This is a genomic window from Pseudomonas sp. Larv2_ips, assembly GCF_963879675.1.
Classification (GTDB): Bacteria; Pseudomonadota; Gammaproteobacteria; order Pseudomonadales; family Pseudomonadaceae; genus Aquipseudomonas.
Map to the genome: position 1 here is coordinate 56,829 of NZ_CAWOAW010000027.1, position 114,331 is coordinate 171,159.

Here is a 114,331-nt window from a genome sequence, read left to right on the forward strand (position 1 = left end):
CCAGCCGCTTGGGGGAGTCGTCCGGTCGGGTGTATGGCACCTTGCCGCGTGGGGTGGATGTGGGAGCTATCGTCACCCGCTCAACCCCAACCCTCTGACTACACGCGGTCAAAATGTGGGAGCGCGAATACGGTCTGTCAGTGACTGATTAGGTGACTGATACACCGCATTCGCGAGCAAGCCCGCTCCCACATTATTAACCGCATTCCAATCCCACTGTTTCAGTGAGGCTGGGATACAGGCAAGATAAAGGCCTGCAAGTCAGAACACAGGATGCTTACCGTGACCGAAGCTTTTGTTGTCGTTCAAACCGCCGAAGAAGCCGTGGATCGGCTGGCGGCTCTTCACGAGCGTGCTACCGGTGCGCTCAATCAAGCCCTCAAGCAATACCTCAAGGACCGCGTCGAGCCCGACGCCGCGCAACGCGCGTTGTTTCGCTATCCAGAACTGCGCCTGACCTACCACTGCCACGGCGAAGTCCCACAGACGACTCGGGCGTACGCCAAGGTTCAGCTGCCGGGAACCTACAGCGTCACCGTCACCCATCCGGCCGCGTTCCGTAAGTACCTGCTGGAGCAACTGGTGCCGCTGATGCACGACTTCACCGTGACGGTAGAAGTCGGCGTGAGCCAACAGAATATTCCTTACCCGTATGTGGTGGAGCAGGGCGACGAACTGGCCGGCTCCGGCGTGACTGCCGCAACCCTGGCGCGGGTGTTCCCCAGCACCGACCTGTCCGCGGCCACCGACGGTATCGCCGATGGCCTTTACGACTGGGAAAACACCGACCCGCTGCCGCTGGCGCTGTTCGATGCCGCCCGCGTGGACTTTTCCCTGCGCCGCCTGGTGCACTACACCGGCAGCGACTGGCGCCATGTGCAGCCGTGGATCCTGCTGACCAACTACCATCGCTATGTTGACCAGTTCATCCTGCATGGCCTGGAGCAATTGCGCAGTGACCCGCGGTTTATCCGCATGGTGCTGCCGGGCAACGTGATCATCGACAAGAGCATGGACCACGGCGAAGCCTCGGCCATTGCGGCGGGCGTGGTCTGGCACCGTTATCAGATGCCGGCCTATCACCTGCAGGCCACTGATGGCCACGGCGTGACCCTGGTGAACATTGGCGTTGGCCCATCGAATGCGAAGAACATCACCGATCATTTGGCCGTGCTGCGCCCGCATTGCTGGCTGATGATTGGCCACTGCGGCGGCCTGCGCCAATCCCAGACCATTGGCGATTACGTACTGGCCCACGCCTACATGCGCCGCGACGGGATTCTGGACCGCGTGGTGCCGCCGAATATTCCGATCCCGGCCCTGGCCGAAGTGCAGATGGCCCTGCAGCAAGCGGCGGCCAACGTCACTGGCGAGAAAGGCGAAGAGCTGAAAAAGCGCCTGCGCACCGGCACCGTGTTGACCTACGACGACCGCAACTGGGAGCTGCGTTGGGCCCAGGAACGGCCGCTGATCAACCTGTCCCGCGCCGTGGCCGTGGACATGGAAAGCGGCACCATCGCCGCCCAGGGCTATCGTCTGCGGGTGCCGTATGGCACGTTGCTGTGCGTCTCGGACAAGCCGCTGCACAGCGAGATCAAGCTGCCGGGTTCGGCCAACGCGTTCTATGAGCGTGCGGTCAGCCAGCACTTGAAGATCGGCATCGAGGCGGTGGACCTGTTGCGCACCGAACTCAACTCGCTGCACTCGCGCAAACTGCGCAGCTTCGACGAGCCGCCGTTCCGCTAAGCGGTTGGGATGGTCATTTAGCGGTCAGGCCACTAGCATTGTCGGTCCTGACCGTTAGATGTTCCTTTGCCATGTCCCGTCCCACCCGTCCCGATTCGCGCCGCCCTGGCGTGAAACCTGCGTATTGCGCTCCCCGTCGTGTCGCCAAGGCACCACCGGCCGAGCCGAAGTTGATCCTGTTCAATAAACCCTTCGACGTGCTGACCCAGTTCAGCGACGAAGGCGGGCGCGCGACCCTCAAGGATTTTATCGACATCCCCGGTATCTACCCGGCTGGCCGCCTGGACCGTGACAGCGAGGGCCTGCTGCTGCTGACCAACGATGGTCAACTGCAGGCCCGGATTGCCGACCCCAAGCACAAGCTGGCGAAAACCTACTGGGTGCAAGTCGAGGGCGAACCGACCGAAGAGCAATTGCAGCGCCTGCGTGACGGCGTGGAGCTTAACGACGGCATGACCTTGCCCGCGCAAGCCCGGCAGTTGGACGAACCTGAATTGTGGCCGCGCAATCCGCCGGTGCGTTTTCGCAAGAGCGTGCCCACGTATTGGCTGGAGCTGGTGATTCGTGAAGGGCGTAACCGCCAGGTACGGCGCATGACCGCAGCGGTGGGCCTGCCGACTTTGCGCTTGGTGCGCGTACGTATCGGGGACTGGTCGATTGATGGCCTGGATCAGGGCCAATGGAAGGAAGCGCCGGCGCGTTTATAAGGCGCCGGACTCGATCAGGCCGATCACCACGCTCTTGATGATGAACGCGGCCACGCCCAGGCCCAGTACGAAGAACAGAATGAACGAGCCAAAGCGCCCGGCCTTGGATTTCTTCGCCAGGTCCCAAACGATAAAGCCCATGAAAATGATCAGAATGGTGACCAGGCCGGTCATCATCCATTCTTCAAACACGGCGGGGTCGATGTTGTTCATGTGAGCATTTTCCGGCAGGGCAGGCGGGAAGTATAAAGCAGGGCTTCAGGCGCAACATTGACCTGAGTCGAAGTGCAATCCAAATGTGGGAGCGGGCTTGCTCGCGAATGCGGTCTGTCAGTTAACGAATAGGTAACTGATCCACCGCATTCGCGAGCAAGCCCGCTCCCACATTGGATCTTCATTGATTTCGCGATCAGGTACGCAGGTGGGTCAGCGGCAATTCTGTGCTGTTGAGTACCTGGTTGAGTACAAAACTCGACCGCACGCTGGTCACCCCTTCAATGCGGGTCAGGTGGCCCAGTAGCAGTTTCTGGTAGTGATCCATGTCCGGCACCACCACTTTCAACTGATAGTCCGCATCCATGCCAGTGACCAAACTGCATTCCAGTACTTGCGGCAGTGTGCGGATGGCCGCTTCGAAATTTTCGAAACGCTCGGGTGTGTGGCGGTCCATGCCGATCAGCACATAGGCCGTGAGGCTCAGGCCGAGCATCTTGCGATCGAGCAAGGCGACCTGGCGCGCGATGTAACCATCGTCCTCAAGCTGCTTGACCCGGCGCGAGCAGGGCGAAGGCGACAAGCCGATGCGCTCGGCCAACTCCTGGTTGGAGATCCTCGCGTCGCGCTGCAATTCCGCCAAAATACTCAGGTCGTATCGGTCAAGCTTGCTCATTGGGTTGGCCTTTGTCGTAACTATTGCGGCGAATTATCTATGAAGGGTTAAAAATTGCGCAAGCACTGTTTATTGACGCAATCTTCGCAATCATCTGTCGGCGCGGCGGGCCTATGATTACCAACAGAATCACCGCCTGGACAACAGTCCACTGCAGCCCGCCCAATCAGGCCCGCTGCGGCCGCCGCCCCAGCAGGGTTGAGCCGGCCTCCAGGCTGCACACTGTCCACAAGACGGCGTGAGGTGAGCCAACGTCAAAAGCGTTGAGCACGGACGAAATTCTCAAGGGGTGGCCGACGGGTCACCCCTTTTTCTTTGCGCGCGTTTTTACCCGAAAAAATACTTCTCGTGACTGATAACCTGTCTCAGAACCGGGCGAGGCTTTTCCAGTCTCATCTATGAGGCCGGACGTTCTAGGCCCTTATCCGCAGTGAGGAATAGCATGAAGCGCATCTGGCGTATGGCAGGTGTAGGTTTGCTGATGATGACCGTTGGCTCGCACGTGATGGCCGACGACCCGCGCTCTGAAGGGGGCGGTCAGCATGAAAGAGGTCCCGAAGGCGGACGGCAAGGCAACGAACAGCCGCGACCGCAAAATAACCAACCACGTCCGCAAAACAATCAACCGCGCCCGGAAATCAACCAGCCGCGCCCGCAGAACCCGCATGTCGAGAACAACCAGCCTCGGCCGCAAAACCAGCATTTTGATCGCGCCGAGCAACAGCAGCACGGCGGTGGGCAATGGCAAGGTCGCCCGCAAGGTGCCGAACAGCCTCGGCCGGCGCCGCAGCCCGCGAATAACCTGCCGATTCAGGGGCGCCCGGACACGGTTCGGCAAACCCAGGAGCCGCGCCAGGGCCACTATCAAGACATCCCGCGCCGTAACGATGGCAACCAGCATTGGCAGGCCGGCAATGGCCCCGGGCGCCCGGGTGGCGGCTTCAACAATGGTCACCCCAACGACAACCGCTGGCCGGGTCGCCCCAGTGGGCACGGCAATGGTTGGGGCCCTGGCCCGCAATATCGCCCCGGCTATACAGTGGATCGGTTTCCCGACCGCAACTACCGCGTGCCTTACCGTGGCCAGGATTACTTCTTCTCCGGCGGTTACTGGTATCGCCCGCAAGGCCCGCGTTATGTCGTGGTGACGCCCCCGTACGGCATCCGCGTGCAATACCTGCCGGACTATGCGCGCGAAGTGTGGGTGGGAAGCGCGCTGTTCTTCCTTGCAGCGGGTTCGTACTACACCTACGAAAACGCCACCCAGCAGTACGTGGTGGTGCAGCCGCCGACAGAGGTGCCGGCACCGCAACCTGCGCCGCAAGGCAATGGCTATGACGTGGTGGCCTACCCGGCCAACGGCCAGTCACCGGCGCAGGTGCAGCAGGACGGCTACGACTGTTATCGCTGGGCAGTGCAACAAAGCGGTTTTGACCCACGGACCGTCACCTACGCCCCGGACCCTGCGGTGGTGCAAACCTACCGCCAGGCCCAGGGCAACTGCCTCACCAGTCGCGGGTATCAGGTGCAGTACTAAGCCTTATTGCCCGTGACCACTTCCCGCGGGTCGGCGTGCACCAGCACTTCGGCGCGCGGGTAGGCGTTGTGAATGGCATCGGCGGCCTGGTCGCTGATGCCGTGGGCAACCGACAACGATAATTCCCCCGGCAACTCCAGATGCAGTTGCACGAACCAGTGGCTGCCGGAAATCCGTGTGCGCAAATCATGCGCACCCAACACGCCCGGCACACCGCGCGCGAGTTCCAGCATGTGCTGGCTCACTTCGGCTGGCAGTTCCTCGTCCATCAACACCGCAAAGCTTTCGCGGGCGATCTGGATGGCGCTCCACAAAATGTACGCGGCGATACCCAGGCCGAACCACGCATCAACCTGACTGAAGCCAAACCCCGCCAACACCAACGCCACCAGAATGCTGCCATTGAGCATCAAGTCCGAACGGTAGTGCAGCGAGTCCGCGCGCACGGCGTTGGAGCCGGTTTCGCGGATCACCCGGTGTTGCAGCATCAGCAGCGCCACCGTCATCACCAGCGAAAACACGATGACCCCGATGCTCAGCCAAGGCGCGCCGACCGGTTCCGGATGGTGCAGACGCTGGTACGCCTGGAACGCGATCAGCACCGCACTGCCGGCGATAAACAACGCCTGGGCCATGCCCGACAGCGACTCCGCCTTGCCATGCCCGTATCGGTGATCATCGTCGGCCGGGCGCAGCGCGTAATGCACTGCCAGTAGGTTCAGCAAAGAGGTCACGCCATCGAGCAGCGAGTCGGTCAACCCGGCGAGCATGCTCACCGAGCCACTGAACCACCAGGCGATGGCCTTGGTAATAATCAGCGCACAGGCCACGCCCACCGACGCGCGAGTGGCCAGGCGCAAGAGCCTTGCGTGTTCGGGACTGCTGGTCATAAGCGGGTCGAATCCTTAAGCGGCGGGCTGCAGGCCCAGGGAGGCGAGTTGCTGCACGCTGCCCTTGAACTGGATCATGCGCGGGTCATCCAGCGGCAGGGTGCGGCCGGTTTCCTTCTGGATGATGGTTTGCAGCTTGGCGTTATCGACCTTGCCGTCGGCGCCGATGGCTTCGTGCAGTTTCTCGGGTGCGACTTGAGCCGTTTTGCCGGGCTCGAAGTAAATCGCGCCGGTGGCGAAGTCCACGCCGAATGCGATCAGGCCGGGGATCACGTAGAACAGCAGGCCCACGGCGTCGAGCACGGCAATCGCCGGGTCGATCTTGCCGTCGATCTGGCCACGGCGGTCCGGGTAGAAAATCGAACCGCAGGCGGTCAGTTGGCTCAGCAGGGTGACGGCGAGGACACCGCCGATGACACGGGAAGCGATACGCATGAAAACTCTCCTGAACACGGTTGATACGAAACTATAAGCCAGATCTACCGGACGACGACTATCCAATGTGGGAGCGGGCTTGCCCGCGAAGACGGCGTGTCAGTCAATACATGTGTCGACTGATACACCGCCTTCGCGAGCAAGCCCGCTCCCACACTTAACCGCGTTACCCGTGGGATTGGGCGGTCTCGTTGAGACCAGCACCGGCATCCGGCAGTTCGCCGTTATACTCGCCACTCTGCTTTGGAGCCAGTATGAATTCGTTGCCGATCGATGATGTTTTACCCGCCCTGCGTGACGCCTTGGCGATTCGCCATGAAGCCGTGCTGGAAGCGCCGCCCGGCGCCGGTAAAACCACCCGCGTGCCCTTGGCCTTGTTGAACGAGCCATGGCTGGCCGGGCAGACCATCCTGATGCTCGAACCCCGACGCCTGGCCGCGCGTGCGGCCGCCGAACGGTTGGCCAGCGAGCTGGGCGAAAAGGTCGGCGAAACCGTCGGCTATCGCATCCGCCTCGACAGCAAGGTCGGGCCCACTACGCGTATCGAAGTGGTCACCGAAGGCATCCTCACCCGCCGCTTGCAGGACGACCCGGCGCTGGAAGGCGTGGGCCTGCTGATCTTTGACGAATTCCACGAGCGCAGCCTCGACGCCGACCTCGCGCTGGCGCTGAGCCTGAATGGCCGCGATCTGTTTCGCGACGAACAACCGCTGAAAATCCTGCTGATGTCCGCCACCCTCGAAGGCGAACGCCTGTCCGGCCTGCTGGATGACGCGCCGATCCTGCGCAGCGAAGGGCGCATGTTCCCGGTGCAGATGCGCTGGGGCCGCCCGTACCAGGCCGGTGAATTTATCGAGCCGCGCGTGGTGCAGACCGTCCTTGAGGCCGTGCATGACGAGACCGGCAGCATTCTCGTGTTTCTGCCGGGGCAGGCCGAGATTCGCCGGGTTAATCAACAACTGGCCGACGCTTTGGGCGATCGCCCGGATGTGCTGCTGTGCCCGCTGCATGGCGAGCTTGACCTCAACGCCCAACGCGCCGCCATTGACCCGGCGCCCGTCGGCAAACGTAAAGTGGTACTGGCCACCAACATCGCCGAGACCAGCCTGACCATCAACGGCGTGCGCGTGGTGATCGACGCCGGGCTGGCGCGGGTCCCGCGTTTCGACCCTGGCAGCGGCATGACCCGCCTCGACACCCAGCGCATCTCCCGCGCCAGCGCCACTCAGCGTGCCGGCCGGGCAGGGCGTCTGGAGCCGGGCGTGTGTTATCGGCTGTGGTCCGAAGACCAGCATGAAGGCCTGGCGGCGTATGGCAGCGCGGAAATCCTCGCCGCCGACCTTGCCGGGCTGGCCTTGCAATTGGCGCGTTGGGGCGTCACGCCCACGCAACTGGTGTGGCTGGATGTGCCGCCGACTGCCGCGTATGCCCAGGCTCAGGATTTGCTCGTGCGTCTGGGTGCCTTGAACGACGACAAACTCACCGCCCATGGCCAGAAGATGGCCGAGTTGCCCGCGCATCCGCGTATCGCCCACCTGTTGCTGCGCGGTCAGGACCTGGGGCTCGCGGCCACGGCGTGTGATGTCGCCGCGCTGTTGGGCGAGCGTGACATCTTGCGCGGCGCCGGTGCCGATTTGCACAGCCGGCTGGCGCTGATGTCCGGTGAAGAGCGTGCGCGAGGTACCCAAGGCGGCGTGCAGCGCGCCAAGCAACTCGCCCGGCAATACCGCAGCTATTTAAGAGGCCAGGCGACTCAGGCGGTGTCCGATCCCGATCACCCGCGCTGGCTCGGCGCCTTGCTGGCGCTGGCCTACCCGGACCGTGTCGCCCAGCAACGTCGCCCCGGCGGTGCCGAATACCGCCTGGCCAATGGCCGTGCCGCGCTGTTCGCCGAGGCCGACAGCCTGATGAAACAAGCGTGGCTGGTGATCGCCGACCTCGGCAGCCGTCAGGGCCAGCGCGAAGAGCGCATCTACCTCGCGGCCGACTTCGATCCGGCGCTGTTCGACACAGTGCTTGCCGAGCAAGTGCGCAACGTCGACCAGCTCGATTGGGACGAGCGCGAAGGCGTGCTGCGCGCGGAGCGTCAGCGCAAAGTCGGCGAACTGGTGCTCAGCCGCGAACCGCTGACCGGCCTCGACGAGTCCGCGCGCAGCCAGGCGTTGGTCAACCTCGTGCGCCGCAAAGGCCTGGAATTGTTACCGTGGACGCCTGAACTGCGCCAATGGCAGGCCCGCGTCATGCTGCTGCGTCAGCTGGACGCCGGCAAAGCCAGTGAATGGCCGGATATCAGCGACAAGGCTTTGCTCGCCAGCCTGGAGCATTGGTTGATGCCCTACCTCGGCAAAGTCTCGCGCCTGAGCCACTTCGCCAACCTGGATATTTCCAGTTTCCTGCACAACCTGTTGCCCTGGCCGCTGCCTCAGCGCCTGGACGAGCTGGCGCCGCAGCACGTGAAGGTGCCCTCGGGCTCCTCGGTGCGTTTGGACTACAGCGAGCAGCCGCCGATTCTGGCGGTGCGCTTGCAGGAATTGTTCGGGCTGGCGGACACGCCGCGCATTGCCGGTGGGCGCCAGGCAGTCAAGCTGCACCTGTTGTCTCCGGCGCGCCGGCCGGTGCAGGTGACGCAGGACTTGGCGAACTTCTGGCGCAGTACCTACGCCGAAGTGAAGAAGGATTTGAAAGGAAGATACCCCAAGCATTACTGGCCGGACGACCCCTTGGTGGCCGAACCCACCGCCCGGATCAAACCCCGCAAGTAGGTCGTGTGCAGATCAAATGTGGGAGCTGGCTTGCCTGCGATACAGACGACTCGGTCTATCGGGTTCACCGCGGTGATGCTATCGCAGGCAAGCCAGCTCCCACACAAGCCAGCTTTCCACAGAGTGTTAAGTGTGGGTTATTGCGCGGCGGGGAGCAGGAACCGGGCGATCACGGGTAGGTGGTTGGAGATACGCAGTGTGTCTTCTTGCCGTACTTTGGCCTCTACCCGCTTGATCCTTGGGCTGTAGAACAAATAATCCAAGGTCCGATCCGGCCCATCCACACTCGGGTCATTGGGGAAGTGCGTTAGCCACTTCGCCCGGTCAATCCCGCTGGATTCACTGTTACTGGGGATCATCGGGTATTTATCCCACAGCAGGTGCAGCTCGCTGTCCGGCGAATACTGCCCGCGCTTGCCCGCGTCCAGGCGCAGGAATTGCCCCAGCGGCAGCAAGTTGAAATCCCCACCAATCAACCACGGCGTGCCACGGCCTTCGAACTTGTCCAGCAGCTTGACCGTGGCTTTTACCTGCTCCTGCACCGCTGAACGCCCAGGCTTATCGCCGTCCAGCCGGGTGTTGAGCACGGCCAATTGGCCACCATCGCTCAACGGCAAGTAGGTCAACAATAAGGCGGGTTTGGGTTGGAACTGGCGACTGATGAAGTTGGCCGGAGACACCGGCAGTTGCAGGCGTTCGGCGTGTTCGATCTGGTAGCGGCTGAGCGTCACCAGCTTGCGGCCGACGCTGCCGAAGATATGCAGGCTGGGCACAAAGTCGGCTTTCCAATCGAAGGCCTGGGCGCTGCACGGGTAGAGATCGACCAAGCGTTCCTGCAGCAGGGCGATCTGGTCCTGGTAATGGGAGGGCTTGGCGTTTTCGTCGAGTTCCTGCAGCAGCAGGATGTCGGGTTGTTCGTCGCGGATCACCCGCGCCACTTCGTCGAGGCTGGAGGCCATGTCTTCCACGGTAGGGCGATCATCCGGGCCGTTGCCGTCGGCGGTGTCGTACCAGAACACATAGTTCTTGCCCGCCAGGTATTGCACATTCCAGGTCATGACCTTCAGCGCCTGCCCGGGCAGCAGCGTTGGCGCACGCGGCGCGACGCAGCTTACTGGCAGGGTTTGTTTGTCGACGGGGCGCCAGGTCAGGCTGTAGATCAGGGCGGCGAGCAGGCCCGCGATAATCAGCAGGCTCAACAGGGTGATGCGCAATAAACGGGTCATCGGCTCGGCTTATGGCGTTTCAGGAGTGGCAGGAGCATATCACCGCGCGTCGGCATCGCCACCGATCAGCATGAATAAACGGAACAGCACCACGCTGGTAAACAGCTGCAGGAAGCTGTGGGCGCTGTCGATCAGTACGCCCAGCAGCGGCGCAGGGTCAGGGTAGGCCGCCACGCTGGCGCCTTTGAGCAGCCACAGCGGCGTCATCACGCACAGCAGGCACACCAGGATTCGCCAGAAATGCCCACGGGTCAGGCGAAAACTTTCCTTCATCGCCTCCAGCGCCGACATACCGCGTAACACCAACAGGTACTCGGCAAACGCCAGCACCACCATCAGCCACAGGCCCGGCAGGAAATACAGCGACAAGCCCAGCAGGATCAGCAAGGTGCTGATGGCCGTGAGCAGCGCGAAACGCGGCCACAGGGTCAGTGCCATGGCCCACACGTCTTTGGTCCGCGGCGACTCCCCACGGGTGCGCGCATCCAGAAACAGGATCAACGCGCCGGTGTACAGCGGGTACACCAACAGCCCCACCACCACGCTGTAGCCGGGGAAGGCGTCCGGGCCCAGCGTGTGATCGAGCACTTGTTGCAGCAGGGCTTCGAGAATCACCAACGGCAGGCACAGCTGGACGATAGCGCCCAGATTGCGTTGGGTGAAACGGAAGGAGTCGCGCAAAACGTCTAACGGATTCATCAGGTTCATCACAGGCCGAAAAGCAAGGCCCATACTTTAACCGATCATGACGAAAGGTAAGCAAACGTAAACCTTGCGTAAAGACCATTGAAACGTCTGGTAACAACCCCATAACTAGTGTGTAGCTCGCCTGATCACAGGCGGGCCCATGATTTTTACCGGCAATCTAACGAGGTCGCCATGAACAGCGAAGAGCAAACCCTGATCGATGGACTGTTTTCACGGCTGCAGCAAGCCGAAAAGGACTCAGCCCCCCGCGACGCCCTGGCTGAAGCGCGGATCAAGGAGCACATGACTCGCCAACCGGCCGCCGGGTACTACATGACCCAGTCGATCCTGGTGCAAGAACACGCGATCAAGAGCCTCGACGCGCAGAACAAGCAACAGGCGCAGCAGATCCAGCAGTTGCAGGATGAGTTGCAGCAGGCCAAGGCTCAGGCAGCACAGCCGGCGCCGAGCAGTGGCGGTTTTCTGTCGAGCATCTTTGGCGGCGGCTCCCGTGATCCGCAACCCGCGCAAACTGCGCCGGCGGCTTCCGGTGGCGGCTGGCGTGAGCCTGGGCGGCCTTCGTTCGGCCAGCCTGCGCCGCAGCAAAACTACGGCGCGCCGCAGCAAAACTATCAACAGCCCCAACAAGCGCCCGCAGCACCGATTGGCAGTGGCTTTCTCGGCGGGGCGTTGAAAACCGCTGCCGGCGTGGCCGGTGGTGTGATGCTGGCCGAAGGCATCAGCAGCTTGTTCAACCACAACTCGCAACAGCCGCAAGTGGTGGAAGAAATCATCCGCGAAGAACCGGCGCCCGCCAGTGATAACGGCAATTGGGGCAACGACGACCAGAAGTTTGCCGGCAATGACAGCTGGGGCAGCGACAATGCCTCGGACAGCTTCGCCGACAGCGACTATGGCGACGATTCCTCCTCGTTTGGCGACGACGATTCCTTCGTCTGACCCGCCTTCAACCGGGGCGCTTCGTCGCCCCGGGCTGATTTTTCGCTGAAACTTTCCCATGGCTGGCATACTGGCGCCTTTGCGGGCTCTCACGTCCGAGGTCCAAGTGGCAACCATGGGGAAGTGCGGTGAAGAAAATTGCGGTGTTCGCCGATGTACAAAACCTCTACTACACCGTGCGCCAGGCCTACGGTTGCCACTTCAATTACGCCGCCCTGTGGGCTGACATCAGCGCGCGGGGGCAGATCGTCGAAGCCTATGCGTACGCCATCGACCGTGGCGACAGCAAGCAGCAGCAATTCCAGCAGATCCTGCGCAACCTGGGCTTCACGGTAAAACTCAAACCCTACATCCAACGCAGCGACGGCTCGGCCAAGGGCGACTGGGACGTGGGCATCACCCTCGACATCATGGACGCCGCCGACCACGTCGACGAAGTGGTGCTGGCCTCCGGCGACGGTGATTTCGACATGCTGCTCGAGCGCATCATCCAAAAGCATGGCGTCGAAGCCGTGGCCTATGGCGTTCCGGGGCTGACGGCCAACTCGCTGATCCGCGCCGCCAGCCGCTACGTGCCGATCGAAGGCGCGCTGCTGCTTAAATAAGTCAATTGTCAGACGGAGTTGGAACAGGTTTGGAACGTATAGCGGTCATCGACTTTGAAACCACCGGCATCACCCCGAGCAGCCACTGCCGGGCCACGGAAATCGCGGTGGTCATCCTTGAACGCGGCCAGATCGTGGACCGCTACCAGAGCCTGATGAATGCCGGTGTGCGTGTGCCGGGCTTTATCGAACAGCTCACCGGCATCAGCAACGCCATGCTGCGCAGCGCGCCACCGGCCGAGCGCGTGATGAACGAAGTGAATGAATTCGTCGGCACCACGCCACTGCTGGCGCACAACGCCGCGTTCGACCAAAAGTTCTGGGATTTTGAGCTGGGCCTGATCCGCCGCACTCGCCTGCAAAAATTCGCCTGCTCGCTGCTGCTGGCCCGCCGCTTGATGCCGTCGGCGCCGAACCACAAACTCGGCACGTTGAATTCATTCGCCCAACTGCCCCACACCGGCAAGGCTCACCGGGCGATGGCAGATGCCGAAATGGCAGCTAACTTGACGGCGCACCTGGCCGAGCAACTGCGCGGTACGCATGGGTTGCGCGAACTGTCCCACGACCTGCTGTGCACCTTGCAGAAAGTGCCGGCAGCGAAGATCAATGAGCATCTGAAGAAGCACCGCGGGTTCTAAACCGACCACACCCCATAAGAATACTGAAGATCAAATGTGGGAGCGGGCTTGCCCGCGACTGCAGTGTGTCAGCCGCCGGATCAATTGACTGATACACCGCCTTCGCGAGCAAGCCCGCTCCCACAGGGGTTATGCCGTGTTCATCGAGGCTGCACGCATTCCAACGCCCGACCCACCAGTTCTTTCGCCATCCCCACCAAATGCATCACCGCCCGCTGTTGTGCATTCATCGCCCCAGCCGACACGTGCGCCGTCTCCACCGCGCAATGCAGCAAGTCGGCTGCATGCGCGAGCGCGTTTTCGAAGCTCAGGTTGTCGTTCAGAACAAAGTTGGGCGCATCCGGGGCGGAGGCTTTGAGGTAGTAGTCGATGGCTCGCCGGTTGAGCAGGGCGTCTTCGCTGAGGAAGTTGGGTGGATCGGGGGTAACTTTGACGATGGTGAAACGGGATCCACGTCGGCTCCAGCAAAACGACGAACCTGGCGAGCCTTATTGGAATGCGCTTTTTCCCTCGTAAGCTGATCAGGCAGCCAACAGCGGCCAGGTTGGCAAAAGCAACGTTTGGCACCGTCCGCGTATTTGGCATTATTGGACGGGGCATTCCCTTCGTTGCTGTGGGGCTGGCTATTTTTGACCTGATCAGTATTGGCAAGTGTGCCTATGAGGCGAGAAATGGAAGGTAGCCCGACCCGAGCCGAGATCTGCGAAAAGGTGATTCAGCTGTTCGTCGATATCATTGGTTTTATCGACCGAAGCCAAGTGACGGATCACACGGATTTCATCCATGACTTCACGATCATTGATGACGATTTGACCTGCTTCGGTATGCAGATTAAGTGGCAATTCAACCTGCAGGCGACTCAGGAAGACTGGGATCACATCACGACCATCAAGCAGGTTGTCGAGTTGATTGCTCAGCGCTCAAGTCTTCGTTGAAGCAACTGACGCCATCGCAGGCAAGCCAGCTCCCACGGTTGACCGAGTCGCCAGGGCTGGATGCCATCTACTGTGGGAGCTGGCTTGTCGGGGCGCCGCATCGCAGCGATGACGGTGTATCAGCCGCCATTTTTCCCATTGCGTTCCAACTGCCCCAACGGCACCCGCCGCGCTATCGCGCTCGACAAAATGATCGAGGTCTTGCTGAACCCGAACTTAGCCACCCGGTTGATCAGGTTCTCCAGCTCCGGCATCGAGCCCACGGCCGCCTGCATAATCACGCACGGGTCGCCTGTTACCCGGTGGCATTCGGTCAGCTCGGGGATTTCCGCGAGGGCGTCGTAAACCTTTTGGCTGCCATTGTTGGTCAGGCGCAGCTCTATCGTGCATTGGATCGGCAAACCGATTTTCGACAGGTCGACCTTGGCCTGATACCCGGTGATCACCCCGCTGGCTTCCAGCTTGGCCACGCGCTCGGCCACGGCGGGGGCGGAGAGGTTTACGGTGCGTGCCAACTGCGCATAGGACGCGCGGCCATCCTCGAGCAGGGCGCTGAGGAGCATGCGGTCGTATTTGTCCATGATAAGGCTCCGGTGATGCGTGGCTTTCGAATACACGGGTTATAGCCTTCAGAACCATGTTTTGAAAAGTGTATGGGCGCTTTAAACAGGTTTTGTAACTTATGTTCAGCGTGCTGCCTTTTTAGAATAAGCCTCCAATATTCTGCCGCAGAGCTACCCAATGCCTGGCCCACGTCGCTTTCCCTTACCGTTGATTGCCGCTTTTTTTGCGCTGTATGTGATCTGGGGTTCTACCTACCTGGTCATTCGAATCGGCGTGGAGTATTGGCCACCGCTGATGCTGGGCGGGATTCGATTCCTGGTAGCGGGGTTGGTGATGTATGGCTATTTGCGCTGGCGCGGGGCGCCTGCGCCGACGTGGGTGCAGTGGAAGGCCGCGGCCAAGATCGGCGTGTTGCTGCTGACCTTTGGTAATGGCGCGGTGACGGTTGCCGAGCACACCGGCGTTGCTTCCGGCGTGGCCGCGTTGGCGGTGGCGACGGTGCCGTTGTTCACGTTGCTGTGTGGGTATTTCTGGGGCGCACGCAATACGCGCCTGGAGTGGGCCGGCGTGGTGCTGGGGATTATCGGCATCGCCATGCTCAACATGGGCTCCAACCTGCAGTCGAGCCCGACCGGGGCGATGTTGCTGCTGTTTGCCGCCGCCTCCTGGGCCTTCGGCTCGGTGTGGAGCCGGCACTTGCCGCTGCCGGCCGGCGCCATGGCCAGTGCGGCCGAGATGATCATCGCCGGTGCCTTGCTGCTGGTGGGCAGTGCGCTGACCGGTGAGCGCCTGCATTCAATCCCGCCGATTGAAGGCTGGCTGGCCTTGGCTTATCTGGCCGTGTTCGGCTCGATCATCGCCTTCAATGCCTATATGTACCTGCTCAAGCATGTACGCCCGGCAGCGGCGACCAGCTATGCCTACGTGAACCCGGCCGTCGCGGTGTTGTTGGGTATTGTGTTCGTCGGCGAGACCATCGGCATGGAGGAAGCCTTGGCGATGCTGGTGATCATCAGCGCGGTGTTGCTGATCAGCCTGCCCCAGTGGCGAAAGCCCAAGCCGGAAATAAGGTAAACTGCCGCGCATTACGCCCTTGCGCTGAATTTTTCCTACGGTAAACACATGACTTTCGCCACACTTGGCCTGATCGAACCCTTGCTGCGCGCCCTTGAGACGCTTGGCTACCAGACCCCGACGCCGGTGCAGGCGCAAGCCATTCCGGCGGTGCTGGCCGGTCGCGACCTGATGGCCGCGGCCCAGACCGGCACCGGCAAGACCGCAGGTTTCGCCTTGCCGCTCCTGCAACTGTTGACCATGGAAGGGCCGAAAGTCGCCGCCAACTCGGCGCGTGCGCTGATTCTGTGCCCGACCCGCGAGCTGGCCGAGCAGGTTCACGCCAGCGTCGCCGAGTACGCCCAACACCTGCCGCTGACCACGTACGCGGTGTACGGCGGCGTGAGCATCAACCCGCAGATGATGAAGCTGCGCAAGGGCGTCGACATTCTGGTCGCCACGCCTGGCCGCCTGATCGACCTGTTCCGCCAGAACGCGCTGAAGCTCAACCAGTTGCAAACCCTGGTGCTGGATGAAGCCGACCGCATGCTCGACCTGGGCTTCTCGGAAGAACTGGCGAACATTTACCGCATGCTGCCGAAAAAGCGCCAGACCTTGCTGTTCTCCGCGACCTTCTCCGATGAAATCCGCTCGCTCGCCGGGCAGATGCTCAACGACCCGCTGAGCATTGAAGTCAGCCCGCGCAACGTCGCCGCCAACACCGTGAAACAGTGGGTGGTGCCGGTGGACAAGAAGCGCAAGGCGGAGCTGTTTGTGCACCTGATGCGCAAAGGTCGCTGGAAGCAGGTGCTGGTGTTTGCCAAGACCCGTAACGGTGTGGATGCGCTGGTAGACAAGTTGCAGGGCCTGGGCATCAATGCCGATGGCATCCATGGCGACAAACCGCAAGCAACCCGCCAGCGTGCGCTGGACCGCTTCAAATCCAGCGAAGTGCAGATTCTGGTAGCCACCGACGTGGCAGCCCGTGGCCTGGACATCGAAGACTTGCCGATGGTGGTCAACTTTGACCTGCCAATCGTGGCCGAGGACTACATTCACCGTATCGGTCGCACCGGCCGTGCGGGCAACACCGGCGAGGCGATTTCGCTGGTGTGTGCCGATGAGGTGAACATGCTGTCGGCTATTGAGATGCTCACGCGTCAGACCCTGACCCGCAAAATGGAGCCGGATTTTGAGCCGGAGCACCGTGTGCCGGACACCGATGCCAGTGGGCAGGTGGTGAAAAAACCGAAAAAGCCGAAGAAGCCAAAGACGTCGGGCGGTGGCGGCGGTAAGCGCAATTTGGGTAAGTGGGTGGACAGTGGGGACGTAGCGCCGGCTGAGCCGTCGATCAAGCCGGTGCGCAAGGTGCCGGTTTTCAACACTGGGCCGCGCAAGAAGAAGTGATTTTGCGGCGCTGCTGATGGCCTCATCGCAGGCAAGCCAGCTCCCACATTTTGAATGTATTCACAGCTCAAAATGCGGGAGCTGGCTTGCCTGCGAAGGCGGCTTTGAAGTGGCCACAGACCTCAGCGCTTAAGCCATTCCAACATTCCCCGCCCAGCCGCTCTGCCGCTGGCAAAACACCCGGTCAGCAAATAGCCGCCCGTCGGCGCTTCCCAATCCAGCATCTCCCCGGCGCAAAACACGCCTGGCAATTGCTTGAGCATCAACCGCTCATCCAGTGCCTCAAAGGGCACACCCCCCGCCGTGCTGATGGCTTCATCCATCGGCCGGGTTTTCACCAGTGTCAGCGGCAATGCCTTGATATCCACCGCCAGTTGCGCCGGATCGTGGAAGTGTTCCGCAGGCGCCAGCTCACGCAACAGGGCCGCCTTGACCCCGTCCAGGCCCAATTGGCTGTGCAAGTGCTTGCTCATCGAGCGCGAACCACGCGGCTTGGCCAGTGCAGCCTGGACCTTGTCCAGCGGCTTGCTCGGCAGCAGGTCGATATGCACCGTGGCTGAGCCATCGCGATTGATCGCTTCACGAATCGGCGCCGACAGCGCGTAGATCAAGCTGCCCTCGATGCCCATGGCGGTGACCACGCATTCCCCCAACCGAGGCTTGTCATCTGCCACGCCGATGGCGACGTTTTTCAACGGCGCGCCGGCGAATTTGCTCACCATCAATTCGCTCCAGGCTGACACCTCAAAGCCGCAATTGCTCGGTTGTAACGGCGCGAAGGGCACGCCTTTGTCTTCCAGCAACTTGAGCCAGGCGCCATCGGAGCCCAGGCGCGACCAGCTGCCGCCGCCCAGGGCCAGCAACACCGCATCGCTGTGGACCGTTTTTTCGCCGTCCGAGCTGTGGATAAGTAAACCGCCGTCGGCCGTCCAGCCCAGCCAGCGATGCCGGGTGTGGATAACCACGCCTTGATCGCGCAGGCGTTTGAGCCAGGCGCGCAGCAGCGGGGCGGCTTTCATGTCGGTAGGAAACACGCGGCCGGAAGTGCCGACGAAGGTTTGTATGCCCAGCCCATGAATCCACTCGCACAACGCCTCGGCACCAAAGGCTCGTAGCAGCGGCGCCATGTTCGGCGCGCGTTCGGCGTAGCGCGACAGGAACGCCGGGTACGCCTCGGAGTGGGTGATGTTCATGCCGCCCACACCCGCGAGCAGAAACTTGCGGCCCACTGACGGCATGCCGTCATACAGGTCTACCCGCACGCCCGCCTGGCTCAGGACTTCAGCGGCCATCAGCCCGGCTGGGCCGCCGCCGATAAGAGTGACGTGTCGAGAAGGGTGCTGAGGCATGGGCAAGGCTACGGTCGTTGAATAGGCCGAGCATTCTACCCGACGGCAGCGTGGCTGCCTGATCAAAAAACGTACACTTTCCTACAGGCCATACGGCTGTGCGCTTTCAGGCGCTTACGCTCAAGTTATCCACAGGCCGTTCCACAGGCATTGTGGGTAACGCGCACAGTTCAATGACACCCTGATGACGTCCACACCCGCTGAGCGCTGTGGTGCAGGATGCCGTGGCGGCGGGCCAGGGCCGGGCGGTCTTTGCTGTAGCCGCCACCGATCACGCCCATCACCGGGATGTCGCGGCCCAGGCAGTGGCGCATCACGCTCTCGTCGCGGGCGGCAACGCCTGCGTCTGTCAGCTTGAGGTAACCGAGGGCGTCGTCCTTATGCACATCGACACCGGCGTCGTACAACACCAGGTCAGGCTGGTAGAGCGGCAGCAGGTAGTTGAGCGCGTCGTCCACCACCTTGAGGTAATCGGCATCGCCCATGCCCATGGGCAGCGGGATGTCCCAGTCGCTCTGAGCCTTGCGTGCGGGGAAGTTCTTTTCACAGTGCAGCGACACGGTGATGGCATCCGGCGTGTCGTGGAGGATGCGTGCAGTGCCGTCGCCCTGGTGCACGTCGCAGTCGAAGATCAGCACGCGGTTGACCCGGCCGCTGGCCAGCAGGTAATGGCTGATCACCGCCAGGTCATTGAAGATGCAAAAGCCGGCGGGGTAATCGTAATGGGCGTGGTGGGTGCCGCCCGCCAGGTGGCAGGCCAGGCCGTGTTGCAGCGCCTGTTCGGCCGCGAGGATCGAGCCGCCGACCGCGCGCACGGTGCGACGCGCCAGGGCTTCGTTCCACGGCAGGCCGAGGCGCCGTTGGTCTTCGCGCGACAGCTCACCGCTCATGTAGCGCTCGATGTACCCCGGTTCATGCGCGAGGGCCAGAATCTGCGCCGGGCATACCTCTGGTCGCAGCAATTGGCTGTCCTCGGTCAGCCCGCTGTCCACCAGGTGGTCGCGCAACAGGCGAAACTTGTCCATGGGAAACCGGTGGTCTGCCGGGAACTCAGGGCTGTAGTCATCGTGGTAGATCAATGGCAATGGCATGGGATTTTCTGACGGGAACCTGCGAAGGATCTTACCAGCGCTGTACACTCACGCACATGGCAAGGGAGGGGACCCATGGAGCCGATACTGGAATTGGAAAGCGCGCGCTTGCTGCTGCGCCAATGGCGCGACAGCGACCTACCGGAATTTGCGCGCATGTGCGCCGACCCGCAGGTGATGCGTTATTTCCCGGCCAAGTTGAGCCACTTGGAAAGCGCGGCGTTGATCGGCCGGATTCGCGGGCATTTCGCTGAATACGGCTTTGGCCTGTGGGCCTTGCAGCGCAAGGACACCGGCGAATTTATCGGCCTGACCGGGCTGCTGAATGTCAGCTTTGAAGCGGACTTTACCCCGGCGGTGGAAATCGGCTGGCGCCTGGCCCGCGAACATTGGGGGTTGGGGTACGCCAGTGAGGCGGCGTGGACCGCGCTGCGGTGTGGTTTTGACCGACTGCAGCTGGATGAAATTCTCGCCTTCACCACCGAAACCAATCTGCCATCACAAAAAGTCATGCAGGCCATCGGTATGCATTACGATCCCCAGGCAGATTTTGAACACCCCAAGGTCGCAGCCGATGATCCGCTGCGCCATCATGTTTTGTATCGCATCACCCGCGCCCAATGGTTGGACACGCTGCACGGATAAGCAGCCCGGAATGCCCTCTCGATTGTTGTAGGAGTTGCTCTATGAGCCAAGTATTGGAAGATCTGGTGGACTTGCTGACCCTGGAGCCGATCGAGGAAAACCTCTTTCGCGGCCGCAGCCAGGACCTGGGTTTTCGCCAACTGTTCGGTGGCCAGGTGCTGGGCCAGTCGTTGTCGGCTGCCAGCCAGACCGTAGAAGAAGCGCGACATGTGCATTCCCTGCATGGTTACTTCCTGCGCCCAGGCGATGCGTCATTGCCGGTGGTGTACTCGGTTGACCGTGTGCGCGATGGCGGCAGTTTCAGCACGCGCCGCGTCACGGCGATCCAGAAGGGCAACCCGATTTTCACCTGCACCACTTCGTTCCAATATGACGAGAAGGGCTTTGAGCACCAGAGCACCATGCCTGTGGTGGTCGGCCCGGAGAACTTGCCGTCCGAACTGGAACTGACCCAGCAGCGTGCGCACCTGATCCCCGAGCACATGCGCGACAAGTTGCTGTGCCCCAAGCCGATCGAAGTGCGCCCGGTGACCGAAAAAGACCCGTACAACCCGCAGCCGTCCGACCCGGTCAAGTACGTGTGGTTCCGAGCCGACGGCGCGCTGGCCGACGCGCCCGCGCTGCATAAATACCTGCTGGCCTACGCCTCGGATTTTGGCTTGCTGACCACCTCGTTGCTGCCCCATGGCAAGACCGTGTGGCAAAAGGATATGCAGGTCGCCAGCCTCGACCACGCGCTGTGGTTTCATGCCGACCTGCGCGCCGATGACTGGTTGCTGTACGCCATGGACAGCCCGTGGGCCGGTAACTCGCGCGGTTTCTCGCGCGGCAGCGTGTACAACCGCGCCGGGCAACTGGTGGCCTCGGTGACCCAGGAAGGCTTGATTCGCCATCGCAAGGACTGGGCATGAGCCTGTCGGACGTCAAGCATTGGGTGTTTGACATGGACGGCACCCTCACGGTCGCCGTGCATGATTTTGCGGCGATTCGCGTGGCCCTGGAGATTCCGCCCGAGGACGACATCCTCACGCACCTGGCAGCTTTGCCGGCGGACGTGGCGGCAGCCAAGCACGCGTGGTTGCTTGCGCATGAGCGCGAGCTGGCTGTGGGGGCAGTGGCGGCGCAAGGTGCGGTGGAGCTGGTGCGCGAGCTGGCCGGGCGCGGTTATCGCCTGGGCATCCTGACGCGCAATGCGCGCGAGTTGGCGCACATCACGCTGCAGGCGATTGGCCTGGCGGACTGCTTTGCCGTCGACGATGTGCTCGGGCGTGAAGATGCGCCGCCCAAGCCGGACCCGGGTGGTTTGCTGAAACTGGCGCAGGTTTGGAAGGTGGCGCCGAGCGAGATGGTGATGGTCGGGGACTACCGCTTTGACCTGGATTGCGGGCGGGCGGCGGGGACCAGGACGGTGTTGGTGAATGTGCCCGAGAACCCTTGGCCGGAGTTGGCGGATTGGCACGCTGAGGATTGCGCGGCCCTGCGCCGGATGATTTAGCCCCAGCACTGAAGGGCCAATGTGGGAGCGGGCTTGCTCGCGAAAGCGGTGGATCAGTCACTGATGAGTCGACTGAATCCGCCTTCGCGAGCAAGCCCGCTCCCACCTTTTTATCCGGTTTCGTCAGCTGTTTTTACTTAGGGAACAACACCTTCTCGCCCTGAGGCGAAGTAAACATCTTGTCCCCGTCGTGCCCAACCCCTGGCACTTCCACCAGCCTCTGAGTCAGCTGCGGATGACGCTGCTTGAGGTAGTCAAAGTAGTTGTGCCCACGAATCAGGCGATACGCTCCCTGGGTTTCGGCCTCGCAGCTTTTATCCAGCGCCGGGTGGTTGGGGTCGGTGTCCTGTTGGCCGAGCAGGTAGGTGATGTCGCGTGACACGTAAGCCTGCTCAAGCTGCTGCGCACTCTGGCCCTTGGCGTAGTCCGGCAGGTTTTGCATGCCGTACTTCCAATCGTTGAAGCCAGGGCAACTGGCCGTGTCGAATATCACCGGGCGTTGTGGGCTGAAGTAGGCGTAGGACGACGGGTTGGCCACCACGTAACGCAGGCTGATGCCTTCGGTTTGCAGCAGCGGGTGGTCGTGGCCGGTGAGGGCGAAGCGCTGCACCACCTGGCCGCCGCCGGAATGGCCGGCCACTACGATTTCCTTCAACGCCGGGAACAGCTTGCGGTTGCCCAGGTGCTTGATGATCTGGTCGAGCGCGCCGTAGGAACTGAGCTGGCCAGGGCCCGTCGAGGCGTCGCCGGCCATCCAGTCATTGCCGTTCCAGCGCAATACCTGGGTGCCCAAGTGGTTGCGCTTTATGTCGGACTCGTTGAGAAATTGCGGCGCGATCACCAGGGTGGTGGCAGCAACCCCGGCGTGTTCGGCTGCGTCTTCGCCGCTTTGCAGGTAGGTCTGTGCGTTGCGCAGGCGGCCATGCACGATGATCAGCGCGCGGGTCACGTTGGGCAGCGGCTGGCTCCAGTCCTGGCTCAAGCCCAGGCTGAGGTCACCGGCGTCCAGGTGGAAACGATCGGGGCTGACCACTTTGACGCCGTGTTCTTTCTCGGCGGCCCAGGTGGAGGAGGAACAGGCAATCATCACGCCGAACAGCAATCCCAATCGTTTATTCATCTAAAGACTCTTCGCTGTAAAAGTGTCGCATTGAGTGATCTGGCCCGCTGCGAAGCCGGTCTTGAACCAGCGAACGCGCTGCGCAGAGGTGCCGTGGGTAAACGAGTCCGGCACCACGCGGCCCTGACCCTGCTGTTGCAAACGGTCATCGCCGATGGCGTTGGCCGCGTTCAGTGCTTCTTCAATATCGCCGGGCTCCAGCCAGTTCAGGCGTTTTTGCGCACGGTTGGCCCACACCCCGGCAAAGCAATCGGCTTGCAGTTCCTGGCGTACCAGCAGGCCGCCGTCGCCTTGCATCTGGCGGCCTTGTTGGCGCGCGGCTTGAATCTTGGCCGAGATGCCCAGCAGCGTTTGCACGTGGTGCCCGACTTCGTGGGCGATCACGTAGGCCTGGGCGAAATCGCCGGCGGCCTGGAAGCGCTGCGACATTTCCCGGAAGAAATCCAGGTCCAAATACACCTGCTGGTCAGCCGGGCAATAAAACGGGCCGCTGGCCGAGGTGGCGCCACCGCAGGCGGAATTGACCCGACCACGGAACAGAATCAGTTTCGGGTTCTTGTAGACCAACCCGTTTTCCTTGAACACCTGGCCCCAGGTGTCTTCCGTATCACCCAGAATCGCGCGGACGAAATCGGCCTGCTGGTCATTGGCCGGCGGTGCCTGGCGCGACTGCGTGCTCACCGACGGCGCTTGCTCCGCCTGGCCGGTCAATTGGCCGAGGATCTGCAGCGGGTCCTGGCCGGTCAGCCAGCCAATACCGACGATCAACACAATTGCCGTCAGGCTCAGCCCCTTGCCGCCGCCAAACCGCATGCCGCCACCGCCGCCGCCACTGTCATCGCGGGCATCTACCACGTTGTCGCTGCGTCGGCCTTTTTTCCATAGCATGGGGCAATCCTCTCGTTAAACCTGTCGAACACTTTTCTAAGAGCAGTGTTGTTGGTGCGTATGAATGGCGCCAGCCCGGCTGTCCGACAAGCAACGAGAGTTGCCTAGTATCGTTGCTGTCAGGCCGTGCGGGCAGGGGCGCCAGATGAAAGTTGTGTCACGTTGATTGGGTCAGTCGCGGCAATAGCCTTCGCCGGTATCGACGATCAGGCAGTCCTTTTTATCCGCCAGCCATTTCAGGCCAGTGGCCTCACCGTCACCGGCGCTCAATTGTTGCGGGCCGTCCGGGCGGGTAAAGGCGATACCGTCTTCGTTGGCTTCACCTTTGAAGGTGCCTTCGTCGTCGGCGTCAAGGCCGTACTTCATGGTCAGAACGTAGTGGCCGCGGCCGATGCTGTCGTCCTTGGCGATGGTCAGGTTCAGGCCTTCGACGCCGATCCACTTGCCGACCCATTTGTCGGTGGGCGGCGTGGCCGGTACCAGGGTGGCTTGCACCGAGGCCGGGGCCGGCTTGGGCGCTTCTTTGGACTCTTGGTTACAAGCAGTGAGCAGGACGAGAGCAGAAAGAACAAAGAGTGTCTTTTTCATAGCGGCAAGGCCTTGGTTAAAAAGTGCAACGCGCGGGCAAAGGTGCAGCGTTGGACTCGAATCCGGTGATTTAGTGCGCTGTTCGCACGGTGTTTGGTTATGCTCTTGGGGCGCACGCAGGCCCGCCTGCTAGATTACCGGGTTGAGTGCCTGCGTGTTCAGTGCTCAGCGTTCAGCCCGCCATGCAAGAGAATTCAATGACTGTCAGTACACCCCTTTCCGGCGTCAACCATCCCTTCAAAGGCATCCTGCTGATTGTGGTGGCGACGTTTCTGTTTTCCAGCCACGACGCCTTGTCCAAATACCTGGCCGGGTTCTACCCGATTGTGATGGTGGTGTGGGCGCGGTACCTGGTGCACACCTTGCTGATGGCCGGCATTTTCCTGCCGCAGTCGGGTTTGCGCGTGCTGCGCAGCAAACGCCCGGGCATGCAGGTGGTGCGTGCGTTGTGCCTGCTGGGCACCAGCCTGTTTTTTACCGCGGCGCTGCATTACATCCCCTTGGCGGAAGCCACAGCGGTGAACTTCCTGGCGCCGATCCTGGTGACAGCATTGTCGGTGCCCTTGCTCGGTGAACACGTGACACGTGGCCAATGGCTGGCGGTGATCTGCGGGTTTGTCGGCGTGCTGATCATCATCCACCCCGGTGGTGAGCTGTTCACGCCTGCGGTGCTGCTGCCGCTGTGTTCGGCGTTGTTCTTCTGCTTCTACCAGCTGCTCACGCGCATCCTCAGCCAATGCGACACGCCGACCACCAGTAACTTTTTCGCCGGTCTGTGCAATACCCTGGTGATGAGTGCGCTGGTGCCGTTCTTCTGGCAGTTGCCCACGGTGTGGCATGGCGTGCTGATGCTGGCGTTGGGCACGTGCGGCATGACCGCGCACTTGATGTTGACCCAGGCCTTCCGCTTTGCGGCGCCGGCCTTGCTCGCACCGTTCGGCTACTGCCAGATCGTGTTTGCGGGTTTGTTGGGCTGGCTGGTGTTCAACCATACCCCCGACATGACCACGGTGGTCGGCATCGGGGTGATCTGCATGAGCGGGTTGGCCGCTGCCTGGCAGCAGCGGCGGCGTTGAATCAAACCTCGACTGTCGGAATCTTGCGCGGTGCCATGAAGTACATCCAGGTCAGCGCGATGAAGTACATCGCCGGGATCAGGGTGAACAGCACGGTGTAGTTGTTGTTCGTGACGGTGAGGATGTGGCCGACGATCTGGGTCATGAACATGCCGCCAATGGCTGCGCACATGCCGCCGAAACCGAACACCGTGCTCATCATGTGCTTGGGCGTGTAGTCCATCACCAGGCTCCAGATGTTGGCGGTCCAGGCCTGGTGCGCGCCGATGGCCAGGGAGATGGCGAACACGGCGACCCACAACTGGCTGGAGCCGGCGGCCATGATCACGCCGACGATGCAGCAGGCAAACAGCAGCATCGACAACAGCCGCGCCTTGATCGGATTCATCCCACGGCCGATCAGGAATGACGACAGAATCCCCCCACCCACGCTGCCGAAGTCGGCTGTCAGGTAAATGATGATCAGCGGGATGCCCATTTGGGTCACGTTGATGCCCAGGTTGTATTGCTGGTTCAGAAACGGCGGCAGCCAGTACAGGTAGAACCAGAACACCGGCGCGGTCATTGCGTAGGCAAGAGCGAACGCCCAGGTGCCGCGCATGCGCAGGATGCGGCTGAAGGGCACGCTGGGTTGCGGCGGTTCGACTTCCTGCTGCACGTAGTCCAATTCGGATTGTTTGACCGTCGGGTGGTCTTCCGGGTTGTAGTACTTCAGGCCCCAGCACACCAGCCAGATCCCGCCCAGTGCCGACATGCACAGAAACGCCGCCTGCCAGCCCCAGACGTGAAGGATCAATGGCAGCAGCATCGGCGTCATCATCGCGCCCACATTGGTGCCGGCGTTGAAAATACCGGTGGCCACTGCGCGCTCGCCGGCCGGGAACCACAACCGCGTGGTCTTGACGCAGGCCGGGTAGTTGGCGGCCTCGGTCAGCCCGAGAATGAAGCGGCACACCATAAAGCCGACGGCCGACGTGGCCAGGCCATGGGCGCCCGTGGCCAGGCTCCACAGCAGCACGGCGCAGAAAAACACACGCTTCACGCCAATTCGATCAATCAGCCGGCCTTGCAGCACAAAGCCGATGGCGTAGCCAACCTGGAACCAGAAGTTGATGTTGGCGTAATCCATCGCCGTCCAGCTCATCTCCTTGGCCAGAATCGGTTGCATCACGCCCAGCGCGGCGCGGTCGATGTAATTCAAGGTGGTGGCGAAGAACACCAGGGCCAGCATGCCCCAGCGTGTTTTGCCCACGGCCATGGCGCCGCGGATTTTGTCGCCGATGCCGCTGTGCGGATTGCTGTGGCGCACGGCCACGGCGGGAGTTTGCGAAGGCATGAGGTCGTACCCGTTTTTTGAAATTTTTATGGTGTGTTCTGGGTCTTGATACGTGTTCGATGGTGCGCAGTGGCTAAAAACTCGTCAATTCGCGGATTGCCATTTTGTTCGATAATCGCCCAAAAAACTAACCGGTTCGTACATTTCAATTGCTGTGCACAGTTTAGCGGCCAATAATTTGCCGTAAATAAGACGAGCCTCATTTGCCGGGAGTCGCCCCATGCAACGCTCCATTGCCACTGTTTCCTTGAGTGGAACTCTGCCGGAAAAACTCGAAGCCATTGCCGCTGCCGGGTTTGATGGTGTGGAAATCTTCGAAAACGATCTGCTGTATTACGACGGCAGCCCACGGGAAGTTAGGCAGATGTGCGCCGACCTGGGTATCGCCATTACTTTGTTCCAGCCGTTTCGCGACTTTGAAGGCTGCCGCCGCGACCGCCTGGCGCGCAACCTGGAGCGCGCCGAGCGCAAGTTCGACTTGATGCAGGAGCTGGGCACCGACCTGGTGCTGGTGTGCAGCAATGCCTCGGCCGATTGCGTCGGCGATGAGCAGATTTTGCTCGACGACCTCAGCCTGCTCGCTGAGCACGCCGGTCGCCGTGGCCTGCGCATCGGCTATGAAGCGCTGGCCTGGGGCAAGCACGTGAATACCTGGCAGCAGGTGTGGAACCTGGTGCGCCAGATCGACCACCCGAGCCTTGGCGTGTTGCTCGACAGCTTCCACACCCTGTCGCTCAAGGGCGACCCGAGTGCAATCGCCCAGATCCCGGGGGACAAAATCTTCTTTGTGCAAATGGCCGACGCGCCGATCCTGGCCATGGATGTGCTGGAGTGGAGCCGGCATTTTCGCTGCTTCCCGGGGCAGGGTGAGTTCGATCTGGCGGGGTTTCTCGCGCCGATTATCCAGAGTGGCTACAGCGGGCCGTTGTCCCTGGAAATTTTCAACGATGGTTTTCGCGCAGCCCCGACGCGGGCGAATGCGGCGGATGGCTTGCGCTCGCTGTTGTACCTCGAAGAGAAAACCCGCGAGCGCCTCAAGCAGCAAGCGCCTGCTCAACCGGTCGACCTCCTGTTTGATACGCCGGCCGCCAGCGAGTACGACGGCATCGAATTTCTTGAGTTTGCCGTGGATGAAAACCTCGCAGCCAAGCTCACCCAATGGCTGGAACGCCTGGGTTTCGTCAAGGCCGGGCAGCACCGCTCCAAGAGCGTGAGCCTGTTGCGCCAGGGCGATATCAACCTGATCCTCAATTGCGAACCCTATTCTTTTGCCCACAACTTTTTTGAAGCCCACGGGCCGTCGCTGTGCGCCACTGCGATTCGGGTCAAGGACAGCGCCAAGGCGTTGCAGCGGGCGGTGGCTTACAAGGGCCAGCCATATCGGGGGCTTGTAGGGCCAAATGAACTGGAGCTGGCTGCCGTGCGTGCGCCGGACGGTAGCCTGATTTACCTGGTGGATCAGAACGAAGGCGGGCTGTACGGCACCGACTTCAATCTGCAACCGACTACCGCTTCAAGCGGCGGCCTGCTGCGCATTGACCATATGGCCATGGCCTTGCCCGCCGACAGCCTCGACAGTTGGGTGTTGTTCTACAAGAGCCTGCTGGATTTCGAAGCCGATGATGAAGTGGTGCTGCCTGACCCCTACGGCCTGGTGAAAAGCCGCGCGCTGCGCAGCCGTTGCAGCTCGATTCGCCTGCCGTTGAACATTTCCGAGAACCGCAACACGGCGATTTCCCACGCGCTGTCGAGCTACCGCGGCTCGGGGGTGCACCACATCGCCTTCGACTGCGCGGATATTTTCGCCGAGGTGAGTCGGGCCAAGGAGGCAGGTGTGCCGTTGCTGGACATCCCGCTCAACTACTATGACGACCTGGCGGCGCGCTTTGATTTTGACGACGAGTTCCTCAGCGAGCTGGCGTACTACAACGTGCTGTACGACCGTGACGCCCAGGGCGGTGAGCTGTTTCATGTGTACACCGAGCCGTTCGAAGGGCGGTTTTTCTTCGAGATCATTCAGCGCAAAAACGGCTATGCCGGGTATGGCGCAGCCAACGTGGCCGTGCGCCTGGCGGCGATGGCCAAATCGCGTAGCGGGGCGCCGCGACAAGCACGGTTATGACGGCGCGGCCAGGTGCTTCCTTCGGGAAGCGCCTCGGCCCATAATCGCGGCCTGCACAACAAAAATGGCCGTGAGCGCACCATGACCCTGACCCCCGATCTCTCCGCTGTGTCAGACGCACCGCGCAAGAGTCGTAAGAACAATCCGGAAAAGACCCGCGAAAACATCCTGCAGGAAGCGATCGTCGAGTTTGTCCAGCAGGGCCTGTCCGGCGCTCGCGTGGATGCCATCGCCGAACGCATCCACACCTCCAAACGCATGATTTATTACTATTTCGGCAGCAAGGAGCAGTTATACGTCGAGGTGCTGGAGAAGCTCTACGGCGACATTCGCAATACTGAAACCCGCATGAACCTCACCGCCCTGGAGCCGCGCGAAGCAATTCGCCGGCTGGTGGAATTCACCTTTGATCACCATGACCAGAACGTGGATTTCGTGCGCATCGTCAGCATCGAAAACATCAACAACGCCGAATACGTGAAGCGCTCGGATTCGATCAAGGCGATGAACAGCAATATTCTCGAAGGGCTTGGCGCCACGTTGCAGCGCGGTGCCGAGATGGGCGTGTTCCGCCAAGGGCTGGACCCGTTGGACGTGCACCTGTTGATCAACTCGTTCAGCTTTTACCGGGTGTCCAACCGCCATACTTTCAGTGAGATCTTTCAGATCGAGTTGTCGGACGAAGCGGTTAAGCAGCGGCATCGGGAGATGATCTGTGAGTCGGTGATGCGTTACCTGCAAGCCTAAATCCATCGAATAACCCGGGTGGGAACGGGCTTGCCCGCGAATGCGGAGTGTCAGTCAATACAGCCGGCGACTGACACAGCGCTTTTGCGAGCAAGCCCGCTCCCACATGGGGTTTGGTTTAGGCAGTCAGGTATTCATGCTCTGGAAGTGCGCCAACATCCTCTGCGCATCCGGCCTCTGGCCACTGAACAGTTCAAACGCCTTCACTGCCTGAAACACCGCCATGTTGCCGCCATCCAGCGTGCGGCAACCCAGGGCGCGGGCATCGCGCAGCAGCTCGGTTTCCAGCGGGAAATACACGATTTCTGCAACCCATAATGCCGCCCGCAACAGCTGGGCCGGTACCGGCGTGCCGGGCAGCTTGGCCATGCCCATCGGCGTGGTGTTGACCAGCCCATCGGCCTCGGCCATGGCGCTTTCCAGGTGGTTGCCGACCTGCGCGCGCCCGGCGCCAAAACGCTGGGCAAGGTTATCGACCAGGTCCCGAGCGCGGGCGACGTCCACGTCGAAAATGCTCAGGTGGTGCACGCCTTCGGCCAGCAGCGCGTGGGCCACCGCCGCGCCCGCACCGCCGGCGCCCATCTGCACCACATGCTGGCGCGCGACGTCATTCAAATTGCGCCGGAACCCTTCGGCGAAGCCCAGGCAGTCGGTGTTGTGGCCGATGCGTTTGCCGTTCTTGAACACCACGGTGTTGACCGCGCCAATACCCATGGCTTCGTCGGACAATTCGTCGAGCAATGGCAGAATCGCCTGTTTGCACGGGTAGGTAATGTTCAAGCCGGTGAACTGCATCATCTCGGCGGCGTCCAGCAGGTCGGGCAGGGCATTGAGGTTCAGCTGCAGCGGTTCCAGGTCGATCAGGCGATACAGGTAGCGCAAGCCCTGGGCATCACCTTCGTGTTCATGCAGGGCCGGCGTGCGGGAGGCCTGGATACCTGCGCCGATCAGGCCGGCGAGGATGCGCGGTTTCATCGGGCTCACCCTTTCAACGTGTGGCTGAAGTGTTCCAGGGCCAGGTGGTAACCATGGCTGCCGAACCCGGCCAGCACCGCCTTGGCAATGGGCGACACAAACGAGTGATGCCGAAACGCCTCACGCGCGTGCACATTGGATAAATGCACTTCGATCACCGGCACTTCGCTGGCCACCAGTGCGTCGCGAATCGCTACCGAGGTGTGGGTCCAGGCTGCCGGGTTGATCACGATGCCAGCGCAACGGGCGCGGGCGCTGTGGATCCAGTCGAGCAGTTCGCCTTCGTGGTTGGTCTGGCGGAATTCGATTTTCAACCCGAGTATTTCCGCGCTGCGCCCACACAGGGCGGCGATGTCGGCCAGGGTTTCATGGCCGTAGGTGGCGGGCTCGCGGGTGCCGAGCAGGTTGAGATTGGGGCCGTTGAGCACCAGCACGATGGGCGGCATTGGGTATCTCCACAGTTATTATTGGTTGTGGAGATAAAATGTACTGGATGGTTAATTTGGTCAATTGACGGCAGCGGATCTGTTCGATTATCGAACCGTAAATCAGCGCGAGGGAGGGTGTTCGGTGGTCGGCGACCGCCCTTGCCAATAGCCAGGGGGCGGTCGCACGCGCAAGAGACGGGTTACCGGCGGGTCAACAACACGCCGGATTCCATATGGTGCGTCCATGGGAACTGGTCAAACATCGCACACTGGGTAATCCGGTGCGTGTCATGCAGTTGCGCAATGTTCGCCGCCAACGTCTGCGGGTTGCAGGAGATGTACAGGATGTTGTCAAAGCGCCGCGTCAGCTCGCAGGTGTCCGGGTCCATGCCGGCGCGCGGCGGGTCGACGAACACGCTGCCGAATTCGTAGCTTTTCAGGTCGATGCCGTGCAGGCGGCGGAATGGGCGCACTTCGTTGAGCGCCTCGGTGAGTTCTTCGGCTGACAAGCGCACCAGGGTGACGTTATCCACCGCGTTTTCATCGAGGTTGCTCAACGCCGCATTCACTGAGGTCTTGCTGATCTCGGTCGCCAGCACTTTGCGTACACGGGTCGCCAACGGCAGGGTGAAGTTGCCGTTGCCGCAGTACAGCTCCAGCAAATCATCCGGGCGATCGCCCAAGGCTTCATACGCCCAGTTGAGCATCTTCTGGTTAACCGTGCCGTTGGGCTGAGTGAACGCGCCTTCGGGTTGGCGATAGCTGAACGTGCGCCCGCCGACGGCGAGTTTTTCCACCACGTAGTCGTGGCCGATCACATCACGCTTGCCCTTGGAGCGGCCGATGATGCTGACATTCAAGTCGGCAGCGAGTTGGTTGGCGGCCGCGTGCCAGTGCTCGTCCAGCGGGCGGTGGTAGCACAGGGTGATCATCGCGTCGCCGGCCAGGGTAGTGAGGAACTCCACTTGGAACAGCTTGTGACTCAGGGCCGCGCTGGCTTGCCAGGCGGCTTTGAGTTGCGGCATCAACTGGTTGATGCGCTGGCTGGCAATCGGGAATTCTTCGATCAGAATCGGCGTGCGCTTGTCGTCCTGGGAAAACATCGCGTAGTGGCGCTCACCGCCTTCGCGCCACAGGCGAAACTCCGCGCGCAGGCGGAAGTTCTGCAGCGGCGAATCGAAAACCTGCGGCTCGGGTGCGTCGAACGGTGCCAGCAGGTCACGCAAGCGCGTGACCTTGTCTTGCAGTTGAGCGGTGTAGCTTGCGGCATCAAAAGTCATGCGTTGAACCAGCCCAGCTTGATCACAAACAGAATCGACAGGATCACCAGTGCCGGGTTCAGCTCACGGTAGCGGCCCGAAAGCAGCTTGATGGCGGTCCAGGCGATGAAACCGAAGGCGATGCCGTTGGCGATGGAGTAAGTGAAGGGCATCGCCAGGGCGGTGATCACCACCGGCGCTGCAACCGTAATGTCATCCCAGTCGATTTCGGCCAGGCCCGAGGTCATCAGCACGGCCACGAACAACAACGCAGGCGCGGTGGCAAAGGCCGGAACGCTGGCCGCCAGTGGCGAGAAGAACAGCGCCAGCAGGAACAGGATCGCGACCACGACGGCGGTCAAACCGGTACGGCCACCGGCACTCACGCCCGCAGCGGACTCGATGTAGCTGGTGGTGGTCGAGGTGCCCAGCAGCGAGCCGGCCATGGCCGCGGTGCTGTCGGCGATCAGCGCACGGCCCATTTTTGGCATGTGGCCGTCCTTGCCCATCAGGCCGGCGCGCTTGGCGACGCCGATCAGGGTGCCGGAGTTGTCGAACAGGTCAACGAACAGGAACGCGAAGATCACGCTGACCAGGCCGATATCCAGCGCGCCTTTGATATCCAGCTGCAGGAAGGTCGGGGCCAGGGACGGAGGCATCGAGATCACGCCGCCGAACGGGGTGACATTCAACAGGATCGAGACAATGGTCACGGCCAGAATGCCGATCAGCACTGCACCGCGTACGGCCAGGGCTTCCAGCGCAACGATGAGGATAAAACCAAAGGTGGCCAGGATAGGCGCCGGTTTTTTCAGGTCGCCCAGGCCCACCAGGGTGTTCGGGTTGCCGACCACGATGCCGGCGTTGTGCAGGGCGATCAGCGCCAGGAACAGGCCGATACCGGCGGCAATCGCCGAGCGCAGGGGCAAGGGGATGCTGTTGATGATCCACTCACGGATGCGGAAGATCGACAGCAGGAAGAACAGCACCGCCGAAATGAACACCGCGCCCAGCGCCACTTGCCAGGTGTGGCCCATGTGCAGCACCACGGTGTAGGTGAAGAAGGCGTTGAGGCCCATGCCCGGCGCCAGTGCGATCGGGTAGTTGGCGATCAGGCCCATCACGGTCGAACCGATGGCGGCGGCCAGGCAGGTCGCGACAAACACTGCGCCCTTGTCCATGCCGGTCTCGCCAAGGATGCTCGGGTTCACGAACAGAATGTAGGCCATGGCCAGAAAGGTCGTGATCCCCGCAAGAATCTCGGTGCGCACGTTGGTGTTGTGTGCGTTGAGTTGAAACAGCTTTTCCAGCATGCCGGCTCCCTGTGACGCTATTTTGCGTCGTTATTTGTTGACCTCTAAGTCAAAGCACAAACTGCGCCAAGCGGCTGTGGTTTCAGAGAGGATCGGAAAAAGCGGCGCATCATACCAGCAGCCGAAGGCCAATGGCGCATAGGCTTGGTTTTGTGGGTGGATGGCCTTGAGGCATACTGCGTCGACGTTTAATCCAGAGTCGTCAACAGCATGAAAAAAGCCAACGCCAGCAGTCTAGCTCTGTTCGCCATAATCGGCCTGGGGCTGGCGGCACCGGCTTGGGGCGCGACTGCACCGGCGTTGAGCGAAGTGCGCGTGTTCAAAGTGGAGTCTGCCGCTTGCGCTGAAACCATCCCGGAGCGCGCGACCAGCACGCAGATGTGCGCCCATCGCGGCCCAACCAAGGTGTCGGTGATGGAAGTCGGCCTGGGCAAAAGCCCGATGGGCCGTTTCGATGGCGCCGAGTTGAACGGGCAACGCTCGCCGGTATGCCAGGTCGGCAACATCAGCCAGGCCTGTAATGGCGTGGGCACTGTGATGGGCTACATCTATGTGTTTGACCTGAACGTCCAGGCGCCGGGCTGGTTCGAGTACAGCAATTCCTCGATCAACGGCTCGCAAACCCCGCTGACGACGATGCTCAACATCCGCTGATCAATCCTCTTGAACGCTCAATACCCCGGGAAGTCGTACCCCTGAGACGGCGACTTTCCTGAACGCCGCGGATATACCCCAACCCGTGAGGTGTTTATGAGCGCAACCCCCAATGGCGCGGCGGCCAGACCGTTCGTCAGCCACCCGATTCGTCTGACCCTGAACGGCCAGGACCGCCAACTTGACGTGTTGCCCTGGACCACCTTGCTGGACCTGCTGCGCGAACAGTTGGATCTGGTCGGCAGTAAAAAAGGCTGCGACCACGGCCAATGCGGCGCCTGCACAGTGTTGCGCGACGGCAAACGCGTCAACGCCTGCCTGACCCTGGCGGTGATGTGCGATGGTGCCGAATTGACCACCATCGAAGGCCTGGCCGACGGCGACGCGTTGCACCCGATGCAGCAAGCCTTTATCAAGCATGACGCCTTTCAGTGCGGCTATTGCACCCCAGGGCAGATCTGCTCCGCCGTCGGCCTGGCCAATGAAGGCCGCGCCCACGACACCGCGCAGATTAAGGAGCTGATGAGCGGCAACCTGTGCCGCTGCGGCGCCTACAGCAACATCCGCGATGCCATCGAAGACGCCTTGCCGGCCTGCCGCGCCCAGGGAGGTGAGCAATGAATCCCTTCCAGTACAGCAAGCCAGCCGATGTGCACGAGGCCGTGCACATGAGCAGCGCGGCTTCACGTTTTATCGCCGGTGGCACCAACCTGCTGGACCTGATGAAAGAAAACATCAGCCGCCCCGAGCACTTGATCGATATCACCGGCCTGCCGCTGCAGGGCGTTGAAGAGACCGCCAGTGGCGGCGTGATGATCGGCGCGCTAGTGAGCAACGCCGACCTGGCCTGGCACCCCGTGATCGAGGCGCGTTACCCACTGCTGTCCCAGGCCATCCTGGCCGGAGCCTCGCCGCAGTTGCGCAACATGGCCAGCACCGGCGGCAACTTATTGCAGCGCACTCGCTGCTACTACTTTTATGACGCCAGCGTGCCCTGCAACAAGCGCGAACCCGGCAGCGGCTGCCCGGCGCGCACCGGCTTGAACCGTATCCACGCGATCCTCGGCGCCAGCGAACACTGCGTCGCCACGCACCCGTCTGACATGTGCGTGGCCTTGGCGGCGCTGGAGGCGCGGGTGCATGTCGAAGGCCGCGCAGGTGCGCGTGTCATCGAATTTGCTGACTTCCATCGACTGCCCGGCGATACGCCGCAGCGCGACAACCTGCTGGCCGACGATGAGTTGATCACCGCCATCGAACTGCCCGCCAGCCAGTTGGCCCGTCACAGCCATTACCTGAAAATCCGCGACCGCGCCTCTTACGCTTTTGCCCTGGTCTCCGTGGCCGCCGCCCTCGAACTGGACGGCGACCAAATCATCGACGCCCGGGTTGCGCTGGGCGGCGTGGCCCACAAGCCTTGGCGTGACCGCGCGGTGGAAGCCTCGCTGATCGGCCAGACGGTCAGCCGCGAAACCTTCAGCAACGCCGCCGACGCCTTGCTGCAAGACGCCGTACCGCTGGAACACAACGGCTTCAAAATCAAGCTGGCGCGCCGTGGCATTATTCGCGCCCTGAGCGACGCGGCTGTCGCAGGAGAACTTCCATGACCGCTATCGGCAAACCTCTGGACCGCGTCGACGGTCTGCTCAAGGTCACCGGCCAGGCGCGATATGCCGGCGAGTTTCCAGACAAAGACTTGCTGCACGGCAGTGTGGTCTCCAGCACCATCGCCAAGGGCCGGGTGATCAAGATCGATGCCTCAAAGGCCCTGGCGCTGCCGGGCGTAGTCATGGTGCTGGATCACCACAATCGCCCCAGGCTTGCCAGCTACGATGACGCGTTCGCCGACGACGATGCGGCGGATGGCTCGCCGTTTCGCCCGCTCTACAACGACCGCGTCCTTTATAGCGGCCAGCCCTTGGCGCTGGTGATTGCCGACAATTTGGAGCTGGCGCGACATGCCGGCTCTCTGGTCGAGATCGAGTACGCAAGCGAAGCCTTTGAAACCGACTTGCTGGCCATGCAGGAGCAGGCGCACCCCTCGCCGCAAACGCCGCCCGCGCCCCGCGGTAACTTCCAGGCCGAGTGGAGCGCTGCCGCCGTCAGCCTCGACGTGCACTACAGCACGCCCATCGAACACCACAACCCGATGGAACCCCACGCCAGTACGGTGCTGTATCAGCCGGATGGCACCTTGCATATCCACGACAAAACCCAGGGCCCGCAGAACTGCCAGGCCTATGTGCAAAAAATCTTCGGCCTGGATGAGAGCCAGGTGAGGATTTTTGCCGCGTTCGTCGGCGGCGCTTTCGGTTCCGGCCTGCGCCCGCAGTACCAGTTGCCCCTGGCGGTGATGGCGTCATTGGCGCTCAAGCGTTCGGTGCGCGTCACCCTGACGCGTCAACAGATGTTCACCTTTGGCTACCGACCCCGCACCTTGCAGCGGTTGCAGATGGGCGCGGCCGCCAACGGTCGGCTGCTGGCGTTGGGGCACACCGCAATTGGCCAGACCTCACGCTTCGAAGACTTCAGCGAGCACGTGGTGGAGTGGAGCGGCATGCTCTATCACTGCGATAACGTGCAGCTGACCTACAACCTGGTGCCGCTGGATGTCTACACCCCGCTGGACATGCGCGCGCCAGGCGCCGCGCTGGGCGTGATCGGCCTGGAGTGCGCCATGGACGAACTGGCCTGTGCCTTGGGCATGGACCCAGTGCAGTTGCGCCTGATCAACTACGCCGAGCGCAACCAGAACGAAGACAAACCCTGGTCGAGCAAAGCCCTGCGCGAATGCTACAGCGAAGGCGCCGAACGCTTCGGTTGGGGCCAGCGCAACCCGGAGCCACGCAGCATGCGTGACGGCAACCAGTTGATCGGCTGGGGCATGGCCGGCGGCGTGTGGGAAGCCATGCAGATGAAGGCCAGCGCCAAGGCGAGCATCGACGCCGAAGGCAAATTGACAGTCAGCAGCGCCACCACCGATATCGGCACCGGCACTTACACGGTCATGACCCAGATTGCCGCGCAGGCCAGCGGTGTGGCGATGGGCGATATCCAATTTTTGCTGGGGGACTCGTCCTTGCCCACCGCGCCTTTGCAGGGCGGCTCGTTTACCGTGTCGTCCGTCGGCACTGCCGTGCAACAGGCGTGCGAAGCGCTGAACGCCAAACTGCTGAAGATTGCCCGGCAGACGTACCCGGTGTTCAAGGACGCCGAGTCCGTGCGCTTTGAAGACGGCCAATTGCACACAGGCGACGTGAGTGTGTCGTTGGCCCAACTGGTTAAAGACAGCGGTGAGGACGCGCTGCAAGTGCAGGTCGACAGCGAGCCCGACAAAAAACGCGAGGGCTACGCCACGGCCACTCACTCGGCGGTATTTGTGGAAGTGCGGGTCGATGAAGACCTGGGCACCATCAAGGTCAGCCGCGTGGTCAGCGCGATTGCCGCCGGTCGCGTGGTCAATCCGAAGATGGCCCGCAGCCAGATCCTCGGCGGCGTGGTGTGGGGCATTGGCATGGCGCTGCATGAAGAGACGCAGATCGACCACCACCTGGGGCGCTACATGAACCACAGCCTGGCCGAGTACCACATCCCGGTGAACGCCGACATTGGCGAGATTGACGTGATCTTTGTCGAAGAACATGACGAAGTCGTTAATGCCCTGGGCTCCAAAGGCGTGGGCGAAATCGGCATTGTCGGGGTGGCGGCGGCGGTGGCGAACGCGATTTATCACGCCACCGGCAAACGGGTACGCGACTTCCCTGTCACCCTGGACAAGGTGCTCTAGCACACACCTCAAAACCACTGTGGGAGCGGGTTAGCCCGCGAAAGCGCGGCGTCAGTCAATGACTGTATCGACTGATGCACCGCCTTCGCGAGCAAGCCCGCTCCCACAGTGTTCTGTAGTGCTGCCTCCGGTCAGGCGGCGGTGCTCAGACCTTCGCCGCTTCAGCCTTCGGCTCTTCTACCGCCACATGCATCCGGTCGCGATTGGCCAGGGTTGGGAACAGTTTTATCCACACCCCGGTCACCAGCAGCGTGCCGATCCCGCCCATGACCACGGCGGGCACGGTGCCGAACCAGTGGGCGGTGATTCCCGATTCGAACTCGCCCAGTTGATTGGACGCGCCGATAAACAGGCCGTTGACCGCACTGACGCGGCCGCGCATTTCATCCGGCGTTTCCAGTTGCACGAACGACGCGCGGATTACCATGCTGATCATGTCTGCTGCGCCCAGCACCACCAGCACCGCCAGCGAAAACCAGAACGAGGTCGACAGGCCGAACGCGATGGTCGCCACGCCAAACACGCCAACGGCAGTAAACATCACGCGCCCGACATGCCGGTCCACCGAAAACCGTGCCAGCCACAACGACATCAACAACGCGCCCACCGCCGGTGCCGAGCGCAGCAGCCCCAGGCCCCAGGCGCCGGTCAGCAGGATGTCCTTGGCAAACACCGGCAGCAACGCGGTGGCACCGCCCAACAGCACGGCGAACAGGTCCAGCGAGATGGCGCCGAGGATGTCCGGGCGGCTGCGGATAAAGCGAATCCCGGCCAGCAGCGAGTCCATGGTGGCCTTGGCTTTGTTCAGCGGGGTCTGGCGTGCGGGCAGGTTGAGGGTCAGCACGCAGGCGATCAGGTACAACGCCACTGTCGGGCCATACACCCACACGCTGCCGAATGCATAGAGCAAACCGCCCAAGGCTGGCGCGACGATGGTCGCCAGTTGCTGCGCCGATTGCGACGAGGCCACGGCCCGCGGGAACAGTGCGCTGGGCACGATGCTTGGCAACAGCGCCTGGGTGGTCGGCATTTCAAACGAACGCGCGGCGCCGAGCAGGAAGGCGAGGATAAAGATCATCTCGCGCGTCACGTTGCCGGTCAGGCCGCCGATGGCCAGGGACAAGGCAATCAGCGCCTGCACGGTCTGGCAGATGGCGGCGACCTTGCGTCGTTCATAGCGATCGGCCACATGCCCGGTGTGCAGCATGAACAGTACGCGCGGGATGAATTCCACCAGGCCGACCAAGCCCAGGTCCAGCACGTTGCCGGTCAGTTGGTAGAGGTTCCAGCCGATGGCCACGGTGAGCATCTGGAAGCCGCTGGCGGTGAAGATCCGTGCCAGCCAGAACGCGATGAAAGGGCGATGGTGACGCAACAGCAACGCGGGTTCACTAGTAGGCATCGGGAATTCAGGTCGGGAGCAGAGGGAACGGCGAGATTAGCATCATGCTGTAACAAATAGTTGCAAGGGTTTGCTGTGCACCGGCATGAGGCAAGCTGTCACGCGGCAAAAGACCACGCCGTCCTACAGCGAAAATGGGACTACTCTTTCAGCAATGCTTGATCCAGATCAAAACCAGCCCCGGGATTGTTCTGGAGGCCGAAAGGCCCGATTCCCTACGTGGTGGGTTAAAAAAAGAAACGAATTGAAATTCGCCACACTCCATATCCGTGGGGGCAGTGGGTGCAGGCTCCCAGCCAGCAGCCGGTATTACCTGACAGAGGAAGACTTATGTTCGGTTTGGAGGCGCTAGATCTCGCCCGAATTCAATTCGCATTCACCATCTCGTTCCACATCCTGTTCCCGGCGATCACTATCGGCCTGGCCAGTTACCTTGCGGTGCTGGAAGGTTTGTGGCTCAAGACCCATAACGACACCTACCGTGACCTCTACCATTTCTGGTCGAAGATCTTTGCCGTCAACTTCGGCATGGGCGTGGTCTCGGGCCTGGTCATGGCCTACCAGTTTGGCACCAACTGGAGCCGCTTCTCGGACTTCGCCGGCGCTGTAACCGGGCCGTTGCTGACGTACGAGGTGCTCACGGCCTTTTTCCTGGAGGCGGGTTTCCTCGGCGTGATGCTGTTCGGCTGGAACAAGGTGGGGCGCAAGCTGCACTTCTTTGCCACGGTGATGGTGGCCGTCGGCACGCTGATCTCGACCTTCTGGATTCTTGCGTCCAACAGCTGGATGCAGACCCCGCAAGGCTTTGAAATCGTCGACGGGCGCGTGATTCCTACCGACTGGCTGGCGGTGATCTTCAACCCGTCGTTCCCGTACCGGCTGATGCACATGGCCACGGCGGCCTTTGTGGCCACGGCGTTCTTCGTCGGTTCGTCGGCGGCCTGGCACCTGCTGCGCGGCAAGGACAACCCGGCGATCCGCACCATGCTCTCGATGGCAATGTGGATGGCGCTGATCGTGGCGCCTATCCAGGCGGTGATCGGTGACTTTCACGGCCTGAATACCCTCAAGCACCAGCCGGCGAAAATCGCCGCGATTGAAGGCCACTGGGAAAATATCGGCAACGAGCCGACGCCGCTGATCCTGTTCGGCCTGCCCGACATGAAGGCCGAAAAAACCAAATACGCGGTCGAAATTCCTTACCTGGGCAGCTTGATCCTGACGCACTCCCTGGACAAACAGGTGCCGGCGCTCAAGGAGTTCCCGCCTGAAGACCGTCCCAACTCGACCATTGTGTTCTGGTCGTTCCGGGTCATGGTTGGCCTGGGTTTCCTGATGATCTTCACCGGCCTGTTCAGCCTCTGGCTGCGTCGGGGCGACAAGATGTACACCTCCAGGCCATTCCTGTACCTGGCGCTGTGGATGGGCCCGTCCGGCCTGATCGCGATTCTCGCCGGTTGGTTTACCACCGAAATCGGCCGCCAGCCGTGGGTGGTCTACGGTTTGATGCGCACGGCGGACGCTTCCTCCGGGCATAGCCTGGCGCAGATGACGATCACCCTGGTGCTGTTCGTGGTGGTGTACTTCGCGCTGTTCGGCGCAGGGCTGGGCTACATGATGCGCCTGGTGCGCAAAGGGCCGCAGACCCACGAAGGCAGCGAGCCAACCCACGGTGGCCCTGGCCAGAAACGCACGCCGGCCCGTCCGTTGTCCGCCGCCGATGATGGCAGCGACGACGACCACGCCCACATTCAGCACAAGGGGAATTGAGATGGGTATTGATCTTCCGCTGATCTGGGCCGTGATCATCATCTTCGGCATCATGATGTACGTGGTCATGGACGGCTTCGACCTGGGCATCGGCATCCTCTTTCCGTTCATTCCCGGCAAAGTCGACCGTGACGTGATGATGAACACGGTCGCACCGGTATGGGACGGCAATGAAACCTGGCTGGTACTGGGCGGCGCGGCGTTGTTCGGCGCGTTCCCGCTGGCCTACTCGGTGGTGCTGTCGGCGCTTTACCTGCCACTGATCCTGATGTTGATCGGTCTGATCTTCCGTGGCGTGGCCTTCGAGTTCCGTTTCAAGGCCAAGGACGACAAGCGCCACTTGTGGGACAAGGCGTTTATCGGCGGTTCCATTGCGGCGACCTTCTTCCAGGGCGTGGCACTGGGGGCGTTCATCGATGGCATTCCGGTGGTCGACCGTCAGTTTGCCGGTGGCTCGCTGGATTGGCTCACGCCGTTCACGATGTTCTGCGGCGTTGCGCTGGTCATCGCGTATGCCTTGCTCGGCTGCACCTGGCTGATCATGAAGACCGAAGGCAAGTTGCAGGAGCAGATGCACAACCTGGCGCGGCCGTTGGCGTTCGTGGTGTTGGCGGTGATCGGCATTGTCAGCTTGTGGACGCCTCTGGCGCACCCGGAAATCGCCTCGCGATGGTTCACCCTGCCGAACCTGTTCTGGTTCCTGCCCGTGCCGATTCTGGTGCTGGTGACCATGTACGGGTTGATCCGCGCGGTGGCGCGAAATGCGCACTACACGCCGTTCCTGCTGACGCTGGTGCTGATCTTCCTCGGCTACAGCGGCTTGGGTATCAGCCTGTGGCCGAACATCATTCCGCCGTCGGTCTCCATCTGGGACGCCGCTGCACCGCCGCAAAGCCAGGGCTTCATGCTGGTAGGCACGTTGTTCATCATTCCGTTCATCCTGGGCTACACCTTCTGGAGCTACTACGTGTTCCGCGGCAAGGTCACCCACGAAGACGGCTATCACTAGGAGGGTCGTTTCATGTCCGGCAAACCTTCGTTGCACGAGATCGAACAGGCCGAGAAACAGCCGTTGTGGCGGCGCCTGGGATGGCTGGCGATGATCTGGACCGGCAGCGTGCTGGCCCTGTTTGTCGTGGCCAGCCTGATGCGCATGTTCATGAGCGCGGCGGGCTTGACCACCCACTGACATCCCAATCCGGGCCTCGCGGCCCGGCTTTTCAGCCCTGCCACTCGTAAGAGCGGCAGGGTTTTTTTATTTGCGCGCTTTGAGAATCACAAACTTTGGCGTGGCCGCGACTTGCTCGACGCCACGGAACAGCTTCGCCAATTTGCTGTGATAGCCCAAATGGCGGTTGCCCACGATATACAGCGCGCCACCAACGACCAGGGCATCACGCGCCTGCTGGAACATGCGCCAGGCAAGGAAGTCACCGACCACCTGCTGCTGGTGGAAGGGCGGGTTGCACAGCACCACGTCCAGCGACTGCGGCGCCTGACCGGCCAGGCCGTCGTCGGCGCGCAGGGTGACCGCGCGAGCGCCCAGGGCGGCTTGCCAGTTCTCGGCCGCCGATTGCACGGCCATGTAGGACTCATCCACCAGCGTGTACTGCGCGTCCGGGTTTTGCAGTGCGCTGGCGATCGCCAACACGCCATTACCGCAGCCAAGGTCTGCCACGCGGGCGCTGCCGAGGTTGTTCGGCAGGTGCGGGAGGAAGGCGCGGGTGCCGATGTCCAGGCCTTCGCGGCAGAACACGTTGGCGTGGTTGAGCAGCTCGATGGCCGGTGCGTCCAGGGTGTAGCGGGTAGGGTAGGGCGACACGGCGGTTGGGCGAGCATCTACGGTGGCGATCAGCAGCCGGGCTTTTTTGACCGCAAGCGAGGCGTGCATGGGCCCGATGTAGCGCTCCAGCAGTTCACCGGCGGCCCGTGGCAGGTGTTTGATCATCGCCCCGGCGATCACTTCGGCGCCTGGCGCCAGCTGGCCTTGCAGGCGAATCAATTGTTCTTCGAGCAAGGCCAGGGTTTTCGGCACGCGGATCAGCACGCGGTCGAAAGGCCCGGTGGCTACGTGCGAGGCTGGCACAAACGCCACGGCATCAAACGCCTTGGCGTTGCGTACCAGGTTTTTCTCAAGGCCAAGGGCTGCCAGAAACGAATCGCCACTGGACGTCACCTGCACCTGGCCTTCGAGGCTGGCCGCCAGGGCGCCGAAGCTGTCATTGAGCACCAGCACGCGGGTTGCCGAATTCAGCGACTGCTCGGCCAGGTAGTTGAGCAAGTACTCATCGGCGGCATCAAAGGCCTGCAGCGGGTCATTGTGTTGCTCTGGCTGGCGGATCAGATCGAGCTGGGCGAAGGGGCTGTCAAGCAGGGGCATGGCGGGGGAGACTCTGGTCATCGATGGGCGTTCGACGGGCGTGGTACCCGGCGTAACCGTCTGAGTGTACGGCGAGGCGGCACCCAAGGCGCAGCGTCAACACTCAGAATTGGCCGTAAATGTTACGTTTTTTTCAAGGGGATTACATGCGGTGTTTCCAGGTTGGCTAAAACCACCCCGCTTTTGAGGCGCGCAGTACAGCCGCGATCTTGTTGGTAACACCCAGTTTCTTGAGGCAACTGCTGATATGAAAGCCCACGGTCCGCTCTGACAGGCACAGGATCGTGGCGATTTCCGAGGCGGTCTTGCCGATGGCTGACCATCTGAGAATTTCTATTTCCCGTGGGGTCAGTTTGCAGGGCGGCGTGATACTGGGTGTGTCGGCATATGTTTGCGCTACGACGGCGTGCATGGCGTGACATAGCCACAGTACCTGGCCTGCTTTTTCGTACAGCTCTTCAGGGCTGACGTTGCCTGTACTTCGGCCCAGGGTCAGCATGCTGAATACACCCTGGAAGTCATGCACGGCTTGAGTCCATCCCAGGTGCACACCAAACGATTGGGCCAGCGTCCATAGATTCGGCGCGGTGCTGAACGCTTTTTCATCCCAGACCAGCGGCATTACGCTGCGTTTGCAGTGAGCAACTATGGGATCCACATCAAAAAAATGCGCTTGGTTGTACAGTGCATTCCATTCATTTGGATAGTTGTTTAATCGAATAGGTTGTGTTTGGTTGGCAGGTTGTTGAGAACTCATCGTAAATGAGCAATATTCAAAACCGAGCTGGAAAGTTTGATTGACGATCATCTCGTAAACAGTGGTGATCTTGTTCTCGCCTTCCAGTTTTGGGAGTCTCGTGTTGCGCCAGTTAACCATAGGGTGAATCTCCATGGGGTAGGTGTGAGTTGGGTACGTCCTGGCTCCCAATGCGCCACGAGCAGGAGTGTAGGATAAAGCCCGCATACTGAGATGAAAAAGTTGTCAGAAAGATCGGGTATTTATATTTGTTGAGCTTGTACAACAACTGAGTTTTTGTGGAGGTTAGTTGTTGGGTGAAGAAAACTTATTGAATTTAACAGGTTGTGGAAATGGCCTATTCAGGGCTGTTTTTATGAACGCCATCATCTAATGGCCTATTGGATAGGGGGCGATAGCTAAATAATTGGTGTGAGCACGAAAACCCCGGCAAAGGTGCAATTGCGTCGAAAGCATCAGCGTTTCATTGGCGTTATATTCGCGAATGCCCGAGCAATGAAAATGCCAGTACAAACCACCGGTGTTTCCCAGCGCCGCTTTGAGGGACACTAGGGCACCTGTTCAACGGAGCCCCCCATGACGGCCAGTGCTGAGAAATTTACCCGCCAGACCTTGCTCGATGTGCAATCGCTGACCCCCAGCCTGTTTACTTTGCGTACCACTCGCGACCCGGGTTTTCGGTTCACCGCCGGCCAGTTCGTGCGCCTGGGGGTGAACAAGGCGGATGGCAGCACCGTCTGGCGCGCTTATTCGATCGTGTCCTCACCGTTTGACGAGCACCTCGACTTCTTCTCCATTGTCGTTCCGGGCGGCGAGTTCACCAGTCAATTGAGCCGCCTGCAAGTGGGCGACACCTTGATGGTCGAGCGCCAGGCCACAGGCTTTCTGACGCTGAACCGATTTGTGGACGGGCGAGATTTGTGGCTGCTGGGCACTGGCACAGGCGTGGCGCCGTTCCTGTCGATCCTGCAGGACTTCGAGGTCTGGGAGAAATTCGAGCGCATTGTCCTGGTGTACAGCGCCCGCGAGGCCAAGGAGCTTGCGTATCAGGAACTGATCCACGCGTTGGGCGAGCGTGAGTACCTGGCCGAGTATGCGCACAAGCTGGTCTACATCCCCACCGTCACCCGTGAGCAACACCCTGGCGCCCTGAATGGTCGCATCACCACCTTGATCGAGAATGGCGAACTGGAGCGCGCGGCCGGCGTCGAGTTGACCCCGGAACACTCCCGCGTGCTGATCTGCGGCAATCCGCAGATGGTCGACGACACGCGCCAATTGCTCAAGCAACGCGACATGCAACTGAGCCTGAGCCGTCGCCCAGGCCAGGTGGCAGTAGAGAATTACTGGTAGTACGGCGCATAAAAAAGGCGCCTGCAACAGGCGCCTTTTTGGCCAAAACAGTGCCGGTTAAAGCGGCTTGTCGTTCTGTGCCTTGAGCAGATCGCGGATCTCGCCCAGCAACACCTCTTCCTTGGTCGGGGTCGGCGGCAAGCTTGGGGCCACAGCCTCTTCACGTTTCAGGCGGTTGATCGCCTTCACGCCCATGAAGATTGCAAACGCGACGATCAGGAAGTCGACCACGCTCTGGATAAACTTGCCGTAGGCCAACACCACCGCAGGGACGTTGCCCTGAGCGGCCTTGAGTGTTATTGCCAAATCGCCGAAGTCCACACCACCGATCAGCAGACCGAGAGGCGGCATTACGACGTCGCCTACAAACGAGGAAACAATTTTGCCGAATGCGGCGCCGATGATGATACCGACGGCCATATCGACCACATTGCCTTTGACCGCGAAGGCCTTGAACTCACTGATCACGCCCATAGGTTATTCCTTGTTACAGATGAGAAGGGTGGAGGTCAGTGTAAGTCAGTCGTAGAGGGCTTGCGCGACACAACCGTTAACACTGTCAGCTTTTATCGACACATTAAAACGCAAATAGTTTGCAAAGTGCCACCAATCGCGCGCGAAATACTCGCTATTTCAGTGGCTTACCACCGTATTTTCTTAATCGTCCCGGTGGGGTTTTTCTATTTATCTTCTGCGTCGCGGGTCACTAGCCTCTGGCAAGCACAACTGAATGTGCACTAGAAAAACCAGAGGAAACCTCGATGAAGAATCCAATCAAGCGCCGGCCGGTTATCGCGCGACACGCGCTGATACTGGCGAGCGCCAGCCTGCTTTCACTCTCCGTACACGCTGCTAACCTGACCCGCGATAACGGCGCGGCGGTGGGCGACAACCAGAACTCGCAAACGGCCGGCGCCAATGGCCCGGTGCTGTTGCAAGACGTGCAACTGATTCAAAAACTGCAACGCTTTGACCGTGAGCGCATTCCGGAGCGCGTGGTGCATGCCCGTGGCACCGGCGCCCACGGCACCTTCACCGTCACTGACGACCTCAGCGACCTGACCAAGGCCAAAGTGTTCGCCGCAGGCGAGGCCACGCCCGTGTTCGTGCGCTTCTCGGCCGTGGTGCACGGCAACCACTCTCCGGAAACCCTGCGCGACCCACGCGGCTTTGCCACCAAGTTCTATACCGCCGAAGGTAACTGGGACCTGGTCGGCAATAACTTCCCGACTTTCTTTATTCGCGACGCCATCAAGTTCCCGGACATGGTTCATGCGTTCAAACCCGACCCGCGCACTAACCTGGACGACGACTCCCGCCGTTTCGACTTCTTCTCCCATGTTCCAGAGTCCACTCGTACACTCACCGAGTTGTACTCCGACGCCGGCACCCCGGCCAGTTATCGGGAAATGGACGGCAACGGCGTACATGCCTACAAGTTGATTAACGCCAAGGGCGAAGTGCACTACGTCAAGTTCCACTGGAAGAGCCTGCAGGGCATCAACAACCTTGACCCCAAGCAAGTCACCGAAGTGCAAGGGCGTGACTACAGCCACATGACCCACGACTTGGTTACCCACATCAACAAGGGTGACTTCCCCAAGTGGGACCTGTACGTGCAAGTCCTCAAGCCTGAGGACCTGGCCAAGTTCGACTTCGACCCGCTGGACGCCACCAAAATCTGGCCGAACGTACCGGAGCGCAAAGTCGGGCAGATGGTGCTGAACCGTAACCCGGCGAATGTCTTCCAGGAGACCGAACAAGTGGCCATGGCGCCGGCCAACCTGGTGCCAGGTATCGAGCCCTCTGAAGACCGCCTGCTGCAAGGCCGGGTGTTCTCCTATGCCGACACGCAAATGTACCGCCTGGGGCCGAACGCCCTGCAACTGCCGATCAACGCCCCACGGGTAACCGTTAACAACGGTAACCAGGACGGCGCGATGAATGCAGGCAAAACCACTACCGGCGTGAACTACCAGCCAAGCCGCCTGCTGCCGCGCGAAGAGCCGCAAACCGCGCGCTACAGCCAGTCGGCGCTGTCGGGCAGCACCCAGCAGGCGAAGATCCAGCGTGAGCAGAACTTCAAGCAGGCCGGTGATTTGTACCGCTCGTACAACAAGAAAGAGCGTCAGGACTTGATCGACAACTTTGGCGGCTCGCTGGCCACCACGGATGACGAGAGCAAGCACATCATCCTGTCGTTCCTCTACAAGGCCGACCCGGAGTACGGCACCGGCGTGACCAAGGTCGCCAAGGGTGATTTGGCTCGCGTGAAAGCGCTGGCAGAAAAACTCACTGACTGACGTTGGTTCCGGTCGGCGCCCTTGCACGGGCGTCGACCCCTGGCAGGAGAACACCCCCATGCGTATTTCGATTGGTTTACTGATGGCGATGCTGGCCTTTGTCGCCCATGCCGAGTCGCCTGACCCGGTCGCGCTCAAGGCACAGCTGCAGGACTACTATTTCGATGCCGCCCGCCGTGGCGATATCGACATGCTCAACACCTTCATCGAGTCCGGCTACGGCCTCAACACCCAGGACGACAAGGGCTACACCGCGCTGATCCTCGCCGCCTATCACGGCCAGGGCCCTTTCGTGGAGCGCCTGCTCAGCGCCGGCGCCGACGCCTGCGTGCAAGACAAACGCGGCAACACCGCCCTGATGGGCGCAATTTTCAAAGGCGAGCTGAAAATTGCCCAGCGTCTGCTGGCCACTGACTGCAACCCCGACCAACGCAACGGCGCCGGGCAGACCGCGGCCATGTACGCCGGGCTGTTCAAGCGCGTCGAGTTGTTGGATGAGTTGAAAGCCAAAGGCGCCGACCTCAACGCTGAAGACCCGATCGGCAACAGCGCTTCACGATTGGCCAGTGGTGAAATCCGGACCCCGGCGCCGCGCTGAGCTATCATCGCGGTTTTTCGGTTGGAGGTTCTCAAATGGCAAAGGCCAAGCGCATGTACGGCTGCACAGAGTGCGGCGCGACCTTTCCCAAGTGGGCCGGCCAATGCACCGAGTGCGGCGCGTGGAACACCCTGACGGAAACCATGATCGAAAGCGGCGGCGCCGCAGCGCCCACCGGCCGTGCCGGCTGGACCGGGCAACAGGCGCAGATCAAGACCCTGGCGGAAGTCAGCGTCGAAGAAATCCCGCGTTTCTCCACCGCGTCCGGTGAGCTCGACCGCGTGCTCGGCGGCGGCCTGGTGGACGGCTCGGTGGTGCTGATCGGCGGCGACCCGGGCATCGGCAAATCGACCATCCTGCTGCAAACCCTGTGCAGCATCGCCAGCCGCATGCCGGCGCTGTACGTCACCGGCGAAGAATCCCAGCAGCAGGTGGCGATGCGCGCCCGCCGCCTGGGCTTGCCCCAGGACCAACTGCGGGTAATGACCGAAACCTGCATCGAAAGCATCATCGCCACGGCGCGCATCGAAAAGCCCAAGGTCATGGTGATCGACTCAATCCAGACGATTTTTACCGAACAGCTGCAATCGGCGCCGGGCGGCGTCTCCCAAGTGCGCGAGAGCGCGGCGCTGCTGGTGCGTTATGCCAAGCAGAGCGGCACGGCGATCTTCCTGGTCGGCCATGTAACCAAAGAAGGTGCGCTGGCCGGCCCGCGGGTACTGGAGCACATGGTCGACACCGTGTTGTATTTCGAGGGTGAATCCGATGGCCGTTTGCGGTTGCTGCGGGCGGTGAAGAACCGCTTCGGCGCGGTGAACGAACTGGGCGTGTTTGCCATGACCGACCGTGGGCTTAAAGAAGTCTCCAACCCCTCGGCGATTTTTCTCACACGCGCTCAGGAAGAAGTCCCAGGCAGCGTGGTGATGGCGACGTGGGAAGGCACTCGCCCGATGCTGGTGGAAGTGCAGGCACTGGTGGATGACAGCCATTTGGCCAACCCGCGCCGCGTGACCCTTGGCCTGGATCAGAATCGCCTGGCAATGCTGCTGGCGGTGTTGCACCGTCACGGCGGCATTCCCACCCACGACCAGGATGTGTTTCTCAACGTGGTCGGTGGGGTGAAGGTGCTGGAAACCGCCTCCGACCTGGCGTTGATGGCGGCGGTGATGTCCAGCCTGCGCAATAAACCGTTGCCCCACGATCTGCTGGTGTTTGGTGAGGTTGGCCTGTCGGGTGAAGTACGCCCGGTGCCGAGCGGCCAGGAGCGTCTGAAGGAGGCGGCCAAGCACGGCTTCAAGCGCGCGATTGTGCCCAAAGGCAACGCGCCCAAGGAAATGCCGGCAGGGTTGAAGGTGATCGGTGTAACCCGCCTGGAGCAGGCGCTGGATGCACTGTTCGAATAATTCATGGATCAGTCAGGGATGAGTGCAATGTACAACTCGAATCGCTGGGCAGCCGTTGCCCTGTTCATGGCCTTGGTTGGGTTGCCGATGGGTGCTTTGGCCGAGCCGGCCAAGCTGCCGGTCGGTTACCGATCGGCGCAGACGCTGGCAACGCAAGACGCCAGCGTGTTGCAGGTACTGGAAGACCAGCGCATCAGCGCCCAGTTGCACAAAGACAGCTGGGGCAATGGCCTGGATGAGGACTCGTTTGACGAGCCCGGTGATCTGGTTGAGCACCCGCTGCTTAACGCCCGACTGCGCTTGCTGTCGGCGTCCGGAGAAGTGCTGGCAAGCGAAGAACTCGGCTACCCCTTGGCCCAGGTGGAGAAGGCCCCCATCAAAGGGCTGCCGGAACCTGTGTATTTTTTGACCATCGATCAAACCGCGCCGATGGGCAGCTACAGCGGCCCCGCGACACAACTGCTGCTGCCGAGCCGGCAGCAACTCACGCCGCTGAATTACAAGGGCGCCGACGCTAAGGTCGAGCCATTGACCCTGGCCCAGACCGGCAAAGCCGCGTGGCAGATCGCAACGCCCGCCGAAGGTGGCGCGGATGAGTTGTTGCAAGTCTCGTCATTTATGGACGGTGACGGCGATGATGATTTTGCCACCCGGTTTGAAACCTACCGTTTTGTCGACGGGCAATGGCAGGCCACGTCGAGTCAGAAGGCGGGCTACTGGGACGCAGAAAACGAATTCCCTGCGCGTAAGGCGTTTCCCTGACGCGTCACACCTGCAGCAGTGCGCCGAGTTCGCGCTCAAGTTCTTCCTGATCGCCGAGGTTCAGTTCGATCAGCCGGCGTAAATGGCTGATCGAGTCCAGATCGATGTGCTCGCACACAAACCCCAATTGCCCGTGATCGTCATGGGCCAGCTTCACCTGCATCTTTATATGCGCCTGCGGATCAAGGCGGATATCCACGTCGAACGACTCCGTGCGATTGCCCTGCCAGTCATCCGGGCGTTGCACCAGCAAACCTTTGAGCGACAAGTCCACCAGTTGCACCGGCCAATTCCAGCCGTTCTGCGCAATGGTCGTTCGTGCATCGAAGGCGATACGCCGAAAACGGCGTCGATCAGACGACTGTTCGTTCATGTCAAATCCTCTGTGGATAGAAGGATTGTAGCCCCGCGCCATCATCGAGCTTTTATTTGTGCTTTTTTTGCCCGGGCAAGGCTCTAGACCAATGTAGGGGGGTGGCCTTTAAAGCCAACAGCGCTAAACTCGGACTGGCTGTCCTTTCTGTCCACCCTGGCTGGAATATAAAAATGAAAAATAATAATAGCCTGCTACGCCACCTACCCTGGCTGGTGCTGGCAATCGTAGGAGCGTGCGCCCTGGGCGTAGTGGCCTTGCGCCGCGGCGAGGCGATCAACGCCTTGTGGATTGTGGTCGCTGCTGTGGCCATCTACCTGGTTGCGTACCGTTACTACAGTCTGTTCATCGCAAACAACGTGATGCAACTCGATCCACGGCGGGCCACCCCCGCAGTGCTCAATAATGACGGTCTGGACTATGTGCCGACCAACAAACACATCCTTTTTGGCCACCACTTTGCGGCGATTGCCGGTGCAGGCCCGCTGGTCGGCCCGGTGCTGGCGGCGCAAATGGGCTACCTGCCCGGCACCCTGTGGCTGATTGCAGGCGTGGTGCTGGCCGGTGCAGTGCAAGACTTCATGGTCCTGTTCCTGTCCACCCGTCGCAATGGCCGCTCCCTTGGCGACATGGTTCGCGAAGAGATGGGCCGCATCCCGGGGACCATCGCGTTGTTCGGTTGCTTCCTGATCATGATCATCATCCTCGCGGTGCTGGCGCTGATCGTGGTCAAGGCCCTGGCCGAAAGCCCATGGGGCATCTTCACCGTAATGGCGACCATCCCGATTGCGATGTTCATGGGCGTGTACATGCGCTACATCCGCCCGGGCCGCATTGGTGAAATCTCGGTGATCGGCGTGCTGTTGCTGCTCGGTTCGATCTGGCTGGGCGGGCAGATTGCCGCCGACCCGGTATGGGCCAAGGCCTTCTCCTTCACCGGGATCCAAATCACCTGGATGCTGATCGGCTACGGCTTCGTTGCCGCAGTACTGCCGGTTTGGCTGATCCTGGCGCCGCGTGACTACCTTTCCACCTTCCTCAAAATCGGCACCATCATTGCCCTGGCGATCGGCATTCTGGTCACCATGCCAGAGCTGAAAATGCCAGCGCTGACCCAGTTCATCGACGGCACCGGCCCGGTGTGGAAGGGCGGCCTGTTCCCGTTCCTGTTCATCACCATCGCCTGTGGCGCGGTCTCGGGTTTCCACGCGCTGATTTCCTCGGGCACCACGCCCAAGTTGCTGGATAACGAAGTCAACGCCCGTTACATCGGCTACGGCGCGATGCTGATGGAATCGTTCGTGGCCATCATGGCAATGGTTGCCGCCTCGGTGATCGAACCTGGCGTGTACTTCGCCATGAACAGCCCGGCCGCCGTGGTCGGTGGTGATGTGATGGCCGTGGCACAAACCGTCAGCAGCTGGGGTTTTGCGATTACGCCGGAAGCGCTGCAAGCAGTGGCCCATGACATCGGCGAAACCACCATCCTGGCACGTGCCGGCGGTGCACCGACCCTCGCGGTGGGTATCGCGCAGATCCTGCACAGTGTGTTGCCGGGTGAAAACACCATGGCGTTCTGGTACCACTTTGCGATCCTGTTCGAAGCGCTGTTCATCCTGACGGCGGTTGACGCCGGTACCCGTGCCGGTCGCTTCATGCTCCAGGACTTGCTCGGCTCCTTCGTGCCGTCGCTCAAGCGTACCGAATCCTGGACTGCCAACCTGATCGCAACCGCAGGTTGCGTGGCAATGTGGGGTTACCTGCTGTACCAAGGCGTGATCGACCCACTGGGCGGCATCAACACCTTGTGGCCGCTGTTCGGTATTTCCAACCAGATGCTGGCCGGGATCGCACTGATGCTCGCCACGGTCGTGCTGATCAAAATGAAACGCCAGCGCTACATCTGGGTGACCATGCTGCCGGCGGTCTGGCTGCTGATCTGCACCACCACGGCGGGCTTCATCAAGCTGTTCGACGCGAACCCTGCGATCGGCTTCCTGTCGCTGGCCAAGAAGTACAGCGATGCCCTGGCAGGCGGCCAGATCCTGGCGCCGGCCAAGAACATCGACCAGATGCAACACGTGATCTGGAACGCCTACACCAACGCAACGCTCACGGCGCTGTTCCTGTTCGTGGTATTCAGCATCCTGTTCTATGCGCTCAAGGTTGGCGTCGCCGCCTGGGGCAACAAAGAACGTACGGATAAAGAAGCCCCGTTCCAGGCGGTTCCGGACGCGTAATCGAGGATTGCAACCATGTTCAATGACATCAGTCGCCTCGGTAAATACCTCGGTCAGGCCGCGCGCCTGATGGTCGGCATGCCCGACTACGACACCTACGTCGAGCATATGCAAACCAAACACCCGGACAAACCGGTGATGGACTACAAGGCGTTCTTCCGGGAACGCCAGGAAGCCCGTTACGGTGGCAAGGGTGGGCCCAAGTGCTGCTAGCCCGCCTGTCGGGTTAGCGAGTCCCCTTGTGGGAGCAGGGCTTTATGTGGGAGCTGGCTTGCCTGCGATGGCACACCTCGGTCTGACTGAAAGACCGAGTTGTCTGCATCGCAGGCAAGCCAGCTCCCACATTTGTTTTGTGTTCCTTCAGTTATTTCATTAAACAGGAGAAAATTTTTGTCCTCTCCCATCCCCGTCACCATCCTCAGCGGCTTTCTCGGCGCGGGCAAAACCACCTTGCTGCGCCACCTGCTCAAGGCCGAGCACGGCCTGAAAATCGCCGTGATCGAAAACGAATTCAGTGACGCCGGTATCGACACCCAGCTGCTGGGCGCAGAACCGGTGCAAGTCATGACCCTGTCCAACGGTTGCGTGTGCTGCACCATCCACACTGACCTGACCAAAGCCCTGTACCTGCTGCTCGAGCGCCTGGACAGCGGCGAGATTGCCTTCGACCGCCTGGTGATTGAGTGCACCGGCCTGGCCGACCCGGCGCCGGTGGCCCAGACCTTTTTCATCGACGAAGAACTGCGCGAGCGCTACCTTCTCGACGGCATCATCACCCTGGTGGACGCGGCCCATGCCGAACACCACCTGACCCAGACCATCGCCCAGGCCCAGATCGGTTTTGCCGACCGCTTGCTGGTGAGCAAGCGCGACCTGGTGGACGAGGCCACCTTCGACGCCCTCAGCCAGCGCCTGACCCGCATCAACCGCCGCGCGCCGATCCGCGTGGTGGATCATGGCGCCATCGACCTGGCCGAATTGCTTGATGTGCGCGGCTTCAACCTCAACGCCGGCATGAGCTTGCGCCCGGTCAGCGCGGCGCCGGCCATCGACCGCATTTCCAGCCTGGTGCTGCGCACCGACCAGCCGCTGGATATCGACCGCCTCAGCGAGTTCATGAACGAGCTGCTGGAAGACCACGGCAAGCAACTGCTGCGCTACAAGGGCGTGCTGAACATTGCCGGCGAAGACCGGCGCATGGTGTTTCAAGGCGTGCTCAAGCTTTACGGGTTCGATTGGGACACCGAATGGGCCGAGGGCGAGGCGCGCGAAAGTGTGATTGTGTTTATTGCCGATGAGTTGCCGGAAGACAAAATCCGCGAAGGATTTGCGAAGGTCTACCAATAATCCTGACTTGAAATGCAGCCCTGTGTGGGAGCTGGCTTGCCTGCGATGGCGGTGTATCAGTCACAGCGGTATCAGCTGACAAACCGCTATCGCAGGCAAGCCAGTTCCCACAGTGAACCGTATTTCACTTTGAGATCGCCCATAAAAAAGCCCGGCTCAAGAGCCGGGCTTTTTATTCAAGCAACTGCAATCAAGCGCCGTACACCGGCAGCTTTTTGCAGATGGCCTTGACCTTCTCACGCACCGCGTCGATCACGGCTTCGTTGTTCAGGTCTGCCAGGATGTCGCAGATCCAGCCAGCCAGTTCCTTGCACTCTGCTTCTTTAAAGCCACGAGTGGTCACAGCCGGGGTGCCGAAGCGCAGGCCGGAGGTGACGAACGGCGAACGTGGGTCGTTCGGCACGGAGTTTTTGTTCACGGTGATGAAGGCTTTGCCCAGGGCAGCGTCAGCATCTTTACCGGAAATGTCCTGCTTGATCAGCGACAGCAGGAACAGGTGGTTTTCAGTACCGCCGGAGACCACGTCGTAGCCGCGTTCGATGAACACACCGGCCATGGCCTTGGCGTTCTTGACCACTTGTTGCTGGTAAGTCTTGAACTCAGGCTGCAGGGCTTCTTTGAAGCAGATCGCTTTGGCGGCGATTACGTGCTCCAGCGGGCCACCTTGGGCGCCTGGGAATACGGCGGAGTTCAGCTTCTTCTCGATCTCGGCGTTGGCGCGCGCCAGGATCAGGCCGCCACGTGGGCCGCGCAGGGTTTTGTGCGTAGTGGTGGTGACCACGTCAGCGTAAGGCACCGGGTTCGGGTAGACGCCAGCGGCGACCAGACCGGCTACGTGAGCCATGTCAACGAACAGGTAAGCGCCGACCTTGTCAGCGATTTCGCGGAAACGTGGGAAGTCCAGGATCTGCGAGTAGGCAGAGAAACCGGCCACGATCATTTTAGGCTTGTGCTCGACCGCCAGACGCTCGACTTCGTCGTAGTCGATCAGGCCGTTGGCATCGATACCGTACTGAACGGCGTTGTACAGCTTGCCGGAGGAAGAAACGCTGGCGCCGTGGGTCAGGTGACCGCCGTGGGCCAGGCTCATGCCCAGGATGGTGTCGCCGCCTTGCAGCAAGGCCAGGTACACGGCGCTGTTGGCTTGGGAGCCGGCGTGTGGCTGGACGTTGGCGTAATCGGCGCCGAACAGTTCCTTGGCACGGTCAATGGCCAGCTGCTCAACCACGTCGACGTACTCGCAACCACCGTAGTAGCGCTTGCCAGGGTAGCCTTCAGCGTACTTGTTGGTCAGAACCGAACCTTGAGCCTCCATGACCGCAGGGCTGGTGTAGTTTTCCGAAGCGATCAGCTCAATGTGCTCTTCCTGGCGCACGGCTTCTTGCTCCATGGCGGCAAAGAGATCGGCGTCGTACTTGGCAATAGTCAAATCACGGCTGAACATGGCGGTCCTCAAGGATCGGGGGCAGAAAAGGAGGGCATTCTAACCCAATGGGTTTTAGATGGCATATGAAAGGACATCATGTCGCGGACAAGTGGGGCTCATCTGGGGATAAGCGGTGACTGTGCTGGCCCTATCGGGGGCAAGCCCCCTCCCACACTTGAATGGGTTCACAGATCAAATGTGGGAGCGGGCTTGCCCGCGATGTGGCCATCAGCCGCACTGCAAGGTTTCAGTCGAACATGAACAGCGCATCATTACTGAACTGCGCTTCAAACCGATTCGCCGGCATCGGCCGCCCAAACAGATACCCCTGTACTTCATCGCAGCCATGCTCGCGCAGGAAGTCCAGCTGCTCATGGGTTTCCACACCCTCGGCGATCACCGCCAGGTTCAGGCTGTGGGCCATGGCGATAATGGCGCGGGCGATTTGCGCGTCTTGCTCGCCGGAGGGCAGGCCGTCGACAAAGGTGCGGTCGATCTTCAGCACGTCGATGGGGAATTGCTTGAGGTAGTTGAGCGACGAATAACCCGTGCCAAAGTCGTCCACCGCGATGCTCAGCCCGAGGTTTTTAAGGCTGGCGAGGATCTGCATGGCTTCGTTGACTTCGCGCATCAGGATGCTTTCGGTCAGCTCCAGCTCCAGGCATGCCGGCGGCAGGCCGGTGTCCCTGAGAATGGTGGCGATGCGCTCGCCCAGTTGGCCATCGGAGAACTGCCGCGCCGAGATGTTCACCGAGACCTTCGGCACCCGCACCTTGTTCTGGTGCCAGGTCTTGAGCTGGCGACAGGCCTCGCTGAGCACCCAGTCGCCCACGTCCACCACCAGTCCCAACTCCTCCAGCACCGGAATGAAATCACCCGGCGGCACCAGCCCGCGGCGTGGGTGGCGCCAGCGCAGCAGGGCTTCGGCGCCGGTCAGGCGTTTGCCATCGCCACTGAACTGCGGTTGGTAATACAGCACGAATTCGTTCTGATCCAGCGCGTGGCGCAGGTCGCTTTCCAGCTCCAGGCGCTCCAGGGCGCTGGCGTTCATGTCCGCCTGGTAGAACTGGAAGTTGTTTTTGCCGCGTTCCTTGGCGTGGTACATCGCGGTGTCGGCGTTCTTCATCAACTGGCTCAGCTCGTTGCCGTCCTGCGGGCTCAAGGCGATACCGATACTGGCGGTCACAAAGAACTCGCGGCCTTCAAGCACAAACGGCCTTACCAGGCTGGCCAGGATCTGCTCGGCCACGTGAATCGCGCGGTTCAGCGCCATGTCACGGCTCACCCGTGGTTGCAGGAGCAAGGTGAACTCGTCGCCGCCCATGCGCGCCACGGTGTCGTCTTCAGCCACGCAGCCCAGCAGGCGCGTGGCCATTTCCTTGAGCATACGGTCGCCGGCGGCGTGGCCCAGGGAGTCGTTGATCGGTTTGAAACGGTCGAGGTCGAGGAACATCAGCACCACCCACGACTTCTGCCGTTCCGCTGCCTGCAGGGCAGTGTGCAGGCGGTCCTGGAACAGCGTGCGGTTGGGCAGGTGGGTCAGGGCGTCGTAATACGCCAGGCGGTGGATGCGCTGCTCGCTGGCCTTGCGCTCACTGATGTCACTGAAGAAGCACACGTAGCTGGCCAGGTCGCCTTCATCATCGAACACGGCGGTAATGCCGACCCACGCCGGGTAATGCTCGCCGTTGCGGCGCTTGAGCCACACTTCGCCTTCCCAGGTGCTGTGCTGGTGCAGTTGCTTGAGCACATAACGCAGGTGGGCTTCCTGTTGTTCGTCAACGGTGAGCATGTTCGGCAACTGGTCGAGCACATCCGCGACGGCATAGCCGCTGACCCGGCTGAAGGCCTCGTTGGCCTGCACGATATAACCAGCCGGGTCGGTGATCAGAATCGCTGAGGTGGAGTGTTCGAATACCGTGGCCGCCATGCGCAGGTCTTTTTCGGCGCGCCGTTGCTGGCTGATATCGCGGCCCACGCCGAGGATGCCCTCAAACGCGCCGTGCTCGTCCCACACCAGCACCAGGCGCAGCTCGATCGGCACCTTGCGGCCATCGGCGCGCAGGCAGTCGAACAGGAACAGCTGGGTTTGCACGTCATCGCGCAGCTTGTTCAGCGCCGCAGTGTCGCCCAGCGAGCGGCTGACCTGCTCCACCAGGCTGTAAATGCCGGACAGTTGTTGCGGGTTGGCGATGATCGACTGCCAGCCATTCTTGAACACCCAATCCACGTCATAACCCAGCACGGCATTGACCGACGGGCTGACGTAATTGAGCGCAAGCTGGCTGTCGGTGGAGCAGATCACGTCGCTGATGCTTTCGGCCAGCATGCGGTAGCGCTGCTCGCTGTCGCGCAGGGACTCGCTGGCTTCTATCTGATCGGTAATGTCTTTGGCCACGCCGATAATCCGCGTGACCACCGCCGTCTTGTCGCGGGCCAGGGCTTGCTCGCGGATATCGAAGCGGCGCCATTGGTTGTTGCGGTGCCGAAAGCGCAGTTGGCAATGCAGCTGCGTGGTGTAGCCGACTTCACGTTGTTGCTGGCGCAGGTCGTGGTAATACTCCGCATCGTCGGGGTGCAGCAGGATTTCCCAGAAGTACTCGCCCATTTGCTGCAGTTCGGCCCTGTTATAGCCGAGGGTGTGGCCCAAGTGGTGGTTGCTGAAAATCATCCGCTGGCTGATCACGTCCTGCACATACAGGTGATCCGGCACGGTGCGCACCACGTCTGACCAGAAACTCTCACGCTCCACCAGCGACAGCTCGATCAGCTTGCGGCTGGTGATGTCACTGATACTGAGGATGACCGCCTTGAAGTCGTCCTGCTGCTCCGGCAGGCGCATCACCAGCCACAGGTACTGGTCGTTGCCGGCAACGTCGTTGAGCTGAATTTCCAGCTCCAGCTGTTTCTGCTGGGTCAGTACGGCTTCCAGAACCTGATAACCGATGGCCGTGGCGTTGCGCGGGCAGTCATCGATCAGACGCTCCCAGGCTTGCTCGCAAGAACTGACGTTCAACAGGCGCACAGCCACCTGGTTGACCTCGGTGACGCGTAACTCATTGAGCAGTTGTTGGCGTTCTTCGACGTGCGTGTGCAGCCAGGCCTGTAATTGCTCACGGGTGTGCATGCTGGTTTTGTCGAAAAAAGTCTTCAACCCCGACAGGTCGAGCACGCAAAGCGCCACGCCGGTGCCTTCGAAAATATCCTGATAGCGGCGCCGGCCTTCATGCACCTGGCGCTGGCGACGGCGCATGTTCAGCAGCACGATCACCGGGATCAGCGAAAAGGCCAGGCCCAGCAGGCATTTGCCGATGAAGGCCGGCAGCAGTTGCTCCAGCACGGCGCTGCGGTCGAACAGCCCGCGCAACTGCCAGTCACTTTTGCTCAGGGGCGTGACCAGTACGCTTTTGTTCAATTCGTCCGGCGTCAGCGCGGAGGCCCACTGCGCCGGCATGCCGCTGTCACGGCTGACCACGCGGTGGTTGAGGCGGTTCTCGATGGCCCACATCGGGCGCTGGCCCTGGCCGTCCTGGCGGGTCAGGTTGCTCAGGTAGTTGGGCGCCAGGCGCAGCGCCCAATACATCCGCGAGCCGCCGCTGGGCTGGTGCAGCAGCAGATAAATGATCGTGCCGTCCGGGTTGTTGCTCAGGTAATAAGGTTGCGAGTGACTGCGCTGTACCAGCTCTTCAAGCCAGGCGCTGTCCTGGCTGTCTTTGGCGCTGTCGCTGATCATCGCGCCGCTGGGGGCGAGCAGGGCGACACTGCGCAGTTCCGGCAGCGAACGTTGCAAGGTGCGCATCAGCGCCTGTTGCTGTTCGTCATTGCGCGGCGGCTCGACCATCGGCAGCAAATTCAGGGCGATTTTGGCGCTCAGGGCCATGTTCAAGCTGATCTGTTCAGCCAGGTCGGCGCTGTAGTCGATGGTGTATTGCTGTTGGTTCTTCTGGTTTTGCTGCAGTTGGTCCAGCAGTTGCCAGAACAATAACGCGAGCAGCAGCAGGACAAGCGTCGCCAATGCGCCTTTGAGGGTGCCGTGCAGGGGCGCTCCCGGCGCTATATGAGCGGCGCGCAGGGGAGTTGGCGGCGTGACTTTGGACAAGCTGTGATCCTGCGGTTTGGCTGGACTGGCGCGCGACGTGCACTATAAGCCGGACGCCCGGAGGGCGGCTAGCATGCCTTGACTTGTGGCAAAGTGCCAGCCCTGCCTGGCTGGACTGACCAAGCGCATTCAGGTAGCTTTGCCGGTTACGCGGGGGCGTTCCAGCCCCAGACATTCAGGCTTTTTGCGCACGAAGGCATTGACCACCGTCAACGGCCCGCGCGGCGCATGACCTGCACGGGCTTCGCCCGCTCAATTCATCAGTCACTGACGCTAGGTTCACCATGGCTCAATACGTCTTCACCATGCATCGGCTGGGAAAAGTTGTTCCGCCGAAGCGGGAAATCCTGAAAAACATTTCGCTGTCCTTCTTCCCTGGCGCCAAGATCGGCGTGCTCGGCCTCAACGGTTCGGGTAAGTCCACGCTGCTGAAAATCATGGCCGGCGTCGACACCGAGTTCGAAGGCGAAGCCCGCCCGATGCCCGAGCTGAACATCGGCTACCTGCCGCAAGAGCCGATCCTGGACCCGACCAAGACCGTGCGTGAAGTGGTCGAAGAGGCCGTGGCCGTGATCAAGAACGCCCAGGCGCGCCTGGACGAGGTCTACGCCGCCTACGCCGAAGAAGACGCCGACTTCGACAAACTGGCCGCCGAACAGGCCAAGCTCGAAGCCATCCTGCAGGCCGGCGACGGTCACAACCTGGAGCGCCAGCTGGAAGTCGCCGCCGATGCGCTGCGCCTGCCGGCGTGGGACGCCAAGGTTGAATTCCTCTCTGGTGGTGAAAAGCGTCGCGTGGCCCTGTGCCGCCTGCTGCTGTCGGCCCCCGACATGCTGCTGCTCGACGAACCGACCAACCACTTGGACGCCGATTCCGTCGCCTGGCTGGAACACTTCCTTCACGATTTCCCGGGCACCGTGGTTGCGATCACGCACGACCGGTACTTCCTGGACAACGTCGCCGGCTGGATTCTGGAACTCGACCGTGGCGCCGGTATCCCTTACGAGGGCAACTACTCCGGTTGGCTGGAAGCCAAATCCGACCGTCTGGCCGCTGAATCCAAGCAGCAATCGGCCCACGAAAAAGCCATGAAGGAAGAGCTGGAGTGGGTGCGCAAAGGCGCCAAGGCCCGCCAGTCCAAATCCAAGGCTCGTCTGCAACGCTTTGAAGAAATGCAGTCGCAGGAATTCCAGAAGCGCAGCGAAACCAACGAGATCTACATCCCGGCCGGCCCGCGCCTGGGTGACAAGGTCATCGAGTTCAAGAACGTCACCAAAGGCTATGGCGACCGCGTGCTGATCGACAACCTGTCGTTCTCCATGCCAAAAGGCGCGATCGTCGGCGTAATCGGCGGTAACGGTGCGGGTAAATCCACCCTGTTCCGCATGCTGATGGGTAAGGAAACGCCGGATTCGGGCACCATCGAAGTCGGTGAAACCGTGCAACTGGCCTGCGTCGACCAGAGCCGCGAAGACCTGGATGGCAGCAAGACTGTGTTTCAGCAAATCTCCGACGGTTCCGACCAGATCCGCATCGGCAACTATGAAATCCCGTCGCGCACCTACGTCGGCCGTTTCAACTTCAAGGGCGGCGACCAGCAGAAGTTCGTCAAGGACCTGTCCGGTGGTGAGCGCGGCCGCTTGCACCTGGCCCTGACCTTGAAAGAAGGCGGCAACGTGTTGCTGCTCGACGAACCGTCCAACGACCTCGACGTTGAAACCCTGCGTTCCCTGGAAGAAGCCCTGCTGGACTTCCCGGGCGCCGCCATTGTGATCTCTCACGATCGCTGGTTCCTGGACCGCGTCGCGACTCACATCCTGGCGTACGAAGACGACTCCCAAGCGGTGTTCTTCGAAGGTAACTACACCGAGTACGAAGCGGACCGTAAAAAGCGCTTGGGCGATGCGGCTGCCCAGCCGCACCGTGTGCGTCACAAAAAACTGGCCTGATTTGGGCTGGTTGGAACAAACGGAGCCTTCGGGCTCCGTTTTTTTTTGCGCGTTTTTTCAAAGAGACCGAGGTGGATTCATTCGCGAGCAAGCCCGCTCCCACATTCGAGCGCATTCCATAGTTGGAAATCGATCAAATGTGGGAGCGGGCTTGCTCGCGAAGGCGGTTTAACGGCTGGTGCATGCCCTAAGCTGAAATCCCTCTCATGGTGCAAAAAAGCTCATTTATTTATATCCAATGCACCATTTAAATTCACAAAGGCGACATTTTGCGCTTTTCAGGTGCAACTTGAGTTGCTAAGGTCCGGCTCAATCTCCTTTAAAAACAATCAATTTGCCGAGACTTCTTCATGATCGAATCCGTTGAATCCTTCCTCGCCCGCCTCAAGAAACGCGACCCTGACCAGCCGGAATTTCACCAGGCCGTGGAAGAAGTCCTGCGCAGCTTGTGGCCGTTTCTCGAAGCCAACCCCCATTACCTGACCTCGGGCATTCTGGAGCGCATCTGCGAGCCGGAACGCGCGATCACCTTCCGGGTGTCGTGGGTGGATGATCACGGCAAGGTCCAGGTCAATCGCGGGTTTCGCATCCAGATGAACAGCGCCATCGGCCCCTACAAAGGTGGCTTGCGCTTTCACCCTTCGGTGAACCTGGGCGTACTGAAATTCCTCGCCTTCGAGCAGACGTTCAAGAACTCCCTGACCTCGCTGCCCATGGGCGGCGGCAAAGGCGGTGCGGACTTCGACCCCAAGGGCAAGAGCGACGCCGAAGTGATGCGCTTTTGCCAGGCGTTCATGAGCGAGTTGTACCGCCACATCGGCGCCGACGTGGACGTGCCGGCCGGCGATATCGGCGTGGGCGCGCGCGAAATCGGCTTCCTGTTCGGTCAATACAAACGCCTCAGCAACCAGTTCACTTCGGTGCTGACCGGCAAGGGCATGACGTACGGCGGCAGCCTGATCCGCCCCGAAGCCACCGGTTTCGGCTGCGTGTATTTCGCCGAAGCAATGCTCAAGCGCGACGGCCAGCGGGTTGAGGGCAAGCGCGTGGCGATCTCCGGTTCCGGCAACGTCGCGCAGTACGCGGCGCGCAAGGTCATGGACCTGGGCGGCAAAGTGATTTCCTTGTCCGACTCCGAAGGCACCCTGTACGCCGAAAGCGGGTTGACCGAGGAGCAGTGGTCGGCCCTGCTGGAGCTGAAAAACGTGCAGCGCGGGCGCATCAGCGAATTGGCTTCCCGTTACGGCCTGGAATTTCGCGCCGGTAAAACGCCCTGGGAACTGGCCTGCGATATTGCCCTGCCATGCGCGACCCAAAACGAACTCGACGCCGATGCCGCGCGCACCCTATTGCGCAACGGCTGCCTGTGCGTCGCAGAAGGTGCCAACATGCCGACCACGCTTGCGGCTGTGGATATCTTTATCGAAGCCGGCATTCTGTTTGCCCCGGGCAAAGCCTCCAACGCCGGCGGTGTGGCCGTCAGCGGCCTGGAAATGTCGCAGAACGCCATGCGCCTGCTGTGGACCGCAGGCGAAGTCGACAGCAAGTTGCACAACATCATGCAGTCGATCCACCACGCCTGCGTGCACTACGGCGAAGAAAACGGCCGGGTCAACTACGTGAAAGGCGCAAATATCGCAGGCTTCGTAAAAGTCGCCGACGCGATGCTGGCCCAGGGCATCGTCTAAGCCTCGGGCTCCACGCGCAACACTTCGATCACCTGATCACCGACGGGGCGCTTCCACAGCACCTCGTCGCCCACCTCGGCGCCCAATAAGGCGCGGCCAAGAGGCGAACCCCAGTTGATCAGGTTGGCAGCAGCGTCCGCCTGGTCTTCACCTACCAACTGAATGCGCTGCTGCTCGTCTTGCTCGTTGGCGAAGGTGACCCAGCTGCCGATCTGCACCTTTTCGGTGGAGGTGGCTGGCGCCACCACTTGGGCGCTTTGCACCCGCTGATTGAAGTAGCGCAGGTCCCGCTCAAGATCCGCCTGACGCTGCTTATCGTCCTTGGCAGATTCGAGGCTGTATTCGTGCTGCAACTGCGCGACCTTGGCCTGCAATTGCGCCAACCCTTGCGCGGTGAGGTGGTTGGGTTGCTCACTGACCTGGCGCTCTACCGGTTGGTCGGCCTGGGCGGCGGCGTTGTCTTCATTAACAAAAGCTCGGCTCATGACATTCTCCCTCTATGGAGTTTGGGCCATGGTCGCCGCGCTTTAGTTTCGATGGATGTCTGAAAGCGACCTACTGCGGGCGATAAGCCTTGGCGGCGTCGCGGTCTTTTTCCTGCTGCCAGTCCCGTTCACGGTCATCCCAGTGGTTGTCCTTGTAGTCGCGCAACTCTTCGTTCTCGCGCATGGCCTTGCACTGTCGAAAGCCGTCTTCCCAGCCTTCGGCGTACTGGCGGTCTTTGAGATACCGCGGCACGTTCTTGCGAAACTCCCCGCTGATCACACCGGCGGCCTGGCGACCGCTGCTGCAACCGTCATCAAAGCCATCGGCAAAGGCCGGTGGATAACCTTTGGCCAGCAAATCCTGGTGGGTTGATTGGCAACCTGACAACCACACTACTGCGCACAGCATTACCGCAGACCGCCACATGGCGTACTCCCTGACCGTTTCACGGCTGATAGGGTGAGTCTAGTCAGGGATTTGTCGGGCAGGTGTGAAAGAGAGGTGAGAAAGGTGTTGGGTTAAAGGGCCATCAACGACGCGGCGAACAATATGCCTGGGCCGCGCATTAGCTGTGCGAGAGGGGCAAAGCCGTCGTGGACGACCTGACCAAGCGATAACACCCGCCGCCTAACACCTGACACCGCCACAGGTGCTGAACATGGCACATGTGGCGAGCAGGCTTGCCCTGCGTCGGGCTGCGCAGCCGCCCTAATAAACAGGAACGCGGAGTATCTGATACTCCCCGACAGACTGCTTGGGGCTGCTGCGCAGCCCAACGCGGGGCAAGCCCGCTCGCCACAGCGGGGTTATGTCGTCTGGTTGGACGTCAGCGCGGCATGCTCGGCCAATTCCTGCTGGATAAACGCCGCAATCATCGCGCGATACACCTGCTCAGTGACCTCGGGGTTGGCGCCCACCGCCTCGGACAAACCCCGCACCTTGGCAATCACCTGTTCAACCCGTTGCGGCGCCTTGACGCCGTCGGCGTCTTTTTTGAAGCGTGCCGCCTGGGAGACGTAATGACCGCGCTCGGCCAGCAGGGTGACGATGTGTTGGTCGAGGCGGTCGATGTTTGCGCGGACTTCTTCGAGGGTGGTGCAGTTAACGGCCATGTTGATGAAACTCCTGAGGTGGGCAATGCGATGCGCCTGAATGTACACGAGCCAAATGTGGGAGCGGGCTTGCTCGCGAATGCGGTGGTTCATTCAATACATCATCGCCTGACCGAGCGCCATCGCGGGCAAGCCCGCTCCCACCTTTGAACTGCGGCGTGCGTAGAATTCAGGCCAGGCACAAATCCGTGTGGGAGCTGGCTTGCCTGCGATGGCGGTGGGGCAGTCAGTCTGGTTGTTACTGATACACCGCTTTCGCGAGCAAGCCCGCTCCCACCTTTGAACTGCGGCGGGCAAGGGATTCAGGCCAGGCACAAACCAGTGTGGGAGCTGGCTTGCCTGGGATGGCGGTGGGGCAGTCAGTCTGGTTGTTACTGATACACCGCTTTCGCGAGCAAGCCCGCTCCCACATTTGAACTGCGGCGGGCAAGGGATTCAGGCCAGGCACAAACCAGTGTGGGAGCTGGCTTGCCTGCGATGGCGGTGGGGCGGTCAGCCTGGTTGTTACTGATACACCGCTATCGCGGGCAAGCCCGCTCCCACCTTTGAACTGCGGCGGGCAAGGGATTCAGGCCGGGTACAAACCAGTGTGGGAGCTGGCTTGCCTGCGATGGCGGTGGGGCGGTCAGTCTGGTTGTTACTGATACACCGCTTTCGCGGGCAAGCCCGCTCCCACAGTGGTCTTCGCCCGGTCTCAGAGGTCAGTAGTGATACCACTTCACTTCAAGCATCACTTCATTCACGGGGGTGGACAGGTGGCTGTACTCGCGCTGGGCGGTCAGGCGCAGGCCTAGGTTGCGCGACAATTCCCACTGCTGGTTCAAGCTGACACTGCGCCGCACTTCGCCATTGGTGAAGAAATCCCCTTTGGCTTCCAGGCTCAAATTCCCCAGCGGGTTTTTCCACAGCACGCCGGTGTTGAACCCGGCAGCCGGGGAGATGGCTTCGCTGAAGTCGTTGTTGTGTTCCACGCGCACGGTGCCGAGGGCGAAGCCGAGCATGTCGTCGGTGAGTTGCCAGGTGCCGCCGGCGCCGCCGTTGACGTGGGCCACGAGGGTTTCATCGTCGTGTTTGCCTGGCACGCGCTCCAGGCCGCCAGTCACTTGCCATGACCACGGTTGCAACAGGGCGTTGCGCGGGGTCAGGGAGCGGATGGTCGCCAGGTCCAGTTGCTGCAGTTGCCAGTGGTTGCCTTCGTACTGGCGCAGTTTCATCTGCAGGATTTCAATCTGCGCGCCCAGCGGGAAGCCTTCGGCGTTGTCGTTGAGGTCGTGGTAGGCCATGCGCAGCCCGTATTCGCCGAAGGTCTTGCTGCCACGGGTGCCGATGCCAGCCTGCCAGGTGCGGGACTCATGGCCGTCTTCCGGCAGGCCGGGACGTTCGACTTTCAGGTCTGGCGCCGGGTTCTGGTTGATCGCGCGCAGCAGTTCGAAGCTGCGTTGCGAGCGTTCGGTGTCGCGCTCAAGACCATTGGCGCGGTAGCGGCCCAGGCGATAGGCGGCGTCGATAATCAGCGCCTGGCGGTCGCGGGGCAGCGCCTTGAAGGCGGGCTCCTGCAGCTGCTTCTGGTCGTCGCTGATGTTCAATACCCATTGCTGCTCATCACTATCAAGCGGCTTGGCACGTTCGAGCAGTTCGCGTTCACGGGACGGGCGATAGTCGATTTTCTCTACCAGGCCAGCCTCTTTCACCGCCTTGACGGTGTCGGTGGGGATCGCCGTCAGCGGGAATTGCTCGGTCAGGCGCAGGCTTGGGCGCGCCACTTGCAGCAGCTCGAGCAGGCGATACGAGCAGTTTTCGTCGAAAAAGAAATAGTCGAACTGGATCTGCTTGAGCTCCCATACGTGCCGGACCATGCGTTCGGTCTCGACTTGGGTAAGGTTCAGGCGGTATTCCCACAGATCACGGTTCTCGAGGCTACGGTACTCCGAGAGCTTTTCCTGGTAGGGCACCAACGCAAACAGGCCCGGATAGCCGCCCATCAGGCCTTTCCAGGCGTAGAGAATGCTGTTGTCGGAGCCTTCGATGTAGGCGCCGAAGTTGATCGCGTAGCTGAGCAGCGCGGTCTTGTCTCTTTGCACGTCAGCCTGGTCGATGCGCAGCAACGTGTGGCCGAACATCGACGACGGGCTGTTGAGGTAGGCCGCCGGGAAGATCATCACCGCGCTGTGGGGCGCGACGTCCTTGAACCACTGGGTGAATTCTTTGCACTCCAGGGTAGGCAAGTCGGTCAGTTGCAACTGTTCCTTGAGCCAGCGGGTACGTGCGGGGTAAACGCATTGGGCGTGTTTTTCGCCGAGGCTGGCCGGGGCGTACAGCGCCTCTACGGTTGCCTTGAGTTCCTGGTCCGGATGGTGGGCGCCATCAGGGGCGAGGAAGAATTTCTTGTCGCTGACATAACTGCGCCAGCCCTTGAGCTTGCCGGCTTCGTAATGGCCCAGAGATAGCCAGAACGGATCGTTGGCCAATTGCTGCAAACGTTGATCATCAATATACGGGGCCGCATACAGCGGGGCGCAGGCGAAGAGTGCCAACCAGGCAAAGCGTTTGAGCATAGGGGCAACTTAAGTCGGAAATAGTGAGACCCAAAGGGGAGGCGGGTCCAAAATAAAACCCGCGCCTCGAAAGGCGCGGGCGGGTCGAGCTTAAGCCTGGGTAGCGTATTTTGCCAGGCGGGCATCGCTTTTCAGTACAGCCAGGGTGTTGTTGTGCACGTCATCGGCGGTCACGTCAGCTTTGCTGAAGATCTGCTGGAAGTGCTCGTGGGTCACGGCCGCGAAGTGATCGCGATCTTCCGGTGCAACGCCCAGTACCACCGCGTAGGTGGTCAGCGCTTCGCCGTTGCCTTTGGCCATGTCTTCGGACAGCTCGTTCATCATGCCATTCATGGCAATCCAGGACTTGCCGCCGTAGGTCAGGGCGCTGTTGGTGCTGCAACCGTTGGTGCCCGAGGTCATGCCGAAGGTGGCGTTACCCGAGGTGCCGTTGGTGGTGGAAGCGAGGAAGTGAGCTGGAGTACCGCGCTGGCCTTCAAACAACATGTTGCCCCAACCGCAGTTCGGGCCACCTGGTGCTTCTGCCATTGCATTGAGGGAGACGACGGTGAAGAGAGTACCAAGAAGGATCCGTTTCATAGCTTTGTTCTCTTTGTGTGCAAACCAATGGACAAGGGTTCAGGCGCGTCGCAGCGCCCTAGGGGCCAGTTATTAGTCCAACCCGCGCAGTTTGGAGTTTAGGCACGTTCCTGGGGTTCCGTTATTTTTTATAAAACAATCGGAGTGATTGCGCACCGTTGTCGCGATTTTTTTGTAGGACGCCTCCCGTGTCTACGCTTTCCCACAGGCGCGCCTTGCCAGAGCGCGCAACCGAGAGCCAGAATGCCGTCATCTGCCCCGCCTGATGTAAGGAAGCCCGATGCCTGATCCTGTTGCTGCCAGCTTGCGTCTAGCGCCTGAAGCGCTGACTCGCCCTTTCTCCGCTGAACAGTTCAGCTTCTCGACCACCAATGATTTGGAGCCCTTTCGCGGTGTGCTCGGCCAGGAACGCGCAGTTGAAGCGTTGCAGTTCGGTGTGGCGATGCCACGCCCCGGTTACAACGTGTTTGTCATGGGCGAGCCCGGTACCGGCCGCTTTTCGTTCGTCAAACGCTACCTGAAAGCTGAAGGCAAACGTCTGCAGACCCCGTCGGACTGGGTCTACGTCAATAATTTTGATGAGCCGCGTGAGCCACGCGCCCTGGAATTGCCGGGCGGCGGCGCAGCGGCGTTCATCGCCGATATCAACGCGCTGGTCGACAACCTGGTCGCCACTTTCCCGGCGGTGTTCGAACACCCCACCTATCAACAGCGCAAAAGCGCCATCGACCGCGCCTTCAACCAGCGCTACGACAAGGCTCTGGACGTGATCGAGCGTCTGGCCCTTGAAAAGGACGTGGCGCTGTACCGCGACAGCACCAACATCGCGTTCACGCCGATGCTTGATGGCAAGGCGCTGGACGAGGCCGAGTTTTCGCAGCTGCCGGAAGCTGATCGTGAGCGCTTCCACACAGATATTTCCGAGCTGGAAGAGCGGCTCAACGAAGAGTTGGCCAGCCTGCCGCAGTGGAAACGTGAGTCCAACAACCAACTGCGCCAATTCAACGAAGAAACCATCACCCTGGCCCTGCAGCCTTTGCTGGCGCCGCTGTCCGAAAAGTACGCAGAAAACGCAGCGGTGTGCGGCTACTTGCAAGCCATGCAGGTGTACCTGCTTAAAACCGTGGTCGAGCAACTGGTGGATGATGCCAAGACCGACGCCCAGGCCCGCAAGTTGCTCGAAGAGCAATACTGCCCCAGCCTGGTGGTCGGCCACCCGGTCAATGGCGGCGCGCCGGTGGTGTTCGAGCCGCACCCGACCTACGACAACCTGTTTGGCCGTATCGAATACAGCACCGACCAGGGCGCGCTCTACACCACGTATCGCCAGTTGCGCCCGGGCGCCTTGCACCGTGCCAATGGCGGTTTCCTGATTCTGGAAGCCGAAAAAATGCTCGGCGAGCCGTTTGTGTGGGACGCGCTCAAGCGCTCCCTGCAGTCGCGCAAGCTGAAGATGGAATCGCCGCTGGGCGAGCTGGGCCGCCTGGCCACGGTAACCCTCAACCCGCAGATGATTCCGTTGCAGGTCAAAGTCATCATTATCGGTTCGCGCCAGCTGTACTACGCGCTGCAGGACGCCGATCCGGACTTCCAGGAGATGTTCCGCGTCTTGGTGGATTTCGACGAAGACATCCCGATGGTCGACGAAAGCCTGGAGCAGTTTGCCCAGTTGCTTAAAACCCGCACCTCGGAAGAGGGCATGGCACCGTTGACGTCGGACGCGGTGGCGCGGCTGGCGACTTACAGCGCACGCCTGGCTGAACATCAGGGGCGGTTGTCGGCGCGCATTGGCGACTTGTTCCAGCTGGTCAGTGAGGCGGATTTCATTCGCCACCTGGCGGGCGACGAGATGACTGACGCGGGGCATATCGAACGCGCGCTCAAGGCCAAGGCCACGCGTACCGGGCGGGTGTCGGCGCGGATTCTCGACGACATGCTTGCTGGCGTGATCCTGATCGACACCGCCGGTGCGGCGGTCGGCAAGTGCAACGGGCTGACGGTGCTGGAGGTCGGCGATTCGGCGTTCGGCGTGCCGGCGCGGATTTCCGCCACGGTGTACCCCGGCGGCAGCGGCATTGTCGACATCGAGCGCGAAGTTAACCTCGGCCAGCCGATTCACTCCAAGGGCGTGATGATTCTCACCGGTTACCTGGGCAGCCGTTATGCACAGGAATTCCCGCTGGCGATCTCGGCGAGTATCGCGCTGGAGCAGTCCTACGGTTATGTGGACGGCGACAGTGCCTCGCTGGGCGAGGCGTGCACCCTGATTTCGGCGCTGTCGAAGACGCCGCTCAAGCAGTGCTTTGCCATCACCGGCTCAATCAACCAGTTTGGTGAAGTGCAGGCGGTGGGCGGGGTCAACGAGAAAATCGAAGGTTTCTTCCGCCTCTGCGAAGCACGCGGGTTGACCGGTGAGCAGGGCGCGATCATCCCGCAGGCCAACGTGGCTACGCTGATGCTTGACGAGAAGGTGCTGCAGGCCGTGCGCGACGGGCAATTTCACATCTACGCCGTGCGTCAGGCGGACGAGGCGTTGAGCTTGTTGGTCGGTGAGCCTGCCGGTGAGCCGGACGAGGAGGGCCAATTCCCTGAAGGCACCGTGAATGCGCGCGTGGTAGAGCGTTTGCGCGCGATTGCCGAGATGATCAGCGAGGATGACTTGAAGGAGGCGGAGAAGGAGCTGGCGCAGCAGGCGTTGGCGGAAGCCAAACCCACCTGATTGTTGTCAGCACGCGGTAAATGTGGGAGCGGGCTTGCTCGCGAAGGCGGTGGATCAGTCAGTATCAATGTGTCTGACAGACCGCCTTCGCGAGCAAGCCCGCTCCCACATTTGATCAGCGGTGTATCGACCACCTCGGTAAATTCGCCACTAAATTGACTCCATCCTCAGGCACCAACGCCCGTTGGTCCCTACAAGCTTGGTTTGTACTGGTTTTCTTCTATTCTCACTTCAAGGGATATCCACAGGAGTCGCTGGACAGAGACAGCCTTGCCCTGCGCGAGGTTGAACACCGATCTACCGAGGGTCGCCGCCATGCCGCGCAACCTTTGCCTTACCCGCCAATGCCTGGGCCTGGTCACCCGTATCGAATGCTCCATTCGCCCTCTCGCTGGGGATAACGGGATGTGGACGCTGTTGTTTGCTGCCGGAATGACCGGCGAACAGCCTTCCACCATCAAGTCTCAAGGCCCGTTTCATGGGCCCTTTGTGGCAGAAACCATTCTGGGATCTATCGTCGAAAGCTTGACGCTGCACGGCTACGAGCTGGCGGACGACCCGCAGATCTGGTGCCTGCACCTGCAGGCACATCTGCGGCAACTCAATGGCGGGCGAGCCCAGACGCTCAGTGATATTCGCCACTGAGCGTTTATTTGCTGTCGGGCTTGTCCAGTTTGACCTCAAAGCCGTATTGCACGGTGTCGAGGTCGGTGCGCTGGTAGCTTTCCAGGCTGGTCGGCTGGCCGTAGAAATAGTGCACGTCAAACAACGCTGTGCCGTATTCCTCGGCACGGTGGCTGACGCCGAGAATTTCCTTCAGGTAGTTGCCGCTTGCGTCCTTGGCGTAGAAGCGCCAGCTGTCGGCGGGAAATTCCTTTTGATCGACAATCAATGCGTTGTCCTTGAGCGACAGGCCCTTGGGCAGCTTGGCAACGTCGATCGTGGCTTTCTCGATGGTGGCGAGAAACAGCGGAATCGAGCCCACCACAAACGCCGGGGTTTCCGGGAACAGGTTGAGATCGTAGGTGAGCGTGCCGGTGGCGGCGTTCAGCTCGAAGGCCTCGGCCGGCAGCTCGATGGGCTCGCCGCGTTGACCTTTGTCGTCCGCCGCAAAGAAGGTGATGGGCGCGTCGCTGTTGTTGCGATCGGCACCGACCAGGTCGTCATTGAAGGTGAACGGGTGGTCAAAGACAATCTTCGCAGCGCTGGCGTCTTCGGTTGATTGGCTGATCGTCACGCTGTTTTTCAGCTGGTCTTCCGTCATTGCCGCGTCTTTGAGCCAGCTGGCAGCGCTGTCGTCGTACACGGTGACCGGCATCGGCAAGGCTTGCACGGTCTTTTGCAGGCTGTTCTTGTCAAAACGCAGCACCGGCAGGTCGAGGTCCTTGCGGGTGACGGTGGCCTTGGAAAAATCCAGGACGTCGACCTGCAGGGTGTCGATCAGGCCATTGAAATACACCTTGGCGTAATGGCTGCTTTGTTTGTGCTCGAAGGCTTTTTGCTCGTCCGTCAGCTGTTTTTCAAAGGCCTCCGACCAGGCTTTCTGCTTTTGCATCTCGGCCAGCTGTTTCTCGTAAAACGCCACTTGCGCGGCGTTTTCGTTGATCGAGCCTGAGCGGGTGAGAAATTGCCCGGTGTTGTCGCGCGCCTGCACCAGCAATGGGTTTGGCGATTCGTCGCCGACTTCCGGCGCCAGGGGCTCGCTGTTGGTCAGCTCGATCTCGGCGTAGTTTTTCTCAAGCAGCAGCAGGTTGAGGGTGATGTTGCCCTCGGTGCGTTTGTGGCCCACGTCTTTTTTCGACAAATCGAAGGTCAGCACTTTGCCCGGCGCCATCACCTCGACCGCGCCTTTGAGGCTGACGGGCTGCGGCTGGCTCTTGTTCTCGGTCTCTACGCCCTCGATAAACGGGTAAGTCACCGTCAAGTCATCGGGGTTGGTCAGGTTGGAGCTGCTCGGGCTGAGCTGGATACCCGGATCGGTTTCCGACCATTCGGGCTGAAAGGGAATGACCTTGTTGTTGCTCAACGTCACCGACTGCCATTCAAGGCCGTGGGGGAAGGGGAATTGGTCCGGGGTGTTGAAGTTGAAGGGGAACACCGGCTGCAAATCGGTCAGGTAGTCGGAATGCGAGGCTTTGCGCAGCACGAACAGGCCATTGATGTAGGTGTCCACCAAGGCCTGGGGCGTGGGGTAGTGCTTGAGCAGGGCGAGGGTGTCTTCGCCGTATTCGGCTTCGATGGGCTTGTTGGCGAGCTTGACCCGCGCCCGCTCCAGCAACAGCAGCGAGCCACCAAGGTCGGCGATGGCGTCTCTGAGCTTGGGGTCTTGAATGCTGTCCAGCGATTGTTCGAACTTCGCGGTTTTCTCTTCGAGGGTGGCCTGCTTCTGCTCTTCTTTGGGCGAGCAGCCGCCAGCCATCAGCAACACCGCACACAGGCCGAAAGTGGCCAAAGGGGATCGCACATCCATTATTCGAGTCTTCCTGTTCGTCAGCATCGAGCCGATTTGATGGGCTCGACACTAGCAGAAAAATTCTCTTACAGATGCCGCTCAGGTCAGTTTTCTCGCGGTTACAGGTGTTTGGTAGCGGCTGGTATACTCGCGGCCATTTTTAGCCAGGCTGTGTGAGATTCAATGGAACGCTTTATCGAAAATGCCATGTACGCCTCGCGATGGCTGCTGGCGCCGATTTATTTCGGCTTGTCCCTGGGGTTGCTGGCGCTGGCGCTGAAGTTCTTCCAGGAAGTGATTCACCTGCTGCCGAGCGTGTTCTCGATGGCCGAGTCCGACCTGATCCTGGTGCTGCTGTCGTTGATCGACATGGCCCTGGTCGGCGGCTTGCTGGTGATGGTGATGATTTCCGGCTACGAGAACTTCGTCTCGCAGCTGGATATCGATGAGAGCAAGGAAAAGCTCAACTGGCTGGGCACCATGGACTCTTCATCGCTGAAGATGAAAGTGGCGGCGTCTATCGTGGCGATCTCGTCCATCCACCTGCTGCGTATCTTCATGGACGCCAAGAACGTCGATCCGCAGCATTTGATGTGGTACGTGATCATCCACATGACCTTTGTGATCTCGGCGTTCGCCATGGGTTACCTGGACAAGCTCACCAAGCACTGATGCCCCGCGCCAGCCTTACTGCTCGACGAAGTAGTAAGGCTGACGGTTGATCGAGATTTCCTTGATCACCGTGACCTTCTCGGCCAGTTGCTCCGTGCGGTCCAGCAACGCGATGTTGCCGGGCTTGGCCGTGAGATAGCTGCGCAGCTCAGTTTCGGTTTGCAGGATCGGCAAGTAGGCCTGCAGATAGAACACGCTGGCCCCGGCGATACGTTCGTTGGGCTGGAACAGCACCACGTGTTTGCCTTGGGCCTGGTAGGCCTGAACCTCACTGATGACGGGCACAAACGACTGGCGCACGTCGGCTTTGGGCGCAAACCAGAACGCCGCCGCCAGGTAACAGGCTATCGCCAGGGTGAACACGCCACCGATCACGCCTCGGTGGACGCGGTACAGCGCCGGTTTGTTGGCTTTGAGCCACGCCAACAACACCCCTGCGTATTCCGCTGCCAGTACAGCGGCGGCAGGCGTGAGTGCCATCAGGTAAACCACGCGCTTGCTCGAAGCCAGGGTCAGCAGGGTGAACTGCGCCACCAGCCAAACACTGAAAAACAACCGGTAGCGGTTACGCACCAGGCTTTTGCGAAAGTGCCACAGGCCCAGGTACACCAGGATGTTCCACGGCAGGAAGGCTTCGGGCAGTTTGGCGATGTAGTAGTAGAAGGGCTCATAGTGCCCGGCCTCGACAAACGAGCCGCTGAAACGCCCGACGCTGTTGGTCCACAGCACTTCGGCCACAGCCTGCATGCCGCCGCGCTGGAACAGGAAGCTCAACCAGATGAGCAACGGCACCAGGGCCAGCAGCGTGAACAGCGCTGGCTTGAGCCAGTCGCCAATGCGCACACGCTTATCCATCACGCTGGTGCTGGCCAGGTACACAAAGATCACGATGCCCGGCATCGCCAGGCCCAGTACACCTTTACTCAGGGTCGCGATGACCATGCCGACGGTGAACAACGCCCAGGCCCACGTACTTGAACCTTCGCGGTCCGGCCGCACAGCTTGATAGAACGCCAGCAGCGCGGTGGTCACGCCGAGGCTGAGCAGCGAGTCTTCCCCCACGCCCCGCACGTTGCCCCAGTAACTGGCCATGGTTGCCAGAATCAGCGCCGCGCAGAATGCCATTGGCCTGGGCCGTCCAAACTTGCGCAGCATCGCGTAAAACAGCATCACGCTGAACAGGCCGGCAAATGCCGACGCCAGGCGCACGGCCCACGTCGTGCCGCCGAACAGGCGAATGGCGCCGGCGTCCAGCCATAGGCTCAGGGGCGGTTTTTCCAGGAAGGGTTCGCGGAACAGGCGCGGGATGACCCAGTCATTGTCCAGGTGCATGGCCATGGCGATCCCGGCGACGCGGGCTTCGGTGGAGCCTTGCAGCTCATGGCCACCCAGGGCAAAGAAGAACAACAAACCAGCGAGAAGGAGCAGCAGAGGAGCGGGACGCGTCATGGTTTCTGGCTACCGGAGCAAGGGACCGTTCGGGGGAACGGCCGTGGCGATCGGCTAGTATCTGCCAGCACTTCTGAACATTTCATGAATGAGTGTCAGTTTTTTGTAAGGCTGGCCGACGTGCAATTCAGGGCAGTTTCAAGCTTGGCACGGCTGCCTTGCCTTGCGCTGTGAGTACCGGCTCCAACTGCTCCCAGGTGAAAGACAAGTCATTGTCGCAGCCGTCTCCCGTGGCCGGTGTCGAGAGTTGCAGGCCTTGGGTGTTGAAGCTCAGGTCAAAGGAGGAATAGCGGTTGATGGCCGGGCAGCCTTCGTCAGTGGTGGTTTGCTTGGCCAGCCAGCGGCTGAATGCGCTGGGCAGCTTGATTTGGCCGGAGTACGGGCTGTCCCATTCTTCGCGCCCACCCAGCCAGGTCCACGGGTCTACGCTGTCGCCGGTTTGCAGGTTCCAGCTGTGCAAGCCCCAACTGATGCCGCCGCGACCGTAACCGGCTGTCCAGCGGTAAAACCGCACGGTGATCCACTGCGACGACCAGTAGAAGGGCTCTACGGTGATTTCACTGGTTGAGGTGCTGCCGCTCTGATCCAGCGCGTTGCGCCGCTCGCGGTAGAAGTCTGCCTGGCCGTCGGGGCTGATTGCCAGGCGCGCCAGGTCGCGGTTGATCTTCTCGATCGCCGGCCCGTCGCCTTCGAGTTTCAAAGTGACCTGCCCGCCCTGGGTTTTCACGTGGTAGGCGTGCTCGCCGAACGTCTTCTTCTCGACCGTTACCGCCGGCGGCACCGCCTCGAGCGGGTTGTTATAGGTGTCGCTGGCGCAGCTGTCCGAATCCGCCCGCTTGAGCGCCAATGCCAGGCTTTTACCGCCCAGTGTTTTACTCCAGGTTCCCGTCAGCGTGTCGCCTTGCGGTTCGTCCAGTTGCCAGAAACCGGTATTCCCCTCTTCGGCCCACGGCTCGCTGGCGTTGGCTTGCGTCAGCTGGATGGGGGTGAGAATGCGCTGGTAGTAATAACTGCCATTGGCCCCGTGAGCCCCGTTGAAACAGGCCGTAATGGAGGACTTGCCCAGCGTGCCTTTCCAGACACCTGCCAGGTCGGCAGCAGAGACGAGCAACGGCGCGCAGGCGAGCGCGAGGACAGCGAGAGGCTTGAGCACGGGTATCGGACTTCCGGTTGTCTGATAAAGGCCGTCAGGGTAATGGGAAGTGTGAGGGGTTTCCAGAGGGCGAGGCGTTGTGAGGCGGCTCGCCCTTTTACGTCGCTTAGGGCTGAGGCGTGTGGCTGGGGAAGGGGTGGGTGCTCAACACACGGTCGATGAGTAGCTCGCCCAAAACGGTCAATTGCTGAGCGGCCAGCAGCGTGTGGCGATGCGAGCCTTCAAGCTTGAAGGCCAGGTCTGTGGTCATGGCGTTCAGGGAGGCGAGGGTTTCGCTGGCTTGGATCAGTAGAGTTTCGGGATCGACGCCTTCAGTAATTGTGAAGAGCGTTGTTGGAGGATTGGGGGTGATTTTTTTCATGGCGCAAACTCCTTGATTGATGGAGTCGCCAGACATCGCTGCTAAACGAAAAGGGTGGCGACTGTACGCGGGTTAGCAGACCAGGAATCAAGGAACCCAGCGCACCCGAAAGTGCCCCACGCACAGCCGCCATAAGCAGTCCAGCGGATGCTGGACAGGTGGTGGCGTTGCAGGCCTTGATATTAACCGAGCTGCTAAACCCGGTCGCTGATTTTGCAGCGACTGGGGGAGGTTAGCGGGGAGGGGAAAGCGCGGCCAGTTCACCAACAGCGCGACATATCGAAGGAAAAATCCGAAGGCCCGCCGGCTGGACTTTCCCTCCTCCAGAAACAACAAAAACCCGCACTGGGCGGGTTCTGTTGATGCGTCGAATGGGTAAATACCCACTGCAATACCGTGCGAAATGGCATTTCACTTGAGCACCCACAGACACTCGCCATCAGTCAACGCTATCGTCAGCTACGTGGGGTTTGGAGTGCGTGGTAACCATAGTCGGCCCGAGCCTGGCGCAACGGCACGCCTGCCTCGATAGCCGCGCGGATATGCTCTTCGGCGTGGTGGACTTCTTCGGCCACCGTCAGCACTTCGCTCAGCGAACCGGCCGGAATCACCACCAGGCCATCGCCATCGCCGCGCAACCAATCATCCGGTTGTACCCGCACGCCGCCCAGCGTCACGGGCGCCTGGATCGCCTCAACACGCACCCGATCCTTGCCGGTGCGCATCCAGTTACCCCGGGAAAAGATCGGGTAATTAAGCTCCAGCGCACGGTCGACATCGCGGCAGATACCGTCAATCACCGTCCCGGCCAACTGCTTACGGGCGGCGGTAGAGGTCAGCAAGTCGCCCCACACGGTGGTGTCGAGCCGCGCCTGGTTGTCGATCACCACCACCTGGCCGGCCTCAAGGTCGTCGATGTAGTCCCCCACCGAACCGCCATCCCGGCCAATAGGGCCGTAGCGCAGGGTCCAGGCTTTGCCGGTGAGATTGAACGTGCGATCCAGGGGCATGATGTCGGTGCACTGGCAAACGATTTTCAGGCGGTCCATCGCATCGCTGAGGTCGGTGCAACTCAGGGCGTTCAGACGGGTAAAAATAGAGGTTTGCATGGTGTGGCCTTCCTTGTGTCCGATAGGTTAAAGCACGCTGGCGGCGTTACTGAATGCATGGATCTTGTCGACGATCTGGCGCGATGCCGCCCTGATTGCCGTGGTGGTATTGCCGGCGATATGCGGCGTCAATTGCGCGCAGGGAATGCCGGTCAGTGGCGACTCGAACCGGTCCTTTTCCAGGGCAAAGGTATCGATGGCGACCGCCTTGATATGCTTGGGAAACTGGCGCATGAAGGCTGCCAGCTGGTGTTCGTCGACGATCCCGCCGCGTGCGGTATTGATCAGGATTGAACCTGGGCGCATCTGCCGGAACTCGGCAGTGCCGAACAAGCCTCGGGTCAGCGTGGTGAGCGGAACGTGGATCGAAACGATGTGCGCCTCGGCCAGTAACTGCGCAAGGTTTGCTCGTCGCTCAAGCTCAAGGCTGCGTGCCACCTGTTCGGTGAAGCGCTCCGACCCGGTGGCGATCACCTTGATGCCCAGCGCCGCCGCCTTGCGTGCCACCTGCCGGGCAATGCTACCGGTGCCCACCAGCCCAAGCGTGAGTTCGGCGTATTCGGAGGTAGGTGCCAAGGTGCCTTTTGCCCAATGGCCGTTGTGGGTTTGGGCGTTGTAGTAATCCAGGTCGCGAGACATAAACAGCGTCTGGGCCACGACGTACTCGGCAACAGCGGCCGCGTTGGAACCTGGCGTGTTGAGTATCGCCACGCCGCGCTGCTCGCACTCAAGCCGATCAATATGATTAACCCCGGTGCCGGCCTGGGCAATAGCGCGCAGTGGCGTGGCCAACGCGGGCGAGCTGGCGGCGCGGATCAGGCTGGCGCCCAGGGGGATGTTCAAGCGCGTCTTGAACACGCTATAACCCCCGGCCCGACTCACGGCGGCAATAAAGGCAGGCTCGTCGTGGCAGTTGATCTCGGCATATTGAATGCGCGTGGTGTAGTGCTGCCGGATGCGCTCTTTGTCTGCGAAATAGTGCAGGTTGAGGGTGACGGCCAGGCCCAGCTCAAGCAAGCGATCAACTTCCTCAAACAATAACGGTGGGCCGGGGGCATCGAGTATCAGGGTAGTAAATGCCATACAGTTGATCCTCTTGGAGGGTAGCGCCTGCCGATACCCAGGTTGCCCTGGGTATCGGGGCTGATCACCAGGTGAAAGGGTGGGCGCTGATGGGATCGACCAGACCTGCATCGGTACTCACGGCCGCGAGGAACCCGCTGTAGAAATCATTCAGCGATGAAGACTGGATGAACTCGGGATTGCTCTTGGCGTAGATAAGAAACAACCGATAGATTCTCAGGTTCTTTTCCTTGCGGTAGACCTCTGCCTTGAGGCTAGGCCACAGGTTGAGCAAGCTGCCTTGTCCAGATACGACAGCGTATCGATTTCGGCGTAGATCCTCAGGCAGGCGCGACTGTGCGGGGTTTGCGAAGCATCATCCGTGTTTGCCTTGAGTGCGTGCTCCAATGCTCGCCATAGAACGTCATGCAGTAACGCAGGGTTGGTATGGCCGATTGATGGGCGAGTTGATGCATTTTCCAGTATGGAGTTGATCACATGATTCATGGGTTCAAGCCTCGATAATTACAAATCCCTTATTTGCATTGCGCCAAACAGGCACAAGCAAAATCATCAATGTCCTAGGCTTAACCCACTGCGTCGCAACGAACGGAACTCTCCTGTTCGCCGACAGAAAGCCCCCCCTTGTCGGTACCGAAAAACGGTAAAAATTGAAACAACTCGTTACATCTGTGAGCAATAAAGCATGTCCCCGTTTTCCAGACAAAAGACCTTTTTGGAATAAATGGCATCAAAAAAATGACAGGGAGCTATTCAATATTGTTGGATGAAGTTCTGATTTTGAGCGCCGATATTTTCTTAAGCGTCTGTTTTTTCGAGATGAAAAAGCTAAAAGAAAAAATAGCCAGAAAAGCGTTGGTGCAACGGCGAGGTATTTTTAGAGGGATATGAAAAAAGTGTCATGAGGCGAACAGCCGCTCCCCGCTCCCATACACGAGCCTTTATATGATCCAAATGAACTCTCGGAGGTTAAATACGCCCGTTGGCGCTTTGAACCTCGTCTTTAACGACATGCGCCAGCGCGACTTCGATCAGCTCCGGATCCCACCCATGCTCATTCAGGACGGTGCTGGCCATGGAGCGCATGCGGTGGCTGACCAAGCGGTCCTGAAAACCCATGCGTTTCAATGCCATGTTGCCGGTCTGGCTATTGGCGACCATCGGGGCATTCACTTCTGATAAGGACGTTGATTTCATGCTCGGACATACACGCAGCGTGAGTGAGCACCAGATGTCTTCGGCATATGCGGGAGTGACGGAATCCTTCTTCAATTACGCGGTGGCCACGTTCTCGAACGTATATTGCGTGTCCGCTCGTTTAGCTTCCTGTAGCTCATCGCGTTGAGCTTTGGGGCCGATACCCTGCGCAAACAGCTCTCTGGCCTCAACGGTTTTCTTCCTAGCTTGCGCAAGAGAAACCTCGGGGTATGAGCCGAGTGCCATGTTGATTCGATTCTTGGTGACGTGCATCGAGCGATTGACTCTGACACGCAGCTGAAGTCCGTCGCCATCGGTGAGGACGTCTTCCTTGTCTCTCGGTTTGATCGCCTTGAGCTGGCGGTCGGAGAGGCGGGTGGTTTGAGCACACATGAGAAGTACTCCATGACACTTTTTGGTCTTCCCAGGATTAGCCCTAGGTAGCCGGGAATACCATTGGGAATACCAAACTGCCTGGAGCTCAAAAAACCTGGAAAGCCTCCAGCAGCCCTGAAACCCCCGTATTCACTGGATTTCAGGCACAAAAAAAGACGTCCGTGGACGTCTTTAGATGTTGAAGTGGTGGAGCCGGGGGAATTAAAAATCTATACATAAAATATTGTTTTAAATAGATTTATTTTGCAGCTTTATTGTTAAGTGCCCCATAAGTGCCCCCGTGCACGTATTTCCGATGAGCGGTTATATGAGGAGTTGAACTGGCGTCCTTAATTATCGTTTTGCGACCTGGCGAGGCCAGTCAACCACTGGGGAGCATTCAATATAGTCGGTCGTGTACAGCATAGCCTCGGTTATCTGGCCAGGAGGGTTTGAGCCCAGCTCAGACCGGGTGCTGGGTAGATGTCAGGTCATGCAGTTGGGTTTTTTCCGCGGTAGCGCACCATGGGCTCATCTAGGAAGATTTGAGCTGGGGTGCGGTATGAGACACTCGATGGTTACCTGTCACAACTGTGGCAAAGCGATGGTTCCGAGAGCGTTATATAGTCGTGGTTTCTGGGGCTACTCGCCATCGTCTAATCATTGCCCCTTTTGCCTGAGTGAGAACTGGCACGGCGGAAATCCAGGGTTAGGGGCTCGGCTGTTCGCGTTGGTTGGCCTGGCTCTTGGTGTTCTGGCCTGCGTGTTGGTAGGAGCTCTTCTGTTCAAGGTGCAGTGGTGGCTTGGTGTCGAAGGACAGTGGCCTCTATTGACGCTGGGCACATGTGCTGTGTCGGTTAGCGCGGGATACCATTTCTACAACTGGTTTGTTGATTGCTGACCGGTGATCATGCAGGCAGCAATCGGCCCAGAGTGTGTAAAAACACCTTCGCGAACCCTTGCTAGGATTTCTGAGGATTTCATCGCAGGGATCGCCCATGAAACGCTTTATCCAAGGTGAACATCGAGGCCAAGGCACCTTACTTCCCGAGAGCCTCGACGACTACGTCAGCGATACCAATCCGGTGCGCGTAGTCGACGTCTTTGTCGACGAACTCGACCTGGTCAATCTGGGTTTTGAAGGTGCCATTCCAGCCGACGCCTGGAGCGAGAAGCTCAACGCAACATCGAGCTGATGTGGTTGACCGGGCGTTTGATGCCGGATTTCAAGACTATCGCCAACTTCCGAAAAGACAACAGCAAGGCCATTCGAGGCGTCTGTCGCCAGTTCTTTGTGCTCTGTCAGCAGTTGGGACTGTTCGGAGAACATCTGGTCGCTATCGATGGCCGTAAATTCAAAGCAGTCAACAACCGCGACCTCAATTTCACCAGGGCCAATTGTCGGCTACAACGTGCAAATAGCGGTCGACACCCAGAACACAAGCAGTTCCGCATCAGCTACAGCTTGTTAGCGAATAAGGCGGCGGTGGATAAGGCCTTGAAGCAGGTGAGCGAGATACAGGATGGGCGGGAGACTGAAGTGCGGCAGACGCCGTTGGTTGATCTGACCAAAGAGTGACTCCGGCCGGAGCATTGCCGGTCGATATTGCAGCCCATCGGCCAAGTGTTCGCGTCTGATCCCGTCGGCTTGTTCAAGGTCCGCCAGCGAGCGCGTGACCTTGGGCAGTCGATGGGCTGCTCGCAACGATTCGGGCACTGCCCGCTCTAGGCCAATGCCGGTTTACAAGAACAACTCATTCGTCCGACATAGCCATAAAATCCATGTAGGAAGGAAAACTCCGGACCATCGCCCACCAACGATCATCGAGACTGCCTCGCTGAATTCAAGGTTCAGGACTAATGGCTCGATAAGCTAAAGTCTCTTGAACAGCCTTGAGAAGGCGCTGATCCCTAGATGAGTTCCTTTTTTTTAATATCCCGATGGTTTCAAGGCGAGAATTCACCATCAAACCTTTGTCTAGTTCAAAAAAACTAACGTGATGCTTGCCTTCATCTGATATCCCTTTGATTATATAATTATCTGTTCCGGAAAATTCGAAATGTTTTTTGGGGTCATGAAAAAAGGGGTGCCAACTTTTGTACCCATAATACTTGCTAGTTGCACCCTTGATTGCAAAGGATTTATGCTTGGGCTCATCTTTAAGCCAGTCATGAGAACCTTTAACATTACGATTGCATCTTATGCACGCCAAAACAATATTATATGGGTGAAACATTAGCTTTAAATACACTTCTTTGGGAAGAATGTGCTCCCGATCCCCGCGAATATGCATAAAAGGCAGGCCGCAATAGATGCAGTTATGACGCTGCGCATGAGACAGTTGCTTATACATCTTCAGCTTAATCGCTTTCATACGATTGGTCTGAATTTTATCCCAGCTCAGATGATTAAAGTCCTCCCTCAATGGGATTGTTTTCAAGTATTCATGCTCTGCAGCAGAAGGGGCAAATCCACAATGTATTTGCCTAAGCCAAACCCAATCGCCGCTCATTTTTTTAGCCGCTCCAGATCTTGGATTATCAGGTTTATAGGATCATCCTTGGAGAGCGAGTACTCCGATAGTTTATTCAAGTAATAAGTGACTTCTGAGCTTTTCGGATTCTCCGCAGAAATTACTTCACAAGCATCAAGCAAGATTTGCTCGAGACGAGTAGAGCGATAACTACCTACGTTGAAACCATCGACGGAGGCAATATCGACGCTCCATCCCTCCATGGAGTTTATTCGCTCCCATGCAAAACTTGATTGATTTCGGGTCAGCGAGATAACAGATGTTTGACTATGTAGGCAATTGATGGCCACAAAAGGCGAGTGGGTAGCAATGACATATCTAAAATTTTCGCCTCCAAACAGATCCTCTAAAAGGGGAATGTACCTAGCTTGCCAATCTGGATGCAGGCTGATTTCTGGTTCATCAATCAGTACGGTCGACGTCAGACCTGCATGCCTGCAAACTTGAGTGAGAGTAAAAAAAATATTTTTCTGCCCCGAACTCATGAAATTTAAACCTAATAAGCTACTACTACCTACACTCAGTGAAAAATTTTTGATAACCCCCAGTTTCCTCAAAGCAGGAATTACTGAGTAGATTTTCATCCGCGATATGTCCCTAAGATCAAATCGCCTTTGAAATTTCAAATCAATAGTTAGAAATTCTTCCAGCAATTGAGTTACTTCAACTCTGGAGATGGCCTCTTCCTCGAAAAGCTTATCAACTGCCGAGCGGCGCGCCTCCGCGCTCTGGATTTCGTCAAGCCTTACCCTGCCGCGGCCACGCCTTGCCGTGACTGCGCTCAATACATATTGATCAAGTTCATCAATATTTTTGACCGCCCCCCCATGAAGCTCACCCCATATGTGGAATTCAGGAGAAACCTCTAGAAAACTACAAATTCTTTCTATTTTATCTGCGAACCCAGTATTGTTTGCGCCAGCTATCAAACTGTCGAAAATCTTGTTATCCAGTGTATTTGTTTGAGTGGAGTTACTAGTAGATCTAACACCAAGATAGATATAATTTTTTCGTTTGGTTGAATAGGGGAATTTGTCCGTAATGGAAAAAGATATTGCAAGGGTGTTCATCCCTTTAAGCGGAAGCGTTTCAGCCAGTTGCGCAAGTATTCCGCTTTTTCCGCGACCATTTTTCCCAATGAGAAGGATGTATTTATTTCGCTTGAGTTCATCTAATATCCCTCCGGATACAGAAGCAACAAATTTTTGGTAGCTCAAATCCATTTCAATTTTTCCAGTAGTAAAATAACTGTTCGGATCTGGTGGTTTAAGGGTAAATAGAAGGCTTGCTTCCTTATTCCACCGATGAAAATATGCCGATTGCTAGTACTAGATGTTTTAACGTCCTGCCACACAGTGAGTTCATTACCTGACAGTAAAAGCTTGCATTATCTTTTTTTGACTTCTAAGTTATATTTCAGTCTCAGCGAGCAAAAGATGGCGTTATGATGCCACGGAAGCCCCATTATCCGCATTGCTTTCCTTTGAGTAATTTCTCTACGCAAAATTTTCGTCAGCGCGTCCGTCAGCAGCACCTCACACGCACCAGCCGACTGACTGCTGCCGTTTTCAGCCGGTCGCCACAGGCAGAAATCGACCGATTCTGTTGAAAAAGTAGCTCCCCTGTTTGACCTGCGGCAAAATTGCTTCATTGGACGGCGGGGGATCACAGAGCATGATGGGACAGTTATCGAGTGGGCAGGACCGGCTGTTTTACTCGTTCAACCTTGAAGATCACATCCCAGCCAATCATCTTCTGCGCAGCATTGATCAGTGTCTAGATCTGAGTGACCTGCGCCATTACCTCGCCGATTTCTATAGCCCTATCGGGCGTCCGTCGATTGATCCTGAACTGATGATACGCATGCTGATCGTGGGCTATTGCTACGGCATTCGCTCAGAGCGGCGGCTGTGCGAAGAGGCGCATTTGAACCTGGCGTATCGCCGGTTAAGCCTTGAAGATGAAGTCCCCAACCACTCGACCTTTTCCAAAAATAGACACGGCCGTTTTCGGGACAGCGATCTGTTTCGCTGGTTGTTCAATGAAGTGCTGCGTCGTTGCATGGTTGCAGGCTTGGTCAAAGGTGAAGGCTTTGCCGTGGACGCCAGCATCATCAAGGCGGATGCGAGTCGGCAGCGCGGCGTACCGGGTGATGAACAGATCAACTGGAGCGATCCGGCCCTGAGCACTCGCGCCGTGCGTGAGTACCTTGAAGGCCTCGAGGAGGAGGCTTTGGCCGAAACGCTACCGAAACGCCTGTCGCTGACGGATCCTCAGGCCCGCTGGACGGCTGCTCCAGGCGGCCCTGCTTTCTACGCTTACTCCACGAATTATCTGATCGATACCGAGCACGGCGTGATCATGGGTGTGGAACCCACACCGGCTCATCGAACCGCAGAAGTCGAAAGCACCAAGCCGATGATCGATCGGGTCGAAGCGCAGTTCGACATCAAGCCGGAACGCCTCATTGGCGACACCGCTTACGGTACCGCGCCGATGCTGGGCTGGATGGTGGAGGAAAAAGACATCGAGCCGCATGTGCCGGTGTGGGACAAAACTGAGCGCAAGAACGACAGCTTTTCGAGTAACGATTTCTACTGGAATGAAGAGGCCGAGGAATACCGCTGCCCAGCCGGCAACCCATTGCGCAGCGAATGGCGAGCCTTCAAGAACGAGTGTTCGCACGTCACCAAAGCCAACACCATCATCTTCCGATCCAGACAGACCGACTGCGCGACATGTCCGATGAAAGCCAGGTGCTGCCCGGACACTTCGATTCGCAAGATCGCTCGCAGCGTCCATGAAGCCGCTCGCGATGTGGCTCGGCGCATTGCCGCAACGCCGGCATATCAGCGATCTCGCCATGAACGTAAAAAGGTCGAAATGTTGTTTGCCCACCTCAAGCGCATCCTGAAATTGGATCGCCTGCGGCTACGTGGCATGAGTGGCGCGACGGATGAGTTCACGCTGGCCGCTGCGGTGCAGAACCTGCGACGGCTGGCCAAATTTTCATCTCAAGGGCCACCAGTCACCGGATAGGTGCGCCTGAACCAAGCAAAAAACCTCAAATTAACCCAATAGCAGAGCAGCAAAGGTCACCGAAGGGCCGAAAAACCACTCAATGTGGTGAGTAGGTTCTCCGGTGGTGGTCGCGCCTGAGTTCATGCCATTTGAAAATCCGACTTTTTCAACAGAATCGACCCATTGCAGCCCCTCGCATCCGGCAGAGGTCGGCCAAGATCAGGCAGTCGCCTACGTTTTGTCATCAACTGCATTGCATCAGGCTGAGTGCAGGACTATTGAGCACAGGCTTGGAGATTTGTGCTGATTTTTCTCGGTTTTCTCGGGGGTAGACACGATGACTGGTGAGTAGTAACTTCCAGCCTTAGAAGAGGCGCCACTATTTAGATGGACGATATCGAAACCAAGGATAATCGTATGGGTAGTCCTGTTAAGTCTGGGAAATTGAATTTTTTTGATATTTCCACAGATAACTTGAGGAAAGAATTCTCCCTACAGGAGCTTTCAAACAAAATTGAATCCTTAGTCCCTCCAGACTCTGGATTTAAAGAGGTCTCCTCATGGGAGGAATTTGAGTCTATTCGAGGCATGCTCCGCTTCCTTGCTGACTACAAAGAACGGACAGAGAGCGAGTACTTTATTTCCCCCCAAGCGGAGCAGATCTACAACTTAGTCAAGTTGCAAGGAGAGGCTCAGCAAAAAGCTCTAGGCATTACTGTTGGGCTTTATAAGAACAACGCCAAAGCGAAAACCTGGTGGCGCAAATTGTCGTCGACCGTTCACCCTGATAGGTGCAAACATTCAGGTGCCACGTCGGCGACAGAAGAGCTGAATCGCCTGTATAAGGAGATGACGGGAAATGGGTGATAACGATAAGCAAATACGCCCACTTTTCAACACTCGGCAGGGTATCGATTTCGACTTGAAGCAAAATTTGCCCGCCGATCTTAACCTCGGCGCAGCACGTCGCACATTTAATGCTTGGCAGTCTGGAACACTCACTGATGCAACGGGGCAGATTTGGATAGATGAGAAGCATCTAAGTGATATCTGGAGGACGGATCATGGAACTGCTGCTTTTTTCGTGGGCGGCATAATCCCGCACGACAGGGCAAATTTTTCTGGTCGTCAGTGCGTGAAGTACTCAGCTGTTGTGTATAGACTTAATGAGATACTTCAAGGACCAACAACCAATAAACGCCGTGAATATCTTCGCTTATCTGAGATTATTGGGCTGCACGCTAGGGACGCGAGTCAGGCGGAGGTGCTTAGGCTGCAAAACTCAGAGTCTGTTAATGACGCCAAAAGGCGATTGAAAGGGGATAGAATTCGAGCATACAGCATTCAGCTTGATGAACTTACTGGTCAGCTTTTGGAGCTTAGCACTTGTGAGTTTCATCATGTGAGGCGACAGTCAGGGCATTCCGATCTCATTGGCATGATTTGGAATGGGCTTATAATAAATAAGTCAACACATAGCTTGATCACGAGCAAGCATATTTCTGACGAACATCAGTTGTACGAGCTATGTATTCTAATGTCCTGGCTTACAGATTGGTACGAACGTTATAAGGTGGATGTGGCTGCGCACTATTTCGGGCGAGGACGATACTGACCAATTATTTTTTTGCAGGGCTTTCATCGATCATTCATCCTAGTAAGCCCTAGGCATTGTTGGAGGCTGGGCTTACGGGTGCGAAGGAGCATTTGAAATTTGATCGTTCCTCACTGCGCTTCTGCACAATAGCGGCCGTTTGTGGAGTGTCGCTATGGGGCGCAAGCTGCCCTCCATGATCGGCAGCTTCTGGCCGCTGTCTGCCGGTCGTAACTGATATAAATCGGCCAGTTGTAGCTAGGAAGGGATACACGCCCGCACACTATCATCTGCTTCTAAGATGTTGATCTTGTCCCGCTCAGCTCAAGGCTGCCGTCGTCATCTATTGTGCGTCCTTTGTACGTTATGTTTTTCTGCGACTGACGTGTCGTCATCCGTCGATCATCTGGCGTTAGGTAGGATGACAGCGAGAGCCAGACTACCCACTTTCGGTAGATTTCCGACGGTAGAACGGTCTGAAATCGAACTCCGCGTGCTCATCGATCGGTCACCATTTTGGCTCTTACTGCGAAGAGAGCCTTGGCCATGAGTAAAGACGCACAAACGATAGTCACCCTGCTGGATCAGCAGTACGAGCAGCTGCTTGCGGACGCGAGATGCTTGGTAGCAAGCTATGTGGATACGTCCATGAAGTTGTACAAAAAGACCGGGGTCAAATCTGTTGTGGTCGGCGTATCAATCAAGCAAGTGAGCCCGAATGCGTATTCGATCTACTGGTGCAAACTGGTGCCGCTGCAAGGACAAAAAACAAATTCGCGCCCCTGACTATTGCCAAGGGGAATGGCAAACATAAATACCCGGCTTCCTCGTTTGAGTTTGTTGAATACCCATACCGTCACCTCGTTCTGCAAGTTGAGGGGCGGCTTGCTGAGATTCGCAGAGTTGCGAGCGACAATCGTCAGCTACGTCGGACGTTGGTCGCTTATGAGAAGAAGCTGTCTAGATACCAAGCGCTTAATCATAGCGACCTCTATTCGGGAGGGTAGCGGCTGAGTACCTATAAGCAGTGCCGAACAGATTTGACCCGATTGTAAATCCCGAATGCCCCGTGCAGCTTGGTCTGGCGGGGCTTTCTCGTATCAGCAGTGAACTACGGCGAGATATATTGCTGCGCTTGATCAGGGAAGGCGACGGGTTCGGGCTATAAGCAGTGTAGGGCGCTAAATCTACTCGCTGTCGGCCATCAGGCCCATGCAGGCGGGGGCGGAGGCCGTGTTTGCTATTAGCAGTGACGCTTACGACCAAGTCAGCCGGCCAGCTTTGATCTGTATTAGTAGTGAAAGGCTTCACTTTCATAAAATAAACATTGGTAGGTGCCGGTCCAGCTGGTACCTGTGTCGCGCAGCGGGTGGTGACGGTAACGCGCTACCCCTTACTGCCTCGCTGCTGTTCGAATGCAATGCGGTTCATTACGCAGATGGGGATTGGGTAGCCCTGGATGTGGGTCGTAAGAGCCTCGTTGCCTGCGATCACCATGATGCAGGATAGGCCTCTGCGGAAGCGCATTCCTCGTCCCGAGTAATTGCGCGGGATGATCTCCCATGATTCGTCGTCGTAGTAAAAACCAACGATTTCTGACCAGTGCCATAGGATGCCCGCACCCATGATGCCTACTGGGGTCAGGCAGAAAATTTCTACCTGGGTTTCCTGCCCAAGAGGTACAGCGTAAACACGACCGTTTGGTGCAATAGGTGGGAAGTACAGCCCGTTACCGAGGCGACGAAATTCCATGCGTGTGTTCCGGATAGATGAGGTCGCTAGACACTCTCCGGTAGCTTTCGGAAAACCCAAGATCAGATGTTGCCTGCGAGTCGGTGCACGGGTTTTAGCGTACTGGGCAAGCTAGCTCGCCACATGGAGGGCGTGCATGTTGCTGATCTATACGCTTCGGCGCTCCGGTAACTTCGCTAGGCTGCGGAAATTGACAGCCGTTCTGAAGTCATCCCATGACCTCATAGGCTTGGGAAAGTACTGCGTATCGCAGCGGTAGGGTGCCTTGCCGATGGATTTGGGAAGCGCCCGCTGCCAATGGCAGCGGACAGTTTGTTGCAGGTATCTGGTCGCTCCGCTGAAGGCTCAATCGTCGCCGTGCTTCTTGTCCAGATACGCTGCGACCATATAGCCAATTGCACCTGCGATAGTCAGCACACTGATGACGGCAAGCACGGCATATACAAGCAACTCAAAGCGATCCATACCCTGACTCCTTTGATTCGAGGTCTGCCAAGGTTAAGGGCGTCTGATCTAATCCCAAATCTGCTGTGCGATGGCTTAGCGACTGATAGCAGCGGCTTCCTTCCGCAGGTCGGCTCGGGCACCGACGTACGCATCAGTTTCCCAGATACGCATATTTCCGAGCTCGTAGGCGACGTGATCCCGAGCCTCCAGATCCTCATCGTAGGGAGCTTTTCCCCCAAGAATCGGGGCGTGGTGACCAGACAGTCGCCGGTAGAGCTCGCAGGCATATCCCGCGCGACAATCATCAATGTTTAGTCCGTGAGAAAGTAAAAGCTCTTGAGCTGCAGGTAGGTTCTTTAATTTCCATGTACGCCAAGCTGCTGGCGTCGCCTGACTGCTGCCCTGAAGTTTTTGAAATGCCGCGGCCTTCTCCAAAATTACAATTTGCTCAGGGGCAGAGATATTAATGATCCGATGCTCATGTTTATCTTTGCTGAACACATAAAAGATGTTTTCTTCTTCGGCGTCCTTGTGAGCATCTTCTGCGTCGAAGTAAAAAGCCTCAAGCAATGACATGCCGAGGTATCGAACTGACCTAATTAATGTTGCTAGCTGCTCTGAGTAGAGAGCCTGAATATCCACCATCACGGCTTCAAAGTAAGTACGGTCAAGACTGCGCGGTACGGTAATCCGTGCATGGCTTGGAAAGCCAAGACGGCTACCGACGTTAGCCGCTGCGCCTTTCCAGCGCCCATTAGTTGCGAAGCCCATCACTGAATATACAGTCTCAAGCAGGCCAGACACGCTTTGCAGCGGGAGATTTCCTTGGTATGCCTGGATATAGAGCTCTTCCCCGTACTCCCTCACCAATTTTTTATTGACGAATTCCAGGATGTCTACCTCATGAGACTCGTTGGCATAAACACTAAACTGCGCCCATTGCTGGTCGTGGATCATGGCCTCGTGCTGACTGAGAAGCCCGCGCCGGACTGCCTCCCTGAGAATTGCCGAACCGACCTTGGTCAAGTCCTGATCAAAATGTGCGTGGAAACTCTGCTTCATGGTCATTCCTCCATTCAGCTCAGGTGCTGAGCTGCTGAAGGAAATGTTGAGCGAGGAAAAATATTCTGGGGTTCGTTTTCGGTCGCTTTCAGCGCCTGAAATTGACGAGCGCATCCGTCCGGTAAACGGTCGTTTCTGGCACACCTATTCCGGTTGATCTTTTGGGCTTGGGATTTACCACTTTCCTGTCACTTTTCCCGTACCGGAATCAGTGTGAGAAAAACGTATGGGAAAACGGATTGGGTACGCCCGAGTTTCGACTGATGATCAGAATCTCGACCTGCAGCGAGATGCACTTGCCCTGGCTGGGTGCTCCGTAGTTTACGAAGAGACCATGAGCGGCAAGTCAGCGGATAGGCCGGAGTTGCGGCATTGTATCAAGGCCCTGCGCAGCGGTGACACTCTGGTCGTGTGGCGACTGGATCGTCTCGGCCGCTCGCTGCCAGACCTGGTTGGGATCGTCAGTCGCTTAGAGCAGGAAGGGGTGGGGTTCGAGTCGATCAACGAACGAATAGAAACCACCAGCGCCGCCGGCAAGCTGATCTTTCATGTGTTCGCAGCCTTGGCCGAGTTCGAGCGCAACCTGATTCGAGAGCGTACCCGCGCAGGGCTTGCAGCGGCTCGCGCTCGAGGGCGGAAGGGGGGACGCAAGCCGGCTCTGGCTGAGGCGCAGATCCGTGAAATTAAGGCCTTGCTAAAGGATCCAGAAATTCAAGTTGCTAGTGTGGCGATACGGTACGGGGTTTCGAGGACAACGTTGTATCGTTACCTGCGTAAAAACATTCACGAATGATAGTTTTCCGTGATTCAGTTTTTGGATAAGCCCGGTAGGGGGCAACTGGTTTGGCGACGCCTGGTGGACGTTGAATGATCACCAGCGATCATCCACGCTGCGAGCGCTTAGCGGAAGATACGCCTGAAAGCCTGGCTGGGCACGAGTTTAGCGAAGCGGGGAATGACCTAAGCTGGGATGCCGATTGAGGACCCAGCCTGGCCGATGCTCAGTCCTTAAGGGAAGAGCATGAAGGTGCTGTCAGGATGGCGTTGGGAGTCGTCAAGCTCGGAGGTATCCAGCCCGTAGGTTCGAAGCATCCAGCGGGACTGCCCACCGTGCTCTTCACCAACCTTGGTTCGCCCATGCAACGCAATGCGATTGTTGACGATGGCGATATCGCCCGGAGCAAGCGTGACGGGGATGAAGCAATCCAAGCAGGCTTTGGCCAGTGCTTGCATCGCTTGCTTGGCGGGGGACTCACCGGCTGCGGCTGTTTGTGTAGAGCTGTGGCTGAACCGGATCCAGAAGCCACTGTTCATACGGAACAACAGTTGGGCGTCGTCGACTAGCAATTCCTGGCCCAGGATTTCTTCCATACCGTCGCGGAAGGTCAGCTGGGACTGCAGGATGTACTGAGGTTTCTGCAGCTCGTGTATGTCCTGGGGATCCAGCTGGTTGAGGATGGCATCGAGGGGCATCACCGTGGTCGGGACGGCATTCGGGTTGCGCAAGGCCGACAGACAAACGAAATCGGGCGAGGGCGCGATCCGAGAATCTTCAGGATCGCGATGGCCCCGGATTGGGAACGAAACCCCGTCCGTGTGCCCGTTCATTTTTCCCTGGGATTTTTCCGAAACCCGACCTTCACCCGGGATCACCACCAGGTTCACGAAGAGATCGCCGCCGTTTTCTGAGCCATATGAAACTGCGTCCGCGCCTATGGCAGCCAGGGAAAGGATCGCCGTGGCGCGAGCGACCAGAGTTCCTGCGCAATCAGGAATCGGGCGGAAGTCGAGCGGTGTATCGGGTATGCCTAGGGGATCGAATACGCTTCGCAAATGCAAGCATGGCGTCTGCCAAGCGAACCCGTGAACGTCAGTGCGCGTGCAGCCCAGTTTAGCCAGCTCAACGTCCAGCGCCGGCAGCATCGCGAGACCAAACGCAACCGGGTCGCACAGCTGTTGGGTCATCTCTTCGGCGGTGAGTTGCGATCTCCAATTCGAGACAACAATTCGCAAAGCCGTACAAAAATGAGCGTCGATCAATTGTGTGCCTACGCAAGCAGATGATATAAATGTGATATACGCCAGCGTGACCTATCACGCGTCTTCTTGCCAGCGATCGTTCGGATCCATGAAAAAGCCCAGTCTTAAGCTTGCCGATTATCTCAACGGGTGCGCTAGTTTTCTAGCCTGCCTGAAGCCTTACATGCATCTGACCAGAACCTCCCAAGGCGTCAGATGTCGGCTGACTCTGCCTGATGGTAGCTGTGTCGACGTGCAAGGGCAGGACGAGCCTCATATCGCGCTTAATCTGATGCACGCGCTTGTAAACCTGATGCCTGAAGCGCAGCGGGTAGAACAGAAGGAACAGCAGTCTGTCTCAACCAAACAGCCTGTGGCCAATTCCCAGGTAACGGAGACGATCATGCATTCTGACGTGAAGGCAAAACAGATGGATGAAGCTACTCGTAAGGCCCGGGAGCAGATCGGCGTTACGACGAAGGTAACCCTGCTGGCAGAAATTGATGCAGTCGCAGAGAGGCGAGGGGTGTCCCGTGCAACCGCAGCTCGTGAATTGCTTCAGGATGGACTCGCTCGCTTCAATCAAGAGTCCAGAAGCAAAAACACCTCGAAGCTGCTAGCGGAGTATGAGCGCAAGGCGAATGATTTCTTTGGCGCCAAGACACAGAGCTGGAGTATTCGAGCGGATAGACGCTTGGTCATGAAAACCCGCCTGACTGCGGGAGAGTACGAGCGCACCACTTCGTCGTTCGTCACCGGACTGCTTGCCGAGGCCTTGTCACATAATGTCTTGGTGGTGCCAACCAAAGAGCAGAACCCGGTGATCACTGATGCGTCTCTTGTCTTGGCGATGGAGGCAATCAACAGCGTGCGCGGGCCGAAGGCTAAAGCGATAGCAGTTGAAGCTGGTCTGGGTGAGAACCGTACCCTGGCGAACCTTATTCTAAGCGGGTCTGTCTTCGCGCCGGCCCGTGTTATGCGCAAGATGGCGGATTTTCTTCAGCTTCAGCTCGACGTGTTCTCTGTAGCGTTGGAGCGTCGTTTCAGAAGCCAGCCGATCCCCGCCTTCAAAGCGACATCAGGAAAACCTGAAGTCGATTTGCAGCGTAAGCCTTGGGCGGTAGCCGTTAAAGAGTTGGAGCTACCGGCAGACGAGGAAGCCCGTTTGTTGCAATTGGAGGGTTAAGCATGAACCCCTTTGACAGGGCTCGCCGGAAAGCCATGGATGTCCGCGAGTCGCTGGTGGGGTTGGCTGACTCGCAGGCGGCGGTGTCATCAGTAAAGCTGCTCGCCAATGCAGAAGAAATACTGGGTGTTGCGATCGAGCGCGTTCCGCCTACTCACTCGATTCTGGGTGGCACTGATGGAGTACTGAAGCGCAACGACGAGACTCTCTTCATTCGAAAGGACGTCGGCGATGCGGAAGCGGCTTACCTCATCGCGCACGAGCTGGGTCATTGGTTTCTCGACGCCAATCTGTCAGAGACTACCTACGCCGACCTGCAGGCCCTGACGGCATCCGAGGGGAGCGAAGCGACCGTAAAGATTGATGCTTACGGCGCTCACGAACGTACCGAGCTGCAGGCAAATGTGTTTGCGCGGGAATTACTGCTCCCTCGAAGCGTAGCAAAGCAGCAGTACCTGGCCACCATCGGTGCTAGTCAGCTCGCCCACCAGCTGACGATACCTCTGGAGGTTGTCCGGCAACAGCTGTTTGATGGTCTGCTGTTGCCTATCTTGCCCACCGTCATGCCCTCGGCGTTGCCAGAGATGACATACACACAACGTGTGGCAGCGCATGCCGAGGAAACTTTCGTGAACGTGGTGGCAGGGCCGGGCACCGGCAAGACAACCACATTGGTGCATCGCATCAAGCACCTGCTTGAACAGGGAGTGTCTGCGAGCAAGATCGTGGTGCTGACCTTCACAAACAAGGCTGCTGCCGAGTTGATCGAGCGGCTGGCCGCATCGGGCATCAACAACGCCTCCAATGTTTGGGCTGGAACATTCCATGCGTTCGGTCTGGAGTTCCTGCGCAAACATCACGACCTGTTTAACCTCAGCGCCGACGTCAGCGTGGCCGACAAGCTCATGCAGGTTCGGCTGATGGTCGCGTGTCTGGCCAAGGTCAGGCTCAAGTATTACCTCCGGCTGCAGAATCCTTATGACTGGCTCCCGGATGTGATCGAACACATCAAGCGCTTGAAGGAAGAGTGCCTGACGGTTGACGACTATCGGGCTCGCCTGCAAGCCCTGCCTGCGTGCGATCAAGACATCCAGGATGAGCGTGAAGACATCGCTACGCTCTTTGAAGCCTATGAAGAGGCGATGCATAAAGAACGCTGGGTCGATTACGTCGACCTTGTGGCATTTCCTTCCATCCAAGCGCGGCGTGCCCGCTCGACGGTATCTGGGTATTTCGACCAGTTTGAGCACGTCTTGGTCGATGAATACCAGGACGTAACTGAGGTCATGGTCGAATTGATCCGGCAACTGGCCTTGAATGCGGCATCGGTCTGGGTTGTGGGGGATGTCCGGCAAGCGATTCACCACTGGCGTGGCTCTTCCATCAGGAGCTTGATCGAATTCGACAAAACGTTCAAAAGCCTGCGGTACATCGCGCCGACTTACAAACGCTACGCGCTCGATCTGAACAGGCGAAGCACGCCTGAAATCCTCGATCTGTTCAGCTGCGCCGGCACACATCACGCACTGCACCAGTTGATGCCACTTGAAACCGTCACGGCCTATCGGCCCTCGATCGGGGAGATTCCCAGGCTCTATCAGTGCGATTCCAATTTGTCCCAAGCCGCTACTCTTGAGGCGTGCATCAGGACGCTCGCCGCACAGGGCATTCCCTATCGGGAGCAGTTGGTGATTAGTCGCAGCTCGACAAACATCGACCAGATGGTCGATGGGCTAAGGAAGCGGGGAATTCCCATTCTACACCTGGGCGATATATGTCAGCGGCATGAGATCAAGCGCCTCTTCTGCCTGATGGAGCTGCTATGCATGCGTCAGCCTCGGTCGCTGGTAGGGCTGATGAACGATCCGCGTTTTCCCATGACGGTGCAGGACATCGAACTGCTCATGCGTGTGACACGAAAGGGCAGTGGTACCGAGCTTCAGCGCGGGCGGTGGATTTGGAAAGACATACCAGGGCTTTCGCAACAGGGACAACTGGCTAAAGCAAACCTCGGAATGCTGCTTCACGGGTTTACGCGCAATACCAAACCCTGGATTTTCGTCGCTACGCTGATGCTCGATCGTCGTTACGGCTTTCCCGATCCGAACGACCTCACCATTGAGGCGCACTCTGAGCGGCTCGCGCTGTGGCTATTTGTCTACGCTGTGCGCAATGGTGATGGGGATGCCACCCAAGCACGCCTAACCAAATTCTTGCTCAGGGAGGAGCTGCGTCGTCGGATCGGCGAAAAGCTGGCTGATCGTGGCATGCCGCCTGAGGTCAGGGCACTGGACGCTGTAAACGTGATGACGGTGCACTCCAGCAAAGGCCTTGAGTATACGGCGGTACACCTGACCAACGTGGACGATACGGCGTATGGGCCTAACCGCCCGTTCTTTTATGATCCCCGCCCGCTGGAGTTGATCCCTCCGGTGGTACTCAACAGCACCGATGACGAGTTCGCGTTTGAGGAAAGGGTAGAGCGGAACAACCTGTTGTATGTCGCGCTTTCCCGCGCACGCGATCATCTGTACCTCTATCAACTCGCCGACACGATCCGCCCGGCGCCATTGAACGCAGCAGGCAAAAAGCTCCGGGTGTTGAACGGTATACGCGAGCGGGCTGTACCGCCGGCGCCTTTATCACCTGGTCTGAGTGCACCCCTGGCGCCGGTCAGTTACGAGGCCTTCGTGGCCTACATGAATTGCCCGCTTCAGTACCATTACCGGCATGAGCTGGCCTTGACCGCTGAGCAAGAGATTGATGTTTCGATCCGGGCTCGGTGGGCCGTCACCGAGATGATGTTCGAGGTGGCCAAGAATGGTGCTGTTCCTCAGGAGGCCTTTCAGGCTGCCTGGATAAGCCATTTCCTGCCATTGAAGACCGAAGATCCACAGCTTTACGAAGATGCTGTGACCGCTGCCAAGCGTGGCCTGGTGCTTCAGGGGAACATTGGCGGAAACCTTGTAGAGGGGCTCGTTTCTGAGGTTGGAGGGCTGTTGATCGGCCTGCCGTGGATGCTGATGACCTGGAGCGAGCTGCACTGGATCAGGGCCCACGAAGGTCAATCCAACACCATGAAGCATTTACGCCCAATGATGGTGAGTTTGAACAGCGCCGGGGTGCGGCGGGCAACAATCTACTCGCTGATTACGGACAAGCAGATCAGTGAGGGTGCTTCGCGCGGAATCGACCGCACAACGGTTTACAAAATGGCCAAGCGCTTCATCGCTGGCGACCGTTCTGCAAACCAAGGCAAGAGCTGCAGTCGTTGTGCCTATTTGAGTATTTGTAATAGTCAGCCTTGATATTGTTACGTGTCATTGGATGGCCAATCGATATTTCTGAACAAGATCGCGCGAAGAGCCGAGGTCTTGGTATGGATTCGTTAAAGGGGTGTGGGCTTGAATATCGCGGAACTTAGTAAATATATCCGGTTTCAATTAAGTTTGCTTGGTTCGGATAACGGGCATCACACGTTTGAGCATATAGCAAGACATCTGGCAAGAGCGCGGATATGTAGCAATATCATGCCTGCCACCGGCCCCGTAAGTGCAGGGGGGGATGGCGGTCGTGACTTTGAGACCTATCCCGTGGTTGACGGTCTACAGCTTCCCGATAACACATTTTATGCGCTAGCATGCAATGAGGGTAATGTCGCTTTTGCATGCTCGCTGCAGAAGAGCATGGCAGGAAAAATCAGAAGTGATTTAAAGGTAATAAAAAAAGCCGGTATTTTTAGTGCTGTGGTTGTTTTCTGTGTGTCTGAGATATCCGTAGGTATGCGACAAAAACTTCAGGCCGAAGCATTAGGTCTGGAGCTCACGCTGCAGATATACGATGGCGCTGCTATCTCGGAGATGCTATGTGACCGAGACCTGTTTTGGGTCGCGCAGCACTACCTGCATGTTCCTGCCGATAGCATGCCCCAATATGAAGACTTACCCGAAGATTATGAGAAGTTGCGATTGCACTGGCGAGAACGAACGCCACAGGTGTTTAATTTTTCTGACTTTGTAGATTTGAAAATTGGCGTGCGGCGGGCGACGTTTCATGAGTTTGCACGGCCTGATCTGCTGATGTGGATTAAGAAACTGAATTGCTACCTTGTTGGCCAAGCGCCTAGAGAATTAAAACGTCTCGCTACATACGAGGTAGTGGTGGCAACATTCAGAGGGCTTGGAACGTTCGATGGAATGGCCGACTTGGTTGATGATTACTACTCGGATTTCAAAGATTATCGCAGTGCCGGGCACTTGGAGGACGCGGTTAATCTGGCAAATTATCTTATAGGGGCTATAGGTATGAACCTATGCCCCAGAACTCCAGCTTGGTGGATCGGCATTTCGGAATCAATCGATGATTGCCTCAATCATGAGTTGAAAAATGCAACAGGCCCGGGTCGACGGGCCGAGCTACTGAAAATATGTGGTTTACTTTCAGTGCATCGTGGTCACATGGACGGCGGCACGGGTTTTGAGAGATCGTGCACGCTGTGGGCGCAGATGCTTAAAGAGGTGGAGCAGACGCCACTTTTCCCGATCGAAAGTTTCGGCAGAACTTTTGAAAAATTGTGTGATGTTTTGAGCAATCCTGTGGAGCTCATGCGCTTGGCTTCTGATATTGACGACTTAATTGCTTCTCGATCAGGGGGGCGAGAGTCAGGGATGAAAGCTGAGCGTCGTGGCGACATCTATAGCGAAAAGGGTGACGTCATGATGGCCATCACCGAGTACATGCGGGCAAAGAAAGGTCTATTCACCGGTGACAGCAAATTCGATTTGTTGCGGGCCGCTTTAAAGTTGTCAAGATGTCTTCGTGCTCTTGGAATGGCCTATATTGCGAAGCACTATGCGTTGGGTGTGGCATGGTATGCAACGAGTCATGACGACGCGCAATTTAGAAGGCTGTTACCATCGGCCTTGTCCGAGGTTGCTGAAAATGAGTGTAGCGCCGGAAACTATTTAGCATTTAGCAGGTTCACTTTTTTGGCCTTGGGGACAAGCTTTGTTCACGATAAGTTTGATGGTAAGTGGCCAGAAAAACTCAGGGATAACCTGAGTAAATTATGTGTTATGTTGGCTTTGCTAGGCCGTAAGAGGCCAGAAGCGCTTGTTGCTTTTGAACACGAGTTTTCGTATTGGGAGAAAAATGGTCTTGCGGATCCCCTCACTAACTGCGCGATGCCAGGATTTCTAGAAGAAGATGCGATTCCTGGTTTCGAAGAGTCGATGCGAGAAAGTCTTTTGGATAGACCATGGGGCGATGTTGTTGGATCGCGTGAGGTGCGTTGGACTGCTTTCGGTCTAGACCTAAAATGTATATTTGATAACCGCTACAAGGAAACCGCGCCCGTTGAAGGTTTTATAGCTTTCTTCCAGTCAGTACTTGTTTCCATAGCTATTCAGCGTGAAGATTTGATTATTGTGCCTGCGCGAGTCGCGCTGAGGTGTACAGTTTCGACAAAGGCAAAAAAATTTAAGCTACATCAATTTGTTTTCTCAAATGGGGAGTGGGCGACGGAATTGGAGATTCCTGCCAGCCATAGCGACCTACATAAGTATGCCGTAGATACCCTCCAGTTGTGCCTGACAATTTTACGAAAATTTTCATTATTGAATGATCGGGACTATGTAAAGGCGGTAGAGCGTTTTTCCGAGGATGCGTTGATTTTGGGCAATTTCCTTCGTCCCTATGGTGAGGTTTATGGTGAGTTTATCGACGCTCATGCTTTTGAAGAAGAGTCGCGCTCGCTCAGCGAACCTCCGTTTGAGTATCTAGGCGTATCAGAGTGCTTTGATCCTATCCTGCCTATTCCCGGTTTGGCTCCAAAATACAATCGCGCATCATTACTTGATCGAATCACTGACAGGTATGCGGCTGCTATACCTAACCTTAGATATACAGCGTTGAACATCTCAAAAGATAAGGAGGCAAGCGAGGCTTTCAGAGCGCTGCGCGATGAAGGTATGAAGGATTGGTACCTACTATGCCTGCTCAGTGGGATGGCGACCTCAGTCAGGGTGCCCGAGATGTCTGATAAAAAACCGCCTAAGGATCTTCACGATCAGATGGTCAAAGCGGCCAGGATGGTTGAAACACCCGCCTCGGCCCTTGCAGTTACCGATTTTAATTTCACTCATTTAAGAATTCACGAGAGAGCTTTTTTACCTTTGCTGTTGAGTTCCTTAGATCTGAAGGTTGACGTCGATCTGATAAGTGAACCTGGTTTATTGCCCCTAGTTAAATCGCGTTTCAATCTTCATATTGAGGATGTGGAGCATGAGAAGATTTTTTATTGGGATGCTTGACGTAATGCCCTGCCCAAGAGCGACTTGTTAAATTGTGGCCTGAGAGCACGCTAATATTCTACGTGCTCTCGCTTGATCTCCCGGCAGCTATTACTTCTGTCCATATCGACGGCATTACTAGCGAACCACGGCGTTTGATCAAACGTCGAATGGCGTTGTCTTGGCGAGAACAGGGCTACAGCCTGCGGATAGGACATTGCCAGCTTTCGCTAGGTGCAGGAGCCCAGTGGTTCCAGTACCGCTTCAAAGATCATATCTAGAGCCTAGTATGTGCTCAACGCACCAGTTAATCAGTTAAGGAATATAAGTTTGCACATCAAAAGCTTTGGACTATTGGGGCTTCGAACACTCCGTCTCAACGAAATAATGGAGAGCAGTTCGCTCAGTCCGCATGATGTTCCGCAGCTCGGTGTCTCCAGGATTAATATTTTTGTGGGCCCCAATGGGGGTGGAAAGTCAACCGTACTGGATATGGTGCGAGCGCTAAAGAACGTTGATGTAATTAAAACGATTGCCCGTGAGAACATGCGCTCGACGACTGCGGCCACATACATTGTCCATTTTGATAATGGAACATATGTGGGCTCGATTTTAAATAAGCTAAAAATAGATGAGTACGGTGTGTATCTTGCTGTCAATACTCAACATGATAAGTATGTATTTGAGGGTAGTATTTATAGCAAGTCGTCAAAGCCGCCGAAAGAGCTGGTGACAGTTTTAAATGGTCTAGAGGCGAAGATTAATTTTCGGTCGTCTCACGACGAGCGCGGAGTTAGCACTAGGAAAATCATCGATGTGCTAAATAATGATGGTAAGCATCTGGTCGGGCTCGCGCCGCACCCATTGCAATCTGATCAAATTAAATACTCAGGGCCTACCAGTGAGATTAATGCGTACAAGCACTCCAAACCTATTAGTCTCGTTGATAAGGAAATATTAGGTGTTTTTCTCAATGATGACTTAGGCCAGCAGAACCATATCCCGGTTAAGATGCTGCCGTCTGGATGGCGTGCGTTCGCAGGGTTGCTGGGGTGGCTAGATTCTGTCGATGATGACCAAATATGTGTCATTGAAGAGCCTGAAGTTCACCTCCATCCAACCCTTCAAAGACTAATGGTCGCTAGAATTTCCGAGATCGTGGCCCGAAAAAATCTACAGCTGTTTATTTCTACCCACTCATCTGTGCTTCTCGATATATCCAGCTGGCACACGTCAGATGCCAGGTTGTTTGAGGTAAATGGTTATGAAATTTCCGAATTAACGTCTCCTGCAAGGGCTCTGGCAGGGCTTGGTATCAAGCCTAGCGATGTTTTTCAAGCAAACGGAGTGATATGGGTAGAAGGGGCATCTGACAGGATCTATATACTGCATTGGCTTTCGTTATGGTGTTCGGCTCATGGGGAGATCATGCCCATAGAAAACGTTGATTTTTCCTTCGTTTTCTACGGTGGCTCAATGCTAGGTCACTTTACAGCCCAAGGTTCGCCAGGACTAATAGATATATTCAGTGTTAATAGAAATTCTATTGTCGTTATGGATCGGGATCTCGATTTTCAGCGTGACTCTGACGGGGCTGATATATGCATAAACCAGCGCTCCGTGAAATACCAGGTGTGGGCTGATATGACGAAAAACAATTCAGGGTCAGAATATTGCTGGGTGACCCACGATTATACGATAGAGAGCTATTTGCAGCCTGATTTTCGAAATAAGTATTTTGAGTTTGTGGATTCAAGGATATCGAAGACTTCTTCCAAATCCAAGGTCTCTATTGCCACTGAGTTCGTATCGGAGGCGCGCTCGTTTGATGCGAGCTTCGATCCGCAGACCGACCTATCTATTCAAATTCAAAAGCTTTTCCGGTTAATTAAAGCATGGAACCTTTAATGAGCATCCAAGATGCACGGTTATCTGCCCTATGACGGAGACCGGACATGCAGTAACTTGCAGTTGCCCGCTTCCCATCACCTTTTACGGCGCCCCCAGGATAGGCAGATCCTGGGGGCACTTTTTTATTGGGGCTGCCTGGGGAAGCTGGCTCTGACCAAGTGCCCGGTACCAGCGCACAGCTGAACAACGCGTCAACTCACCCTATTGTCTTCTGCCGAGAAGCCCGGTGACCAGCGCAAACATAGCTACCTGAGCTTGCTGAGCAGCCACCTGAAAATCTGAGTCAGGGACTGCAGCTTGCGATAGAAGTTGTCCGCATCGATCAGAAAGCCGAGACGCTCACGTAGCTGAGCGCTCTCGCTCTTCACCGTCTGGTAAGCATGAGTGTGGGTAAGGCCGCCAAGGGCCATCTCCCGTTCCACTTCGCTTAGTCGCCGATACAGCTCAATCTCGCCGGCATGACGCTCGAAGTGGCGGCGGTTGAGCCTGCGGTGATGCGCTAGTAACAAGACGTAGGCGCCGAACCCTGCTTGAAACACCTGCCCCATGCTGACGTCTACACCGTGCGAGGTCAGGAGCAGCGCGATCTGAGGCGTCCGCCAGCATCCTATCGCAAACAGAACAGGCCATAGGGCGATGGCGAACAGCGCTTGGCTGGTGGGCGGGTAGTTCAACTGCCAAGCGGGGAAGGGGCGGAAATGAATCATGGCAACTCCTGGGTCAAAGGCTGTCCTGGCCAGGAAAGACCAGGACTCACTCAGCTTCTTCCTTCCAGCAGGTGGCTTGCAACTCAACTGGTTGCCGTTGCTGCTACCTCGCCACTGGCTTCGATAGGAAGGCTGCGCGACTTGCACTGGGTTATGCCTGGGTTGCCGCACCGCTTTCCAGGTAAGCATGGACTTCCGACAAGAACCTGCAGTGGCCCTTGACCTTCTCCAGCTCGGTTAGCAGCAGATCGATCCGAAAAACCGCCAGTTTGGCTTTGCCACCTTCCAGCGCAATGCCATCGCGCTTTTTGGCATCCGGCGCGCTTTTCGAGAGGGCAACCAGGTGCTTCCCGTCCATGTACCGTTTGACCACCCAGTGAGAAAAGGTGTGACGGAACAGTCTGTGCATTTCAAGCGTCTCAACCGCTGAGATGATGCCTGCCTTGTCGATATTTAGGCCGCTCTCCCGGGCTTCCTTCTTGGTGTGAATAAGGACGTCGGTATCGTTCAGTGAGAAAGCCGCATCGCTTGCGGTACCGAGCCGGTGCTCTTGGAGCATGGCGGTGAGGCCACGACACAATGCGTCGGCCATGCAGTACATCTGAATGAGCTCGCCAATCAGGGCGAAATCGTCCTTGCTTACCCCGGATAGGAGTTGGAGCAGCTCAGGATCACCTTCAGCACACTCCAGCTGAAGAATAATCTCGCGCGTCTCTTGTTCTGCTGATACGACCATAGAGCTTTCAGCTTCCATTTTCCTGTTCACCTGTGATGTTTGGCCTGTAGCCAGGCTCAGGCAGCTGTCGTGCCGCTTAAGCGATCCGACGTTTATCCTAGCCCAGAGCATTATCAAAGTCAGAAGCATCTAGCTAGGCAGGCGTGCGATTCATATGGCCGTGAAACGTCCTCGGATGATCTGTGAGGTATCGGAAAACGAAGGCGTTCAAAAATACGAAGGTGCTCAATATTCTTTGAGCACCTTCGAGTAAAGTGAGCATCTTCAGGTAGAGGTGGGCAGCTCCCATACCCATCCGCCTTGCATGCCCACCTTGCAGGAGCGAATACCAAGCTGTTTCTGGGCTCTACGAACTGATGCCCAAGAGATGCAAGACTCCTCAGCTAAAGACTGCAACGCAGTGATCGCAACAGGACCAGCTTGCAGCGTGTTTTCAAGAAAGCTGCACGCTTCTTGAGTGGCTGATGCTGGTCTTACGCCACCCGTTCGCTCGATATCAGCCAGAATGGTTTCAGCACTTCCTTCTACGGCCTCTCCCCATCGGATGCAGGTTGTTTCTAGCCGCTCGTCTATAACGATGGGGTCAACGAAATACTCTATCCCCCCTATATCGATCGAAACGTTTGACTTGGCCCGGACAAGCACCCGAGCTTCAGAATTATGAGCTTTCCCGGCCACCAGTACCGTGCGAGCAAGTGCTGAGAATGCCTGGCTGCCGATGACTCGATCAGCTACAGAGGACTGAGAGGCGCTTTTGCTGAGGTGAGATATACCGAGCACAGAGCAGCAATGCAGTTCGGCAAAATCCACTACCATCTGTAGTCCCTGCCGGACTTCGTTGGCTCGGTGCATGTCACCACGTATTAGGTTGATAAGCGGGTCGAAAATCAGCAATGAGACGCCGTCAATCCGTGTGGCTGCTTCATTCAAAAGAGCAAAGTTGGCAGTAGGATCAAACTGTCGCCTGTTCCCAAGTTGATCCCTGAGCCCTTCTATTATGTGCACGCGGTTTAGGTCTGCATCTGCAGCCGTAAGGCGGGGAATGATCGTGTCAGCTATACCATCCTCGCCGCTCCAGATCACGACGTTGCCAGGTCCCTCACCTTTGCTGCCGTCTGGCCAATCACCACCCTTACTGAGCGTGGCGGCCAGCGATATCGCAAGCGTGGTTTTACCGCATCCACCTGCGCCGGCAAGAATGGATAGCTTTGCCCTTGGCAGCCAGCCTGGCCATATCCATTGGATTGTTTCCGCTGGAATATCGACCGCCGCTGTGAGTTCTACTATCCAGCCTGACTGTTGAGGTGTTCGGCGCTGCATTACAGCGCCTCCCTTTGCCGAATCCAAGCCTGGATTTCACTGTTACGCCAGCCAACACTGGAGCCGCATAGAAGGCGTTGGCGCGGGAAAAGGCCCTCCGATATTTTTCGATAGATAGTTGAGCGTTTTAGGCCGACTATTGCCTCTACATCGCGCAAACGAAGAATTTTGTCATCATCGCTGACGTCGACAGAGTTACTAATGTGCATTGCCATAGGTTTGAGATCCTAGGATCTGAAGCGTGGGGCAGCGTCCTCCGGCGCTACTACAAAAAAGGTTGAAAGTCGGATGTCTACCGGCTGAATAGCGGGCGTAGGCAATTGCCACAAGCGTAGGCATACGCGTGGTTCCGAAAATTTTGGTTCGGTAGCGCCGGAGGTCGTTGGATTGCTACAGAAAAGCTAGGGCCAGAAAAGGCCTCTAGGGGCAGAACGGACTGAGGGCGTTCATGCCAGATGCGCAATCAACCGATAGCAGTTAATGCGACCAGTTCAGCGAGTGCGAACGAGGCGAAGTTTTTAACGTCGTTACCAGGGCGACGTGGCGGACCGTTGCGGATCAATATGGATCGCTTGGGACGGACAACTTTTAACATGCGAGTACGTTCGATAGCAACTCGCATGTTTCTCCCCTTGGTTGGGTAAGTACTGGCGCGACCAAGGGCACAGTTGACAGAGCATTCAGCGCTTTATCGTGTCCAAATAGTTAGCCCAAGCCTGCATCATCTCGCGTCGCTCTGGCAGAAATGACGTTCGGTCGTACGCACGTCCCAACGGATTTTTTACCGTGTGAGCAAGCTGATGCTCAAGGAGATCTGGACGAAACCCCAGCACCTCAGCACCTATGGTTCTTGCTGTCGCACGAAAGCCGTGCCCAGTCATCTCGTCGCCGCTGATGTCCATGCGGCGTAACGCACTGAGGACGGCATTGTTGGACATCGGTCGGTCGCCTCCTCGGGCTGAGGGGAAGGCGTATCGATGTCTACCGGTGAGTGGTTTCAGCTCGCGCAGGACCGCGACTGCTTGTTGGCTGAGAGGAACCAAATGATCCGGTCGATCCTGTTTGGTGGCCGTGAGTCCTTTCATCTTGTGACCAGGAATCAACCATTCGCCAGCATCCAGATTGACCTCCGACCACTCCATGTGTCGAAGGTCTCCGGGTCGGCAGAACAGTAACGGGGCCAGTTTTAAGGCACAACAGACCGGCATCGTTCCGCTATAGCTATCCAGTGCTTTGAGCAGTGCGCCGAGCTTTTCAGGGTCGGTCACGGCAGCAAAGTGTTTCACCCGCTTGGCTGGGAGAGTACGCGAGAGATTCCCGATCTGGTTGGGTGAGGTGATGCCGGCAGCTTCGGCGAACTCGAAAATCTGTTTGTAGATCTGGGCAACACGACGCGCCGTCTCGCGAGCGCCGCGCTTGATGATGCGCTGCAGGTTTTCGACCAGCGTGGGCGTGCTGATGCTGCTGATCGGGAGTTTTCCCAGCCAGGGGTAGGCATTGAGCTCAAGGCGCTGCCGCACCGTGCGGGTGTATTCCGGATCCCAGGATGACTCGCGAATACTCAGCCACTGCGTGGCAACCGACTCAAAGGTGTGCTGGTGATCAAGCTGGCTGACCACCTTGGCCATACGCCGTTGCAGCGAAGGGTCTTGGCCGCCGGCAAGCTGAACACGAGCGTCATCACGCTTGCGCCGGGCCTCCTGCAGGCCGACCTCAGGATAAACACCAAGCGCCAGGCGCTTTTCCTTTCCCAGAAAGCGGTACTTCAAGCGCCAGTAACGGCCTCCGTTGGGCTGCACCTCAAGGTACAAACCTTGTTCGTCGTACAGGCGGTATGGCTTGTCCTGGGGCTTGGCGTTACGGCAGTTGGTATCTTTCAGGGGCATTGGGGGCACATCCTCTCCGAGCGAGCTGATGAGCGTTTTATGCCCCCATATATGCCCCCGTCAACCGTGGGATGCCCTGGGATTAGGTGGGAAAAAGTGGGCAATAAAAAAGCCGTAAAGCTTTGATTTCTCTAGGCTTTACGGCTTTTCTGAGTCTTCCTGGGAAGACAAAATGGTGGAGCCGGGGGGATTTGAACCCCCGTCCGCCAGTACTCCGCTGTCGGTACTACATGCGTAGCCGTATCTATTAAGTTAACCCTCAGCGACCCGAAGGGCAGGGTGCTTTGGGCGAGTTGTGTAAGTTTTAGCCGCTTCGTCCACAACGTACTGCACGGCGATTCTGTTCTATATGACAATCACTTTGGGTTTACAGACATCCCCTGGTGATTGCTGGACCCGAAGGTACCAGAAGCTCAGGTCTAAGGCTGCTTACGCAGCGATAGCGAATTCCTGGCCGTAGTTTTCGTCATTGGCAACTATAAGAAGTTGCAACAGTGGATTTACGAGTTCTGTTACCAACTCGGCATGCACCTAAAGTTTCGCGACCGGCGTCGAATCCTAAACGGCCCCGTGCTTGTAACTCGTTGTTTCATAGTGAGTGACAAGCCTGTGCAGTGTACGCCAAACCGTCACAGAAGGCCAACCCGAAGGTTGACCTCTGCGGCTGGCATGGTTACTGATTGCCGCCTTTGTCGCTGTTCTGCAGGTCTTGCAGGGCTTTGGAGGTGATCTCGATGCACTTCTTGTCATCACCGGCCGCGTGCGCGGCTTTGGCTTGGGAGACAGCGGTATCGATTTCGCCTTTTTTGCCACTGGTATCGGTTGCGAGCAGGGCTTGGCCGTTATTGATTTTGTCCAGGTTGATTTTGCACAGATCAGGCTCACCGGCAGCAAAAACAGGGGAGGCCATCATCGCAGCGGTAATGAACAAGCCAGCAAGAGCGGAACGCTTCATAGGGTATCTCCTTGCGAAAAAGGGCTCGACGCTGCTGGCGTTCAGAGGCGGCCAGCGACATCACTGTTAAGCCTCGTACGCCGAGGCCTATTCAAATGACTACGCAGACGCACAGGCGTTCGGTTTAGTGGCTATTTAATGCACTCGAGCTTGCGTTACCCGGTCCACCAGGTACACCAACCCGTGATAATCAATGCCTCCATGCTGGCTCAGGCCGATCTCGCAGGTGCGGCTGGTGGAAATGCCTTCGCTGCAATGTTGCACGGCGTCCTTGAGCGACCGCAGTGAGTGGGCGTTGAGCTCGGGCGTGGTAAAGCCTTTGTCGCCGGCAAAACCGCAGCAATGGATGCCTTCCGGGATCACCACGTTTTTTGAGCAGCGTCGCGCGAGATCAATCAACGCCTGGCTCTCGCCCAGGTGCTGAGTGCTGCAGGTGACGTGCACAGCGATGGGCGCCTCCTGCGGCGTGAAGTCGAGACGGTCCATCAGGTGGGTGCGGATAAAACGCACCGGGTCGTAGAGGTCCAGGCGTGTTTCGCCCAGGTCTTGTACCAGGCGCAGGGTGCAGGGGCTGGTGTCGCAATAGATCGGGTCGAGGCCGCCGCGGCTGGCGTGGAGCAGGGCGCCGATCAGTTCCTGACGTTTGTGCTCAGCCTGTTCGGCATAGCCTTTGGAGGCGAATGGCTGGCCGCAGCACAGGCTGTCCTGATTGTTGGGGAAGACTACCTGGTAACCGGCTTTTTCCAGCAGCCCACGGGTCTTGTCGTACAGCGACATCTGCTCTTTATCGCCAGCCGCTGGGCCCATGGCGCGTGAGACGCAGGCTGCCAGGTAGACCACGCGCGGCCGCTCATCCGTCACGGCCGGACTGAAGCGAATGGCTTTTTCCGGCTGTGGCATGGCTCTGCTCCACTGCGGGATTTGCCCCTTGGACAGCTTGGTTACCGTGGCGGACAGTTTGGCCAGACGCGGCGCGCCCAAGAGCATGCGCGCGCCATTGGCGACATGCAGGGTAAAACGCGCACCTTGCAGTGCCGTGGCGAAATGGCTGGCGAGCCATTCGGCGGTTTTCTGACTGTCGGCGTCACGGGCGCGCAGCTTTTTCACCAGGTCGCCGGTATTGATGCCTACAGGGCAGCGTTGAGCGCATAACCCGGTGGCGGCGCAGGTGTCGATGCCCTGGTAGTGGTAAGCCGCTTCCAACTCGGTGGTGTCTGCACCCGCGCGCTTTTTCGCCTGGATATCGCGCCAGATCACGATGCGCTGGCGCGGGCTCAAGGTCAGGCCCTTCGAGGGGCATACCGGCTCGCAGAATCCGCACTCGATGCACTTATCCACAATCTCGTCGGCCGCAGGCAATGGCTTGAGGTGTTTAAGGTGAATGTGTGGGTCTTCGCTGAGCACCACGTCGGGGTTGAGAATGCCGTTGGGGTCGAGCAAGCGTTTGAGCTGCCACATCAATTGATACGCATCGCTGCCCCATTCGAGTTCAACGAACGGCGCCATATTGCGGCCAGTGCCGTGTTCGGCTTTCAGCGAGCCACCGAACTCGACTGCTACCAGTTGCGCGACGTCGTCCATGAACGCTTTATAACGTGCGATTTCTTCAGTGCTGTTGAAGCCTTGGGTGAATACAAAGTGCAGATTACCTTCCAGGGCATGTCCGAAAAGGATGGCTTCGTCGTAGTGATGTTTGTCGAACAACTCGATCAAGCGGTTCACGCCGATGGCCAACTGCTCGACCGGGAAGGTCACGTCTTCGATGATTACGGTGGTGCCGGTTTTACGTACAGCACCGACGGCGGGGAAGGTGTCTTTGCGGATGGCCCACAGCCGTGCGTTCTCAACCGGCTCTTCGGTGAAGTCGACCTGTTTTTCCACAGGGAAAGGTGCCAGGGACGCCATGATCAGCGACAGTTGCTCGTGCAGCAATGACGGCGACGCGGCGCGGGATTCGATCAGCAGCGCACAGGCATTTTCCGATAACTGCTGTACGAAAGCCGGCATGCCCGGTTTGTTCTGTACCGAACGCATGCTGCGCCGGTCCAGCAATTCGACGGCCGAGACCGGCTGGGTTTTCAGCACCGTCACCGCGTTGCAGCAGGTTTCGACATCCGGGAACACGATCAGCGCCGAAGCTTTGTTCGGGTGATCGATCACCGTGTCGTAAGTCACCGCGCTGATAAAACCCAGGGTACCTTCGGAGCCCACCAGCAAGTGGCTGAGGATATCCAGTGGCTCGTCGAAATCCACCAGGGCATTGAGTGACAGGCCGGTGGTATTTTTCAGACGGTATTTGTGGCGGATTTTGGCCGCCAACTCAGCGTTTGCCCGCGTCTCACGTCCCATCGTCGCCAGGCGTTCCAGCAGCGCGCCATGTTGGTTACGAAAGGCCGCGACGCTGGCTGCATCTTCGGTATCCAGGCGGCTGCCATCGGCCAGTACCAAGCGGATGCCAGCCAGGGTGTGATAGGTGTTCTGCGCCGTACCGCAGCACATGCCGCTGGCATTGTTGGCGACGATGCCGCCAATTTTGCAGGCATTGATCGACGCGGGGTCCGGGCCAATCTTGCGTCCGAACGGCGCAAGCCACGCATTGGCCTGCGCGCCAATCACGCCGGGTTGCAGGCGGATCTGTGTGCCTTGCCCACGAATCTCGCGACCGTTCCAGTTGTCACCCAGCACGATCAGCACCGAGTCGCTGATGGCTTGGCCTGACAGGCTGGTGCCCGCCGCGCGGAAGGTGACGGGTACGCGATCACGCTGAGCCAATTGCAGCAGTGCGACTACTTCGTCTTCCGACTCCACGCGGATCACCAGCTGTGGGATCAGTCGGTAAAAACTGGCGTCGGTGCCGAAGGCTAGCGTGGAAAGTGGATCGTCGAAGCGACGATCTTTCGGGATCAGTTGTGCGGCGTCGCTCAGAAAAGCAGCAGGCAGGCTCATCGGTCCTCCAGAAATAGCTGACGCCGGCATGAGTGTCCGGGGTCGATTCTTACCCTATTACGTGCAGGTTTCAGTGCACCAGCATACCGGTGAACCAGTAGGCCTGCGCCAGCGTGATCAGCCCGACGATGGTGGCAAAAAACAGGCTGTGCTTGAGGGTAAAGCGGAACAGATCGGATTCCTTGCCCACCAGGCCGGTGGCGGCGCAGGCGACGGCGATCGACTGCGGCGAAATCATCTTGCCGGTCACGCCGCCGCTGGTATTGGCGGCGACCAACAGCACGTCGTTGACGCCGATCTGGTGGGCAGTGGTGGCTTGCAGCGAGCTGAACAGGGCGTTGGACGATGTGTCGGAGCCTGTCAGGAAAACGCCCAGCCAGCCAAGGAATGGCGAGAAGAACGGGAATGCAGCACCGGTTCCGGCCAGCACCAGCGCCATGGTCGAGGACATGCCGGAGTAGTTGGTGACGAAAGCAAACGCCAGCACCATACCAATTGAGAGGATTGGCCAGCGCAGTTCGTAGAAGGTCTCTTTTAAAGTGGTAAGACCAGTTTTTATATCGATCTTGAGTACCAGCATCGACACAAGTGCGGAGAAGAAAATCGCCGTGCCGGTGGCTGAAATGGGGTCCAGTTTGAACACGGCTGGAATCGCCGTTGGGGCGGTGACGATCGGGGCGACCTTGATTACCAACTGGTCCAGGTGCGGGATCGCGAAGTTGAAGACCCAGCTGTACATCGAACCGCCCGCCGCGAACATTGCCTTGAAAGGTTTGAGGGTCCAAATGGTGACCAGGACGGTCAGGATCAGGAACGGCGACCAGGCTTTGAAAATCTGCCCCAGGCTGTAGGGCGAAGCGACCGTTTGGCGTGGTTGGCCGAAGCCGCCGACACTGGCGGTAACCGCGGCGCTGGATGTCGCGCCGGCAATCTGCGCGCCCGCGGTGCGCTTGGGCTGCCAAACTTTCAGGAACAAGGTCAGGGCTACCAGGCTGGCCAGCGCGGAAGTGATGTCCGGCAGCTCCGGGCCGATGAAGTTGGAGGTGAAATATTGGGTGACGGCAAAGCTCAGGCCTGCCACCAAGGCTGCCGGCCAGGTTTCACGAACGCCACGCAGGCCGTCCATCATAAACACCAGCCAGAACGGCACGAACAGCGACAGCAGGGGCAACTGGCGGCCGGTCATGGCGCCGATCTTGAATGCGTCAATGCCGGTGACCTGGCCTGCGACGATGATTGGAATGCCTAGCGCGCCGAAGGCCACCGGCGCCGTGTTAGCGATCAGGCACAGGCCGGCGGCGTACAGCGGGTTGAAACCCAGGCCGACCAGCAGTGCGGCGGTGATCGCCACTGGTGCGCCGAAACCGGCCGCGCCTTCGAGGAAGGCGCCGAAGCAAAAGCCGATCAGCAGCACTTGCAGGCGCTGGTCGTCGGTAATCGACAGAACTGAGCTGCGGATGATCTCGAACTGGCCGCTCTTGACCGTCAGTTTGTAGAGAAATACGGCTGCGACGATGATCCACGCGATAGGCCACAGGCCGTAGGCAAAGCCATAACCAGCGGCGGCCAGTGCCATGTCCACGGGCATCTGGAAGGCAAAGATAGCTACCAGGATCGACAGCCCCAAGGTGATGCTCCCGGCGACGTGGCCTTTGAGGCGAAACACGGCCAGGGCGAGGAAGAAAAATACAATTGGAATAACGGCGGCCAATGCGGACAGGCCGAGGCTGCCGAGCGGGCTGTAGAGCTGTTGCCAGGTTTGCATATGGGGTGGCCCCTGATTGTTGTTGTTAGGTCAGCTTGGATAATTGGTAATACCAATTTACAGTTGCTGTTGGCTAGAGTAAAAGCCTTGGATGGGGTGTGTCAATTTGCCGCTCGCGAAACTTTGGTCGTAACGGGGCGGTGCAGAGGTTCTGCTCGGGTGAATCGAGGGCGTTCTGATAGGTGCCGCAAGCGCGGCGATAGGCCAGAATAGAGGGCCCGGCGAGTGGTCGGGATTGTGGAGAGTGAGTTATGGGGTTTGATCAGGTGCGTCAGCGCCGTTTGTCTGACGATATCGTCGAGCAGCTTGAGGGCATGATCCTCGAGGGCACGTTGAAGTCAGGCGAGCGCTTGCCGGCCGAGCGCGCTTTGGCTGAGCAATTTGGCGTGTCGCGCCCGTCGTTGCGCGAGGCGATCCAGAAGCTGGCGGCCAAGGGGTTGCTGGTCAGTCGCCAGGGCGGCGGCAACTATGTGGCGGACTCCCTGGGGTCGACGTTCAGCGACCCGCTGCTGCACCTGCTGGAAAACAACCCCGAGGCTCAGCGGGATTTGCTCGAGTTTCGCCAGACGCTTGAAGCGTCGTGTGCTTATTACGCCGCGCAGCGCGCCACCGAAGTGGATCGTGAGCGGCTGACCGCAGCGTTTGAGGCGTTACAGGATTGCTATACGCGCGTTGATGAGGTGAGCCGGGTGGAGGAGGGCGCGGCGGATGCGAGGTTTCATTTGGCTATCGCCGAGGCGAGCCATAATGCGGTGTTGCTGCACACCATTCGCGGTTTGTTCGATCTGCTCAAGCGCAATGTGGTGACCAATATCGGTGGTATGTATCAGCAGCGCACGGAAACCCGCGACATGTTGATCAGTCAGCACCGGGATTTGTACCTGGCGATTATCGAAGGGCGGGCCGAGCAGGCGCGGGAGGTTTCAACACGCCATCTGCTGTATGTGCAGGAGGTGTTGGAGGAGGTGCGTCAGGAGGTCCAGCGCGTGGCGCGGGCGGAGCGACGTAAAGGCCTGTAGCCCGGGTGAGTCACCCAGGGCTACATCGTCACAAGGATTATTCTTCCTTGCCCTTGTTGCGAACGGCGCGATGCAGCTCTCGATTGGAATCGCGCTCGCGCTCGGTATCGCG

General features: G+C 58.8%; 100 protein-coding genes, 1 other RNA gene and 3 pseudogenes (2 of these 104 only partly in view). 50 read left to right on the forward strand and 54 right to left on the reverse strand.

The annotated features are described in order from the left end of the window. From AACV02_RS17225 to AACV02_RS17235, 3 genes are all read left to right on the forward strand, one after another. A protein-coding gene (locus AACV02_RS17225) for an acyl-CoA dehydrogenase family protein (protein WP_119740916.1) crosses the window boundary here: on the forward strand, positions 1-98 show its final stretch. It extends 1,552 nt beyond the left edge of the window; only the last 98 of its 1,650 coding nucleotides appear in the window; its start codon lies off the left edge, out of view; it ends in the stop codon at positions 96-98. A gap of 175 nt (positions 99-273) precedes the next feature. After that, positions 274-1,746 carry an AMP nucleosidase gene (gene amn / locus AACV02_RS17230; protein ID WP_164487962.1) on the forward strand — a complete coding sequence of 491 codons (1,473 nt, stop codon included), beginning with the start codon at positions 274-276 and terminating at the stop codon, positions 1,744-1,746. 71 nt (positions 1,747-1,817) lie between these two features. Then, entirely contained in the window at positions 1,818-2,453 is a 636-nt protein-coding gene (locus tag AACV02_RS17235) for a pseudouridine synthase (protein WP_119740918.1), read from the forward strand. On the opposite strand, the gene AACV02_RS17240 is transcribed toward AACV02_RS17235, so the two are convergent. Beyond that, positions 2,448-2,657: a DUF2788 domain-containing protein gene (locus AACV02_RS17240; RefSeq protein WP_007975837.1), complete on the reverse strand. Its 210-nt coding sequence runs from the start codon at positions 2,655-2,657 to the stop codon at positions 2,448-2,450. The genes AACV02_RS17235 and AACV02_RS17240 overlap by 6 nt on opposite strands. A 205-nt stretch (positions 2,658-2,862) precedes the next feature. After that, positions 2,863-3,342 (reverse strand): Lrp/AsnC family transcriptional regulator, encoded by a 480-nt coding sequence (locus tag AACV02_RS17245; RefSeq protein WP_003194418.1) that lies wholly within the window; start codon positions 3,340-3,342, stop codon positions 2,863-2,865. Positions 3,343-3,784: 442 nt separating this feature from the next. On the opposite strand from AACV02_RS17245, the gene AACV02_RS17250 reads away from it, so the two are divergent. Next, complete coding sequence (locus tag AACV02_RS17250; RefSeq protein WP_106579353.1) at positions 3,785-4,879, forward strand: DUF6515 family protein; 1,095 nt, start codon at positions 3,785-3,787, stop codon at positions 4,877-4,879. Here the strand turns inward: AACV02_RS17250 and AACV02_RS17255 are convergent. Continuing rightward, on the reverse strand, positions 4,876-5,769 hold the full coding sequence (locus AACV02_RS17255) for a cation diffusion facilitator family transporter (protein ID WP_119740920.1): 894 nt from the start codon (positions 5,767-5,769) through the stop codon (positions 4,876-4,878). The genes AACV02_RS17250 and AACV02_RS17255 overlap by 4 nt on opposite strands. A gap of 15 nt (positions 5,770-5,784) precedes the next feature. Next, a complete protein-coding gene (locus AACV02_RS17260) occupies positions 5,785-6,204 on the reverse strand; it encodes a polyribonucleotide nucleotidyltransferase (RefSeq protein WP_106579351.1) in 420 nt (139 codons plus the stop codon). A gap of 254 nt (positions 6,205-6,458) precedes the next feature. Between AACV02_RS17260 and hrpB the strand changes: the two genes are divergently transcribed. Beyond that, positions 6,459-8,966, forward strand: coding sequence for an ATP-dependent helicase HrpB (gene hrpB, locus AACV02_RS17265; protein ID WP_119740922.1), 2,508 nt, complete (start codon positions 6,459-6,461; stop codon positions 8,964-8,966). 137 nt (positions 8,967-9,103) lie between these two features. Here the strand turns inward: hrpB and AACV02_RS17270 are convergent, their stop codons facing one another. Beyond that, positions 9,104-10,192 (reverse strand): endonuclease/exonuclease/phosphatase family protein, encoded by a 1,089-nt coding sequence (locus AACV02_RS17270; RefSeq protein WP_119740926.1) that lies wholly within the window; start codon positions 10,190-10,192, stop codon positions 9,104-9,106. A 39-nt stretch (positions 10,193-10,231) separates the two neighbouring features. Further along, a complete protein-coding gene (locus tag AACV02_RS17275) occupies positions 10,232-10,891 on the reverse strand; it encodes a YciC family protein (protein ID WP_119742768.1) in 660 nt (219 codons plus the stop codon). A 180-nt stretch (positions 10,892-11,071) separates the two neighbouring features. Between AACV02_RS17275 and AACV02_RS17280 the strand changes: the two genes are divergently transcribed. From AACV02_RS17280 to AACV02_RS17290, 3 genes are all read left to right on the forward strand, one after another. Further along, a complete protein-coding gene (locus AACV02_RS17280) occupies positions 11,072-11,839 on the forward strand; it encodes a DUF2076 domain-containing protein (protein ID WP_119740928.1) in 768 nt (255 codons plus the stop codon). A gap of 128 nt (positions 11,840-11,967) precedes the next feature. Then, the gene (locus tag AACV02_RS17285) at positions 11,968-12,444 is read left to right on the forward strand and encodes a LabA-like NYN domain-containing protein (RefSeq protein ID WP_119740929.1); all 477 of its coding nucleotides are present in this window, start codon (positions 11,968-11,970) and stop codon (positions 12,442-12,444) included. A gap of 29 nt (positions 12,445-12,473) precedes the next feature. Further along, positions 12,474-13,085: a 3'-5' exonuclease gene (locus AACV02_RS17290; RefSeq protein ID WP_106579327.1), complete on the forward strand. Its 612-nt coding sequence runs from the start codon at positions 12,474-12,476 to the stop codon at positions 13,083-13,085. Positions 13,086-13,225: 140 nt separating this feature from the next. Here the strand turns inward: AACV02_RS17290 and AACV02_RS17295 are convergent, their stop codons facing one another. Then, positions 13,226-13,522 carry a DUF6124 family protein gene (locus AACV02_RS17295; protein ID WP_119740931.1) on the reverse strand — a complete coding sequence of 99 codons (297 nt, stop codon included), beginning with the start codon at positions 13,520-13,522 and terminating at the stop codon, positions 13,226-13,228. A 234-nt stretch (positions 13,523-13,756) separates the two neighbouring features. Between AACV02_RS17295 and AACV02_RS17300 the strand changes: the two genes are divergently transcribed. After that, a complete protein-coding gene (locus AACV02_RS17300; RefSeq protein WP_119740934.1) occupies positions 13,757-14,020 on the forward strand; it encodes an acyl carrier protein in 264 nt (87 codons plus the stop codon). Positions 14,021-14,139: 119 nt separating this feature from the next. On the opposite strand, the gene AACV02_RS17305 is transcribed toward AACV02_RS17300, so the two are convergent. Next, positions 14,140-14,601, reverse strand: a complete 462-nt coding sequence (locus AACV02_RS17305; protein ID WP_106579324.1) for an Lrp/AsnC family transcriptional regulator — start codon at positions 14,599-14,601, stop codon at positions 14,140-14,142. A gap of 160 nt (positions 14,602-14,761) precedes the next feature. Between AACV02_RS17305 and yedA the strand changes: the two genes are divergently transcribed. Continuing rightward, complete coding sequence (gene yedA, locus AACV02_RS17310) at positions 14,762-15,658, forward strand: drug/metabolite exporter YedA (protein WP_106579323.1); 897 nt, start codon at positions 14,762-14,764, stop codon at positions 15,656-15,658. A gap of 48 nt (positions 15,659-15,706) precedes the next feature. Next, entirely contained in the window at positions 15,707-17,044 is a 1,338-nt protein-coding gene (locus AACV02_RS17315) for a DEAD/DEAH box helicase (RefSeq protein ID WP_119740936.1), read from the forward strand. A 122-nt stretch (positions 17,045-17,166) separates the two neighbouring features. Here the strand turns inward: AACV02_RS17315 and AACV02_RS17320 are convergent, their stop codons facing one another. Then, complete coding sequence (locus tag AACV02_RS17320) at positions 17,167-18,393, reverse strand: TIGR03862 family flavoprotein (protein ID WP_119740938.1); 1,227 nt, start codon at positions 18,391-18,393, stop codon at positions 17,167-17,169. A gap of 170 nt (positions 18,394-18,563) precedes the next feature. Then, positions 18,564-19,484, reverse strand: a complete 921-nt coding sequence (locus AACV02_RS17325; protein WP_106579320.1) for a histone deacetylase family protein — start codon at positions 19,482-19,484, stop codon at positions 18,564-18,566. A 75-nt stretch (positions 19,485-19,559) separates the two neighbouring features. Between AACV02_RS17325 and AACV02_RS17330 the strand changes: the two genes are divergently transcribed. Genes AACV02_RS17330 through AACV02_RS17340 form a run of 3 tightly spaced genes read left to right on the forward strand, consistent with a single transcriptional unit; the run spans position 19,560 to position 21,624 of the window. Further along, positions 19,560-20,129, forward strand: coding sequence for a GNAT family N-acetyltransferase (locus AACV02_RS17330; protein ID WP_106579319.1), 570 nt, complete (start codon positions 19,560-19,562; stop codon positions 20,127-20,129). A gap of 41 nt (positions 20,130-20,170) precedes the next feature. Beyond that, positions 20,171-21,040: an acyl-CoA thioesterase II gene (tesB, locus tag AACV02_RS17335; protein WP_119740941.1), complete on the forward strand. Its 870-nt coding sequence runs from the start codon at positions 20,171-20,173 to the stop codon at positions 21,038-21,040. After that, positions 21,037-21,624: an HAD family hydrolase gene (locus tag AACV02_RS17340; protein WP_119740943.1), complete on the forward strand. Its 588-nt coding sequence runs from the start codon at positions 21,037-21,039 to the stop codon at positions 21,622-21,624. The genes tesB and AACV02_RS17340 overlap by 4 nt, the downstream gene beginning before the upstream one ends. A 133-nt stretch (positions 21,625-21,757) precedes the next feature. Here AACV02_RS17340 and AACV02_RS17345 read toward each other — a convergent pair whose 3' ends face one another. The 3 genes from AACV02_RS17345 to AACV02_RS17355 form a co-directional block, all read right to left on the reverse strand. Beyond that, positions 21,758-22,744, reverse strand: coding sequence for an alpha/beta hydrolase (locus tag AACV02_RS17345; protein WP_119740947.1), 987 nt, complete (start codon positions 22,742-22,744; stop codon positions 21,758-21,760). Continuing rightward, on the reverse strand, positions 22,745-23,632 hold the full coding sequence (gene ypfJ / locus AACV02_RS17350; RefSeq protein WP_119740949.1) for a KPN_02809 family neutral zinc metallopeptidase: 888 nt from the start codon (positions 23,630-23,632) through the stop codon (positions 22,745-22,747). 171 nt (positions 23,633-23,803) lie between these two features. Continuing rightward, positions 23,804-24,220, reverse strand: a complete 417-nt coding sequence (locus AACV02_RS17355; protein WP_106579314.1) for a membrane lipoprotein lipid attachment site-containing protein — start codon at positions 24,218-24,220, stop codon at positions 23,804-23,806. 197 nt (positions 24,221-24,417) lie between these two features. Here AACV02_RS17355 and AACV02_RS17360 point away from each other — a divergent pair, with 197 nt between their 5' ends. After that, entirely contained in the window at positions 24,418-25,296 is an 879-nt protein-coding gene (locus AACV02_RS17360) for a DMT family transporter (RefSeq protein WP_119740951.1), read from the forward strand. Position 25,297: 1 nt separating this feature from the next. Here the strand turns inward: AACV02_RS17360 and AACV02_RS17365 are convergent, their stop codons facing one another. Continuing rightward, on the reverse strand, positions 25,298-26,632 hold the full coding sequence (locus AACV02_RS17365; protein WP_119740953.1) for an MFS transporter: 1,335 nt from the start codon (positions 26,630-26,632) through the stop codon (positions 25,298-25,300). A 220-nt stretch (positions 26,633-26,852) separates the two neighbouring features. On the opposite strand from AACV02_RS17365, the gene quiC reads away from it, so the two are divergent. Together quiC and AACV02_RS17375 are read left to right on the forward strand one after the other, a co-directional pair. Next, a complete protein-coding gene (quiC, locus tag AACV02_RS17370; RefSeq protein WP_119740955.1) occupies positions 26,853-28,754 on the forward strand; it encodes a 3-dehydroshikimate dehydratase QuiC in 1,902 nt (633 codons plus the stop codon). A gap of 81 nt (positions 28,755-28,835) precedes the next feature. Further along, positions 28,836-29,501 (forward strand): TetR/AcrR family transcriptional regulator, encoded by a 666-nt coding sequence (locus tag AACV02_RS17375; RefSeq protein WP_119740957.1) that lies wholly within the window; start codon positions 28,836-28,838, stop codon positions 29,499-29,501. A gap of 126 nt (positions 29,502-29,627) precedes the next feature. Here AACV02_RS17375 and AACV02_RS17380 read toward each other — a convergent pair whose 3' ends face one another. From AACV02_RS17380 to AACV02_RS17395, 4 genes are all read right to left on the reverse strand, one after another. Then, positions 29,628-30,476, reverse strand: a complete 849-nt coding sequence (locus AACV02_RS17380) for a shikimate dehydrogenase (RefSeq protein ID WP_106579309.1) — start codon at positions 30,474-30,476, stop codon at positions 29,628-29,630. A gap of 5 nt (positions 30,477-30,481) precedes the next feature. Further along, positions 30,482-30,922: a type II 3-dehydroquinate dehydratase gene (gene aroQ / locus AACV02_RS17385; RefSeq protein WP_119740959.1), complete on the reverse strand. Its 441-nt coding sequence runs from the start codon at positions 30,920-30,922 to the stop codon at positions 30,482-30,484. A gap of 182 nt (positions 30,923-31,104) precedes the next feature. Further along, on the reverse strand, positions 31,105-32,184 hold the full coding sequence (trmA, locus tag AACV02_RS17390; protein ID WP_119740961.1) for a tRNA (uridine(54)-C5)-methyltransferase TrmA: 1,080 nt from the start codon (positions 32,182-32,184) through the stop codon (positions 31,105-31,107). Then, on the reverse strand, positions 32,181-33,476 hold the full coding sequence (locus AACV02_RS17395) for an NCS2 family permease (RefSeq protein WP_119740963.1): 1,296 nt from the start codon (positions 33,474-33,476) through the stop codon (positions 32,181-32,183). The genes trmA and AACV02_RS17395 overlap by 4 nt, the downstream gene beginning before the upstream one ends. Positions 33,477-33,686: 210 nt before the next feature. Between AACV02_RS17395 and AACV02_RS17400 the strand changes: the two genes are divergently transcribed. The 4 genes from AACV02_RS17400 (at position 33,687) to AACV02_RS17415 (ending at position 37,917) form a co-directional block, all read left to right on the forward strand. Further along, positions 33,687-34,130 carry a DUF4879 domain-containing protein gene (locus AACV02_RS17400; protein ID WP_119740965.1) on the forward strand — a complete coding sequence of 148 codons (444 nt, stop codon included), beginning with the start codon at positions 33,687-33,689 and terminating at the stop codon, positions 34,128-34,130. Between the two features lie 96 nt (positions 34,131-34,226). After that, a complete protein-coding gene (locus tag AACV02_RS17405; RefSeq protein ID WP_106579304.1) occupies positions 34,227-34,751 on the forward strand; it encodes a (2Fe-2S)-binding protein in 525 nt (174 codons plus the stop codon). After that, a complete protein-coding gene (locus AACV02_RS17410) occupies positions 34,748-35,737 on the forward strand; it encodes an FAD binding domain-containing protein (RefSeq protein WP_119740967.1) in 990 nt (329 codons plus the stop codon). Before AACV02_RS17405 ends, AACV02_RS17410 begins: the two co-directional genes overlap by 4 nt. Further along, on the forward strand, positions 35,734-37,917 hold the full coding sequence (locus AACV02_RS17415; protein ID WP_119740969.1) for a xanthine dehydrogenase family protein molybdopterin-binding subunit: 2,184 nt from the start codon (positions 35,734-35,736) through the stop codon (positions 37,915-37,917). Before AACV02_RS17410 ends, AACV02_RS17415 begins: the two co-directional genes overlap by 4 nt. A 145-nt stretch (positions 37,918-38,062) precedes the next feature. On the opposite strand, the gene AACV02_RS17420 is transcribed toward AACV02_RS17415, so the two are convergent. After that, positions 38,063-39,319, reverse strand: coding sequence for an MFS transporter (locus AACV02_RS17420; protein WP_119740971.1), 1,257 nt, complete (start codon positions 39,317-39,319; stop codon positions 38,063-38,065). A gap of 330 nt (positions 39,320-39,649) precedes the next feature. Here AACV02_RS17420 and AACV02_RS17425 point away from each other — a divergent pair, with 330 nt between their 5' ends. The 3 genes from AACV02_RS17425 to AACV02_RS17435 are packed head-to-tail and all read left to right on the forward strand — an operon-like array spanning position 39,650 to position 42,278. Then, a complete protein-coding gene (locus AACV02_RS17425; protein WP_106579300.1) occupies positions 39,650-41,089 on the forward strand; it encodes a cytochrome ubiquinol oxidase subunit I in 1,440 nt (479 codons plus the stop codon). A gap of 1 nt (position 41,090) precedes the next feature. Next, positions 41,091-42,098 (forward strand): cytochrome d ubiquinol oxidase subunit II, encoded by a 1,008-nt coding sequence (gene cydB / locus AACV02_RS17430; protein WP_106579299.1) that lies wholly within the window; start codon positions 41,091-41,093, stop codon positions 42,096-42,098. A 12-nt stretch (positions 42,099-42,110) separates the two neighbouring features. After that, a complete protein-coding gene (locus tag AACV02_RS17435) occupies positions 42,111-42,278 on the forward strand; it encodes a DUF2474 domain-containing protein (protein ID WP_071489954.1) in 168 nt (55 codons plus the stop codon). 66 nt (positions 42,279-42,344) lie between these two features. On the opposite strand, the gene AACV02_RS17440 is transcribed toward AACV02_RS17435, so the two are convergent. Together AACV02_RS17440 and AACV02_RS17445 are read right to left on the reverse strand one after the other, a co-directional pair. Next, complete coding sequence (locus AACV02_RS17440; protein ID WP_119740973.1) at positions 42,345-43,469, reverse strand: methyltransferase; 1,125 nt, start codon at positions 43,467-43,469, stop codon at positions 42,345-42,347. A 166-nt stretch (positions 43,470-43,635) separates the two neighbouring features. Next, positions 43,636-44,346 (reverse strand): helix-turn-helix transcriptional regulator, encoded by a 711-nt coding sequence (locus AACV02_RS17445; protein WP_119740975.1) that lies wholly within the window; start codon positions 44,344-44,346, stop codon positions 43,636-43,638. Positions 44,347-44,802: 456 nt separating this feature from the next. Between AACV02_RS17445 and AACV02_RS17450 the strand changes: the two genes are divergently transcribed. Continuing rightward, positions 44,803-45,579 carry a ferredoxin--NADP reductase gene (locus AACV02_RS17450; protein WP_119740977.1) on the forward strand — a complete coding sequence of 259 codons (777 nt, stop codon included), beginning with the start codon at positions 44,803-44,805 and terminating at the stop codon, positions 45,577-45,579. A gap of 57 nt (positions 45,580-45,636) precedes the next feature. Here the strand turns inward: AACV02_RS17450 and mscL are convergent, their stop codons facing one another. Next, entirely contained in the window at positions 45,637-46,053 is a 417-nt protein-coding gene (gene mscL, locus AACV02_RS17455; protein WP_106579295.1) for a large-conductance mechanosensitive channel protein MscL, read from the reverse strand. A gap of 287 nt (positions 46,054-46,340) precedes the next feature. Here mscL and katB point away from each other — a divergent pair, with 287 nt between their 5' ends. From katB to AACV02_RS17475, 4 genes are read left to right on the forward strand one after another with little or no spacing between them, the layout of a single operon-like run. Beyond that, complete coding sequence (katB, locus tag AACV02_RS17460; RefSeq protein WP_119740979.1) at positions 46,341-47,882, forward strand: catalase KatB; 1,542 nt, start codon at positions 46,341-46,343, stop codon at positions 47,880-47,882. Positions 47,883-47,940: 58 nt separating this feature from the next. Continuing rightward, positions 47,941-48,480 (forward strand): ankyrin repeat domain-containing protein, encoded by a 540-nt coding sequence (locus AACV02_RS17465; RefSeq protein ID WP_106579293.1) that lies wholly within the window; start codon positions 47,941-47,943, stop codon positions 48,478-48,480. 35 nt (positions 48,481-48,515) lie between these two features. Next, entirely contained in the window at positions 48,516-49,883 is a 1,368-nt protein-coding gene (gene radA / locus AACV02_RS17470) for a DNA repair protein RadA (RefSeq protein ID WP_017139308.1), read from the forward strand. A gap of 27 nt (positions 49,884-49,910) precedes the next feature. Next, positions 49,911-50,645: a hypothetical protein gene (locus AACV02_RS17475; protein ID WP_177413701.1), complete on the forward strand. Its 735-nt coding sequence runs from the start codon at positions 49,911-49,913 to the stop codon at positions 50,643-50,645. A 4-nt stretch (positions 50,646-50,649) separates the two neighbouring features. On the opposite strand, the gene AACV02_RS17480 is transcribed toward AACV02_RS17475, so the two are convergent. Further along, on the reverse strand, positions 50,650-51,018 hold the full coding sequence (locus AACV02_RS17480) for a PilZ domain-containing protein (RefSeq protein ID WP_106579292.1): 369 nt from the start codon (positions 51,016-51,018) through the stop codon (positions 50,650-50,652). Between the two features lie 173 nt (positions 51,019-51,191). On the opposite strand from AACV02_RS17480, the gene AACV02_RS17485 reads away from it, so the two are divergent. From AACV02_RS17485 to yjiA, 3 genes are all read left to right on the forward strand, one after another. Continuing rightward, entirely contained in the window at positions 51,192-53,258 is a 2,067-nt protein-coding gene (locus AACV02_RS17485; RefSeq protein ID WP_106579291.1) for a carbon starvation CstA family protein, read from the forward strand. Between the two features lie 15 nt (positions 53,259-53,273). Further along, entirely contained in the window at positions 53,274-53,471 is a 198-nt protein-coding gene (locus AACV02_RS17490; protein WP_003194308.1) for a YbdD/YjiX family protein, read from the forward strand. A gap of 177 nt (positions 53,472-53,648) precedes the next feature. Beyond that, complete coding sequence (gene yjiA, locus AACV02_RS17495; protein ID WP_119740981.1) at positions 53,649-54,605, forward strand: GTPase; 957 nt, start codon at positions 53,649-53,651, stop codon at positions 54,603-54,605. A 190-nt stretch (positions 54,606-54,795) separates the two neighbouring features. Here the strand turns inward: yjiA and glyA are convergent, their stop codons facing one another. Both glyA and AACV02_RS17505 read right to left on the reverse strand, forming a co-directional pair. Beyond that, positions 54,796-56,049, reverse strand: a complete 1,254-nt coding sequence (gene glyA, locus AACV02_RS17500; protein WP_119740983.1) for a serine hydroxymethyltransferase — start codon at positions 56,047-56,049, stop codon at positions 54,796-54,798. Positions 56,050-56,278: 229 nt separating this feature from the next. Beyond that, positions 56,279-60,130, reverse strand: coding sequence for a sensor domain-containing protein (locus AACV02_RS17505; protein ID WP_119740985.1), 3,852 nt, complete (start codon positions 60,128-60,130; stop codon positions 56,279-56,281). A 284-nt stretch (positions 60,131-60,414) separates the two neighbouring features. On the opposite strand from AACV02_RS17505, the gene ettA reads away from it, so the two are divergent. Beyond that, positions 60,415-62,079 (forward strand): energy-dependent translational throttle protein EttA, encoded by a 1,665-nt coding sequence (gene ettA, locus AACV02_RS17510; protein WP_106579286.1) that lies wholly within the window; start codon positions 60,415-60,417, stop codon positions 62,077-62,079. Positions 62,080-62,429: 350 nt separating this feature from the next. Further along, positions 62,430-63,767, forward strand: coding sequence for an NADP-specific glutamate dehydrogenase (gdhA, locus tag AACV02_RS17515; protein ID WP_119740987.1), 1,338 nt, complete (start codon positions 62,430-62,432; stop codon positions 63,765-63,767). Here the strand turns inward: gdhA and AACV02_RS17520 are convergent. The 5 genes from AACV02_RS17520 to AACV02_RS17540 form a co-directional block, all read right to left on the reverse strand. After that, a complete protein-coding gene (locus AACV02_RS17520; RefSeq protein WP_119740989.1) occupies positions 63,764-64,252 on the reverse strand; it encodes a GreA/GreB family elongation factor in 489 nt (162 codons plus the stop codon). The two genes, gdhA and AACV02_RS17520, sit on opposite strands and share 4 nt — an antisense overlap. A gap of 70 nt (positions 64,253-64,322) precedes the next feature. Continuing rightward, the gene (locus AACV02_RS17525; RefSeq protein ID WP_106579283.1) at positions 64,323-64,679 is read right to left on the reverse strand and encodes a hypothetical protein; all 357 of its coding nucleotides are present in this window, start codon (positions 64,677-64,679) and stop codon (positions 64,323-64,325) included. A gap of 380 nt (positions 64,680-65,059) precedes the next feature. After that, positions 65,060-65,365: a chorismate mutase gene (locus AACV02_RS17530; protein ID WP_106579405.1), complete on the reverse strand. Its 306-nt coding sequence runs from the start codon at positions 65,363-65,365 to the stop codon at positions 65,060-65,062. A gap of 701 nt (positions 65,366-66,066) precedes the next feature. Next, entirely contained in the window at positions 66,067-67,920 is a 1,854-nt protein-coding gene (locus tag AACV02_RS17535; protein ID WP_119740991.1) for an Lnb N-terminal periplasmic domain-containing protein, read from the reverse strand. A 90-nt stretch (positions 67,921-68,010) separates the two neighbouring features. Beyond that, entirely contained in the window at positions 68,011-68,499 is a 489-nt protein-coding gene (locus AACV02_RS17540; protein WP_083356699.1) for a DUF3015 domain-containing protein, read from the reverse strand. 280 nt (positions 68,500-68,779) lie between these two features. Here AACV02_RS17540 and AACV02_RS17545 point away from each other — a divergent pair, with 280 nt between their 5' ends. Beyond that, a complete protein-coding gene (locus AACV02_RS17545; protein ID WP_106579281.1) occupies positions 68,780-71,218 on the forward strand; it encodes a Lon protease family protein in 2,439 nt (812 codons plus the stop codon). A 315-nt stretch (positions 71,219-71,533) separates the two neighbouring features. After that, on the forward strand, positions 71,534-71,863 hold the full coding sequence (locus tag AACV02_RS17550; RefSeq protein WP_106579280.1) for a PA4575 family protein: 330 nt from the start codon (positions 71,534-71,536) through the stop codon (positions 71,861-71,863). Between the two features lie 4 nt (positions 71,864-71,867). On the opposite strand, the gene AACV02_RS17555 is transcribed toward AACV02_RS17550, so the two are convergent. Further along, positions 71,868-73,688: a hypothetical protein gene (locus AACV02_RS17555; RefSeq protein WP_119740993.1), complete on the reverse strand. Its 1,821-nt coding sequence runs from the start codon at positions 73,686-73,688 to the stop codon at positions 71,868-71,870. 165 nt (positions 73,689-73,853) lie between these two features. Between AACV02_RS17555 and AACV02_RS17560 the strand changes: the two genes are divergently transcribed. Continuing rightward, positions 73,854-74,342, forward strand: a complete 489-nt coding sequence (locus AACV02_RS17560; RefSeq protein WP_106579278.1) for a TIGR00645 family protein — start codon at positions 73,854-73,856, stop codon at positions 74,340-74,342. A 15-nt stretch (positions 74,343-74,357) separates the two neighbouring features. On the opposite strand, the gene AACV02_RS17565 is transcribed toward AACV02_RS17560, so the two are convergent. The 7 genes and pseudogenes from AACV02_RS17565 to AACV02_RS17595 all read right to left on the reverse strand — a co-directional run. Next, complete coding sequence (locus AACV02_RS17565; protein WP_119740995.1) at positions 74,358-75,791, reverse strand: ArnT family glycosyltransferase; 1,434 nt, start codon at positions 75,789-75,791, stop codon at positions 74,358-74,360. A gap of 127 nt (positions 75,792-75,918) precedes the next feature. Continuing rightward, the gene (locus tag AACV02_RS17570; protein WP_119740997.1) at positions 75,919-76,944 is read right to left on the reverse strand and encodes a hypothetical protein; all 1,026 of its coding nucleotides are present in this window, start codon (positions 76,942-76,944) and stop codon (positions 75,919-75,921) included. A 106-nt stretch (positions 76,945-77,050) separates the two neighbouring features. Then, positions 77,051-77,305: a DUF6124 family protein gene (locus AACV02_RS17575; protein ID WP_119740999.1), complete on the reverse strand. Its 255-nt coding sequence runs from the start codon at positions 77,303-77,305 to the stop codon at positions 77,051-77,053. 455 nt (positions 77,306-77,760) lie between these two features. Beyond that, positions 77,761-78,414: an RraA family protein gene (locus AACV02_RS17580; RefSeq protein WP_119741001.1), complete on the reverse strand. Its 654-nt coding sequence runs from the start codon at positions 78,412-78,414 to the stop codon at positions 77,761-77,763. A gap of 27 nt (positions 78,415-78,441) precedes the next feature. Further along, a complete protein-coding gene (locus tag AACV02_RS17585; protein WP_119741003.1) occupies positions 78,442-79,497 on the reverse strand; it encodes an NAD(P)-dependent oxidoreductase in 1,056 nt (351 codons plus the stop codon). Positions 79,498-79,561: 64 nt separating this feature from the next. Next, positions 79,562-79,771 (reverse strand): hypothetical protein, encoded by a 210-nt coding sequence (locus tag AACV02_RS17590; RefSeq protein ID WP_157986848.1) that lies wholly within the window; start codon positions 79,769-79,771, stop codon positions 79,562-79,564. A gap of 701 nt (positions 79,772-80,472) precedes the next feature. Then, a pseudogene (locus tag AACV02_RS17595) lies at positions 80,473-81,087 on the reverse strand (integrase arm-type DNA-binding domain-containing protein); the annotation flags it as partial. A 980-nt stretch (positions 81,088-82,067) separates the two neighbouring features. Here AACV02_RS17595 and AACV02_RS17600 point away from each other — a divergent pair. Continuing rightward, a pseudogene (locus AACV02_RS17600) lies at positions 82,068-82,474 on the forward strand (transposase); the annotation flags it as partial. Between the two features lie 183 nt (positions 82,475-82,657). On the opposite strand, the pseudogene AACV02_RS17605 reads toward AACV02_RS17600, so the two are convergent. The 3 genes and pseudogenes from AACV02_RS17605 to AACV02_RS17615 all read right to left on the reverse strand — a co-directional run. Next, positions 82,658-82,777: pseudogene (locus tag AACV02_RS17605) on the reverse strand (Mg chelatase-like protein); the annotation flags it as partial. A 136-nt stretch (positions 82,778-82,913) separates the two neighbouring features. Then, positions 82,914-83,582 carry a hypothetical protein gene (locus AACV02_RS17610; protein WP_119741005.1) on the reverse strand — a complete coding sequence of 223 codons (669 nt, stop codon included), beginning with the start codon at positions 83,580-83,582 and terminating at the stop codon, positions 82,914-82,916. Beyond that, on the reverse strand, positions 83,579-84,826 hold the full coding sequence (locus AACV02_RS17615; protein WP_119741007.1) for an AAA family ATPase: 1,248 nt from the start codon (positions 84,824-84,826) through the stop codon (positions 83,579-83,581). Before AACV02_RS17615 ends, AACV02_RS17610 begins: the two co-directional genes overlap by 4 nt. A 451-nt stretch (positions 84,827-85,277) precedes the next feature. Between AACV02_RS17615 and AACV02_RS17620 the strand changes: the two genes are divergently transcribed. The 5 genes from AACV02_RS17620 (at position 85,278) to mobI (ending at position 89,225) form a co-directional block, all read left to right on the forward strand. Next, positions 85,278-86,642, forward strand: coding sequence for a transposase (locus tag AACV02_RS17620; protein ID WP_119741009.1), 1,365 nt, complete (start codon positions 85,278-85,280; stop codon positions 86,640-86,642). A gap of 369 nt (positions 86,643-87,011) precedes the next feature. Continuing rightward, the gene (locus AACV02_RS17625; RefSeq protein WP_157986849.1) at positions 87,012-87,491 is read left to right on the forward strand and encodes a hypothetical protein; all 480 of its coding nucleotides are present in this window, start codon (positions 87,012-87,014) and stop codon (positions 87,489-87,491) included. After that, complete coding sequence (locus tag AACV02_RS17630; protein WP_119741013.1) at positions 87,484-88,239, forward strand: hypothetical protein; 756 nt, start codon at positions 87,484-87,486, stop codon at positions 88,237-88,239. Before AACV02_RS17625 ends, AACV02_RS17630 begins: the two co-directional genes overlap by 8 nt. A gap of 525 nt (positions 88,240-88,764) precedes the next feature. Then, entirely contained in the window at positions 88,765-89,004 is a 240-nt protein-coding gene (locus tag AACV02_RS17635; protein ID WP_256680563.1) for a hypothetical protein, read from the forward strand. After that, a complete protein-coding gene (gene mobI, locus AACV02_RS17640; protein WP_256680559.1) occupies positions 88,956-89,225 on the forward strand; it encodes a conjugative transfer protein MobI(A/C) in 270 nt (89 codons plus the stop codon). Before AACV02_RS17635 ends, mobI begins: the two co-directional genes overlap by 49 nt. Before the next feature lie 379 nt (positions 89,226-89,604). On the opposite strand, the gene AACV02_RS17645 is transcribed toward mobI, so the two are convergent. After that, positions 89,605-89,970, reverse strand: a complete 366-nt coding sequence (locus AACV02_RS17645; RefSeq protein ID WP_119741015.1) for a hypothetical protein — start codon at positions 89,968-89,970, stop codon at positions 89,605-89,607. Positions 89,971-90,510: 540 nt separating this feature from the next. Further along, positions 90,511-91,479: an integrase gene (locus AACV02_RS17650; protein ID WP_119741017.1), complete on the reverse strand. Its 969-nt coding sequence runs from the start codon at positions 91,477-91,479 to the stop codon at positions 90,511-90,513. Between AACV02_RS17650 and AACV02_RS17655 the strand changes: the two genes are divergently transcribed. Together AACV02_RS17655 and AACV02_RS17660 are read left to right on the forward strand one after the other, a co-directional pair. Further along, a complete protein-coding gene (locus AACV02_RS17655) occupies positions 91,478-91,636 on the forward strand; it encodes a hypothetical protein (protein WP_157986850.1) in 159 nt (52 codons plus the stop codon). The genes AACV02_RS17650 and AACV02_RS17655 overlap by 2 nt on opposite strands. 69 nt (positions 91,637-91,705) lie before the next feature. Beyond that, entirely contained in the window at positions 91,706-92,272 is a 567-nt protein-coding gene (locus tag AACV02_RS17660; RefSeq protein ID WP_119741020.1) for a recombinase family protein, read from the forward strand. A gap of 215 nt (positions 92,273-92,487) precedes the next feature. Here the strand turns inward: AACV02_RS17660 and AACV02_RS17665 are convergent, their stop codons facing one another. Further along, positions 92,488-93,519: a TauD/TfdA family dioxygenase gene (locus AACV02_RS17665; RefSeq protein WP_256680524.1), complete on the reverse strand. Its 1,032-nt coding sequence runs from the start codon at positions 93,517-93,519 to the stop codon at positions 92,488-92,490. An 88-nt stretch (positions 93,520-93,607) separates the two neighbouring features. Here AACV02_RS17665 and AACV02_RS17670 point away from each other — a divergent pair, with 88 nt between their 5' ends. The 4 genes from AACV02_RS17670 (at position 93,608) to AACV02_RS17685 (ending at position 102,882) form a co-directional block, all read left to right on the forward strand. Next, positions 93,608-94,684 carry a hypothetical protein gene (locus AACV02_RS17670; protein ID WP_256680525.1) on the forward strand — a complete coding sequence of 359 codons (1,077 nt, stop codon included), beginning with the start codon at positions 93,608-93,610 and terminating at the stop codon, positions 94,682-94,684. 2 nt (positions 94,685-94,686) lie between these two features. Continuing rightward, a complete protein-coding gene (locus AACV02_RS17675; protein WP_177413702.1) occupies positions 94,687-97,992 on the forward strand; it encodes a UvrD-helicase domain-containing protein in 3,306 nt (1,101 codons plus the stop codon). Positions 97,993-98,088: 96 nt separating this feature from the next. Next, the gene (locus AACV02_RS17680; RefSeq protein WP_157986851.1) at positions 98,089-100,995 is read left to right on the forward strand and encodes a hypothetical protein; all 2,907 of its coding nucleotides are present in this window, start codon (positions 98,089-98,091) and stop codon (positions 100,993-100,995) included. A 309-nt stretch (positions 100,996-101,304) separates the two neighbouring features. Next, the gene (locus tag AACV02_RS17685; protein WP_119741026.1) at positions 101,305-102,882 is read left to right on the forward strand and encodes an ATP-dependent nuclease; all 1,578 of its coding nucleotides are present in this window, start codon (positions 101,305-101,307) and stop codon (positions 102,880-102,882) included. A 248-nt stretch (positions 102,883-103,130) separates the two neighbouring features. Here AACV02_RS17685 and AACV02_RS17690 read toward each other — a convergent pair whose 3' ends face one another. The 9 genes from AACV02_RS17690 to AACV02_RS17730 all read right to left on the reverse strand — a co-directional run bounded on the left by AACV02_RS17690 (position 103,131) and on the right by AACV02_RS17730 (position 113,200). Beyond that, positions 103,131-103,592 carry a hypothetical protein gene (locus AACV02_RS17690; RefSeq protein WP_119741028.1) on the reverse strand — a complete coding sequence of 154 codons (462 nt, stop codon included), beginning with the start codon at positions 103,590-103,592 and terminating at the stop codon, positions 103,131-103,133. A gap of 151 nt (positions 103,593-103,743) precedes the next feature. Continuing rightward, positions 103,744-104,346 (reverse strand): hypothetical protein, encoded by a 603-nt coding sequence (locus tag AACV02_RS17695; RefSeq protein ID WP_157986852.1) that lies wholly within the window; start codon positions 104,344-104,346, stop codon positions 103,744-103,746. Between the two features lie 246 nt (positions 104,347-104,592). Beyond that, a complete protein-coding gene (locus tag AACV02_RS17700) occupies positions 104,593-105,648 on the reverse strand; it encodes an AAA family ATPase (RefSeq protein WP_119741032.1) in 1,056 nt (351 codons plus the stop codon). Beyond that, positions 105,648-105,863 carry a helix-turn-helix transcriptional regulator gene (locus AACV02_RS17705; protein ID WP_119741034.1) on the reverse strand — a complete coding sequence of 72 codons (216 nt, stop codon included), beginning with the start codon at positions 105,861-105,863 and terminating at the stop codon, positions 105,648-105,650. Before AACV02_RS17705 ends, AACV02_RS17700 begins: the two co-directional genes overlap by 1 nt. Positions 105,864-106,328: 465 nt before the next feature. After that, positions 106,329-107,534, reverse strand: coding sequence for a tyrosine-type recombinase/integrase (locus AACV02_RS17710; protein ID WP_119741036.1), 1,206 nt, complete (start codon positions 107,532-107,534; stop codon positions 106,329-106,331). Positions 107,535-107,707: 173 nt separating this feature from the next. After that, positions 107,708-108,104: a transfer-messenger RNA gene (gene ssrA / locus AACV02_RS17715) on the reverse strand. A 103-nt stretch (positions 108,105-108,207) separates the two neighbouring features. Further along, the gene (locus AACV02_RS17720) at positions 108,208-108,489 is read right to left on the reverse strand and encodes a hypothetical protein (protein WP_106579272.1); all 282 of its coding nucleotides are present in this window, start codon (positions 108,487-108,489) and stop codon (positions 108,208-108,210) included. A gap of 135 nt (positions 108,490-108,624) precedes the next feature. After that, the gene (locus AACV02_RS17725; protein WP_119741038.1) at positions 108,625-111,435 is read right to left on the reverse strand and encodes an FAD-binding and (Fe-S)-binding domain-containing protein; all 2,811 of its coding nucleotides are present in this window, start codon (positions 111,433-111,435) and stop codon (positions 108,625-108,627) included. Positions 111,436-111,505: 70 nt separating this feature from the next. After that, a complete protein-coding gene (locus AACV02_RS17730; protein WP_106579270.1) occupies positions 111,506-113,200 on the reverse strand; it encodes a lactate permease LctP family transporter in 1,695 nt (564 codons plus the stop codon). Positions 113,201-113,451: 251 nt separating this feature from the next. Between AACV02_RS17730 and AACV02_RS17735 the strand changes: the two genes are divergently transcribed. Further along, on the forward strand, positions 113,452-114,219 hold the full coding sequence (locus AACV02_RS17735; RefSeq protein WP_106579269.1) for an FCD domain-containing protein: 768 nt from the start codon (positions 113,452-113,454) through the stop codon (positions 114,217-114,219). 37 nt (positions 114,220-114,256) lie between these two features. Here AACV02_RS17735 and smpB read toward each other — a convergent pair whose 3' ends face one another. Further along, on the reverse strand, positions 114,257-114,331 hold the end of the coding sequence (smpB, locus tag AACV02_RS17740) for an SsrA-binding protein SmpB (protein WP_003176160.1). It continues 408 nt past the right edge of the window; 75 of the gene's 483 nt are visible here — the last part of the coding sequence; its start codon lies beyond the right edge, outside the window; the stop codon is at positions 114,257-114,259.

Bases quoted from the DNA above. Each gene is read 5' to 3' on its own strand.
- amn (WP_164487962.1), top strand. From the start codon at position 274: ATGCTTACCGTGACCGAAGCTTTTGTTGTCGTTCAAACCGCCGAAGAA.
- AACV02_RS17485 (WP_106579291.1), top strand. From the start codon at position 51,192: ATGAAAAATAATAATAGCCTGCTACGCCACCTACCCTGGCTGGTGCTG.
- AACV02_RS17340 (WP_119740943.1), top strand. From the start codon at position 21,037: ATGAGCCTGTCGGACGTCAAGCATTGGGTGTTTGACATGGACGGCACC.
- AACV02_RS17400 (WP_119740965.1), top strand. From the start codon at position 33,687: ATGAAAAAAGCCAACGCCAGCAGTCTAGCTCTGTTCGCCATAATCGGC.
- ettA (WP_106579286.1), top strand. From the start codon at position 60,415: ATGGCTCAATACGTCTTCACCATGCATCGGCTGGGAAAAGTTGTTCCG.
- AACV02_RS17410 (WP_119740967.1), top strand. From the start codon at position 34,748: ATGAATCCCTTCCAGTACAGCAAGCCAGCCGATGTGCACGAGGCCGTG.
- AACV02_RS17405 (WP_106579304.1), top strand. From the start codon at position 34,227: ATGAGCGCAACCCCCAATGGCGCGGCGGCCAGACCGTTCGTCAGCCAC.
- AACV02_RS17690 (WP_119741028.1), bottom strand. From the start codon at position 103,592: ATGATTCATTTCCGCCCCTTCCCCGCTTGGCAGTTGAACTACCCGCCC.
- AACV02_RS17250 (WP_106579353.1), top strand. From the start codon at position 3,785: ATGAAGCGCATCTGGCGTATGGCAGGTGTAGGTTTGCTGATGATGACC.
- AACV02_RS17545 (WP_106579281.1), top strand. From the start codon at position 68,780: ATGCCTGATCCTGTTGCTGCCAGCTTGCGTCTAGCGCCTGAAGCGCTG.
- AACV02_RS17325 (WP_106579320.1), bottom strand. From the start codon at position 19,484: ATGCCATTGCCATTGATCTACCACGATGACTACAGCCCTGAGTTCCCG.
- AACV02_RS17425 (WP_106579300.1), top strand. From the start codon at position 39,650: ATGTTCGGTTTGGAGGCGCTAGATCTCGCCCGAATTCAATTCGCATTC.
- AACV02_RS17675 (WP_177413702.1), top strand. From the start codon at position 94,687: ATGAACCCCTTTGACAGGGCTCGCCGGAAAGCCATGGATGTCCGCGAG.
- AACV02_RS17705 (WP_119741034.1), bottom strand. From the start codon at position 105,863: ATGGCAATGCACATTAGTAACTCTGTCGACGTCAGCGATGATGACAAA.
- AACV02_RS17235 (WP_119740918.1), top strand. From the start codon at position 1,818: ATGTCCCGTCCCACCCGTCCCGATTCGCGCCGCCCTGGCGTGAAACCT.
- AACV02_RS17260 (WP_106579351.1), bottom strand. From the start codon at position 6,204: ATGCGTATCGCTTCCCGTGTCATCGGCGGTGTCCTCGCCGTCACCCTG.
- AACV02_RS17270 (WP_119740926.1), bottom strand. From the start codon at position 10,192: ATGACCCGTTTATTGCGCATCACCCTGTTGAGCCTGCTGATTATCGCG.
- AACV02_RS17730 (WP_106579270.1), bottom strand. From the start codon at position 113,200: ATGCAAACCTGGCAACAGCTCTACAGCCCGCTCGGCAGCCTCGGCCTG.
- AACV02_RS17530 (WP_106579405.1), bottom strand. From the start codon at position 65,365: ATGGCCGTTAACTGCACCACCCTCGAAGAAGTCCGCGCAAACATCGAC.
- AACV02_RS17420 (WP_119740971.1), bottom strand. From the start codon at position 39,319: ATGCCTACTAGTGAACCCGCGTTGCTGTTGCGTCACCATCGCCCTTTC.
- AACV02_RS17380 (WP_106579309.1), bottom strand. From the start codon at position 30,476: ATGAAACCGCGCATCCTCGCCGGCCTGATCGGCGCAGGTATCCAGGCC.
- AACV02_RS17560 (WP_106579278.1), top strand. From the start codon at position 73,854: ATGGAACGCTTTATCGAAAATGCCATGTACGCCTCGCGATGGCTGCTG.
- AACV02_RS17585 (WP_119741003.1), bottom strand. From the start codon at position 79,497: ATGGCATTTACTACCCTGATACTCGATGCCCCCGGCCCACCGTTATTG.
- AACV02_RS17450 (WP_119740977.1), top strand. From the start codon at position 44,803: ATGACGGCCAGTGCTGAGAAATTTACCCGCCAGACCTTGCTCGATGTG.
- AACV02_RS17255 (WP_119740920.1), bottom strand. From the start codon at position 5,769: ATGACCAGCAGTCCCGAACACGCAAGGCTCTTGCGCCTGGCCACTCGC.
- AACV02_RS17395 (WP_119740963.1), bottom strand. From the start codon at position 33,476: ATGCTGGAAAAGCTGTTTCAACTCAACGCACACAACACCAACGTGCGC.
- AACV02_RS17435 (WP_071489954.1), top strand. From the start codon at position 42,111: ATGTCCGGCAAACCTTCGTTGCACGAGATCGAACAGGCCGAGAAACAG.
- AACV02_RS17695 (WP_157986852.1), bottom strand. From the start codon at position 104,346: ATGGAAGCTGAAAGCTCTATGGTCGTATCAGCAGAACAAGAGACGCGC.
- AACV02_RS17580 (WP_119741001.1), bottom strand. From the start codon at position 78,414: ATGCAAACCTCTATTTTTACCCGTCTGAACGCCCTGAGTTGCACCGAC.
- quiC (WP_119740955.1), top strand. From the start codon at position 26,853: ATGCAACGCTCCATTGCCACTGTTTCCTTGAGTGGAACTCTGCCGGAA.
- AACV02_RS17315 (WP_119740936.1), top strand. From the start codon at position 15,707: ATGACTTTCGCCACACTTGGCCTGATCGAACCCTTGCTGCGCGCCCTT.
- AACV02_RS17660 (WP_119741020.1), top strand. From the start codon at position 91,706: ATGGGAAAACGGATTGGGTACGCCCGAGTTTCGACTGATGATCAGAAT.
- AACV02_RS17320 (WP_119740938.1), bottom strand. From the start codon at position 18,393: ATGCCTCAGCACCCTTCTCGACACGTCACTCTTATCGGCGGCGGCCCA.
- AACV02_RS17700 (WP_119741032.1), bottom strand. From the start codon at position 105,648: ATGCAGCGCCGAACACCTCAACAGTCAGGCTGGATAGTAGAACTCACA.
- AACV02_RS17720 (WP_106579272.1), bottom strand. From the start codon at position 108,489: ATGAAGCGTTCCGCTCTTGCTGGCTTGTTCATTACCGCTGCGATGATG.
- AACV02_RS17725 (WP_119741038.1), bottom strand. From the start codon at position 111,435: ATGAGCCTGCCTGCTGCTTTTCTGAGCGACGCCGCACAACTGATCCCG.
- AACV02_RS17535 (WP_119740991.1), bottom strand. From the start codon at position 67,920: ATGCTCAAACGCTTTGCCTGGTTGGCACTCTTCGCCTGCGCCCCGCTG.
- AACV02_RS17440 (WP_119740973.1), bottom strand. From the start codon at position 43,469: ATGCCCCTGCTTGACAGCCCCTTCGCCCAGCTCGATCTGATCCGCCAG.
- AACV02_RS17345 (WP_119740947.1), bottom strand. From the start codon at position 22,744: ATGAATAAACGATTGGGATTGCTGTTCGGCGTGATGATTGCCTGTTCC.
- AACV02_RS17710 (WP_119741036.1), bottom strand. From the start codon at position 107,534: ATGCCCCTGAAAGATACCAACTGCCGTAACGCCAAGCCCCAGGACAAG.
- glyA (WP_119740983.1), bottom strand. From the start codon at position 56,049: ATGTTCAGCCGTGATTTGACTATTGCCAAGTACGACGCCGATCTCTTT.
- AACV02_RS17575 (WP_119740999.1), bottom strand. From the start codon at position 77,305: ATGAAAAAAATCACCCCCAATCCTCCAACAACGCTCTTCACAATTACT.
- AACV02_RS17275 (WP_119742768.1), bottom strand. From the start codon at position 10,891: ATGAATCCGTTAGACGTTTTGCGCGACTCCTTCCGTTTCACCCAACGC.
- tesB (WP_119740941.1), top strand. From the start codon at position 20,171: ATGAGCCAAGTATTGGAAGATCTGGTGGACTTGCTGACCCTGGAGCCG.
- AACV02_RS17615 (WP_119741007.1), bottom strand. From the start codon at position 84,826: ATGGATTTGAGCTACCAAAAATTTGTTGCTTCTGTATCCGGAGGGATA.
- AACV02_RS17525 (WP_106579283.1), bottom strand. From the start codon at position 64,679: ATGTGGCGGTCTGCGGTAATGCTGTGCGCAGTAGTGTGGTTGTCAGGT.
- gdhA (WP_119740987.1), top strand. From the start codon at position 62,430: ATGATCGAATCCGTTGAATCCTTCCTCGCCCGCCTCAAGAAACGCGAC.
- AACV02_RS17360 (WP_119740951.1), top strand. From the start codon at position 24,418: ATGACTGTCAGTACACCCCTTTCCGGCGTCAACCATCCCTTCAAAGGC.
- AACV02_RS17355 (WP_106579314.1), bottom strand. From the start codon at position 24,220: ATGAAAAAGACACTCTTTGTTCTTTCTGCTCTCGTCCTGCTCACTGCT.
- yedA (WP_106579323.1), top strand. From the start codon at position 14,762: ATGCCTGGCCCACGTCGCTTTCCCTTACCGTTGATTGCCGCTTTTTTT.
- hrpB (WP_119740922.1), top strand. From the start codon at position 6,459: ATGAATTCGTTGCCGATCGATGATGTTTTACCCGCCCTGCGTGACGCC.
- AACV02_RS17625 (WP_157986849.1), top strand. From the start codon at position 87,012: ATGGACGATATCGAAACCAAGGATAATCGTATGGGTAGTCCTGTTAAG.
- AACV02_RS17565 (WP_119740995.1), bottom strand. From the start codon at position 75,791: ATGACGCGTCCCGCTCCTCTGCTGCTCCTTCTCGCTGGTTTGTTGTTC.
- AACV02_RS17245 (WP_003194418.1), bottom strand. From the start codon at position 3,342: ATGAGCAAGCTTGACCGATACGACCTGAGTATTTTGGCGGAATTGCAG.
- AACV02_RS17480 (WP_106579292.1), bottom strand. From the start codon at position 51,018: ATGAACGAACAGTCGTCTGATCGACGCCGTTTTCGGCGTATCGCCTTC.
- AACV02_RS17365 (WP_119740953.1), bottom strand. From the start codon at position 26,632: ATGCCTTCGCAAACTCCCGCCGTGGCCGTGCGCCACAGCAATCCGCAC.
- AACV02_RS17555 (WP_119740993.1), bottom strand. From the start codon at position 73,688: ATGGATGTGCGATCCCCTTTGGCCACTTTCGGCCTGTGTGCGGTGTTG.
- AACV02_RS17650 (WP_119741017.1), bottom strand. From the start codon at position 91,479: ATGAAGCAGAGTTTCCACGCACATTTTGATCAGGACTTGACCAAGGTC.
- AACV02_RS17670 (WP_256680525.1), top strand. From the start codon at position 93,608: ATGAAAAAGCCCAGTCTTAAGCTTGCCGATTATCTCAACGGGTGCGCT.
- cydB (WP_106579299.1), top strand. From the start codon at position 41,091: ATGGGTATTGATCTTCCGCTGATCTGGGCCGTGATCATCATCTTCGGC.
- AACV02_RS17475 (WP_177413701.1), top strand. From the start codon at position 49,911: ATGTACAACTCGAATCGCTGGGCAGCCGTTGCCCTGTTCATGGCCTTG.
- AACV02_RS17280 (WP_119740928.1), top strand. From the start codon at position 11,072: ATGAACAGCGAAGAGCAAACCCTGATCGATGGACTGTTTTCACGGCTG.
- AACV02_RS17735 (WP_106579269.1), top strand. From the start codon at position 113,452: ATGGGGTTTGATCAGGTGCGTCAGCGCCGTTTGTCTGACGATATCGTC.
- AACV02_RS17490 (WP_003194308.1), top strand. From the start codon at position 53,274: ATGTTCAATGACATCAGTCGCCTCGGTAAATACCTCGGTCAGGCCGCG.
- katB (WP_119740979.1), top strand. From the start codon at position 46,341: ATGAAGAATCCAATCAAGCGCCGGCCGGTTATCGCGCGACACGCGCTG.
- mscL (WP_106579295.1), bottom strand. From the start codon at position 46,053: ATGGGCGTGATCAGTGAGTTCAAGGCCTTCGCGGTCAAAGGCAATGTG.
- AACV02_RS17655 (WP_157986850.1), top strand. From the start codon at position 91,478: ATGGTCATTCCTCCATTCAGCTCAGGTGCTGAGCTGCTGAAGGAAATG.
- AACV02_RS17445 (WP_119740975.1), bottom strand. From the start codon at position 44,346: ATGGTTAACTGGCGCAACACGAGACTCCCAAAACTGGAAGGCGAGAAC.
- AACV02_RS17330 (WP_106579319.1), top strand. From the start codon at position 19,560: ATGGAGCCGATACTGGAATTGGAAAGCGCGCGCTTGCTGCTGCGCCAA.
- AACV02_RS17305 (WP_106579324.1), bottom strand. From the start codon at position 14,601: ATGGACAAATACGACCGCATGCTCCTCAGCGCCCTGCTCGAGGATGGC.
- AACV02_RS17645 (WP_119741015.1), bottom strand. From the start codon at position 89,970: ATGGAATTTCGTCGCCTCGGTAACGGGCTGTACTTCCCACCTATTGCA.
- AACV02_RS17540 (WP_083356699.1), bottom strand. From the start codon at position 68,499: ATGAAACGGATCCTTCTTGGTACTCTCTTCACCGTCGTCTCCCTCAAT.
- ypfJ (WP_119740949.1), bottom strand. From the start codon at position 23,632: ATGCTATGGAAAAAAGGCCGACGCAGCGACAACGTGGTAGATGCCCGC.
- AACV02_RS17415 (WP_119740969.1), top strand. From the start codon at position 35,734: ATGACCGCTATCGGCAAACCTCTGGACCGCGTCGACGGTCTGCTCAAG.
- radA (WP_017139308.1), top strand. From the start codon at position 48,516: ATGGCAAAGGCCAAGCGCATGTACGGCTGCACAGAGTGCGGCGCGACC.
- aroQ (WP_119740959.1), bottom strand. From the start codon at position 30,922: ATGCCGCCCATCGTGCTGGTGCTCAACGGCCCCAATCTCAACCTGCTC.
- AACV02_RS17610 (WP_119741005.1), bottom strand. From the start codon at position 83,582: ATGAGCGGCGATTGGGTTTGGCTTAGGCAAATACATTGTGGATTTGCC.
- AACV02_RS17375 (WP_119740957.1), top strand. From the start codon at position 28,836: ATGACCCTGACCCCCGATCTCTCCGCTGTGTCAGACGCACCGCGCAAG.
- AACV02_RS17635 (WP_256680563.1), top strand. From the start codon at position 88,765: ATGAGTAAAGACGCACAAACGATAGTCACCCTGCTGGATCAGCAGTAC.
- AACV02_RS17620 (WP_119741009.1), top strand. From the start codon at position 85,278: ATGATGGGACAGTTATCGAGTGGGCAGGACCGGCTGTTTTACTCGTTC.
- AACV02_RS17630 (WP_119741013.1), top strand. From the start codon at position 87,484: ATGGGTGATAACGATAAGCAAATACGCCCACTTTTCAACACTCGGCAG.
- AACV02_RS17550 (WP_106579280.1), top strand. From the start codon at position 71,534: ATGCCGCGCAACCTTTGCCTTACCCGCCAATGCCTGGGCCTGGTCACC.
- AACV02_RS17520 (WP_119740989.1), bottom strand. From the start codon at position 64,252: ATGAGCCGAGCTTTTGTTAATGAAGACAACGCCGCCGCCCAGGCCGAC.
- trmA (WP_119740961.1), bottom strand. From the start codon at position 32,184: ATGACTTTTGATGCCGCAAGCTACACCGCTCAACTGCAAGACAAGGTC.
- AACV02_RS17465 (WP_106579293.1), top strand. From the start codon at position 47,941: ATGCGTATTTCGATTGGTTTACTGATGGCGATGCTGGCCTTTGTCGCC.
- AACV02_RS17300 (WP_119740934.1), top strand. From the start codon at position 13,757: ATGGAAGGTAGCCCGACCCGAGCCGAGATCTGCGAAAAGGTGATTCAG.